Source organism: Goekera deserti (assembly GCF_010685995.1).
Classification (GTDB): Bacteria; Actinomycetota; Actinomycetes; order Mycobacteriales; family Geodermatophilaceae; genus Goekera; species Goekera deserti.
This window is the reverse complement of the sequence record NZ_JAAGWK010000005.1, coordinates 224,598-338,067: the sequence shown is the minus strand read 5'-3', so window position 1 is coordinate 338,067 and position 113,470 is coordinate 224,598. Positions and strand designations below refer to the sequence as shown.

Annotated in this window: 105 protein-coding genes, 4 tRNA genes and 1 pseudogene (2 of these 110 only partly in view); 52 read left to right on the top strand and 58 right to left on the bottom strand. The window is 75.2% G+C overall.

Annotated elements, in window-relative coordinates; translation table 11 throughout:
* A protein-coding gene (locus G1H19_RS03165) for an OFA family MFS transporter (protein WP_162393171.1) crosses the window boundary here: on the bottom strand, window positions 1-453 show its 5' end (the start). Its footprint begins 957 nt before the window's first position; 453 of the gene's 1,410 nt are visible here — the first part of the coding sequence; the start codon lies at window positions 451-453; its stop codon lies beyond the left edge, outside the window.
* 219 nt (window positions 454-672) lie between these two features.
* Between G1H19_RS03165 and G1H19_RS03160 the strand changes: the two genes are divergently transcribed.
* The 4 genes from G1H19_RS03160 (at window position 673) to G1H19_RS03145 (ending at window position 3,792) form a co-directional block, all read left to right on the top strand.
* The gene (locus G1H19_RS03160; RefSeq protein ID WP_152730207.1) at window positions 673-1,758 is read left to right on the top strand and encodes an S-(hydroxymethyl)mycothiol dehydrogenase; all 1,086 of its coding nucleotides are present in this window, start codon (window positions 673-675) and stop codon (window positions 1,756-1,758) included.
* Window positions 1,758-2,366, top strand: coding sequence for an MBL fold metallo-hydrolase (locus G1H19_RS03155; protein WP_174277976.1), 609 nt, complete (start codon window positions 1,758-1,760; stop codon window positions 2,364-2,366). The genes G1H19_RS03160 and G1H19_RS03155 overlap by 1 nt, the downstream gene beginning before the upstream one ends.
* A 158-nt stretch (window positions 2,367-2,524) precedes the next feature.
* Window positions 2,525-3,031, top strand: coding sequence for a SigE family RNA polymerase sigma factor (locus G1H19_RS03150; protein ID WP_162393170.1), 507 nt, complete (start codon window positions 2,525-2,527; stop codon window positions 3,029-3,031).
* The gene (locus G1H19_RS03145) at window positions 3,028-3,792 is read left to right on the top strand and encodes a hypothetical protein (protein WP_162393169.1); all 765 of its coding nucleotides are present in this window, start codon (window positions 3,028-3,030) and stop codon (window positions 3,790-3,792) included. Before G1H19_RS03150 ends, G1H19_RS03145 begins: the two co-directional genes overlap by 4 nt.
* A gap of 160 nt (window positions 3,793-3,952) precedes the next feature.
* Here G1H19_RS03145 and G1H19_RS03140 read toward each other — a convergent pair whose 3' ends face one another.
* A complete protein-coding gene (locus G1H19_RS03140; protein WP_152730206.1) occupies window positions 3,953-4,696 on the bottom strand; it encodes a DUF2071 domain-containing protein in 744 nt (247 codons plus the stop codon).
* A gap of 126 nt (window positions 4,697-4,822) precedes the next feature.
* Here G1H19_RS03140 and purF point away from each other — a divergent pair, with 126 nt between their 5' ends.
* On the top strand, window positions 4,823-6,415 hold the full coding sequence (gene purF / locus G1H19_RS03135) for an amidophosphoribosyltransferase (protein WP_162393168.1): 1,593 nt from the start codon (window positions 4,823-4,825) through the stop codon (window positions 6,413-6,415).
* Complete coding sequence (purM, locus tag G1H19_RS03130; RefSeq protein WP_162393167.1) at window positions 6,412-7,473, top strand: phosphoribosylformylglycinamidine cyclo-ligase; 1,062 nt, start codon at window positions 6,412-6,414, stop codon at window positions 7,471-7,473. Before purF ends, purM begins: the two co-directional genes overlap by 4 nt.
* Before the next feature lie 423 nt (window positions 7,474-7,896).
* Here the strand turns inward: purM and G1H19_RS03125 are convergent, their stop codons facing one another.
* The 3 genes from G1H19_RS03125 to G1H19_RS03115 all read right to left on the bottom strand — a co-directional run bounded on the left by G1H19_RS03125 (window position 7,897) and on the right by G1H19_RS03115 (window position 10,108).
* Window positions 7,897-8,118 (bottom strand): DUF3073 domain-containing protein, encoded by a 222-nt coding sequence (locus tag G1H19_RS03125; RefSeq protein ID WP_152730205.1) that lies wholly within the window; start codon window positions 8,116-8,118, stop codon window positions 7,897-7,899.
* Between the two features lie 173 nt (window positions 8,119-8,291).
* Entirely contained in the window at window positions 8,292-9,347 is a 1,056-nt protein-coding gene (locus G1H19_RS03120) for a Glu/Leu/Phe/Val family dehydrogenase (protein ID WP_152730406.1), read from the bottom strand.
* Between the two features lie 32 nt (window positions 9,348-9,379).
* Window positions 9,380-10,108 carry a GntR family transcriptional regulator gene (locus tag G1H19_RS03115; protein ID WP_235928179.1) on the bottom strand — a complete coding sequence of 243 codons (729 nt, stop codon included), beginning with the start codon at window positions 10,106-10,108 and terminating at the stop codon, window positions 9,380-9,382.
* 165 nt (window positions 10,109-10,273) lie between these two features.
* On the opposite strand from G1H19_RS03115, the gene G1H19_RS03110 reads away from it, so the two are divergent.
* The 15 genes from G1H19_RS03110 (at window position 10,274) to G1H19_RS24345 (ending at window position 28,380) form a co-directional block, all read left to right on the top strand.
* Window positions 10,274-11,302, top strand: a complete 1,029-nt coding sequence (locus G1H19_RS03110; RefSeq protein WP_152730203.1) for a Gfo/Idh/MocA family protein — start codon at window positions 10,274-10,276, stop codon at window positions 11,300-11,302.
* Window positions 11,299-12,186: a TIM barrel protein gene (locus G1H19_RS03105; RefSeq protein ID WP_235928178.1), complete on the top strand. Its 888-nt coding sequence runs from the start codon at window positions 11,299-11,301 to the stop codon at window positions 12,184-12,186. Before G1H19_RS03110 ends, G1H19_RS03105 begins: the two co-directional genes overlap by 4 nt.
* A complete protein-coding gene (gene iolC, locus G1H19_RS03100) occupies window positions 12,183-13,127 on the top strand; it encodes a 5-dehydro-2-deoxygluconokinase (protein WP_152730202.1) in 945 nt (314 codons plus the stop codon). The genes G1H19_RS03105 and iolC overlap by 4 nt, the downstream gene beginning before the upstream one ends.
* Window positions 13,120-14,016 (top strand): Cgl0159 family (beta/alpha)8-fold protein, encoded by an 897-nt coding sequence (locus G1H19_RS03095; protein ID WP_202925942.1) that lies wholly within the window; start codon window positions 13,120-13,122, stop codon window positions 14,014-14,016. Before iolC ends, G1H19_RS03095 begins: the two co-directional genes overlap by 8 nt.
* Window positions 14,013-14,909: a 5-deoxy-glucuronate isomerase gene (gene iolB, locus G1H19_RS03090; RefSeq protein ID WP_162393165.1), complete on the top strand. Its 897-nt coding sequence runs from the start codon at window positions 14,013-14,015 to the stop codon at window positions 14,907-14,909. The genes G1H19_RS03095 and iolB overlap by 4 nt, the downstream gene beginning before the upstream one ends.
* Window positions 14,906-16,825: a 3D-(3,5/4)-trihydroxycyclohexane-1,2-dione acylhydrolase (decyclizing) gene (gene iolD / locus G1H19_RS03085; protein WP_202925941.1), complete on the top strand. Its 1,920-nt coding sequence runs from the start codon at window positions 14,906-14,908 to the stop codon at window positions 16,823-16,825. Before iolB ends, iolD begins: the two co-directional genes overlap by 4 nt.
* Window positions 16,826-16,827: 2 nt before the next feature.
* A complete protein-coding gene (locus G1H19_RS03080) occupies window positions 16,828-18,324 on the top strand; it encodes a CoA-acylating methylmalonate-semialdehyde dehydrogenase (protein WP_152730402.1) in 1,497 nt (498 codons plus the stop codon).
* A gap of 103 nt (window positions 18,325-18,427) precedes the next feature.
* Window positions 18,428-19,396, top strand: a complete 969-nt coding sequence (locus tag G1H19_RS03075; protein ID WP_152730200.1) for a substrate-binding domain-containing protein — start codon at window positions 18,428-18,430, stop codon at window positions 19,394-19,396.
* 148 nt (window positions 19,397-19,544) lie between these two features.
* A complete protein-coding gene (locus G1H19_RS03070) occupies window positions 19,545-20,636 on the top strand; it encodes an ABC transporter permease (RefSeq protein ID WP_174277977.1) in 1,092 nt (363 codons plus the stop codon).
* Window positions 20,637-20,646: 10 nt separating this feature from the next.
* Window positions 20,647-21,474 carry an ATP-binding cassette domain-containing protein gene (locus G1H19_RS03065; RefSeq protein WP_152730199.1) on the top strand — a complete coding sequence of 276 codons (828 nt, stop codon included), beginning with the start codon at window positions 20,647-20,649 and terminating at the stop codon, window positions 21,472-21,474.
* A gap of 115 nt (window positions 21,475-21,589) precedes the next feature.
* Window positions 21,590-22,909, top strand: coding sequence for a peptidoglycan DD-metalloendopeptidase family protein (locus G1H19_RS03060; protein WP_162393164.1), 1,320 nt, complete (start codon window positions 21,590-21,592; stop codon window positions 22,907-22,909).
* Between the two features lie 23 nt (window positions 22,910-22,932).
* Window positions 22,933-23,808: an MBL fold metallo-hydrolase gene (locus G1H19_RS03055; RefSeq protein WP_162393163.1), complete on the top strand. Its 876-nt coding sequence runs from the start codon at window positions 22,933-22,935 to the stop codon at window positions 23,806-23,808.
* Window positions 23,809-23,971: 163 nt separating this feature from the next.
* On the top strand, window positions 23,972-25,336 hold the full coding sequence (locus G1H19_RS03050; protein ID WP_202925940.1) for an amidohydrolase family protein: 1,365 nt from the start codon (window positions 23,972-23,974) through the stop codon (window positions 25,334-25,336).
* Window positions 25,337-25,351: 15 nt separating this feature from the next.
* Window positions 25,352-26,662 (top strand): class I adenylate-forming enzyme family protein, encoded by a 1,311-nt coding sequence (locus G1H19_RS03045; RefSeq protein ID WP_235928177.1) that lies wholly within the window; start codon window positions 25,352-25,354, stop codon window positions 26,660-26,662.
* A gap of 86 nt (window positions 26,663-26,748) precedes the next feature.
* Window positions 26,749-28,380 (top strand): GMC family oxidoreductase, encoded by a 1,632-nt coding sequence (locus G1H19_RS24345; RefSeq protein ID WP_162393162.1) that lies wholly within the window; start codon window positions 26,749-26,751, stop codon window positions 28,378-28,380.
* Between the two features lie 19 nt (window positions 28,381-28,399).
* Here G1H19_RS24345 and G1H19_RS24340 read toward each other — a convergent pair whose 3' ends face one another.
* From G1H19_RS24340 to G1H19_RS24335, 3 genes are all read right to left on the bottom strand, one after another.
* Entirely contained in the window at window positions 28,400-29,248 is an 849-nt protein-coding gene (locus G1H19_RS24340) for a GAF domain-containing protein (RefSeq protein WP_152730197.1), read from the bottom strand.
* Between the two features lie 51 nt (window positions 29,249-29,299).
* Window positions 29,300-29,518, bottom strand: coding sequence for a hypothetical protein (locus G1H19_RS03030; protein ID WP_152730196.1), 219 nt, complete (start codon window positions 29,516-29,518; stop codon window positions 29,300-29,302).
* A 101-nt stretch (window positions 29,519-29,619) separates the two neighbouring features.
* Window positions 29,620-30,099, bottom strand: coding sequence for an SSI family serine proteinase inhibitor (locus tag G1H19_RS24335; RefSeq protein WP_162393161.1), 480 nt, complete (start codon window positions 30,097-30,099; stop codon window positions 29,620-29,622).
* A gap of 149 nt (window positions 30,100-30,248) precedes the next feature.
* Here G1H19_RS24335 and G1H19_RS03020 point away from each other — a divergent pair, with 149 nt between their 5' ends.
* The gene (locus G1H19_RS03020) at window positions 30,249-31,313 is read left to right on the top strand and encodes an ABC-2 transporter permease (RefSeq protein WP_162393160.1); all 1,065 of its coding nucleotides are present in this window, start codon (window positions 30,249-30,251) and stop codon (window positions 31,311-31,313) included.
* 14 nt (window positions 31,314-31,327) lie between these two features.
* Here the strand turns inward: G1H19_RS03020 and G1H19_RS03015 are convergent, their stop codons facing one another.
* Window positions 31,328-32,494, bottom strand: coding sequence for a 4-hydroxybenzoate 3-monooxygenase (locus G1H19_RS03015; RefSeq protein ID WP_152730195.1), 1,167 nt, complete (start codon window positions 32,492-32,494; stop codon window positions 31,328-31,330).
* Between the two features lie 49 nt (window positions 32,495-32,543).
* The gene (locus G1H19_RS03010; protein ID WP_152730194.1) at window positions 32,544-33,320 is read right to left on the bottom strand and encodes an IclR family transcriptional regulator; all 777 of its coding nucleotides are present in this window, start codon (window positions 33,318-33,320) and stop codon (window positions 32,544-32,546) included.
* Window positions 33,321-33,388: 68 nt separating this feature from the next.
* Between G1H19_RS03010 and pcaH the strand changes: the two genes are divergently transcribed.
* From pcaH to pcaC, 5 genes are all read left to right on the top strand, one after another.
* Window positions 33,389-34,153 carry a protocatechuate 3,4-dioxygenase subunit beta gene (gene pcaH, locus G1H19_RS03005; protein WP_152730193.1) on the top strand — a complete coding sequence of 255 codons (765 nt, stop codon included), beginning with the start codon at window positions 33,389-33,391 and terminating at the stop codon, window positions 34,151-34,153.
* Window positions 34,150-34,815 (top strand): protocatechuate 3,4-dioxygenase subunit alpha, encoded by a 666-nt coding sequence (gene pcaG / locus G1H19_RS03000; protein WP_152730192.1) that lies wholly within the window; start codon window positions 34,150-34,152, stop codon window positions 34,813-34,815. Before pcaH ends, pcaG begins: the two co-directional genes overlap by 4 nt.
* Window positions 34,816-35,026: 211 nt before the next feature.
* Window positions 35,027-36,400 (top strand): 3-carboxy-cis,cis-muconate cycloisomerase, encoded by a 1,374-nt coding sequence (pcaB, locus tag G1H19_RS02995; RefSeq protein ID WP_235928176.1) that lies wholly within the window; start codon window positions 35,027-35,029, stop codon window positions 36,398-36,400.
* On the top strand, window positions 36,397-37,185 hold the full coding sequence (gene pcaD / locus G1H19_RS23795; protein ID WP_174277978.1) for a 3-oxoadipate enol-lactonase: 789 nt from the start codon (window positions 36,397-36,399) through the stop codon (window positions 37,183-37,185). Before pcaB ends, pcaD begins: the two co-directional genes overlap by 4 nt.
* Window positions 37,182-37,586, top strand: coding sequence for a 4-carboxymuconolactone decarboxylase (gene pcaC / locus G1H19_RS02985; RefSeq protein ID WP_152730191.1), 405 nt, complete (start codon window positions 37,182-37,184; stop codon window positions 37,584-37,586). The genes pcaD and pcaC overlap by 4 nt, the downstream gene beginning before the upstream one ends.
* A 36-nt stretch (window positions 37,587-37,622) precedes the next feature.
* Here pcaC and G1H19_RS23790 read toward each other — a convergent pair whose 3' ends face one another.
* The 11 genes from G1H19_RS23790 to G1H19_RS02930 all read right to left on the bottom strand — a co-directional run bounded on the left by G1H19_RS23790 (window position 37,623) and on the right by G1H19_RS02930 (window position 46,122).
* Window positions 37,623-39,374, bottom strand: a complete 1,752-nt coding sequence (locus tag G1H19_RS23790; RefSeq protein WP_152730190.1) for a hypothetical protein — start codon at window positions 39,372-39,374, stop codon at window positions 37,623-37,625.
* A gap of 530 nt (window positions 39,375-39,904) precedes the next feature.
* On the bottom strand, window positions 39,905-41,578 hold the full coding sequence (locus G1H19_RS02975) for a sensor histidine kinase (protein WP_152730189.1): 1,674 nt from the start codon (window positions 41,576-41,578) through the stop codon (window positions 39,905-39,907).
* The gene (locus G1H19_RS02970; protein ID WP_152730188.1) at window positions 41,578-42,336 is read right to left on the bottom strand and encodes a response regulator transcription factor; all 759 of its coding nucleotides are present in this window, start codon (window positions 42,334-42,336) and stop codon (window positions 41,578-41,580) included. Before G1H19_RS02970 ends, G1H19_RS02975 begins: the two co-directional genes overlap by 1 nt.
* 77 nt (window positions 42,337-42,413) lie before the next feature.
* Window positions 42,414-42,626 carry a ferredoxin gene (locus tag G1H19_RS02965; protein ID WP_162393159.1) on the bottom strand — a complete coding sequence of 71 codons (213 nt, stop codon included), beginning with the start codon at window positions 42,624-42,626 and terminating at the stop codon, window positions 42,414-42,416.
* The gene (locus G1H19_RS02960) at window positions 42,623-43,813 is read right to left on the bottom strand and encodes an NADH-ubiquinone oxidoreductase-F iron-sulfur binding region domain-containing protein (RefSeq protein ID WP_202925939.1); all 1,191 of its coding nucleotides are present in this window, start codon (window positions 43,811-43,813) and stop codon (window positions 42,623-42,625) included. The genes G1H19_RS02965 and G1H19_RS02960 overlap by 4 nt, the downstream gene beginning before the upstream one ends.
* Before the next feature lie 12 nt (window positions 43,814-43,825).
* Window positions 43,826-44,446, bottom strand: coding sequence for a ferric reductase-like transmembrane domain-containing protein (locus tag G1H19_RS02955; RefSeq protein ID WP_152730187.1), 621 nt, complete (start codon window positions 44,444-44,446; stop codon window positions 43,826-43,828).
* Window positions 44,443-45,363: an FAD:protein FMN transferase gene (locus tag G1H19_RS02950; protein WP_162393157.1), complete on the bottom strand. Its 921-nt coding sequence runs from the start codon at window positions 45,361-45,363 to the stop codon at window positions 44,443-44,445. The genes G1H19_RS02955 and G1H19_RS02950 overlap by 4 nt, the downstream gene beginning before the upstream one ends.
* Complete coding sequence (locus G1H19_RS02945) at window positions 45,360-45,647, bottom strand: hypothetical protein (protein ID WP_152730186.1); 288 nt, start codon at window positions 45,645-45,647, stop codon at window positions 45,360-45,362. The genes G1H19_RS02950 and G1H19_RS02945 overlap by 4 nt, the downstream gene beginning before the upstream one ends.
* 164 nt (window positions 45,648-45,811) lie before the next feature.
* Window positions 45,812-45,885, bottom strand: a tRNA-Phe gene (locus G1H19_RS02940).
* Between the two features lie 35 nt (window positions 45,886-45,920).
* Window positions 45,921-45,997: transfer RNA gene (locus G1H19_RS02935), tRNA-Asp, on the bottom strand.
* 52 nt (window positions 45,998-46,049) lie between these two features.
* A tRNA-Glu gene (locus G1H19_RS02930) sits at window positions 46,050-46,122 on the bottom strand.
* 152 nt (window positions 46,123-46,274) lie between these two features.
* Between G1H19_RS02930 and G1H19_RS02925 the strand changes: the two genes are divergently transcribed.
* Entirely contained in the window at window positions 46,275-46,895 is a 621-nt protein-coding gene (locus G1H19_RS02925) for an AMIN-like domain-containing (lipo)protein (RefSeq protein ID WP_152730185.1), read from the top strand.
* A gap of 16 nt (window positions 46,896-46,911) precedes the next feature.
* Here G1H19_RS02925 and G1H19_RS02920 read toward each other — a convergent pair whose 3' ends face one another.
* Together G1H19_RS02920 and G1H19_RS02915 are read right to left on the bottom strand one after the other, a co-directional pair.
* Window positions 46,912-47,232, bottom strand: a complete 321-nt coding sequence (locus tag G1H19_RS02920; RefSeq protein WP_152730184.1) for a hypothetical protein — start codon at window positions 47,230-47,232, stop codon at window positions 46,912-46,914.
* 75 nt (window positions 47,233-47,307) lie between these two features.
* Window positions 47,308-47,982, bottom strand: a complete 675-nt coding sequence (locus tag G1H19_RS02915; protein WP_152730183.1) for a GtrA family protein — start codon at window positions 47,980-47,982, stop codon at window positions 47,308-47,310.
* A gap of 212 nt (window positions 47,983-48,194) precedes the next feature.
* Between G1H19_RS02915 and G1H19_RS02910 the strand changes: the two genes are divergently transcribed.
* From G1H19_RS02910 to G1H19_RS02880, 7 genes are all read left to right on the top strand, one after another.
* Window positions 48,195-48,686 carry a hypothetical protein gene (locus tag G1H19_RS02910; RefSeq protein WP_152730182.1) on the top strand — a complete coding sequence of 164 codons (492 nt, stop codon included), beginning with the start codon at window positions 48,195-48,197 and terminating at the stop codon, window positions 48,684-48,686.
* A gap of 52 nt (window positions 48,687-48,738) precedes the next feature.
* A complete protein-coding gene (locus G1H19_RS02905; protein WP_152730181.1) occupies window positions 48,739-49,626 on the top strand; it encodes a Rieske (2Fe-2S) protein in 888 nt (295 codons plus the stop codon).
* A gap of 32 nt (window positions 49,627-49,658) precedes the next feature.
* Window positions 49,659-50,516 (top strand): hypothetical protein, encoded by an 858-nt coding sequence (locus G1H19_RS02900; protein ID WP_152730180.1) that lies wholly within the window; start codon window positions 49,659-49,661, stop codon window positions 50,514-50,516.
* 53 nt (window positions 50,517-50,569) lie between these two features.
* Window positions 50,570-50,642 (top strand) — tRNA-Lys (locus tag G1H19_RS02895).
* 301 nt (window positions 50,643-50,943) lie between these two features.
* Window positions 50,944-51,528, top strand: coding sequence for a hypothetical protein (locus tag G1H19_RS02890; RefSeq protein WP_152730179.1), 585 nt, complete (start codon window positions 50,944-50,946; stop codon window positions 51,526-51,528).
* Window positions 51,529-51,581: 53 nt separating this feature from the next.
* A complete protein-coding gene (locus tag G1H19_RS02885; RefSeq protein WP_268895995.1) occupies window positions 51,582-52,082 on the top strand; it encodes an AAA family ATPase in 501 nt (166 codons plus the stop codon).
* A 536-nt stretch (window positions 52,083-52,618) separates the two neighbouring features.
* The gene (locus tag G1H19_RS02880; RefSeq protein ID WP_152730177.1) at window positions 52,619-53,467 is read left to right on the top strand and encodes a hypothetical protein; all 849 of its coding nucleotides are present in this window, start codon (window positions 52,619-52,621) and stop codon (window positions 53,465-53,467) included.
* 14 nt (window positions 53,468-53,481) lie between these two features.
* Here the strand turns inward: G1H19_RS02880 and G1H19_RS02875 are convergent, their stop codons facing one another.
* The 5 genes and pseudogenes from G1H19_RS02875 to G1H19_RS24830 form a co-directional block, all read right to left on the bottom strand.
* The gene (locus tag G1H19_RS02875) at window positions 53,482-55,263 is read right to left on the bottom strand and encodes a bifunctional diguanylate cyclase/phosphodiesterase (RefSeq protein ID WP_152730176.1); all 1,782 of its coding nucleotides are present in this window, start codon (window positions 55,261-55,263) and stop codon (window positions 53,482-53,484) included.
* A gap of 109 nt (window positions 55,264-55,372) precedes the next feature.
* Window positions 55,373-56,134, bottom strand: a complete 762-nt coding sequence (locus G1H19_RS02870; protein ID WP_174277980.1) for a hypothetical protein — start codon at window positions 56,132-56,134, stop codon at window positions 55,373-55,375.
* Between the two features lie 101 nt (window positions 56,135-56,235).
* Complete coding sequence (locus tag G1H19_RS02865) at window positions 56,236-56,706, bottom strand: hypothetical protein (RefSeq protein ID WP_152730174.1); 471 nt, start codon at window positions 56,704-56,706, stop codon at window positions 56,236-56,238.
* Between the two features lie 126 nt (window positions 56,707-56,832).
* The gene (locus G1H19_RS24835) at window positions 56,833-56,997 is read right to left on the bottom strand and encodes a molybdopterin-dependent oxidoreductase (RefSeq protein WP_407647156.1); all 165 of its coding nucleotides are present in this window, start codon (window positions 56,995-56,997) and stop codon (window positions 56,833-56,835) included.
* A 47-nt stretch (window positions 56,998-57,044) separates the two neighbouring features.
* Window positions 57,045-57,293: pseudogene (locus tag G1H19_RS24830) on the bottom strand (molybdopterin-dependent oxidoreductase); the annotation flags it as partial.
* Window positions 57,294-58,242: 949 nt separating this feature from the next.
* Between G1H19_RS24830 and G1H19_RS02855 the strand changes: the two are divergent.
* Window positions 58,243-61,074, top strand: coding sequence for an aminotransferase class III-fold pyridoxal phosphate-dependent enzyme (locus tag G1H19_RS02855; RefSeq protein ID WP_162393156.1), 2,832 nt, complete (start codon window positions 58,243-58,245; stop codon window positions 61,072-61,074).
* Window positions 61,075-61,096: 22 nt separating this feature from the next.
* Here the strand turns inward: G1H19_RS02855 and G1H19_RS02850 are convergent, their stop codons facing one another.
* Entirely contained in the window at window positions 61,097-61,318 is a 222-nt protein-coding gene (locus tag G1H19_RS02850; RefSeq protein ID WP_152730171.1) for a hypothetical protein, read from the bottom strand.
* 77 nt (window positions 61,319-61,395) lie between these two features.
* Here G1H19_RS02850 and G1H19_RS02845 point away from each other — a divergent pair, with 77 nt between their 5' ends.
* Window positions 61,396-62,367 (top strand): DUF4240 domain-containing protein, encoded by a 972-nt coding sequence (locus tag G1H19_RS02845; RefSeq protein ID WP_152730170.1) that lies wholly within the window; start codon window positions 61,396-61,398, stop codon window positions 62,365-62,367.
* A 5-nt stretch (window positions 62,368-62,372) separates the two neighbouring features.
* Here the strand turns inward: G1H19_RS02845 and G1H19_RS02840 are convergent, their stop codons facing one another.
* The 7 genes from G1H19_RS02840 to G1H19_RS02810 all read right to left on the bottom strand — a co-directional run bounded on the left by G1H19_RS02840 (window position 62,373) and on the right by G1H19_RS02810 (window position 71,264).
* Entirely contained in the window at window positions 62,373-64,001 is a 1,629-nt protein-coding gene (locus G1H19_RS02840) for a peptide chain release factor 3 (RefSeq protein ID WP_152730169.1), read from the bottom strand.
* A 225-nt stretch (window positions 64,002-64,226) separates the two neighbouring features.
* Window positions 64,227-66,146 (bottom strand): HNH endonuclease signature motif containing protein, encoded by a 1,920-nt coding sequence (locus G1H19_RS02835; RefSeq protein ID WP_152730168.1) that lies wholly within the window; start codon window positions 66,144-66,146, stop codon window positions 64,227-64,229.
* Between the two features lie 232 nt (window positions 66,147-66,378).
* Window positions 66,379-67,086, bottom strand: a complete 708-nt coding sequence (locus G1H19_RS02830; RefSeq protein WP_152730167.1) for a maleylpyruvate isomerase family mycothiol-dependent enzyme — start codon at window positions 67,084-67,086, stop codon at window positions 66,379-66,381.
* A 114-nt stretch (window positions 67,087-67,200) separates the two neighbouring features.
* Window positions 67,201-69,024 carry a glycoside hydrolase family 2 protein gene (locus tag G1H19_RS02825; protein WP_162393155.1) on the bottom strand — a complete coding sequence of 608 codons (1,824 nt, stop codon included), beginning with the start codon at window positions 69,022-69,024 and terminating at the stop codon, window positions 67,201-67,203.
* A 61-nt stretch (window positions 69,025-69,085) separates the two neighbouring features.
* Window positions 69,086-70,255, bottom strand: coding sequence for an acyl-CoA dehydrogenase family protein (locus tag G1H19_RS02820; protein ID WP_152730166.1), 1,170 nt, complete (start codon window positions 70,253-70,255; stop codon window positions 69,086-69,088).
* 137 nt (window positions 70,256-70,392) lie between these two features.
* Window positions 70,393-70,893: an SRPBCC family protein gene (locus G1H19_RS02815; protein ID WP_162393154.1), complete on the bottom strand. Its 501-nt coding sequence runs from the start codon at window positions 70,891-70,893 to the stop codon at window positions 70,393-70,395.
* Window positions 70,890-71,264, bottom strand: coding sequence for an ArsR/SmtB family transcription factor (locus G1H19_RS02810; protein WP_202925938.1), 375 nt, complete (start codon window positions 71,262-71,264; stop codon window positions 70,890-70,892). Before G1H19_RS02810 ends, G1H19_RS02815 begins: the two co-directional genes overlap by 4 nt.
* Window positions 71,265-71,365: 101 nt before the next feature.
* Between G1H19_RS02810 and G1H19_RS02805 the strand changes: the two genes are divergently transcribed.
* From G1H19_RS02805 to G1H19_RS02790, 4 genes are all read left to right on the top strand, one after another.
* Window positions 71,366-72,073: a hemerythrin domain-containing protein gene (locus G1H19_RS02805; protein WP_152730165.1), complete on the top strand. Its 708-nt coding sequence runs from the start codon at window positions 71,366-71,368 to the stop codon at window positions 72,071-72,073.
* A 106-nt stretch (window positions 72,074-72,179) separates the two neighbouring features.
* On the top strand, window positions 72,180-73,346 hold the full coding sequence (locus tag G1H19_RS02800; protein WP_162393153.1) for an acyl-CoA dehydrogenase family protein: 1,167 nt from the start codon (window positions 72,180-72,182) through the stop codon (window positions 73,344-73,346).
* A gap of 99 nt (window positions 73,347-73,445) precedes the next feature.
* A complete protein-coding gene (locus G1H19_RS24325) occupies window positions 73,446-74,492 on the top strand; it encodes an acyl-CoA dehydrogenase family protein (RefSeq protein ID WP_235928175.1) in 1,047 nt (348 codons plus the stop codon).
* Between the two features lie 37 nt (window positions 74,493-74,529).
* Entirely contained in the window at window positions 74,530-75,270 is a 741-nt protein-coding gene (locus G1H19_RS02790) for an enoyl-CoA hydratase-related protein (protein WP_152730164.1), read from the top strand.
* Between the two features lie 57 nt (window positions 75,271-75,327).
* Here the strand turns inward: G1H19_RS02790 and G1H19_RS02785 are convergent, their stop codons facing one another.
* Together G1H19_RS02785 and G1H19_RS02780 are read right to left on the bottom strand one after the other, a co-directional pair.
* Window positions 75,328-76,464 carry a YihY/virulence factor BrkB family protein gene (locus G1H19_RS02785; protein WP_235909807.1) on the bottom strand — a complete coding sequence of 379 codons (1,137 nt, stop codon included), beginning with the start codon at window positions 76,462-76,464 and terminating at the stop codon, window positions 75,328-75,330.
* Between the two features lie 86 nt (window positions 76,465-76,550).
* Complete coding sequence (locus G1H19_RS02780; RefSeq protein ID WP_202925937.1) at window positions 76,551-78,032, bottom strand: MFS transporter; 1,482 nt, start codon at window positions 78,030-78,032, stop codon at window positions 76,551-76,553.
* Between the two features lie 273 nt (window positions 78,033-78,305).
* Here G1H19_RS02780 and G1H19_RS02775 point away from each other — a divergent pair, with 273 nt between their 5' ends.
* Window positions 78,306-78,467, top strand: coding sequence for a hypothetical protein (locus G1H19_RS02775; RefSeq protein ID WP_235928174.1), 162 nt, complete (start codon window positions 78,306-78,308; stop codon window positions 78,465-78,467).
* 86 nt (window positions 78,468-78,553) lie between these two features.
* On the opposite strand, the gene G1H19_RS02770 is transcribed toward G1H19_RS02775, so the two are convergent.
* Window positions 78,554-80,347 carry an acyl-CoA dehydrogenase gene (locus G1H19_RS02770; protein ID WP_152730162.1) on the bottom strand — a complete coding sequence of 598 codons (1,794 nt, stop codon included), beginning with the start codon at window positions 80,345-80,347 and terminating at the stop codon, window positions 78,554-78,556.
* A 170-nt stretch (window positions 80,348-80,517) separates the two neighbouring features.
* On the opposite strand from G1H19_RS02770, the gene G1H19_RS02765 reads away from it, so the two are divergent.
* Window positions 80,518-80,724 carry a hypothetical protein gene (locus G1H19_RS02765; RefSeq protein WP_152730161.1) on the top strand — a complete coding sequence of 69 codons (207 nt, stop codon included), beginning with the start codon at window positions 80,518-80,520 and terminating at the stop codon, window positions 80,722-80,724.
* A 64-nt stretch (window positions 80,725-80,788) separates the two neighbouring features.
* Here the strand turns inward: G1H19_RS02765 and G1H19_RS02760 are convergent, their stop codons facing one another.
* Together G1H19_RS02760 and G1H19_RS02755 are read right to left on the bottom strand one after the other, a co-directional pair.
* On the bottom strand, window positions 80,789-82,687 hold the full coding sequence (locus G1H19_RS02760; RefSeq protein WP_152730160.1) for an MDR family MFS transporter: 1,899 nt from the start codon (window positions 82,685-82,687) through the stop codon (window positions 80,789-80,791).
* Window positions 82,684-83,226, bottom strand: coding sequence for a MarR family winged helix-turn-helix transcriptional regulator (locus G1H19_RS02755; RefSeq protein WP_152730159.1), 543 nt, complete (start codon window positions 83,224-83,226; stop codon window positions 82,684-82,686). The genes G1H19_RS02760 and G1H19_RS02755 overlap by 4 nt, the downstream gene beginning before the upstream one ends.
* A gap of 172 nt (window positions 83,227-83,398) precedes the next feature.
* On the opposite strand from G1H19_RS02755, the gene hrpA reads away from it, so the two are divergent.
* Both hrpA and G1H19_RS22465 read left to right on the top strand, forming a co-directional pair.
* Window positions 83,399-87,352 carry an ATP-dependent RNA helicase HrpA gene (hrpA, locus tag G1H19_RS02750; protein ID WP_162393152.1) on the top strand — a complete coding sequence of 1,318 codons (3,954 nt, stop codon included), beginning with the start codon at window positions 83,399-83,401 and terminating at the stop codon, window positions 87,350-87,352.
* 109 nt (window positions 87,353-87,461) lie between these two features.
* Entirely contained in the window at window positions 87,462-87,632 is a 171-nt protein-coding gene (locus G1H19_RS22465) for a hypothetical protein (protein WP_174277982.1), read from the top strand.
* A 102-nt stretch (window positions 87,633-87,734) separates the two neighbouring features.
* Here the strand turns inward: G1H19_RS22465 and G1H19_RS02745 are convergent, their stop codons facing one another.
* Window positions 87,735-88,991 carry an MFS transporter gene (locus G1H19_RS02745; RefSeq protein ID WP_152730158.1) on the bottom strand — a complete coding sequence of 419 codons (1,257 nt, stop codon included), beginning with the start codon at window positions 88,989-88,991 and terminating at the stop codon, window positions 87,735-87,737.
* Between the two features lie 105 nt (window positions 88,992-89,096).
* Here G1H19_RS02745 and G1H19_RS02740 point away from each other — a divergent pair, with 105 nt between their 5' ends.
* From G1H19_RS02740 to G1H19_RS02730, 3 genes are read left to right on the top strand one after another with little or no spacing between them, the layout of a single operon-like run.
* Window positions 89,097-91,376: a xanthine dehydrogenase family protein molybdopterin-binding subunit gene (locus G1H19_RS02740; protein WP_152730157.1), complete on the top strand. Its 2,280-nt coding sequence runs from the start codon at window positions 89,097-89,099 to the stop codon at window positions 91,374-91,376.
* Window positions 91,376-91,879, top strand: coding sequence for a (2Fe-2S)-binding protein (locus G1H19_RS02735; protein WP_152730156.1), 504 nt, complete (start codon window positions 91,376-91,378; stop codon window positions 91,877-91,879). Before G1H19_RS02740 ends, G1H19_RS02735 begins: the two co-directional genes overlap by 1 nt.
* Window positions 91,876-92,736, top strand: coding sequence for an FAD binding domain-containing protein (locus G1H19_RS02730; protein ID WP_162393151.1), 861 nt, complete (start codon window positions 91,876-91,878; stop codon window positions 92,734-92,736). Before G1H19_RS02735 ends, G1H19_RS02730 begins: the two co-directional genes overlap by 4 nt.
* A gap of 73 nt (window positions 92,737-92,809) precedes the next feature.
* Here the strand turns inward: G1H19_RS02730 and G1H19_RS02725 are convergent, their stop codons facing one another.
* Both G1H19_RS02725 and G1H19_RS02720 read right to left on the bottom strand, forming a co-directional pair.
* On the bottom strand, window positions 92,810-93,793 hold the full coding sequence (locus G1H19_RS02725; protein ID WP_162393150.1) for a glycosyl hydrolase: 984 nt from the start codon (window positions 93,791-93,793) through the stop codon (window positions 92,810-92,812).
* Between the two features lie 129 nt (window positions 93,794-93,922).
* Complete coding sequence (locus G1H19_RS02720) at window positions 93,923-95,260, bottom strand: sulfate adenylyltransferase subunit 1 (RefSeq protein ID WP_152730154.1); 1,338 nt, start codon at window positions 95,258-95,260, stop codon at window positions 93,923-93,925.
* 86 nt (window positions 95,261-95,346) lie between these two features.
* On the opposite strand from G1H19_RS02720, the gene G1H19_RS02715 reads away from it, so the two are divergent.
* The gene (locus G1H19_RS02715) at window positions 95,347-95,586 is read left to right on the top strand and encodes a hypothetical protein (RefSeq protein ID WP_152730153.1); all 240 of its coding nucleotides are present in this window, start codon (window positions 95,347-95,349) and stop codon (window positions 95,584-95,586) included.
* Here the strand turns inward: G1H19_RS02715 and cysD are convergent.
* The 6 genes from cysD to G1H19_RS02685 form a co-directional block, all read right to left on the bottom strand.
* Window positions 95,577-96,485, bottom strand: a complete 909-nt coding sequence (gene cysD, locus G1H19_RS02710) for a sulfate adenylyltransferase subunit CysD (RefSeq protein ID WP_162393149.1) — start codon at window positions 96,483-96,485, stop codon at window positions 95,577-95,579. The two genes, G1H19_RS02715 and cysD, sit on opposite strands and share 10 nt — an antisense overlap.
* 269 nt (window positions 96,486-96,754) lie before the next feature.
* Complete coding sequence (locus G1H19_RS02705; RefSeq protein ID WP_162393148.1) at window positions 96,755-97,495, bottom strand: inositol monophosphatase family protein; 741 nt, start codon at window positions 97,493-97,495, stop codon at window positions 96,755-96,757.
* The gene (locus G1H19_RS02700; RefSeq protein WP_235928173.1) at window positions 97,492-98,190 is read right to left on the bottom strand and encodes a PaaI family thioesterase; all 699 of its coding nucleotides are present in this window, start codon (window positions 98,188-98,190) and stop codon (window positions 97,492-97,494) included. The genes G1H19_RS02705 and G1H19_RS02700 overlap by 4 nt, the downstream gene beginning before the upstream one ends.
* A 43-nt stretch (window positions 98,191-98,233) precedes the next feature.
* A complete protein-coding gene (locus G1H19_RS02695) occupies window positions 98,234-99,784 on the bottom strand; it encodes a sensor histidine kinase (RefSeq protein ID WP_235928172.1) in 1,551 nt (516 codons plus the stop codon).
* Window positions 99,785-99,921: 137 nt separating this feature from the next.
* Window positions 99,922-100,647, bottom strand: coding sequence for a response regulator transcription factor (locus tag G1H19_RS02690; RefSeq protein ID WP_162393147.1), 726 nt, complete (start codon window positions 100,645-100,647; stop codon window positions 99,922-99,924).
* 127 nt (window positions 100,648-100,774) lie between these two features.
* Window positions 100,775-101,581 carry a siderophore-interacting protein gene (locus tag G1H19_RS02685; protein ID WP_235928171.1) on the bottom strand — a complete coding sequence of 269 codons (807 nt, stop codon included), beginning with the start codon at window positions 101,579-101,581 and terminating at the stop codon, window positions 100,775-100,777.
* Window positions 101,582-101,968: 387 nt separating this feature from the next.
* Here G1H19_RS02685 and G1H19_RS24320 point away from each other — a divergent pair, with 387 nt between their 5' ends.
* Window positions 101,969-102,178 (top strand): hypervirulence associated TUDOR domain-containing protein, encoded by a 210-nt coding sequence (locus tag G1H19_RS24320; RefSeq protein WP_162393146.1) that lies wholly within the window; start codon window positions 101,969-101,971, stop codon window positions 102,176-102,178.
* Window positions 102,179-102,222: 44 nt separating this feature from the next.
* Window positions 102,223-102,648, top strand: coding sequence for a DUF2795 domain-containing protein (locus G1H19_RS23770; RefSeq protein WP_152730150.1), 426 nt, complete (start codon window positions 102,223-102,225; stop codon window positions 102,646-102,648).
* 63 nt (window positions 102,649-102,711) lie between these two features.
* Here the strand turns inward: G1H19_RS23770 and G1H19_RS02670 are convergent, their stop codons facing one another.
* Window positions 102,712-103,803 (bottom strand): hypothetical protein, encoded by a 1,092-nt coding sequence (locus tag G1H19_RS02670; RefSeq protein WP_162393145.1) that lies wholly within the window; start codon window positions 103,801-103,803, stop codon window positions 102,712-102,714.
* Between the two features lie 2,575 nt (window positions 103,804-106,378).
* Between G1H19_RS02670 and G1H19_RS02665 the strand changes: the two genes are divergently transcribed.
* Window positions 106,379-107,674: an LCP family protein gene (locus G1H19_RS02665; RefSeq protein ID WP_152731971.1), complete on the top strand. Its 1,296-nt coding sequence runs from the start codon at window positions 106,379-106,381 to the stop codon at window positions 107,672-107,674.
* Between the two features lie 28 nt (window positions 107,675-107,702).
* On the opposite strand, the gene pstB is transcribed toward G1H19_RS02665, so the two are convergent.
* The 7 genes from pstB to G1H19_RS02630 form a co-directional block, all read right to left on the bottom strand.
* Window positions 107,703-108,482, bottom strand: coding sequence for a phosphate ABC transporter ATP-binding protein PstB (gene pstB, locus G1H19_RS02660; RefSeq protein ID WP_162393144.1), 780 nt, complete (start codon window positions 108,480-108,482; stop codon window positions 107,703-107,705).
* A gap of 37 nt (window positions 108,483-108,519) precedes the next feature.
* The gene (pstA, locus tag G1H19_RS02655) at window positions 108,520-109,605 is read right to left on the bottom strand and encodes a phosphate ABC transporter permease PstA (protein ID WP_152731973.1); all 1,086 of its coding nucleotides are present in this window, start codon (window positions 109,603-109,605) and stop codon (window positions 108,520-108,522) included.
* Entirely contained in the window at window positions 109,605-110,555 is a 951-nt protein-coding gene (gene pstC / locus G1H19_RS02650) for a phosphate ABC transporter permease subunit PstC (RefSeq protein WP_235928170.1), read from the bottom strand. Before pstC ends, pstA begins: the two co-directional genes overlap by 1 nt.
* A 105-nt stretch (window positions 110,556-110,660) precedes the next feature.
* Window positions 110,661-111,779, bottom strand: coding sequence for a phosphate ABC transporter substrate-binding protein PstS (gene pstS, locus G1H19_RS02645; protein WP_152731976.1), 1,119 nt, complete (start codon window positions 111,777-111,779; stop codon window positions 110,661-110,663).
* A 222-nt stretch (window positions 111,780-112,001) separates the two neighbouring features.
* Entirely contained in the window at window positions 112,002-112,430 is a 429-nt protein-coding gene (locus G1H19_RS02640) for a hypothetical protein (RefSeq protein ID WP_152731978.1), read from the bottom strand.
* Window positions 112,420-112,956 (bottom strand): hypothetical protein, encoded by a 537-nt coding sequence (locus G1H19_RS02635; protein ID WP_152731980.1) that lies wholly within the window; start codon window positions 112,954-112,956, stop codon window positions 112,420-112,422. Before G1H19_RS02635 ends, G1H19_RS02640 begins: the two co-directional genes overlap by 11 nt.
* A protein-coding gene (locus G1H19_RS02630; RefSeq protein ID WP_152731982.1) for a PHP domain-containing protein crosses the window boundary here: on the bottom strand, window positions 112,953-113,470 show its final stretch. Its footprint extends 1,183 nt past the window's final position; the window shows 518 of its 1,701 coding nt (coding positions 1,184-1,701); the start codon falls outside the window, past its right edge; the stop codon is at window positions 112,953-112,955. The genes G1H19_RS02635 and G1H19_RS02630 overlap by 4 nt, the downstream gene beginning before the upstream one ends.

The following is a 113,470-nucleotide window of genomic DNA, read 5'->3' as shown; positions in this document are numbered from 1 at the left end:
GCCGGTGGCCAGGCCCGGGCGGTCGGGGAACCACTTGATCAGCGTGGAGACCGGCGAGATGTAGCCGATGCCCAGGCCGATCCCGCCGATGACGCCGTAGCCCAGGTACAGCAGCCACAGCTGGTCGGTGGCGATGCCGAGCGAGCCGACGAGGAACCCGGACACCCAGAAGCAGGCGGAGGTGAACATCGCCGCCCGGGGACCGTTGCGGTCGACCCAGGTGCCGAACAGCGCCGCCGAGAGCCCGAGCATGACGATGGCGATGGAGAACACGATGCCGATCGCGGTCAGGCTGGACTCGAAGCTCGACACCAGCGCGGTCTTGTAGACGCTGGTGGCGTAGGCCTGGCCGATGCACAGGTGCACGGCGAGGGCGGCCGGCGGGATCAGCCACCGGTTGAAGCCCGGGCGCGCGACGATGCGCTCCCTGGCCAGGAAGGCGGGTACTGCCACGGGGTCCTCCGGTGCGGCGGGGCCCGCGCACCTGGGTGCGGGCGTGGTGGGGCCTGTGACCCAGGCCATGCGACGGGGAGCACGGTACGTCGGGCGCGACCAGGTCGCGCGTCGACGAGATCGGATCGATACCGGGCCGTTCCCGGACCCGGTCGTCCGCGCTCCCGCGGGGCGGAACACGACTGCTGGCCGTCAGGAACGACACATAGGCTCATCGCCATGCCATACGAGGTGAAGGGCGTCGTCGCCCGCAGCAAGGGTGCCCCGGTCTCGATCGAGACGATCATCGTCCCCGACCCCGGACCCGGTGAGGCCGTGGTCGACGTCCAGGCCTGCGGGGTGTGCCACACCGACCTGCACTACCGCGAGGGCGGCATCAACGACGAGTTCCCGTTCCTGCTCGGCCACGAGGCCGCAGGTGTGGTCTCGGCGGTGGGGGACGGCGTCACCAACGTGGCTGTCGGCGACTACGTGGTCCTCAACTGGCGGGCGGTGTGCGGGCAGTGCCGGGCCTGCACCAAGGGCAAGCCGTGGTACTGCTTCGCCACCCACAACGCCGCGCAGAAGATGACGCTGGCCGACGGCACCGAGCTGTCACCGGCGCTGGGCATCGGCGCCTTCGCGGAGAAGACCCTGGTGCACTCCGGGCAGTGCACGAAGGTCGACCCGGCCGCCTCGCCGACGGCCGCGGGCCTGCTGGGCTGCGGCGTCATGGCCGGGGTGGGTGCCGCCATCAACACCGGCGGGGTCGGGCGCGGGGACACGGTGGCCGTGTTCGGCTGCGGCGGGGTGGGTGACGCCGCGATCGCCGGCTCCCGGCTGGCCGGCGCGGGCACGATCATCGCCGTCGACATCGACGACCGGAAGCTCGAGTGGGCCAGGGGCATGGGCGCCACGCACACCGTGAACTCGAAGGAGACCGACCCGGTCGCCGCGATCAAGGAGCTCACCGGTGGCTTCGGCGTCGACGTGGCCATCGACGCGGTCGGGCACCCGGCGGTCTACCAGCAGGCCTTCGACGCCCGCGACCTCGCCGGCACCGTGGTGCTGGTCGGTGTCCCCAACCCGACCATGGAGATCACCTTCCCGCTGATCGAGCTCTTCGGCCGCGGCGGTGCGCTGAAGTCCTCCTGGTACGGCGACTGCCTGCCCAGCCGCGACTTCCCGATGCTGATCGACCTGTACCTGCAGGGCCGCTTCGACCTCGACGCGTTCGTGTCCGAGACGATCGGCCTGGGCGACGTCGAGGCCGCGTTCGAGAAGATGCACCACGGGGACGTGCTGCGCTCGGTCGTGGTGTTCTGATGGCCGTGCGGATCGACAAGGCCGTGGTCAGCGGGGTGTTCAGCCTCGACGGGCAGGACTTCGACGTCGACAACAACGTGTGGCTGGTCGGGGACGACACCGAGGTGCTCGTGCTGGACGCCCCGCACGACGCCGGCCCGATCCTCGAGGCGATCGGCGGGCGGCGGGTCACCGCGATCGTGCTGACCCACGGGCACAACGACCACATCTCCGCGGCCGTGGCGCTGCGCGAGGCCACCGGGGCGCCGATCTGGACCCACCCTGCCGACCGCATGCTCTGGGACGTCGTGCACCCGGACGCCGCCCCGGACCACGAGCTCGCCGAGGGCACCACGTTCCAGGTGGCCGGCGTGACGCTGACCGCGCTGCACACGCCGGGCCACTCGCCGGGCAGCACCTGCCTGCACTCGGCCGACCTGGCCACGGTGTTCACCGGGGACACGCTGTTCTGCGGTGGGCCCGGTGCCACCGGGCGCAGCTACAGCGACAAGCCGACCATCCTGACGTCGATCCGGTCGCGGCTGCTGACCCTGCCCGGCGACACCGTGGTGCGCACCGGCCACGGCGACGACACCACCGTGGCGGCCGAGGTCGGCAACATCGCGTGAGTCCGCTGGGGCGTCGTGCGCACGCCGCCCCAGCGGGTCACCCGTCCACCGCGGAGCACCCGACCTAGATTCCTGCCCTGCCGCTCAACCCCGCCGGGGTCGGCGAGCGTGTCTAGGAGTTGTGCGGCCCGCTGGGGCTGCCGGGGGCAGGAGTTGCGGTGGCACGCGAGTTCGACGACGACTTCAGCGAGTTCGTCCGGCGGTGGTCGCCCGCGCTGTTGCGCGTGGCGTTCCTGCTGACCTCCGACCGGGGGGAGGCGGAGGACCTGCTGCAGACCGCCCTGCTGAAGACCTCCCGGCACTGGGACCGGCTGGCCGACCGCGAAGCGGCCTACCCGTACGTACGGCGCGTGCTGGTCACCACGCACACCAGCTGGCGACGCCGGCGCCGCGTGCACGAGACGCTCGTGGACCAGCTGCCCGAGCGCGGGTACGGCGACGACTCCGGCTCGCTCGGTGCCGGTCGGGCGCTGCAGGCGCTGGAGCAGCTGCCCCCTCGGATGCGCGCCGTCGTCGTGCTGCGCTGCTACGAGGGCCTGTCCGAGGCCGAGACGGCCGAGGCGCTCGGCTGCTCGGTCGGCTCGGTGAAGAGCCACTCCTCCCGCGGGCTGGCCCGCCTGCGGCTCCTGCTCGAGGCACCCACCCCCGCGGAGGCGACCCGATGAACGACCACGACCTGGAGCTGGCCCTCCAGCGCGACGCCGACCTGGTCGGCGAGCCCGCTCCGGACCTGCTCGACCAGCTCTCCCGGCGCCGCAGCGACCAGCGGCGCCAGCGGATCGGTGGGCTGGCCGCCGTCGCCGCTGTCGTCGTGTTGGCTGCCGGGGTGCCGCTGGGCCTCTCGGCAGCCGCTCGCTCCGGCGGTCCCGCTGCCGAGCCGACGACCACGGTGAGCCCCGCGGCCCCGACGTCCCCGACGGCCCCGACGCCCGTGCCCACGCCCTCGGCGGCGCCGGCGACCCCGGTGCCGACGACGGCGTCCGCGCCGGCGACGCCGTCCGGCACGACGGCTGCACCGTCGACGATCCCGGCACCCCCGCCGTCGGCCCCCACCAGCACGACGACCAAGCCGACGACCAAGCCGACGACGGCGCCGACCCCGGCGGCTCCGGCGACCGCGGGCACGACCGACTGCCCGAGCTTCGCGACGCTGCAGGCGGCGATGCAGGCCGGCGCACCCGCCGCGGCGGACACCACGTACGCCATGGACGCGCGGTACTACGGCCCGGTGTGCTCGGGGGACTGGGCCGGCGCCGGCTACTCCCGCGCGTACACCGACCCGGCGACCGGCGAGGTGTTCCCCGACGGCGAGGCCGGGCTCTTCCACCGGGTCGGCGGCCGCTGGACACTGCTGGACCGGACCGCCTCGTGCGACGACCCGGCGATCCCGCGGCCGGTCTGGGAGCGGGCCTGCAACGTCGACTAGTACGTGCAGTGCGGCACCGGGTCGGGACGGCGTCGTGAGCGCCACCCCGAGCTGCGTCCGAGCAGCTCCGGGCCGGTATCGGGGACGGGTGCCCCGCGGAGCCGGACGACTGTCGCACGACCTCGACCCCCCGGACCCCGGCCCGCACGGGGTTGCCGACTCAGCGCTCCGTGGTGGCGAGCGCGCCGGGGGGCTCCGGTACGACGTCCCAGGTCACCGGCACCCGTCGCATGACCAGGGCGCAGTCCAGCGTCGCGCTGCCGGCCGGGAAGCGGCTGGTGTCGTCGAAGAAGCTCGACCGGGAGTGCACGACCCGGCCTGGGTCGACCCGCCAGGCCCGGGTGCACAGCCGGATGCCCTCCAGGTGCACGCCGTCGCGGCGCGGCGACCACCCGACAGCTCCCTGCTCGAAGAACGCCGATGCCTGCGCCACGTCGTCGAACAGGTGGCTGCCCTCCAGGGTGGGTGCCACCGCCACGCGCACGTCGACGGACGCCCCACCGTCGGTGGACCGGAAGGCCACCTGCAGGTCGTCGTCGGTCTCGCTGACGGTGAACCGCGCCCGCGAGTGCACGCCGGGGAACACCCGGCCGCCCAGCAGCACGGTCAGTCGGGAGTCGCTGTCGCGGCGGGGGATGTAGACGCCGGTGTGGCTGCCCGTGTCGTCCTCCCACTGCACGGCGATCCGGTGGGCCGCGTTCTCCGTGGTGAGACCGATGGCCGACGGCAGCCGTCGCAGGTGCAACCCGCCCAGCCGGATGAGGCAGATGCCGGCCACGCCCGCGCCGTCGACCAGCTGGGGGCGGAGCCCGGCGGGCAGCAGTGGCTGCAGCACCTCCGGGTCGACCCGGTAGTTGACCAGCAGCCGACGCTGCACCTCACCGACCATCTGCGGCATCGCCATGGCCGGATCCCAGGGGGCTCCGTGCCCCGGGGGCAGGCAGAACCGGGCTCGCCTCGGTCGTCGGAGGTGTCGCGCGACACCACGCCCGGGGCTGCGCCACCAGGTCGCGCCGGTACGGTGGACGCCGTGCCCCGTGGTGATGGACGGCTGACGCACGACCTCGACCCCTCTGCTCCCGGTCCGCAGGACGCCTGTGGCGTCTTCGGCGTGTGGGCACCGGGGGAGGAGGTCGCGAAGCTCAGCTACTTCGGCCTGTACGCGCTCCAGCACCGCGGGCAGGAGGCGGCCGGGATCGCGGTGTCCGACGGCGCCTCCGTCGTCGTCTACAAGGACCTCGGGCTGGTCAGCCAGGTGTTCGACGAGCCGACGCTGGGCAGCCTGCGCGGCCACATCGCCGTCGGTCACGCCCGGTACAGCACCACCGGTGCCTCGACCTGGGAGAACGCCCAGCCGACCTTCCGGACGACGGACTCCGGCACCGGCCTGGCCCTCTGTCACAACGGCAACCTGGTGAACACCGCCGAGCTCGCCAGCTGGGCCGCCGACCAGGGTGTCAGCGGCGCCTTCACCTCGACCACCGACTCCGACCTGGTCACCGCCCTGATCGCCTCCTACCAGGACCTCTCGGTCGAGGCGGCGGCGATGCAGGTGCTGCCGAAGCTGCGCGGCGCGTTCAGCTTCACGTTCATGGACGAGAACACCCTCTACGCCGCCCGGGACGCCCAGGGTGTGCGCCCGCTGGTGCTCGGCCGGCTGGAGCGCGGGTGGGTGGTGGCCAGCGAGACGTCGGCCCTGGACATCTGCGGCGCCTCGTTCGTCCGCGAGGTCGAGCCGGGCGAGCTGATCGCCATCGACGAGGACGGGCTGCGCTCCCAGCACTTCGCCGACGCCAAGCCGAAGGGCTGCGTGTTCGAGTACGTCTACCTGGCTCGCCCGGACACCACGATCTCCGGCCGCGGCGTGCACGCCGCCCGGGTGGAGATCGGCCGCCGGCTGGCCCGCGAGCACCCGGTCGAGGCCGACCTGGTCATCCCGGTGCCGGAGAGCGGCACCCCGGCCGCGGTCGGCTACGCCGAGGCCTCCGGCATCCCCTACGGCCTGGGCCTGGTGAAGAACTCCTACGTCGGGCGCACCTTCATCCAGCCGAGCCAGACCATCCGTCAGCTGGGCATCCGGCTGAAGCTCAACCCGCTGCGCGACGTCATCCGCGGCAAGCGGCTGGTCGTCGTCGACGACTCGATCGTGCGGGGCAACACCCAGCGCGCGCTGGTCCGGATGCTCCGCGAGGCGGGCGCCGTCGAGGTGCACGTGCGCATCTCCTCCCCGCCGGTGAAGTGGCCGTGCTTCTACGGCATCGACTTCGCCAGCCGGGCCGAGCTGGTCGCCAACGGGCTGGACGTCGACGGGGTGCGCGCCTCGATCAACGCCGACTCGCTGGGCTACGTGTCGCTGGCCGGCATGATCGCCGCCACCGACCAGCCGGCGACCCGGCTCTGCACCGCGTGCTTCACCGGGGAGTACCCGATCCCGCTGGGCGAGCCGGAGCTGCTGGGCAAGCACGTGCTGGAGGGCATCGGCCGCCGGGCCAGCCTGCCGCTGGTCGACGGCGACCGGGTGACCGAGCCCGCCCCGGCCCGCGCGGTCAGCGGCTGGACCGGTCAGCAGGCCGGCAGCGCCACGGTGCCCGGCGGCGCCGACGACGCGCTGCTCCGCCCGTGACCGAGGGGTTCACCTACGCCGCGGCCGGCGTCGACATCGACGCCGGGGAGCGCGCCGTCACCCTGATGCGCTCGGCGGTCGAGGCCACCAACCGGCCCGAGGTGGTCGGCGGGCTCGGCGGCTTCGCCGGGCTGTTCGCCCTGGACACCGCCCGGTACACCCGGCCGCTGCTGGCCTCCTCCACCGACGGCGTGGGCACGAAGATCGCGATCGCCCGGGCGCTGGACCGGCACGACACCGTGGGCATCGACCTGGTCGCGATGGTCGTCGACGACCTGGTGGCGTGCGGCGCCGAGCCGCTGTTCCTGCAGGACTACGTGGCCTGCGGGCGGGTGGTGCCCGAGCGGATCGCCGCGATCGTCACCGGCATCGCCGCGGGCTGCACCCAGGCCGGTGCCGCGCTGGTGGGCGGTGAGACCGCCGAGCACGGCGACCTGATGGGCGCCGACGACTACGACCTGGCCGCGACCGCGGTGGGCGTGGTGGAGGCCGACGCGGTGCTCGGGCCGGAGCGGGTGCGCGCCGGGGACGTCGTCGTGGCGATGCAGTCCTCCGGCTTCCACTCCAACGGCTACTCGCTGATCCGGCGCGTCGTCGCCTCGGCCGGGCTGGACCTGCACGCCACCCCCGCCGGGCTGCACCGCACGCTGGGCGAGGAGCTGCTGGAGCCCACCCGCATCTACGCGCTGTCCTGCCTGGCGCTGGTCGCCGAGCTCGGTGTCGACGCGGTGCACGCCTTCGCGCACATCACCGGGGGCGGGCTGGCCGGGAACACCGCGCGCGTCGTCCCCGAGGGGCTGGTGGCCGTGCTGGACCGCAGCACCTGGTCGCTGCCGCACGCCGTCGCCCTGCTCGAGGAGCACGGCGTGCCGCGCACGGAGTCCGAGCGGGCCTTCAACTGCGGCGTCGGGATGGTCGCCGCCGTGGCGCCCGAGGCGGCGCAGCGCGCGATCGACCTGCTGCAGGGGAACGGCGTGCCCGCCTGGGTCGCCGGGGAGATCGGCACCCGGGCCGAGCCCACCGACCCCGTTGCGCGGGCCGTCGGCGCCTACCGCTGACGATCGCCCTCAGCTCCACGCCTGACGGCCAGTCCTGCACGGAGGACCCGGTGAGGCGCGGCCACTCCCGCGCACAGGGCCGGGGAGCTGCGGCCATTCCCGCGGGAAGGGCCGCAAGCGGCGGCCACTTCCGCGCACAAGGCCGGGGGGGAGGCGCGGCCACTTCCGCGGGAAGGGCCGGGCGGTGCGGCCACTTCCGCGGGAAGGGCCGGGGGAGGCGGCCACTTCCGCGGAAAGGGCCCGGGCTGGCGGCCACTCTTGCGGGGAGGGCCGGCGAGGGGCGGGCAGTTCCGCAGGGAGGGCCGGCGGGGGGTGGCCACTTCCGTGGGGAGGGCTGTGTGGGACGGCAGCACGACGACACCGCCGCCCGGGTGGGCGACGGTGTCGGGGTGCTGGTGCTACGGGTGGGTCAACCGGCGCGGGTCAACGGGTGGCTGCCCAACCGTCGTCCGCGTCGTCGTCCGGCGCCCACTTGTCGTCGTAGGCGTCGTCCTCGGCATCGTCGTCCTGCGCCACGTGGGCGGAGTACGTCGACTGCTGGCCACCGAGCTCGCGCTGGAGCGCGGTGAGGTCGGTGTTGGGTGAGCTGTACTTGAGCTCACGGGCGACGCGTGTCTGCTTCGCCTTCGCTCGGCCGCGCCCCATTGGCTCGACCCCCTCATGACAGAGAACGGGCGTCCAGCTCTGGGCTTGGACGGCCCGAGAGGAGACCCCGACTGAGTGACTGTGTCCTGTGTGGAGCTTACGACACGGATCGACCGACAGCACACGTCCGGGTCCCGTGCCCCCTCCGGGGGAGGGGTCAGGTGACGCAGCTCTCAGCGAGGGAGGCGGATCGTGGCGAGCCGGCCGACCTGCGCGATGCGGTCCTCGGCGAGCCGGTCGGCGGCCACGGCGGGTGACTCGTCCCGCTCGGCGGCCGCGGTGAGCACGCGCAGCGTGGCGTCGAAGATGGTCGTGGCGCGCGCCTGCGCCCGGGCGAAGTCGAAGCCGTGCCGCTCGTCCTCCACCTGGATCACGCCACCGGCGTTGACCAGGTAGTCCGGGGCGTAGAGCACGCCGCGGCGCTGCAGCAGCTCCGCGGTGCCCGCGTGCGCCAGCTGGTTGTTCGCCCCGCCGCAGACGATCTCCGCGGGCAGCACGGCCACCGTCTCGTCGTCCAGGGCGCCGCCGAGGGCGCAGGGGGCGTAGACGTCGTGCGGGGTGCGTACCAGGGCCGCGGTGTCCGGGGCCACGGCCACGCCGGGGTGCCGCTCCCGGACCCGGGTCACCGCACCGGGGTCGACGTCGGTCACCACCACCGAGGCGCCGTCGTCGACCAGCCGGTCGACCAGCCAGGAGCCCACCTTGCCGACGCCGGCCACCGCCACCGTGCGCCCGCGCAGCGTGGGGCTGCCCCACCGGTGCTGCGCGGCCGCCCGCATGCCCTGGAAGACGCCGAAGGCGGTGAGCACCGAGGAGTCGCCGCAGCCGCCGTTGACCAGCGAGCGGCCGTGGGCGAACCGGGTCTCCCGGGCCACGACGTCCAGGTCGGCGTTGGTGGTGCCGACGTCGCAGGCGGACAGGTAGCGCCCGCCGAGGGACTCCACGAACCGCCCGTAGGCCCGCAGCAGCTGCTCGGTCTTGTCGGTGCGCGGGTCGCCGATGATGACGCCCTTGCCGCCGCCGAGGTCCAGGCCGGCCAGGCTGTTCTTGTAGGCCATCGCCCGGGACAGCGCCAGGGCGTCGGTGACGGCGTCCTGCTCGCTGGCGTAGGGGAAGAAGCGGGTGCCGCCGAGCGCCGGCCCCAGGGCGGTGGAGTGGATCGCGATCACCGCCCGGAGCCCCGACGCGCGATCGGAGCAGAAGACGACCTGTTCGTGCCCGGAGCCCATGACGTCCACGTTCCGAGCCTAGGCAGCCCGGCTCACGGGTCGACGAGGGTCATCTCGACCGTGTACCCGTCGGCCCGGTAGTGGTGCCGGGCGAACTCGACGGCGCGGCCGGAGTCGTCCCAGCAGGTGCGCTCGACGACGAGCACCGGCGCGCCGGGGTCCAGGCCCAGCCGGCCGGCGGTCTCGGCGTCGGCGCCCTCGGCGCTGATCTGCTGGCTGGCCACCCGCAGGTGCACGCCCTGGGCGCGGAGCACCTCGTACAGCCCGTGGTGGGTGAGGTCGGCGTCGGCGGGGAGCAGGTCGGCCGGCAGCCAGTTGTGCAGCACCGCCAGCGGGCCGTCGTCGACGCAGCGCAGCCGGCCGAGGGTCACCACGTCGGTGCCCGGCGCCAGGCCCAGGGTGAGGGCGACCTCGGCCGGGGCGGGGCCGGTCTCGTGCAGCAGCACCGTCGTCGTCGGGTGCTGGCCGGAGCGGACCAGGTCGTCGTGCAGGCTGGAGAGCCGGACCGGGCGGCGTACCCGGCCCTGCACGACCTGGGTGCCCACGCCGCGGCGGCGCACCAGCAGCCCCCGCTCGACCAGCGACTGGATGGCCTGGCGCATGGTGGGCCGGGACAGGCCGAGCCGGTCGGCGAGGGCCACCTCGTTCTCCAGCCGGTCGCCGGGGGCCAGCGTGCCGCTGTCGATGGCGGCCTCGATCTGCTGCGCGACCTGGAAGTACAGCGGCACGGGGCTGGAGCGGTCCACGTCGAAGGGCAGCACGGGCACCTCCCTCCGGGCGTCGACGGCGACAGGATCGTGCGCCCTGGCACCGAGGATGTCCATATGTCCTGACATGTTGACATGACCAGTGGCCCGGACCACACTCCACGATCGGGTGGCCCGGGAACGGGCCCGGGTCCGAGCAGGGGACGACGAGGAGAAGACATGCGGGTGGGGCTCATCGGGAGCGGCCGGATCGGCGCCTTCCACGCACGGACGCTGATCGGGCACCCGGGCGTCGACTCGGTCGTGCTGGCCGACGCCGACGCCCCCCGGGCCCGCGCCGTCGCCGCCGAGCTGGGCGCCGACGCGGTCGACACCACCGACGAGCTGTTCGACGCCGGACCGGACGCCGTGGTGGTCGCCGCCGCCACCGCCGCGCACGCCGGGCTGCTGCTGCGCGCCGCGGAGGCGGGCCTGCCGGTGTTCTGCGAGAAGCCGGTCGCGCCCTCGGTCGTGGAGCACCTGGCGGTGATGCACGCCGTGGAGGCGGCCGGGATCGCGGTGCACGTGGGCTTCCAGCGCCGCTTCGACGCCGGGTACGCCGCCGCGCGGGCCGCCGTCCGCTCGGGCGAGCTGGGCTGGGTGCACACCCTGCGGGCCGGCACGCTGGACCCGGCCCCGCCGCCGGCGGCGTACGTGCCGCTGTCCGGCGGGCTGTTCCGCGACTGCTCGGTGCACGACATCGACGCCGTCCGGTGGGTCACCGGCACCGAGGTGCGCGAGGTCTACGCCACCGGTGCCAACCACGGGGCGGACTTCTTCCGCGAGGCCGGCGACGTCGACGCCGGTGCCGCGCTGCTCACCATGGAGGACGACGCCTTCGCGCTGCTGTCCGGCACCCGGTACAACGCCCGCGGCTGCGACGTCCGGCTGGAGGTGCTCGGCTCGCTGGACTCCGTCTCGGTGGGGCTGGACGACCGGCTGCCGCTGCGCTCGGTGGAGCCGGGTGTCGAGTTCCCCGCCGGCCGGCCGTGGGCGCTGTTCATGGAGCGCTTCGAGCCGGCCTACCGCGCCGAGCTGGCCGCCTTCGTGCAGATGGCGGCCGGTGAGCGGGAGAGCCCGTGCACGGTGCGCGACTCGCTGCAGACGGCGCTGGTCGCCGAGGCGTGCGAGGTGTCCCGGCGCGAGCGGCGCCCGGTGCAGCTGGCCGCGCTGGCCGCGGAGTACGACGTCCTGGTGAGCGCACCGTGACCGCCGGGCGCGGCGGCGTGCTGGACCGGGTGGCCGGCGCGCCGATCTCCTGGGGCGTGTGCGAGGTGCCCGGCTGGGGCCATCAGCTGGCCGTCACCCGGGTGCTCGCCGAGATGCGCGACGTGGGCCTGGTGGCCACCGAGTTCGGCCCGGACGGCTTCCTGCCCCCCGCCCCGGCCGACAAGGCCGCCGTGCTGGCCCAGCACGGGCTGCGGGCGGTCGGGGAGTTCGTGCCGGTCGTGCTGCACGACCCCGGGGTCGACCCGGTGCCGGTGCTGGACCGCGCGCTGGACGGGCTGGTCGCCGCCGGCGCCGACGTCGTGGTGCTCGCCGCCGTCACCGGTGGGGAGGGCTACGAGAACCGCCCGGTGCTGGCGCAGGCCGACTGGGACCGGCTGCTCCGGGCGCTGGACTCACTCGCCGCCCGGGCCGCCGACCGGGGCGTCACCGCCTGCCTGCACCCGCACGTCGGCACGATCGTGGAGCGCGCCGAGGAGGTGCGCCGGGTGCTCGACGGCTCCGGCGTGCCGCTGTGCCTGGACACCGGGCACCTGCTGATCGGCGGCACCGACCCGGCCGCGCTCGCCGCCGAGGTGCCCGACCGGGTGCGGCACGTGCACCTCAAGGACGTCGACGACGCGTGGGCGGCCCGGGTGCGCGCCGGCGAGGTCGGCTACGCGGCCGCCGTGGCGGCCGGCATGTACCGCCCGCTGGGCGCCGGCGACGTCGACGTGGCCGGCATCGTGACCGGCCTGGAGGGCGCCGGGTACGACGGCTGGTACGTGCTGGAACAGGACACCGTGCTGAGCGCGGACCCCGCGCCCGGCGCCGGGCCGGTGGGCGACGTGGCCGCGAGCCTGACCCACCTGCGGTCCCTCGCATGAGCTGGGACGTGCTGACCATGGGACGGGTCGGCGTGGACGTCTACCCGCTGCAGGTCGGCGTCGGGCTGGAGCACGTCGAGACGTTCGGCAAGTTCCTGGGCGGCAGCGCCACCAACGTCGCGGTCGCCGCCGCCCGGCACGGCCGGCGCACCGCGGTGGTCACCCGCACCGGGGCCGACCCGTTCGGCCGGTTCGTGCACCGCGCGCTGGCCGAGCTCGGCGTGGACGACGTCTTCGTGACCGACGTGCCGGGCCTGCCCACGCCGGTGACGTTCTGCGAGGTCTTCCCGCCCGACGACTTCCCGCTCTACTTCTACGGCCGCTCGCCGGCGCCGGACCTGGCCATCGCGGCCGACGAGCTGGACCGGGCGGCGATCACCGCCGCCGGCGTCTTCTGGACGACGACGACCGGGCTGTCCGCCGAGCCCAGCCGGTCGGCGCACCACGCCGCGTGGGCCGCCCGGGGCCGCCGTCCGCTGACCGTGCTGGACCTGGACTGGCGGCCGGTGTCCTGGGACAGCCGGGAGCACGCCACCGCAGAGCTGGCCCGCGCCCTGCCGCAGGTGACCGTGGCCGTGGGCAACCTCGACGAGTGCGACGTCGCGGTCGGCGAGCGCGAGCCGCACGCGGCGGCAGCCGCGCTGCTGGCGCGCGGCGTCGAGCTCGCCGTGGTCAAGCAGGGCCCCGCCGGCGTGCTGGCCGTGACCGCCCACGAGACCGTGCAGGTGCCGCCGGTGCCGGTCGAGGTGGTCAACGGGCTCGGCGCCGGCGACGGCTTCGGCGGCGCGCTGTGCCACGGGCTGCTGGCCGGCTGGCCGCTGGAGCGCACCATCCGCTTCGCCAACGCCGCCGGTGCCGTCGTCGCCGGCCGGCTGGAGTGCTCGACCGCCATGCCCACCACGGCCGAGGTCGAGGCCGCGCTGGAGACCGCCGGTGTCTGACGCCGCCGCCCGCGACCTGGACGACGTCCGGGAGATCCGGGCCCGGCACCCCGAGGTGGTCGCCGAGGCCGCCGCCCGGCGCCGGCGCCGCCCGCTGCTCGGCGACAGCGGCCGGCTGCTGCTCGTCGCCGCGGACCACCCGGCGCGGGGCGCCCTCGGCGTCCGGGCCCAGCACACCGCGATGGCCGACCGGGTCGGCCTGCTCACCCGGCTGCGCACCGCCCTGGCCCGGCCCGGCGTCGACGGCGTGCTGGCCACCGCCGACGTGCTGGAGGACCTGCTGCTGCTCGGTGACCTGGAGGGCAAGGTGGTGGTCGCCTCGATGAACCGCGGCGGCCTGCAGGGCGCCGCGTTCGAGCTGGACGACCGGTTCACCGGCTACGACGTGCCCTCGATCGTCGCCGCTGGTTTCGACGGCGGGAAGATGCTGACCCGGATCGACCTGGCCGACCCGGGCACGGTGCGCACCCTGGAGGCCTGCGGGCGGGCGGTCACCGAGCTGGCCGCGGCCCGGCTGATGGCGATGGTGGAGCCGTTCTGGTCGCACCGGGACGCCGACGGCCGGGTGCGCACCGTGCTGGACGCCGATGCCGTGGTGCGCTCGGTGACGGTCGCGGCGGGCCTGGGCGGCACCAGCGCGCACACCTGGCTGAAGCTGCCGGTCGTCGAGGACATGGCCCGGGTCATGGCGGCCACCACGCTGCCCACGCTGCTGCTCGGCGGTGACCCCTCGGCCGCGCCGGCGGAGACCTTCGCCACCTGGGACCGGGCGCTGGCGCTGCCCGGCGTGCGTGGCCTGGTGGTCGGCCGCGCCCTGCTGTTCCCGCCGGACGGCGACGTCGCGGCCGCCGTCGACGCGGCCGCCGCGCTGGTGCGGGGCGCGTCGTGAGGCTGCACCACCGCGCCGGCACCCTGGCCCGCGGCGACTGGGCCCTGGACCTGGACCCCGAGCGCGCGGGCTGGGACCACACCGGGCTCAAGGTCGCCGAGCTGGCCCCCGGCGGCTCGATCACCGTCGACACCGGCCCGGACGAGGTCCTCGTCGTCCCCCTGGCCGGCTCCTGCACGGTCACCGTCGGTCCCGCGTCCCGCCACGATGGCCATCGTGGCGGACAGGAGATGTCGTTCCTGGTGGCGGGACGACGCTCGGTGTTCGACGGGGCGACCGACCTGGTGTACGCCGGGCGGGGCAGCACGGTCACCGTCACCAGCGAGGCCGGCGGACGGTTCGCCGTCCCGACGGCGCGGGCCGCGACCGACCGCCCGGCCCGCTACCTGCCGGTGGACGGCGTCCCGGTGGAGCTGCGCGGGGCCGGGTCCGCCTCCCGCGAGGTGCGCGACCTGGGCACCCCGGCCGCGCTGCCCGACGCCGACTCGATCATCGTCTGCGAGGTGCTCACCCCGGCCGGCAACTGGTCGAGCTGGCCGCCGCACAAGCACGACGAGGACCGGCCGGGGCAGGAGACCGTGCTGGAGGAGGTCTACTACTTCGAGCTGTCGACGCCCGGCGGCCTGGGCTACCAGCGGGTGTACGGCACCGCCGACCGGCCGCTGGACCTGCTGGCCGAGGTCCGCTCCGGTGACGTCGTGCTGGTGCCGCACGGCTGGCACGGGCCCTCGATGGCCGCACCCGGCTACGACCTGTACTACCTCAACGTGATGGCCGGCCCGGGCGCCGAGCGGGCCTGGCGGATCTGCGACGACCCGGAGCACACCTGGGTCCGCGGCACCTGGGCCGACCAGCAGGTCGACCCCCGACTGCCCTTCGGGAGCGCGCCGTGACGAGACTGACCGTCGCCCAGGCGCTGGTCCGCTTCCTGGCCGTGCAGCACAGCGAGCGGGACGGCGTCCGGCACCGGCTGGTGGAGGGCTGCTCGGGCATCTTCGGCCACGGCAACGTGGCCGGCGTCGGGCAGGCGCTGCTGGAGGACGAGCTGGCCGCGGTGCAGGCCGGGCGCACCCCGGGGCTGCCCTACCGGCACGCCCGCAACGAGCAGGGCATGGTGCACACCGCGGTCGGCTTCGCCCGGATGCGCAACCGGATGAGCACCCTGGCCTGCACGTCCAGCGTCGGGCCCGGCGCCACCAACATGGTCACCGGGGCGGCGCTGGCCACGGTGAACCGGCTGCCGGTGCTGCTGCTGCCCGGGGACACCTTCGCCACCCGCGCCGCCGGCACCGTGCTGCAGGAGCTCGAGCTGCCGGCCGGCCCGGACGTGCAGGTCACCGACTGCTTCCGGCCGGTGTCCCGGTTCTTCGACCGGGTCAGCCGGCCCGAGCAGCTGCCCAGCGCCCTGCTGGGGGCGATGCGGGTGCTCGCCGACCCGGCCGAGACCGGCGCGGTCACCATCGCGCTGCCGCAGGACGTGCAGGCCGAGGCCGCCGACTGGCCCGAGGAGCTCTTCGCCCCGCGCACCTGGCACGTGCCCCGGCCGGTGCCCGAGCCGGCCGCGCTGGCCCGCGCGCTGGACGTGCTGCGCAGCGCCCGCCGCCCGTTGGTGGTCAGCGGGGGCGGCACGGTCTACAGCGAGGCCACCGAGGCGCTGCGGACCTTCGCCGAGGCCACCGGCTCGCCCGTGGCGGAGACCCAGGCCGGCAAGGGGTCGCTGCGCCACGACCACCCGGCGAGCGTCGGCGCGATCGGCGCCACCGGCACCACCGCGGCCAACGCGCTGGCCGCCGAGGCCGACGTGGTGCTGGGCATCGGCACCCGCTGGCAGGACTTCACCACCGCCAGCCGCACCGTGTTCGCCGCCCCCGGCGTGCGGTTCGTCAACGTCAACGTGGCCGGCTCCGACGCCGCCAAGCACTCCGGCGTCGCCCTGCTGGCCGACGCCCGGGTGGCCCTGGAGGCGCTCACCGAGGGGCTGGCCGGCTGGCGGGCCGACCCCGCCTGGACCGAGCGCGGCACCCGGCTGGCCGCCGCGTGGGACCGCACCGTGCAGGCCAGCCACGAGCTGGGCCACCGCCCGCACCCGGCGCAGAGCGAGGTGATCGGCGCGGTCGAGGCCTGGACCGGCGACCGCGACGTCGTCGTATGCGCGGCCGGGTCGATGCCCGGGGACTTGCACCGGCTGTGGCGCACCCGGGACCCCAAGGGCTACCACGTCGAGTACGGCTTCAGCTGCATGGGCTACGAGATCGCCGGCGGCCTCGGCGTCGCGCTGGCCGCCCCGGACCGCCGAGTGGTGGTGATGGTCGGCGACGGCTCGTACCTGATGATGCCCACGGAGATCGCCACCGCCGTCGCCGAGGGCGTCTCGATGACGGTCGTGCTGGTGCAGAACCACGGCTACCAGTCGATCGGTGCGCTGTCGGAGGCGGTCGGGTCGCAGCGCTTCGGCACCCGGTTCCGGTACCGCGGCCCCGGCGGGCGGCTGGACGGCGACCTGCTGCCGGTCGACCTGGCCGCCAACGCCGCGAGCCTGGGCGCCACCGTCCTCCGGGCCGGCACGCTCGCGGAGTTCACCGAGGCGCTGGCCGTCGCCGGGCGCACCGAGGGCGTCGTCGTCGTCGAGGTGCTCACCGACCCGTCGGTGCCCGCGCCGGACAGCGGGGCCTGGTGGGACGTCCCGGTCGCGCAGGTGTCGGCCCTGTCGTCCACCATCGAGGCCGCGCACCGGTACGCCCGGGCGAAGCCGGCCCAGCGGCACCACCTCGCCCCGGCGCTGCCGGACACGATCGGAGAGCCCTCGTGAGCATGCGCACCGTCCCGCACTGGATCGACGGCGCGGAGACACCCGGCGGCGGCGCCCGCCGCAGCACCGTCTTCGACCCGGCCACCGGTGAGCAGCAGGCCGAGGTGGTGCTCGCCGAGCAGGCCGACGTCGACCGGGCCGTGGCCTCCGCCGTGACCGCGGGGCTGAGCTGGGCGCAGTCGTCCCTGTCGGCCCGCACCAGGGTGCTGTTCCGCTTCCGCGAGCTGGTCGACGCCGCCGCCGACGAGCTCGCCGAGCTGGTCAGCTCCGAGCACGGCAAGGTCGTCTCCGACGCACGCGGGGAGGTGCAGCGCGGCCTGGAGGTCGTGGAGTTCGCCTGCGGCATCCCGCAGCTGCTCAAGGGCGACTACTCCGACCAGGTCTCCGCCGACGTCGACTCGTTCTCCTTCCGCCAGCCGCTCGGCGTCGTCGCCGGGATCACGCCGTTCAACTTCCCGGTGATGGTCCCGATGTGGATGCACCCGGTGGCGATCGCCTGCGGCAACGTTTTCGTGCTCAAGCCCAGCGAGCGCGACCCGTCCGCGGCGCTGGCCGTGGCCCGGCTCTGGCAGCAGGCCGGGCTGCCCGACGGCGTGTTCAGCGTCGTGCAGGGCGACAAGGTGGCCGTGGACACCCTGCTCGACCACCCGGACGTGGCCGCCGTCTCCTTCGTGGGCAGCACCCCGATCGCCCGGTACGTGCACCAGCGCGCGGGTGCCGCGGGCAAGCGGGTGCAGGCCCTGGGCGGCGCGAAGAACCACGCCGTCGTCCTGCCGGACGCGGACATGGCGCACACCGCCGCCCAGCTGACCGCCGCCGCCTACGGCTCGGCCGGGCAGCGCTGCATGGCGGTGTCGGCGACCGTCGCGGTCGGCGACGCGGCCGACGCGCTGGTCCAGGCGCTGGCCGCGCAGGCCGACGCGGTGGTGCTCGGGCCCGGCCGGGACGCCGGCAGCGACATGGGCCCGGTGATCACCGCCGCCGCCCGGGACCGGGTGGTGGCGATGGTCGACTCCGGCGAGCGGGAGGGTGCCCAGGTGGTGGTGGACGGCCGCGGCCGCTCCGTGGCCGGGCACGAGGGCGGCTTCTTCGTCGGCCCGACCCTGCTCGACGGTGTGACCCCGGACATGGAGGTGTACCGCGAGGAGGTCTTCGGCCCGGTGCACGTGGTGCTGCGGGTGGACACCCTCGACGAGGCCATCGCGCTGGTCAACGCCAACCCCTACGGCAACGGGACGGCGGTGTTCACCGCCGACGGCGAGAGCGCCCGGCGGTTCCAGCGTGGCGTCACGGTGGGCATGATCGGGGTGAACGTGCCGATCCCGGTGCCGATGGCGTACTACTCGTTCGGCGGGTGGAAGGACTCCCTGTTCGGCGACCGGCACGTGCACGGTCCGGAAGGGGTGTCGTTCTACACGCGCGGGAAGGTGGTCACCGCACGCTGGCCGCACGTGGCCCGGCCGGTGACGGCGAGCATGCAGTTCCCGACGTCCACCTGACCGCCCGCGGGAGCAGCCCGACTCCCGCCCCAGACCACCGTGGACACCACGTCCACGCCCCGGCGACGCGACGCTGCGCCGTACACACAGGAGGAAAGCACCGATGGCAGTTCCCAAGCGGTTGATCGCGCTCCTGGTCGGGGTGCCCCTGGCACTCACGGCCTGCTCCAGCGGGGACGACGAGCCCGCGGCGTCCGGCGGCGGGAGCGGGGACGCCGACCTGTCCTTCGCCGTCGTCACCCACGGCAGCGCGGGCGACGCCTTCTGGGACGTCGTCAAGAACGGTGCGGACCAGGCCGGCGAGGACCTCGGCGTCTCGGTCGACTACCAGTCCGACGGCGACCCGGGCCGCCAGTCCCAGCTGATCGACTCCGCGGTCAACCAGGACGTCGACGGCATCGTGGTGTCCATGGCCAACCCGGACGCGCTGCGCGAGTCCGTCGAGGCCGCGGTCGCCGCCGGCATCCCGGTCGTGACGATCAACTCCGGTGCGGCGCAGTCGGTCGAGTACGGCGCGATCGGCCACGTCGGGCAGGACGAGACGATCGCCGGCCAGGGTGCCGGGGAGCGGCTGCGCTCGGAGGGCGCCACCTCGGTGCTGTGCGTCGTCCACGAGGCCGGCAACATCGGCCTGGAGCAGCGCTGCGACGGCGCCTCGACCGGCCTGGGCGCCCCGGTGCAGACCCTGCAGGTCGACATCAACGACCTGGCCGCGGCCCAGACGACGATCACCTCGCAGCTGCAGACCGGCGACGTCGACGCGATCCTCACGCTGAACTCCAGCGTGGCCCAGGTGGCGGCCGCCGCCGTCGGGGACGCCGGCTCGCAGGCCACCGTGGCCACGTTCGACCTGAACTCCGACGTCATCTCCGGGATCCAGGACGGCACGATCGGCTTCGCGGTGGACCAGCAGCAGTACGAGCAGGGCTACCTGCCGATCGTGATGCTCAAGCTGTACGCGCAGAACCTGAACACCGTGGGCGGTGGCCAGCCGGTGCTCACCGGGCCCGGCATCGTGGACGCCGACAACGTCGACCAGATCGCCGACCTCGCCTCCTCCGGCACCCGCTGACCGCCGCGGGGCGCCGCCGGTGGGCGGCGCCCCGCGACCGGGACGGGGACCATCGGGTGCGTCACCCCGCACGGCGACGCCGTCCGGTCGCCTGTCCGCACCGTCACACCGCACCAGCGCCCGGGTCAGCCCGGGGAGGGAGCCCGCCGTGAGCACGTCCACCACCACCGCCGCCGAGCCCGGCGCCGCGCCGTCCCCGCCGCCGGGGCCAGCCGGCGCCGGTGACGAGCGGGTCGCCCGCGTCGGCGTGCTCCGCAAGCTGCTGGTCAAGCCCGAGCTCGGGGCGCTGATCGGCGCGCTGGTCATCCTGGTGTTCTTCGCCGCCCAGTCCAGCACCTTCCGGGACATCAGCGGCGTGGCCAACTGGCTGGACCCGGCGTCGACGATCGGGATCATGGCCATCGCGGTGGCCCTGCTCATGATCGGCGGCCACTTCGACCTGTCCGCCGGTGTGATGACCGGCACGACAGCGCTGACCGTGGGCATCTGCACCACCCAGCTGGACATGACCGTGTGGGCGGCGATCGCCGTGTCGCTGGCGATCGCGCTGTCCATCGGCTTCCTCAACGGCTTCCTGGTGGTGCGCACCAAGCTGCCCAGCTTCATCATCACCCTGGGCAGCTTCCTCATGCTGCAGGGCCTGAACCTGGGCCTGACCAAGGCGTTCACCGGCACGGTCACCGTCGGCGGCATCGACGACTACGACGGCTACGACTCCGCCCGGGCGGTCTTCGCCTCCACCGTCACCATCGCGGGGCAGCAGTTCCGGATCGCCATCCTGTGGTGGGTGCTGTTCACCGTGCTGGCCAGCTACGTGCTGCTGCGCACCCGCTTCGGCAACTGGGTGTTCGCCACCGGGGGCGACGAGGTGGCCTCGCGCAACGTCGGCGTGCCGGCCGCCCGCACCACGATCACGCTGTTCATGACCACCGCGGCCGCGGCCTGGTTCGTCGGCACCGTCTACGCCGTCCGCACCACGTCGGTGCAGGCCAACATCGGCATCGGTCAGGAGCTGATCTACATCGTCGCGGCGGTCATCGGCGGCTGCCTGCTCACCGGTGGCTTCGGCTCGGCGGTCGGGGCGTCGCTGGGGGCGCTGATCTTCGGCATGACCCAGCAGGGCATCACCTACCTGGGCTGGGACACCGACTGGTTCTACTTCTTCCTCGGCGCGATGCTGTTGCTCGCCGTCCTGACCAACCAGGTGGTCCGGCGCTACGCCGAGTCCGCCCGGGCCTAGGAGCACACCGATGACCGACACCCTGCCCACGCCCGGTGCCGCGGCGGCCGGTGCGGGGGACGCGCCGCTGCTGGAGGTCCGCTCGGTCGGCAAGACGTTCGGCAGCGTGATCTCGCTGCAGGACGTGTCCACGGTGGTGCGGGCCGGCCAGGTCACCTGCGTGCTGGGCGACAACGGCGCCGGCAAGTCCACCTTCATCAAGATCCTGTCCGGGGTGCACCAGCCGGACTCCGGGTCGCTGGCGATGAACGGGCAGCAGGTCACCTTCGGCTCCCCGCGCCAGGCGCTGGACGCCGGGATCGCCACGGTCTTCCAGGACCTGGCGATGATCCCGCTGATGGCCATCTGGCGGAACTTCTTCCTCGGGTCCGAGCCGACCACCGGCTGGGGGCCGTTCCGGCGTTTCGACAGCGCGACGGCCAAGGAGGTCACCCGCCGCGAACTCGGCGCGATGGGCATCGACATCCGGGACCCCGACCAGCCGGTGGGCACGCTGTCCGGCGGCGAGCGGCAGTCGGTGGCGATCGCCCGCGCGGTCTACCACGGCGCGAAGGTGCTCATCCTGGACGAGCCGACGTCCGCCCTCGGCGTCAAGCAGGCCGGGGTGGTGCTGCGCTACATCGCCCAGGCGCGCGACCGCGGGCTCGGCGTCGTGTTCATCACGCACAACCCGCACCACGCCTTCCCGGTGGGCGACCGGTTCCTGCTGCTCAAGCGCGGGCGCAGCCTGGGCGACTTCGCCAAGGGCGAGGTGACCCGGGACGAGATCACGTCGATGATGGCCGGCGGCGCGGAGCTCGACGAGCTGGCGCACGAGCTCGAGCGGCCGGGCGACTGACCAGCCCGTTCCTGAACTCTCGGAGAACGCTCTGCGTGTTGTCTAGGTTACTGGTGGTGCGGGTGGGACTGTAGGGACAGATCCCCCCGTCCTCGTTCCGTCCCAGGGAGTCCATGTGCTGCAGCGCCGAACGGGTGCACCCGTGCCGGGTGCCCGCCGTCCGGGCCGCGCTGCCCTGCTGTCGGTGCTGGTCACGGTGCTGCTCACGCTCGGCGCGGCGCCGGCGACGGCCGCCCCGGAGCCGCCGCCCAACCCCACCGACGAGCAGATCGGTGCCGCCAGCCAGGCCCAGCAGGCAGCGGCGGCCGAGGTCGGCCGGATCGCCGCGCTGGTCGCCGACGCCGAGGGCCGGCTCGAGCAGGCCCAGTTCCAGGCCGAGGCCGCCGGCACCGCCTACCTGGCGGCCGAGGAGGCCCTGGGCATCGCCCAGGCCGAGGCCGACCGCGCCGCCGCAGCCTCCCAGGCCGCGGCCGACGCCGTCGCCGTGGCGCAGGTGCAGCTGGGCGACATGGCCCGGGACAGCTACATCAGTGGCGGGTCGACCACCTCCACGCTGGCCCTGCTGGCCGCCGAGGGCCCCAGCGAGCTGCTGCAGCAGGCCGCGATCCTGGACTACGTCACCGCCAACCAGGTCGACGTGCTGGACGCCCTGCAGGTCGCCCGGGTGCAGCAGGCCAACGCCGACCGGATCGCCCGCGCGGCCCGCGACGAGACCGCCGCCGCGGAGGCCGCCGCGGCCGAGGCCAAGCAGGTGGCGGAGGACCAGCTGGCCAGCCAGCAGGCCGTGTTCGAGGAGGTGACCGCGCAGAAGGCCGAGTACGAGCGGCAACTGCAGGACGCCGAGGTCGCGCTGCTGCAGCTGCAGGGTGCCCGCGACGCCTACGGCCAGTGGCTGGCCGCCAAGCAGGCCGAGGAGGCCGCCGCCGCGGCGGCCGCCGCCGAGGACCAGGCGCGCACCGCCGCTGCCGCCCGCAGCGCGCGCGGCGCCGGCGGGACCGCCGGCCAGGCACCCACCCCGGGGTCCGCGAACTACGTCAAGCCGGCGTCCGGGCGGGTCAGCAGCTGCTTCGGCTCCCGCTGGGGCACCACGCACTTCGGGGTGGACATCGCCGCCCCCATCGGCACGCCGATCTACGCCGCCACCTCCGGCACGGTGCAGCGGGCCGGCGCGGCCAGCGGCTTCGGCCAGGCCGTCTACATCCGCGGCGACGACGGCGCGGTCACCGTCTACGGCCACGTCAACTCCTACTACGTCGAGGCCGGGGAGCGGGTGTCGGCCGGCGAGGAGATCGCCGAGGTCGGCAACCGCGGCCAGTCGACCGGCCCGCACCTGCACTTCGAGGTGCACCCAGGCGGGCTGATGTACGGCGGCCAGACCGACCCGGTGCCGTGGATGAACGCCCGCGGCATCAGCCTCGGCGGCTGCGGGGGCTGACGGCCGGGCGTTACCGTCCCGGGGTGACCGCACCCGTCGACCCCCGTGCCGGCTGGCAGCTGCCCGCCCCGGGCACGATGCCGCGCACCGCCCAGCTCGAGCCGCTGGTCACCCGGGTGCTGGCGCCGAACGCCTCCGGCATGACCCTGGACGGCACGAACACCTACCTGGTGGGCGCGCCCGGCAGCGGCCAGGCGGTGGTGGTCGACCCCGGCCCGGCCGACGACGCGCACCTCGCCGCCGTCGAGCAGGCGCTGGCCGGCCGGGACGCCCGCGTGGTCGCCGTCCTGGTCACCCACCACCACGGCGACCACGCAGAGGCCGCGCTGCCCTGGGGCGCCCGGTTCGACGCCCCGGTCGCCGCCGCCTCGCCCGGCGTCGCCGGCCCGGGCGGGCGGGTGCTGGCCTCCGGGGAGCAGCTCGCGCTGGCCGGGACGACGCTGGGCGTGCTGGCCACCCCCGGGCACTGCAGCGACCACCTGGCCTTCCGGCTGGAGTCCGGTGCCGTGCTGGTGGGCGACCACGTGCTCGGCCGCGGCACCTCGGTGGTCACCCACCCCGAGGGCAGCGTCGTGGACTACCTGGACTCGCTGCGCCGGCTGCACGACCTGGGCCCGTCGGCGCTGTACTGCGGCCACGGGCCGGAGCTCACCGAGGACCCCACCGCGGTGCTGGACTACTACCTGGCCCACCGGGCGTACCGGGAGTGGCAGCTGCTGGCCGCGCTGGTGCCGGGCGCGCGGACCGTCGCCGAGCTGGTGGCCGAGGTGTACGCCGCCGTCCCGCGGGAGGTGTGGCCGGCGGCCGAGCAGTCGACCCGGGCCACCCTGGCCAAGCTGCGCGCCGAGGGCCGCGTCGTGCCCGGCGCCGGCGACTCCGTCCGCCTCGCGACCCCCTGACCCGCCGCCCTCGTCCCCCTCCCCGCGCAGTCTGTACAGGCGGCGCGGCATCCTGCCCCGCTTCCTGGACAGGAAGCGCGAGATGGTCGCCGGCGACCGGCCCGGGGGCGTGCGGACGCGTGGTCGTCACGTCAGCGCAACGCTGCTGGGGCAGGGTGCGCCCGTGACCCGACTGCTCGTGACGAACGCCGTCCTGCTGACCTGCGACCCCGACCGTCCCCCCGCCTTCCGCGGCTGGTTCACCGTCGGCGACGACGGCCGGATCACCGGGGTGCACGAGGGCGACCCGGGGCCGGAGGTGACCGCCGAGCGGGTGCTGGACGTCGCCGGCGCGCTGGTCGGGCCGGGGTTCGTGTCCTCGCACAGCCACCTGTTCACCTCCGCCAGTCGGGGCATGGCCGCCGACCAGTCGCTCTACGGCTGGATCGAGGGCATGACCCGCTACACCGAGGCCGCCGACGCCGAGGACGTGTACTGGTTCACCCGGCACGGGGCCCAGGACTTCCTGCGCAACGGCATCACCACCGCCTTCGACTTCACCGACCCCGACCTGGCCTTCGAGCGCCAGTCCGCGGGCGTGGCCTCCTTCGTCGCGGCCCTGCCGGACACCGCCTACCAGCACGCCCAGCTGCGGGCCAGCCTGGACGCCGGCCTGCGCTCGGTGCACAGCGTGATGCTCGGGCAGGGGGCGGTGCCGCAGGCCGACGCGCTGGCCCAGCTGGACGACGTCGTCGGGATGGCCGCCGCCTTCGGCGACGACCCGCGGTTCCTGCGGATGGCGGTCAGCGGTGCCGTGCAGTGGGCACCGAGCCCGGCCGCGGCGGACCTGGAGCTGGCCGCGATGCGCCGGCACGGCCTGCTCAACCAGCCGCACCTGCTGGAGACGCCGCACGAGGTGGAGCTCCAGCGCTCGAAGTTCGGCTGGTACCGCGATGCCGGGGTGCTCGGGCCCGACGTGGTGTTCGGCCACTTCATCCAGACCGACGAGGCGATCATCGCCACGTCCGCCGAGGCCGGCTGCGGGGTGAGCTGGCAGCCGATGAGCAACGGCCGGCTGGCCAGCGGCGTCACCAGCATCCCGGAGATCCGGGCAGCCGGCATGCGGGTGGGCATCGGCCTGGACGACCAGTCCTGCACCGACGTCTCCGACCCGTTCAGCAACATGCGCACCGGCATCGCGCTGCTCCGCGCCACCTACCGGGACCCGGCCGCCATGCCGGTGGGCGACATGCTGACCCTGGCCACCCGAGGGTCGGCCGAGGTGCTGGGCGTCGACGACCGGGTGGGCAGCCTGCGGGTGGGCCGGTTCGCCGACTTCCTCGTGGTCGACCCCCGCGACCCCGACACCGGCCCGGTGTGGGACCCGGTGGCCACCTACGTGCTGGCCTGCTCGCTGCGCAACCTGCACCAGGTCTGGTCCGGTGGCGTGCAGGTCGCCGACGGTGCCCGACTGGTCGACCCGCAGGCGGGTGAGGTGGTCAGCCAGACCCACGAGCGGATGGCCCGGCTGGCGGCCGCCGTGGGCTGATCTAGCGTCGGGAGGGTGAGCATCGACGTGCCCGTGGTCACCGCGGCCGACAGCGAGCGGGACCAGCGGCGGGTGGCGGCCGAGCTGGGGCGGCGGGGGATCGGGCGCGGCGACCGCCTGGTGGTGTCCGCGTCGGCGTCCCCGGCGCTGCTGGCGGTGGTGCTGGGCGCGCTGCGCACCGGCGTCGTCCCGGTGGTGCTGGACCCCGGGCTGCCGCCGGGGGAGCGGGCCGCGCTGGTCGCGGACGCCGACCCGGCCCTGGACGTCGCCGACGAGCCCGCCCGGCTGCTCACCGGCGAGGCCACTGCGGAGCTCGCACCGTGGCCGCTGGCCCGGCCGATGCACTACACCTCCGGCACCACCGGACGCCGCAAGGGCGTGTGGTCCGGCGTCCTGGACGACGCGGACGCCCGGGCGCTGTCCGCCGAGGAGATCGACCTGTGGGGCTTCACCGCCGCCGACCGGCACCTGGTGCTCTCCCCGCTGCACCACTCGGCGCCGCTGCGGTTCGCGGTGCACACGCTGCTGGCCGGCGGCGAGGTGCTGCTGCCCGGCCCCTTCGACGCCGCCCGCGCGGCACAGGTGGTCACCGGCCTGCGCCCCACGACGACGTTCTGCGTACCGACCCACCTGCAGCGGCTGATCGCCCGGGACGACGTCGACTGGTCGTCCTTCCGGGTGCTGGCGCACGCCGGTGCACCTTGTCCGGAGCCGGTGAAGCGGGCGGTGCTGGCCGCGCTGCCCGCGGGGTCGGTCTGGGAGTTCTACGGCTCCACCGAGGTCCAGTTCACCGTGTGCTCGCCGGCGGACTGGCAGGCGCACCCGGGCAGCGTGGGCCGGGCGCGGCCGGGGCGCCGGCTGGAGACCGACGAGCGCGGCCAGCTGTGGTGCGCGGTGCCGCGCTGGGCGCGGTTCGAGTACTGGCGGGCGCCGGAGAAGACCGCGGCCGCCTGGCGGGGCGACCGGGTGACCGTCGGCGACCTGGGCCGGGTCGACCCGGACGGCCTGGTGTGGCTGGACGGCCGGCGGGAGGACCTGGTCATCTCCGGCGGGGTGAACGTGTACCCGGCCGAGGTGGAGGCGGTGCTGGACGCGCACCCGGGCGTGGTGGAGAGCGCGGTCGTCGGCGTGCCGGACGACGACTGGGGCCAGCGGGTGGTCGCCGCCTACGTCGGGGACGCCGACCCGGCCGAGCTCGCCGCCTGGGCCCGGGAACGGCTCACCGCGGCCAAGCGGCCCAAGAGCCTGCACCCGGTGGGGGAGCTGCCCCGCACCTCGACCGGCAAGGTGCGCCGCCTGGACCTGCCCGCCGTCCTCGGCCTGTGACCGCCGTCCCGCCGCCCCCGCCGGCGGCCGCCGGCCCGCCAGGACCGACACGAACTCCCCGCCAAGATGGCCATCTTGGCGGGCGTGTGGGGGAGCGCTGGGACGTCGTGGTGGTGGGGGCGGGGTCGGCCGGGTGCGCGCTGGCGGCCCGGCTGGTGGACGCCGGCAGGCGGGTGCTGCTGCTGGAGGCCGGGGCCGACCACGCGCGGCCGGAGGACTTCCCGGCCGCGGTGCGGGACGCCGCGACGATGGGCGCCGCGGTGCCCGGGCACCCGGCGAACTGGGACCTGGTCGGCGAGCTGACCGGTGAGCTGCGCTGGCCGGTGCCCCGCGGGCGGGTCGTCGGCGGGTCCAGCGCGCTGAACGGCACCTACTTCGTCCGCGGCACCCCGGCGGACTTCGACGGCTGGGCCGCGGCGGGCAACGACCTGTGGTCCCACGACCGGGTGCTGCCGGCGTTCGCCCGGTCGGAGGCCGACGCCGCCTACGGGGACCGGCCGGGGCACGGCGCGCACGGGCCGGTGCCGGTCACCCGCAGCACCCGCCCGCACCCGGTGACCGACGCCTTCGCCGCGGCCTGCGACGAGCTCGGCTTCCCGGAGGAGCCGGACAAGAACGCGGGTGGGCCGCCGGGCCACGGGCCGCTGCCGGTCAACGTCGTCGACGGCGTGCGGGTGAACGCGGCGATGGCGTACCTGTCCCCGCGCCGGGGACGGCCCGGGCTGACCGTGCGCGGGGACACCCCGGTGACCCGGGTGGTCGTCGAGCGCGGCCGCGCGGTGGGGGTGCAGACCGCGGCGGGGGTGGTGCACGCCGACGAGGTGGTGCTCGCGGCCGGCGCCGTCGGCTCGCCGCATCTGCTGATGCTGTCCGGGATCGGTCCGGCCGCGCAGCTGCGGACCGCCGGCGTCCCGGTGCTGGTCGACCTGCCCGGGGTGGGCGCGGAGTTCAGCGACCACCCCGACCTCTACGTCACCTGGCGCCCGGCCCGGCGCACCCCGATGCCGCGCGGCCTGCTGCCGCTGGCCAGCGCGCTGAACACCGCGGCGGCCGGCTCCCGGGCCGACGGCGACCTGGAGGTGATGCCCTGGCTGAAGCCGTTCAGCCGGGTGATGCTGTCCCGCGCGACCGGCTCGCCGCTGTCCGGCGTCGCCGACGTGCTGCGCCGGCCCGGCCCGGCGCTGCGGGCGCTGCGGCGTTCCTCGTCGTCCCGGCTGCTGGACCAGGCGCGGCGGCGCGACGACCTGTACCTCGGCCTGGCGCTGCAGCAGGAGGACAGCCGCGGGCTGATCTCGCTGGTCAGCGCCGATCCGGCGGTGCAGCCGCGGATCGAGTACCGCTACCTCACCGAGGAGAGCGACCGGCGGCGGATGCGGGAGGGTGTGCGGCTGTGCGCCGAGCTGCTGCGCACGGCCGCGTTCGCCCCGCTGGTCGCCGAGCGCACCGGGCTCGCCGACACCGAGCTGGACGACGACCGCGCGCTGGACCGCTGGGTGCGCCACCACCTGGCCACCGCGGTGCACCTGGCCGGCAGCGCCCGGATGGGCCCGGAGTCCGACCCCGGCGCGGTGGTCGACCAGCACCTGCGGGTACGGGGGGTGACCGGGCTCCGGGTGGTGGACACCTCGGTGATGCCCCGGGTCACCTCCCGCGGGCCCGCGGCCACGGCGGTGATGCTCGGTGAGCGGGCCGCCGAGCTGATGGCCGGCGCCGGGTGAGCGCCGGCCCCCGGGCGGCTCAGACGGTGGTGCGCCCGGAGACGCGGGTGCGCTCCAGCTCGGCGACGAGCGCGTCGGCCATGGCCTGCAGCTCGGCGGTCTCCTCGGCGGTCCAGCTGCGCGCCTCGGAGCCGATCAGGCAGTAGTTGCCGAGCACCTGCCCGCGGGAGGTGACCAGCGGGACGCCCGCGTAGGTGCGCACGCCGTCCTGGTCGACCAGCGGGTTGGTGCGCTGGATCACGTCGGAGTGCGCGTCGGGCACGATGTAGGCCTCGCGGGTGCGCACGCTCGTGGCGCAGAACGACCACTCCAGCGGGGTGCCGCCCACCTCGGCCAGCCAGCCCTCCAGGCCGTGGCTGCCGGCGAACTGCTGCGAACCCTCCAGGACGATGCTGACCAGCCCGATCGGGGCCCCGAAGCGCTCGGCCACCCGCCGCGCCGCACGGTCCAGCCGGGCGCGTGCTGCGTCGGAGAACAGGTCCAGGTCGAGGATCTCCGCCATCCGCGCGGTGTCCGGCACCCGCCCGCGCAGCAGGGACTCCATCGACCGGCGGGCCCAGTCGGTGGGCAGCGCCGTCGTCTCGTGGGTGGACAGCGCGCGGTAGGTGGCCACCCGGATGGCGAGTGCCCGGCCGGCCAGCCCGACGGCGCCCGGGCGGGCGGCCACGGCGTCGGCCAGGGCGGTCATCTGGTCCAGGTCGAGCAGGTACGCGCCCTCGGGCACGCCCGCCTCGGCGCAGACCTCCGCCCACAGGGCGTCGACGTCCTCCCCGGTCAGCGAGGTGAGTGCCGTGCGCGCGTCGTCGGTGGTGGGTGCCGACATCCGGTGGCTGGGCAGGCGAGGCAACGGCACGCGGGGCTCGGTCACCTTGTGGTTGTCGGGAGGGTCGCCCCGGAATCCAGCCGAACCGCCCGGCCGTCAGCGGACGGAGCGCATCTCGCTGGTCGTCGGGGTCAGCGGGGCCCACGCGTCCGGGTGCGGGCGGCCCTGGTCGGCGACCCAGGAGGGCATCCGGGGGTCCCGGGACCCGCCGGTGCCGCGGCGGTCGGCCGGCCGGGCGCTCAGCCGGACGATGAGCGCGAGCAGCAGGAGCAGGGCGACGAAGGTGCCGCCGAGGAGCAGGAGCGTGGAGACCATGGGTGTCAACCTATGGTCGGGAACGATCCGTCCTCGGCAGTCCGGGCGGGCAGAAGTGGCCGAAGATGACCGGCATGACCTGCGACAACTGACAGGCGCGTTCAGCTGACGGCGGGCACCAGCGGGACGAGCCGGTTCCAGCGGGCGATCTCGCAGCCGTTGCTGCGCTGCACCGTGGTGTCCACCTGCTGCCCGTCCCGGGTGCCGGTGACGACGGCGGTCTGCGGGCCGCCGAACACCTGGCTGCACACCGTGTCCCCGGCGACCGGGTCGAGTGCTGTGGCGCCGCCCGCCGCGAGCGCGGCGCACGCGCCCGCCGGGTCCGGGTGGTCCCCGCCGTCCGGTGCGCACCGCAGCGTCCACGTCTGCTCGGCGTCCTCGCCGCCGGAGCGCACGGTGACCGTCAGCTCGGTGCCCGACGCCGGTGCCGGCTCCGTCGTGCTGCCGCCCGCTCCGGACGGGGACGACGGGACGGCCGCGGTGCCCGCCGGGGGCTCGTCGGAGCCGCAGCCGGACAGCGCCACGGCGCCGGCGAGCAGGACGGCCGGGAGCGCGCGGGTGCGGTGCGGGGAACGGTGCACCCACCCACGGTAGGTGTCCCGGGCCGGGCCGACGAGGCCGGTGCGGCCGGCGGGAGGAGCGCGGGGTCACCGTCGCCGGGGGTTGCTTCCGGCAACCGGGCAGGCATGCTCGTCGGTGTCCGGCACCGAGCAGCGACGAGGAGGTCACCGTGGCGAGTGCGCAGCCCGCCCCCGAGGCGACCCGGCGGGAGCTGCTGCCCGGCGTCACCCGCCGCGCGGCCCTGCTCGTGGTCGCCGTGCTGCTGCTCCAGCTGGGGTTCGTGCTGAGCTACGTCGGCGCCTTCCACGACCCCGAGGCGCGCCGCATCCCGGTCGCGGTGGTGGCGGCCCCCGACGCCCCCGCGGGCACGGCGCAGTCGGTCGCCGGCCAGCTCGACGCCATCGACGGCGCCCCGCTGGACGCCCAGGCGGTCACCGACGAGGACGACGGCCGGCGGCTGCTGCGCGAGCGGCAGGTCGACGGCGTCTTCGTCCTGGGCCCGGGCGGCGCGGACCGGCTGCTGGTCTCCGGTGCCGAGGGCGGCGCGGTGAGCACGGCGCTGACCGAGGTGTTCGGCCGGGTCGAGGAGAGCCAGCAGCGCACGCTGACCACCGAGGACGTGCTGCCGGCCGGGCCGGGCGACGCCCGCGGCCTGAGCGCGTTCTACCTGGCCGTCGGCTGGGTGGTCGGCGGGAACCTGGTCGCCTCGATCATCAGCATCAGCGCCGGGTCGCGGCCGCTCACCCGGCAGCGCGGCGTCGTGCGGCTGGGTGCGCTGGCCGTGTACGCGGTGGCCTCCGGCCTGGGCGGGGTGCTCGTCGCCGGACCGCTGCTGGACGCGCTGGAGGGCCCCCTGCTGCCCCTGGCCGCCTTCGGTGCGCTGCTGGTGTTCTCAGTGGGTGCCTTCACCACCGCGCTGCAGGTCTGGACCGGGACGATCGGCATCGGCGTGGCCATCCTGCTGTTCGTCGTCCTGGGCAACCCGAGCGCGGGCGGTGCCTACCCGGCGCCGCTGCTGCCGCCGTTCTGGGCGGCCATCGGGCCGTGGCTCCCGCCGGGCGCCGGGACCAGCGGCGTGCGCGGCATCGCGTACTTCGACGGCGCCGGGGTCGGGCAGGCGGCGCTGGTGATCGTGGCCTACGCCGTCGTCGGGATCGTCGCCACCCTGCTGGGCTCCGGGCGGCACCGTGCCGCCGACGCCCCCGCCGAGCGGCTGGACCCGGTCCCCGCCTGAATCCCGGCGGGGCGTCAGCCGATCGGGAGGCCGGTGTAGTTCTCCGCCAGCTCGCGGGCCGCCGCCTCCGACGTGCACACCCGGCGCAGCTGGGACAGGGCCAGCTCGGCGTCGAAGTCGTCGCCGGACCGGTGCAGCATCGACGTCATCCACCAGCTGAAGTGGGTGCAGCGCCAGACCCGGGCCAGTGCGGTGTCGGAGTAGGCGTCGACCAGGTCGGTCTCCTTCTCCTGCAGCAGGCGCACCAGCGCCGTGGCGAGCACCGTGACGTCGGCGACGGCCAGGTTCAGGCCCTTGGCGCCGGTCGGCGGCACGATGTGCGCGGCGTCGCCGGCCAGGAACAGCCGGCCGCGGCGCATCGGCGCGGAGACGAACGAGCGCATCGGGGTGATGGACTTCTGCGAGATCGGGCCGGTCCGCAGCTCCCAGCCGGGGTGTGCCATCCGGGTGGCCAGCGCCTCCCAGATCCGGTCGTCGGACCAGTTGTCCACCGAGTCGTCGTTGTCGACCTGCACGTAGAGCCGGGACACCGACGGCGAGCGCATCGAGTGCATCGCGAAGCCGTCGGGGTGCCAGGCGTAGACCAGGTCGTCGGTCGAGGGCGCGACGTCGGCCAGGATGCCCAGCCAGGAGAACGGGTAGGTGCGCTCCCAGGTGCGCCCACCGGCCTGGGCGACGATGGGCCGGGAGACGCCGTGGAAGCCGTCGGTGCCGGCGATCACGTCGCACTCCAGCACGTGTGGCACGCCGTCGGAGTCGGTGAACCGGATGCGCGGGGAGTCGCCGTCGACGTCCTCGGGCTGCACGTCGGTGACCTCGAACAGCAGCGGCGGGCCCCCGTCGAGCTGGGCTGCGACCAGGTCCTTGACCACCTCGGTCTGCCCGTAGATCCACACCGTGCGACCGCACAGCGCGGGGAAGTCCAGGTGGTGCTTGGTGCCGGGGAACTGCAGGTGGATGCCGTGGTGCTCCATGCCCTCCCGGTGCAGCCGCTCGCCGAGACCCAGGTCGGTCAGGGTCTGTACCGAGTGCTGCTCCAGGATGCCGGCGCGCACCCGCGCCTCGACGTAGGACCGCGAGCGGTTCTCCAGCACCACGGAGTCGACCCCCTGGGCCGCGAGCATCCGGGACAGCAGCAGACCCGCCGGGCCGCCGCCGATGATCCCCACCTGAGTGCGCATGCCGCTGAGTGTGACGTCGGCAACCGTGTAGGGCGAGCCCCGCTCCCGTTCAGTGGAAGCCCGGGGTGCGGAGCACGGCCCGGCCGATGCCCCGGGCGGCGACCTCGAGCACCGGCACCAGCCGGGCGAGGTCCCGCCGCCGCACCGGGACGACGATGCCCAGTGCCGCGACCACCACCGGGCCGGCCGCGCGCTCCACCGTCACCGGGACGGCGACCGAGGCCGTGCCCAGGGACATCTCCTCGGCGGTGCGGCTGTGGCCGCGCCGGGCCACCTCGGCCAGCTGGTCCCGCAGCACCGCCGGGTCGACGACGGTGTGCACCGTGGCGCGCGTGGGCGCGGCCAGCGCCGCGTCGACGACGGCGTCCGGCGCCGCGGCCAGCAGCACCTTGCCCACCGCGACGGCGTGCAGCGGCAGCCGGCTGCCCACCTGGCTGACCACGGGCACCGACTCCCGGCCGGAGATGCGCTCGACGTACAGCGCGGTGAGCCCGTCCCGGACGGCGAGGTGGACGGTGTCCCGGGTGGCGGTGTGCACGTCGAGCAGGAAGGGCAGGGCGACCTGGCGCAGCTCCAGCTGCACCGGCGCGAGCAGGCCGAGGTCCCAGAGCTTGCGGCCCACCTCGTAGCGGCCGTCGGCGCGCCGGGACAGCGCCCCCCAGCTGGTCAGCTCGCCGACGAGCCGGTGCGCGGTGGCCAGCGGGGTGCCCGAGCGGTCGGCGAGCTCGGTGAGCGACAGCCGCGGGTGGGCGGTGTCGAAGGCGTCGAGCAGCCCCAGGGCGCGCGAGGTGACCGACCTGCCGAGCTGGGCGCCGCCGCCGGCCATGCGTCCGTCCTTCCGCTGGACGAGAGAGTCGTCTTGGTCACGGTAGGCGCCCGCCGTACGGTCGCGCCATGACGACGACCGACCGGGGCCGCGCGCTCCCCCGCCAGGAGGGCCCCGCACTGCCGCGGTACCTGCGCGAGCCGGCCGAGCGGCGCACGCCGCTGGCCTACCCGGGCTACCGCAGCACGGCACTGCGGGCGCCGCTGCGCACCCCGGTCGACCTGCCGCACCGGCTCACCGAGGTCACCGGCCCGCTGCTCGGCGAGGACCTGGTGACCCCGGCCGACGCCGACCTCACGCTGCGGATGGGCGGCGAGGCCCAGGGCCAGCGGATCATCGTCTTCGGCCGGGTGCTGGACAGCGACGGCCGCCCGGTCCCCGACGCGCTGGTGGAGGTCTGGCAGGCCAACGCCGCCGGGCGCTACCGGCACGTGGTCGACAACTGGCCGGCCCCGCTGGACCCGCACTTCGACGGCCTCGGCCGGGTGATGACCGACAGCCTGGGCCGCTACGAGTTCACCACCGTGAAGCCGGGCGCCTACCCCTGGGGCAACCACCACAACGCCTGGCGCCCGGCGCACATCCACTTCAGCCTGTTCGGCCGCGCCTTCCCCCAGCGCCTGGTCACCCAGATGTACTTCCCCGGCGACCCGCTGTTCGCCCAGGACCCGATCTTCACCTCGATCCCCGCGGCGGCCCGCGACCGGGCGATCGGCACCTTCGACCTGGACCGCACCCAGCCGGACTGGGCGCTGGCCTTCCGCTGGGACATCGTGCTGCGCGGTGCGGAGCAGACGCCCTTCGAGACCGAGGACGACGGGGACGTGGCATGAGCAGCGACTACGTCTCGCCCCAGGTCCGGGGCGCCGTCGAGGGCAACGACCGGCGGCCCGGCACGCCCCGGCGGGGCAGCGGCTTCCTGGACGAGCCGCTCCGGCTCGGGCTCACCCCGAGCGCGACCGTCGGCCCCTACCTGGCCATCGGCCTGACCTGGCCGGACGGCCCGTTCGCGGTCGCCGAGGGCACCGCGGGTGCGGTCTGGCTGCGCGGCCGGGTCACCGACGGCAACGGGGACCTGGTCCCGGACGCGATGATCGAGACCTGGCAGGTCGACCCGGACGGGCACGTCGACCACCCGGACGCGCCGCCCGGCCCCGGGCCGGTGCCCGGATTCCGGGGCTTCGGCCGGTCGTCGACCGCGGAGCCGGCCGGTGAGTACGGCATCCTCACCCTCAAGCCCGGCCGGGTGCCGGACGGCCAGGGCGGCCTGCAGGCCCCGCACGTCGACGTCTCCGTCTTCGCCCGGGGCCTGCTCGACCGGGTGGTCACCCGGATCTACTTCGGTGACGAGCCCGAGGCCAACGCCGAGGACGTCGTGCTGCGCTCGCTGCCCGAGGCCGACCGGCAGACGCTGATCGCGACGCCGACCCAGGACGGCTACCGGCTGGACATCGTGCTCCAGGGAGACCGCGAGACCGTCTTCTTCGCGGTGTGACCCCGGTGCCCGGCCGTCCCCACCTGACTTCTCCGGGCTCCAGTCCGGGGTCTCGCCCGTCCTCACCTGACTTTTTCGGGCTCAAGTGCGGAGTGCGGGCCGTTCCTCACCTGACTCCGCCGGGCTCGAATCCGGGGTGCGGCGGGGGCAGACGCGCTGCACGGCCGGGCTCGGGTGGGACGAGGGGCAGCGGAGTGGGCAGGATGGGCGCGTGATCAGGCTCTTCGACGGCACGTTCGCCCGCGGCGGTGCGGCTGCGGCCGTGTCCGACACCGCCTGGTTGCACGCGCTGCTGGAGGTCGAGGCGGCGCTGGCCCGGGCCGCGGCGCGCACCGGCCTGGTGCCGGCCACGGCGGCGGAGGCCGTCGCCGAGGCCTGCGCCGCCCCGGAGCGGCTCGACCTGGCCACCCTGGCCGAGCGGTCGGCGGACGCCGGCAACCCGGTGCCCCCGCTGGTGCGGCTGCTGACCCAGGCGGTGGGCCCGCAGGCCGCCGTCGCGGTGCACGTGGGCGCCACCAGCCAGGACGTCGTGGACACCGCGCTGGTGCTGCTGGCCCGCCGCGCCGTGGCCGCCATCGAGGCCGACCTCGCCGCCGCCGCGGACGCCGCCGCCCGGCTGGCCGCCGAGCACCGGGACGACGTCGTCATGGGCCGCACGCTGATGCAGCAGGCGCTGCCCACCACGGCCGGGCTCAAGGCGGCCGGCTGGCTGGCCGGCCTGGACGGCGCGCGCGACCGGTTGCGGGCCGTCGTCGCCGGCCTGCCGGTGCAGTACGGGGGAGCGGTGGGCACGCTCGCGGCCAGCCGCGGCTCGGGGGTCGACCTGCGCGCGGCGCTGGCCGCGGAGCTCGGGCTGACCACCACGCCGGTGCCGTGGGCCACGGTCCGGTTGCCGGTCGCCGACCTGGCCGGCGCCCTGGGTGCCGCGGCGGGCGTGCTGGCCACCGTCGCGCTGGACGTCGTGCTGCTCGCCCAGAGCGAGGTCGCCGAGGCCGCGGAGAGCGGTGAGCAGCGCGGCGGGTCCTCGGCGATGCCGCACAAGCGCAACCCGGTGGCCGCCATCTCGGCGCGGGCCTGTGCCCGGCGGGCGCCCGGCCTGGTGGCCACCCTGCTGGCCGCGATGGAGCAGGAGCACGAGCGCGCGGCCGGTGCCTGGCACAGCGAGTGGCCCACCCTGGGTGACCTGCTGACCAGCGTCGGCTCCGCGGCGGCCTGGCTGGCCGACAGCCTGGGCGGGCTGCGGTTCGACGTGGACCGGATGGCCGCCACCGTCGCCGCCGCCGGCGACCCGCAGCTGGCCGGCGCGCTGGCCGATGCGCTGACGCCGTCGCTGGGTCGTGCCGCCGCGCACGACGCGGCGGCCGCCGCCGTGCGGGAGGCGTCCGTCACCGGGTTGCCGCTGACCGACGTGGTGCTGGCCCGCGGCGACGTGGACGGCGCCGCGCTGGTCGCCGACAGCACGCCGGACGTCGGCGAGGCCGCGGCCCAGGTCGACGCCGTGCTGGCCCGGCACGTGGTGCGCGCGCAGAGCGCGGCCGGCCCGTACCCGTCCGAGAACACCCCGGCAGAGACGAGGACCGAGTGACCGCCGTCGAGGTGCACGCGACCGTGGAGGGCCCGGCGGGCGCGCCCGCCGTGCTGCTGTCGAACTCGCTGGGCTCCACCCTGGAGATGTGGGACCCCCAGGTGCCGGTGCTCGCCGAGCACCTGCAGGTGGTGCGCTACGACACCCGGGGCCACGGCCGGTCCCCGGTCGGGGACGGCCCGGGCACCGGCGGGGCCACCGTCGACGACCTCGTCGACGACGTCGTGGCCCTGCTGGACCGGCTCAACCTGGGCCGCGTGCACGTGGCCGGGTTGTCGATCGGCGGCATGACGGCGCTGCGGCTGGCGGCGCGCGAGCCGGAGCGGGTCGACCGGCTGGCGGTGCTGTGCAGCTCGGCGTACCCCGGCAACCGGGAGGGCTGGCTGGAGCGGGCCGCCACCGTCCGGTCCGCCGGCACCGGCTCGCTGGCCGAGACGGTGGTCGGCCGGTGGCTGACGCCGGCCTACGCGGCCGCCCACCCGGAGCTGGTGGACCGGCTGCGGGCCATGGTCGCCGGCACCTCCGACGAGGGCTACGCCGCCTGCTGCGCGGCCATCGCCGACCTGGACCTGCGCCCGGACCTGCCCCGGATCACCGCGCCCACCCTGGTGGTGTCCGGCGCGGACGACCCGGCGCTGCCGCCGGAGCACCAGGAGGCCATCGCCGGGCCGATACCGGGCGCCGAGCTGCTCACCCTGTCGCCCGCGGCGCACCTGGCCAACCTGGAGCAGGACCGACGGGTGAGCGACGCGCTGCTCGCCCACTTCACCGGAGGACCCCGATGACCGACCCCGAGAACCCGCCCACCACCGACGACGAGCGGCGCGCGGCCGGCATGCGCACCCGGCGCGAGGTGCTGGGCGACGAGCACGTCGACCGCGCCGTCGCCGGCGTCACGCCGCTGACCGCGGACTTCCAGGACTTCATCACCCGGGTGGCCTGGGGCGACGTGTGGCAGCGGCCGGGGCTGGACCTGCGCGAGCGCAGCATGCTGACCCTGGCCATCACCGCGTCGCTGCGGCACTGGGACGAGTTCGCGCTGCACGTGAAGGCGGCCGTGCACAACGGCCTCACGGACGCCGAGATCGCCGAGGTGTGCCTGCACACCGCCGTCTACGCGGGCGTCCCGGCGGCCAACCACGCCCTCGCGGTGGCCAAGCCGCTGCTCGCGGAGCTGCGGGGCTGAGCCCGGCCCGGCTGCCGGGCAGCCGGGCCCGTCCCGCTAGCCGGCCGGGATCTCGACCGGGAACTGGACGGTCGCGCCGCCGAAGTCGAGCACGCCGCCGTCCACGTAGGTGCCGACGCCGCCGAACACCAGCGTGCCGGTGGTGAAGTCGGCCGGGACGTCGAAGCCGGTGGCGATGAACAGCGGGTCCGCGGCGAGGTCCTGGGAGCCCACGACGGTGCCGTCGGGCAGCACCAGCGACCACAGCGAGGACGGCGAGCGGCCACTGGTCGACCCGGGCAGCCCGGTGGTGCCCTCCTCGTCCAGCATCAGGAACGCCCGGTCCGGGGCCGAGGGGTAGACGGTGACGCCGGTCCCGGGGAACCACTGCAGGCGCACCTCGTTGACGGTGACCGACAGCGTCACCGGCGTGGGCACCGGCAGGCCGGGGGAGGTGCCGTTGCCCGACAGCGACTGGTTGGCGTCGACCAGCTGGCTCACGTTCGTGCGGGTCAGCACCACGATGTTGCCCGCCCCGGGGGCGCCGTCCAGCAGCGACAGCGTCTGGGTGAACGCGCCGTCCACGACGACCAGGTCGGCCAGCGTGACGTCGGCCGGCGCGCTGACCACCGCCTCGACCGTGGCTCCCGGCGTGACCAGGGCCGGGTCGACGGGCACGGTGTCGGCCTCGCCGACCCGGTAGCCCAGCGACGGCGGGACGTCGGAGACGCCGGCGCCGCCCTCCACGGTGTAGCGGACGGCCAGGAACACCTCGCCGTCGGCCGGGCGGCGGGCGTCGTCGCCGTTGCCGACCCGGTCGGGGCGGGCGAGGCCGGTGACGGTGATCGCCGCGGCCGGGCCGACGAGCGTCGCGGGTCCGGTGGGCTCGGTGAAGTCGAGGTCCTCGAAGGGGCCGGCGAGCACCGCGCCCGGGTCGGCCGCGGGTGCGGTGGGCACCTCCAGGCCGCCGGCGCCGTCCGGCGGGGTGCGCCCGTCGGGCCGGGTGAGCAGCTCGCTGTTCGGCAGCGCCGACGGGTCGGGGCTCTCCGGCTCGTCGCTGACGGTCAGCCGGGCGTCGCCGCTGCCGTCGTCGGCGGTGAGACCGAAGCGCAGGTAGGCCTGCTCGGGGTCGCCGTCCACGAAGAGCACCGGCCCGCACACGGCCGAGTCCCGCACGTCGGAGCCGTCGCCGGTCTCCTCGAACCAGCAGGCCGAGGAGTCGTTGGTGACGCCGTTGCGCTCCTCGGCGTAGGCGGTCAGTGCCTGCTCGGCGTCGGAGAGCACGGACTCGGGCTGGGCGATGGTGCGCCCGTCCCACGTCGGGGAGTCCGGGCGCAGCAGCAGGAACAGCCCGCCGGCCACCAGTGCGAGCACCACCACCGCGGCGAGTCCGATGAGCAGCGGGCGCTTCGAGCGCCGGGGGGTGGCGATCGGCGGCACCCAGGCGGTCGCCGACAGGCCCGGCGCCGCCTGCTGCACGCGGGTCTGCTGCTGGTCGTCGGCCGGCCAGCCGGCCGGCGCACCGGGCTGTCCCCACGACTGCGGGCCGCCGGCCGGCTGCCCCCACGCCGGCGGGGCGCCCGGGGCCTGCCCCCATGCCGGCGGGGCGCCAGCCGGCTGCTCCCAGGCCGGCGGGGCGCCGGCCTGCTGGCCCCAGCCGCCGGCGGGGGCGGCCTGACCCCAGCCCTGCCCGGGCTGCTGGGTCGGGGCCGCGGCCCCCCAGCCGGACGGCGGACCGGCGGGCTGGCCCCACTCCGGCTGACCCTCGGCCTGCCCGCCCCGGCCGGGACCGGGTGCGGGCTGCTGCACGGTGCGGTCCCACGAGGGCGGGGCCGGGGTGGCGGGCTGCCACGGGTCGGGGTCCCCGGCCGGCTGCTGCCACGCCGGCTGCTGGCCCGGGGCCTGCTGCCCGGTCCAGGGGCCCGGCTGCCCGCCGGGAGGCTGCTGGCCGTACGCCTGACCGCCGGACGGCTGCCCGCCCTGGGGGTGACTGCCGTGCGGGAGCTGGGTGCGTCCGGCCGCCGGAGGCGGCGGTGGGGGCGCCAGCCGCCGGATGTCGGCCACCGCGTCCGGGCCGGCGGGGTCGGCCGGCGCGGGCGCAGCCGGCCCACCGTCCGGCCGGTGCTCGTCGGCACCCTGTCCCCCCGGGACCTGGTCCTGCCTCGGTCGTTCTCCGCCGTGCTCGGACACGCTTCCTCCGGGAGCTGCTGCGCCCGGCCGGTCCACGATCCGCCAGCCGGCCAGTCCGCCGACGCTAACCGACCCGGACAGCGCCCTCCAAGCTGCCGCGGCACCTGCGTGGCAGGTCTCCTCCGTAGGGGTGGCGCCGCGCGGGCCGCTCAGTCGGCGGCGTGCCCGTCGGTGCGCAGGGCGACCGGCCGCCGGGCGCCGGCGGCAGTCTCGGCGGCGGCGTCCTCGGGGGCTCCGGACAGAGGACCAGTGTCCGGCTCGTCGTCCGGGTCGGCCTCGGACTCGGGGTCCTGGTCGGCGGGGGCGAGCACCGCACCCGGCAGCCGGACGGTGAACGTGGTGCACCCCGGCACGCTCTGCACCTGCACGGTGCCGCCGTGCGCGGCCACCACCGCGTGCACGATGGCCAGGCCGAGGCCGGTGCTGCCGGCCTCCCGGCCGCGGGACGAGTCGCCCCGGGCGAACCGCTCGAACACGTGCCCGACCAGCTCGGGCGGGATGCCGGGGCCGTCGTCGACGACCTGCAGCACCGCCCAGTCGCCCTCGGTCCGCAGCCGCACGGTCGCGGTGGTGCCCGCGGGGGTGTGCGTGCGGGTGTTGGCCAGCAGGTTGGCCAGCACCTGGTGCAGCCGAGGCTCGTCGCCGGGCACCAGCACGCCGGCGTCGGGCAGGTCGAGGCGCCAGTGGTGGCCGGGCCCGGCGGCGTGCGCGTCACTGACGGTGTCCACCGCCAGGGCGGAGAGGTCGACCTCGCCGGCGGTGATCTCCCGGCCGGCGTCGAGCCGGGCGAGCAGCAGCAGGTCGTCGACCAGCACCGACATGCGCACCGCCTCGGACTCCACCCGGCGCAGCGCGTGACCGACGTCCGGGGGCACCTCGGTGCCGCTGCGCCGCACCAGCTCGGAGTAGCCGCGGATCGAGGCCAGCGGGGTGCGCAGCTCGTGGCTGGCGTCGGCGACGAACTGGCGCACCTGGGTCTCCGAGGCCTGCCGGGCGGCCAGCGACGTCTCGACGTGGTCCAGCAGCCGGTTCAGGGCCGCGCCCACCTGGCCGACCTCGGTGTGCGTGTCGGTGTCGGCGGGCGGCACCCGCTCCACGAGGCGCACCTCACCGCTGGACAGCGGGAGCTCCGCGACGCGGGTGGCGGTGGTGGCCACCCGGTGCAGCGGGCGCAGCGTGCGACGGATGACCAGGTAGGCGGTGAGCATGGCGCCCACCAGGGCCACGGTGCCGATGGCGATCTCGACGGCGACCAGGTTGCCGACCGCCTGCTCGGTGCGTCCCAGGGGCAGCCCCAGGACGTCGACCGTGCCGGGGGCGGTGGTGCTGCTGCGGGCCACGACCCGGTAGCTGCCCAGCTCGCCGCCGAGGTCCACGGTCTGCGGGCCCTCGTCCGGCGCCAGCCCGGCCACGAGTGCCTTCTGGGCGGTGGTGAGCTCGACGTCGGTGCCGCGGTCGCCGATGACGCCGGCCTGCGTGCAGACGCCCTGGACGACGCGGGCGCCCAGGGTCTGCGCGTCCTGACCGCGCACCCCGAGGAACTCCGGGCCGGGGTACCCGTCGCCATCGCCATCGCCGCCGTCGTCGCGGCCGCCGGGCGACGCCATGGGGGGTGGGTCGCGGTCGTCGACCATGGCGGCCCGGCTGACGGCGTCGGCGAGCCGGCTGTCCACCTGGGACCGGAGCTCGCGCTGCACCGCCGTCGTCGCCACGAGGGCGACGAGGGCGAGGGCGACGACCAGCGGGACGAAGAACGCGAGGAGCAGCCGCGCCCGCAGCGACAGGCGTCGCTGCGTCGAGGGGGGCGCGGACCGCTCCGCCATCAGACGGCTGGCTTGATCACGTAACCCGCGCCCCGCAGGGTGTGGATCATCGGGCTGCGGCCGGCGTCGATCTTGCGGCGCAGGTAGGAGATGTAGAGCTCGACGATGTTGCCCTGGCCGCCGAAGTCGTACTGCCACACCCGGTCCAGGATCTGCGCCTTCGACAGCACCCGCTTCGGGTTGCGCATCAGGTAGCGGAGCAGCTCGAACTCGGTGGCGGTGAGCCGGATGTCGGTGCCGCCGCGGGTCACCTCGTGGCTCTCCTCGTCCAGGGTCAGGTCGCCCACCACGAGCAACCCGTCGTCGGACACGGTACGGCTGGTGCGGCGCAGCAGTCCACGGAGACGTGCCGCGACCTCCTCCAGGCTGAACGGCTTGGTCACGTAGTCGTCGCCGCCGGCGGTGAGCCCGGCGATGCGGTCCTCCACGGCGTCCCGGGCGGTCAGGAAGACCACCGGCACCAGCGGCTGGTCCGCGCGCAGCCGGCGCAGCACCTCCAGGCCGTCCATGTCGGGCAGCATCACGTCCAGGACGACGGCGTCCGGGCGGAACTCGCGTGCCTGGGTGACGGCGGCGGCGCCGCTGACCGCGGTGCGCACCTCCCAGCCCTCGTACCGCAGCGCCATCGACAGCAGCTCGCACAGCGACTGCTCGTCGTCGACGACCAGCACCCGGAGGGCGGAGCCGTCCGGCCGGGTGAGCTGGGCGCGGGCGGTGCTCGCGGGGGACTGGGACACGGGCGCTGCGGTCGTCGTCATGGGCACACTGTGCGAGCCGACCCTGCCCGTTCCCTGTGTGCGCGCCAGGAAGTGGCTGGAGGTGCCCGGTGCGGGCCTCAGTGCCGCTCCACGTCCAGGTCCAGGGCTCGCGCCGGGCAGGCGGCGACGGCGCGCCGGGCGCTGCGGTGCAGCCCGGCCGGGAGGTCGCCGGGTGCCAGCAGGGGGAACCCCCACTCGTCCAGGGTGATCCGCTCGGGCAGCAGCTCGGCGCACACCCCGTGACCCCGGCAGCCGATCGGGTCCAGGACCAGGCGCTCGGCCCGGCTCACGCCCCGCTCCCCAGCGGCAGGAACGGGGCGGTGCCCGGGCGGGCGCGGCAGCAGCCGGACGCGTGCACCGCCAGCTCGGGCTCGAAGACCCGCAGCGCGCTGGCGACCAGGCGCACGCTGCCGTCGGGGTGCGAGCACGCCCCGCGGCCCACGACGAGGCCGCACCAGCGGCCCAGGTCGGCCAGCAGTCCCGGGTGCGGCGGGCCGGGCCGGGCCAGCGCCTGCAGCGCCGCGGCGATCCGGGGCAGCCCGTTCAGGCAGGGCCCGCAACGGCCTGCCGACTGCTCGGCCAGGTGGCCGACGACCCGGGCGGTCTCGACGAGGCCGCAGCGGTCCTCGGGCAGCGCGGCCAGCACCCCGGCGCCCAGCGCGGCGCCCACGCCGGCCAGCTCCGCCGGCTCCAGCGTCACCCCGGCGGCGGTCCCGACGGTCAGCCAGCTGCCGTGGTACCCGCCCACCAGCACGGCCTGCACGCCGGTGGCGAGCGGGAGCACCGCGTCCAGCCGGGCGGTGAGCGGGACGTCGGCGACGTCGACGGGCAGCCCGGCGGCGTGCCGGGTGACCAGAACGCCCGCCGCGGCCCGCCGGTCGCCCCGGGCCAGCAGCGCCAGCCGGGCCAGCGTCTCGACGTTCTGCACCAGGGAGGGCCGCCCGGCCACTCCGCGTTCCCGCACCGGGGGGCGCTTGCTGCGGGGCAGCGGCGGGCCGCCGTCCACGACCGACACCAGCGCGGACTCCTCACCGGCCAGGAACCGGTCGGGCACGGCGACCAGCCGCACGGGCACCGGGTCGGCCCGCTCCGCGAGGTGCCGCTCCAGCACCGCCACGACCGGCCCGGGGACGGCGAGCACGGCGTCGTCGGCGCCGGTCGCCGCAGCGACCAGCTGCAGCCCGTCGAGCACGAGGTGCGGTGCCCGGGCGAGCAGCACGGCGTCCTTGTGCGCGGCGGGCTCGCCCTCCGCCCCGTTGCCGACGACGACCGCCCGGCGCCGGCCGGCGTGCGCCGCACCGGCCACCGCGCGGAGCTTGACCGCGACCGGGAAGCCCGCGCCGCCGCGGCCGGTCAGGCCGTGCGCGGCCGCCAGGTCGGCGACCGCGTCCGGTGCTGGCGGCCGCAGCGGTCCGTGCACCGCGAGGTGGGTGGCGAGGGTCGGGTCGCCGGCGGCAAGCAAACCGGGGGAGAGCACAGCGGTCACCGTTCAGCCGTTCCGGAAGGTGCCGACGGGTGTGCCGCCGGCGACGGGGGACGAGGCGGCCAGCGCGGCGCGTGCCCGCTCGGCGGCGGGCAGCGTCCGCAGTCGGGAGCCCAGCGCGACGGCGGAGGCTGCCAGCACGGCCACTGCGCACCCGACCGCCGGGACGAGGGCCCAGCCGGACCCCAGGTCGGTGCCGGTGCCCAGGCCGTGCAGGAAGGCGATCGGCCAGAGCAGGTACGACGTCAGGTGCACGGCCCGCCACAGCCCGGCGGGCAGCCTGCCGCGCAGCAGGCTGGTGCCCACCACGAGCAGCACGAGGTCCAGGGCGATCGTGCCCAGGCCCACCCAGGGCGTGCGGTAGCCGCTGATGTACGGCACCACGGCGTCGACCGGGCCGACGTCCACGTAGCCGTCGACCACCGCGGTGACCACGTGCACGGCCAGCAGCACCGCGGAGAGCAGCGCGACGGAACGGTGCAGGCCGACGACGCCGAACCGGGGCAGGCCGGGCAGCCGGGCCTGCCGCTGCACCGCGACACCCAGCACGATCGTGAGCGTCATCGTCAGCAGCAGGACCAGCCCGGTCGACCGGTTCAGGTACCAGAGCAGGCTGCTGTCGCTCATGCGGCCGACTCCGCGGGCCAGCCGCCGACGGTGAGCACCGCGCCGTCCTCGGTGACCAGCCGGGCCGGTACCCGGACCGCCCGCAGCCACGGCCAGGCCCCGTCGCCGCGCACCACGGTCGCGGTGCTCACGGTGTTGGCGTCCACGCAGCTGCCGGCCGCCACCGAGACGGTGCGCCAGACGGGCCGGGCGGGCAGGCCGGTGCGCGGGTCGAGCAGGTGGTGCAGGTGCAGTCCGGCCTGCTGCCAGCGCCGGGCACGGGTGCCGGAGGTGGCCAGGCCACCGGAGCGCACGGTCACCACGGCGCACGGGCCGGTCGGGCGGCGGTCCAGTGGGGCGGTCACGTCCTCGACTCGCACCCGCCAGCCCCCGGCCGGGGCGGGGCCTGCCACGGCGACGTCCCCGCCGATGGCGACGAGCACGCCGCTGCCGGTCGCCGCGGTGATCTCCGCCGCGGCCCGGTCGGCGGTCCACGCCTTCGCGGTGGCCCCCAGGTCGAGCAGCACCCCCGCGGGCACCCGCACCCGGCCGGCCGCCCGGTCCAGCTCGACGGTGTGCCAGCCGGGCGCCGGCACCACCGCGGGCTCGGCGCGGGCGCCGGTCCCGAGCGGGTCACCGTCGTGGGCGAGGGACACCAGGGCCCCGCCCACGGTCGGGTCGACGTCCCCGTCGGTGAGCTCGGCGGCGCGGAGTGCGACCGCGAGGGCCTCGGCCAGCAACGGGCTGACCGGGGTCCACCCACCACCGGCGCGACCGAGCAGGGACAGCTCCGAGTCGGCCCGGAACCGGCTGCAGGCCCGGTCGACCGCGGCCATCCGGCGGGTCAGCAGCGCCCGGCCCGGCGCGAGGGCCGCCGGGTCGGTGACGACCAGGCGCACCCGGCAGGTCCAGGCCGACCACTCGGCGGCGGCGGTCACGAGGCGCCGCTGGAGGCGTCCGCGTGGTGGCCGGTGGACGCCCCGGGCGCGTCCCCGGCCGCGATCCCGCCCGCCTGCGTGCTGCCGTCGGCCGGGTCGGTGCCCGTCGTCGCGGCCTCGGTGTCCGACGCGACGGCCACGGTGAGCGCGCCGGTGCCCACCACCACCGCGGCGGCCAGTGACGCGGTGAGGACCCGCAGCCGGCGCAGGCCTCGCTCGCGCGCGGCCACGGCCTCGGTCCGGCCTGCGGCGTCCGGGTGCTGCACGTGCGGCGAGTCCGTCATCGCGGCTTCTCCCCTGGTCGACGGCGTCGGTCACCGAGGACGATGGGTGCGGCGGTACGGCGTGGCCTGGGGCTCGCCTGTGGCCAGGGTGTGAGGGTGCCGGTGGACGACGCTGGCGGGTCGGCACTGCGGGGTGGGCTCGCGGCCGGTCGTGCGTGGAGGGGTGGCCAGGGGCGGGGTCGAACCGCCGACCTCTCGCTTTTCAGGCGAGCGCTCGTACCGACTGAGCTACCTGGCCCAGCACCGGGGCCAGCGTCGTGCGCTGGCGCCTGCTGGCGACCCTGACGGGACTCGAACCCGCGACCTCCGCCGTGACAGGGCGGCGCGCTAACCAACTGCGCTACAGGGCCTTGATGTGGTGCTGTGCAGTGCTGAGGAGCTGTGCGATCGTGCCGTACTGCGTGCCCCCAACGGGGTTCGAACCCGTGCTACCGCCTTGAAAGGGCGGCGTCCTGGACCGCTAGACGATGGGGGCTCGTGGTCGCTGGAGGCAGTGAGAACCATACATGGCCCCTCCGGTCCCCGTGACCACCCCCCTGGGAGTGTCCGCCGTGTCCGCGGTGTCGGCCGGCGGACACGAGCTCGGATGACGCACGCAGCGTGTGCGGACGGTGACAAGCTGACGGCATGAAGCGTCCCTACGCCGTCCTCGTCGTCGCGGGTGTACTGGCCGCGGGCTGCACGGCCGACCAGGGCACCGAGAACGCCGGCGCGACCGGCAGCGCCACTGCCTCCCCGTCGCCGGCAGCGCCGTCGTCCGGCGGACCGGGAGGGCCGGCGGTCACGGGCGAGCCCCCCTTCCCCGCGGACGCCGAGCCGGACGCCAGCGACGGCGGGCCGGTGGCCGGCGGCGGGCTGACCGTCTCCGACGTCCGGGTGGCGGCGCAGGACGGCTTCGACCGCGTGGTGTTCGAGTTCGGCGGCACCGGAGAGCCCAGCTGGGACGTGCGCTACGCCGAGCAGGCGACGTCGCAGGGCAGCGGTGAGGTGGTCGACGTGCCCGGAGCCGAGGTTCTCCAGGTGACGCTCGGCGGCGTCGGCTACCCGTACGAGACGGGCGTGACGGAGTGGTCCGGGCCCGAGCCGCTCACCGCCCCGGACACCGGTCGCGTGGCGGGGGTGGTGTTCGATGCGACCTTCGAGGGCCTGTCCACCGCCTTCGTCGGGACGTCGGCGCGTGCCCCGTTCCGGGTCTTCACCCTGACCGGGCCGACGAGGGTGGTGGTCGACGTGGCCGACGCCGGCTGACCCCCGCCGGTCGTGGTCAGCTGAGGCTGGCGGTGACCTCGATGCCGTCGTCGGTGACCGAGGTGCAGGTGATGGACAGTGGCCCGGCCTGCACGCTCTCGCCCTGGGAGCAGGAGACGCTCTGGTCGCCCACGCGCAGCTCGGCCCGGCCGTCGGTCGTGCCAGCGAAGGCCAGCGACTGGCCGAGGATCTCCGCGGAGGCGTCCTCGCCCGACAGGCTGGCCGTGCAGGAGCCGCCGGAGCAGCTCACGTTGCTCGACGTGCAGGCGGTCAGCGACAGCACGGCGAGCGCGCCGGCGAGGGGTCCGAGGACCAGGCGGGTGCGGGTCGTCGTCATGCCGAGGACCCTAGGGCGCCCGCACAGCCGGCGCAGAGGACGGCGCACGGCGCCCGGGGTGTTGCGCCGGGTGGGTCAGACGGGGGTTCCGGTGCCCACGCGGCCACGCCCGGTGCGGGCGCCGACGGTGGTGAGCTCCGGCCGGGTCGACTGGGGCGAGGGCACGCGGGCAGCCGACGCGGCCGGCACCGCGACCGGTGACGGCTGCTCGGCGGCCGGGGCGCCGGTGGCGGGCGCGGGCTTGAACACCCAGGCGCGCAGGGCCACAAAGCGGACCAGGCCGATGCTGCCGGTGACCGCGCCGATCAGCAGCAGCTGCACGACCGCGGAGGTCTCGCCGACGACCTGGGTGAGTGCCGCCAGGCCGACCGACGTGGCGACGAGGCCGACCACGGCCAGCCCGCCGCCCTCGAGCTGGGCGGTGAGCCAGGTGACCCGGCCGCCGGCCTGGAAGGTGAGCAGCCGGTGCAGCTCGTTGGCCAACACGGTCGACCCGATCGCGCCCGCCAGGTTCGCCGTCTGGGCGTCGACGCCGCTGAGCAGCAGGAACAGCAGCACGTAGACGGCGCTGGAGACGCCGCCGACGAAGGTGAACCGGACGAACTGGGAGGCGGTGCTGCTGCCCCGGAGGAACCCGGCGACCCGTGACCCCGTCGACCGCACCGCTCTGCTGCACGCCGCCCACGCCCGCGCCACGCCGTGACCCAGCACGTCCACCGCGGTGGCGGCGTAGCGGGTGGGGCAGGTCATGGGTGCTCCGGTCGACTGCGCTGTGACGGGTGTGGCCTGAGGGTACTTCGCATCCAACCTGGACACCGGTTGTGTATTCCCACCATCGGGATGCGGAACGGTTCTCTTGACCCCTCTGGATGAGATCTTCCCGACCCCTCGGGATGAGACTGTCAGGAAGCCCACAGCACGTCAGCCGTTTTACGCACAGCCGGTCCGCCGATCATCCGCACATGGGCACCCTGGACCGACCGGACGTCCCGACCTCGCCGACGGACTGGCTGTTCCACCCCGAGGTCGCCCGGCTCGTGGTGCTGGCCCGCCGTCCAGCGGGGGCCGACGCCGTCCGCTGCGTGGTCTCCGACGCCGTGTGGGGTGACGTGGTGCGGCTGCTGCGTTGGGCAGCGAGCGCCGACCGGTCGGCGCCGGACGTCGCCGCGCGGGCGCGGTGGCGGCTGGCGGTGGACTGCTACGACCTGATGCGGCGGCTGCCCACGCTGATCGACGAGGTCGACGAGCAGTGGGTGAGCCTGCCCGACGACCCGCTCCCGGACGACGCCCCCGCGCCGGCCGAGCAGCTGCGCGAGGTCGCGGCGGAGCTCACCGCCGCGCTGGTGGCCGACGCGCAGGTCTCGCTGTTCGAGGTGGGGCTGCTGGTCAACCGGCTGGGGGCTGCTGCCATCGCCGCGTCGGTCGACGGCGCGGACTGGAGCGAGCTGGGCTGAAGGGGCGGTCGACCTGCGCGTCGACGGGGCAGCGGCAGGGTAGGGGCGGCGCATGAGCCTGCTGAGCGTGCTGGACCGGATCGCCGACGTCTCGTCGATGGACAGGGTCGTGAGCCCGGTGCAGCGCGCGGTGAACGCGGTGCTGCGGCCGCAGGCGCTCAAGGACGCGCTGCACGGCACGTGGCTGGGCCACCCGGTGCACCCGGTGCTCGCCCAGGTGCCGGTGGGCACGTGGCTGTCGGCCGGCGTGCTGGACCTGCTGCCCACCACCCGCCGTGCCGCCACGGCGCTGATCGCCACCGGGGTGGCCGCGAGCGTGCCGACGGCGATGGCCGGTGCGGCGGACTGGTCGGAACAGGACCCGGGCGTGCGCCGGCTGGGGCTGCTGCACGCCGGGATGAACGTCGTCGCGCTCGGGCTGTACGTCGGGTCGCTGCGCGCCCGCCGGCGTGGGGCCGGCGGGCTCGGCCTGGTGCTGAGCTACGCCGGGTTGACGCTGGCCGGTGGGTCGGCGGCGATCGGCGGTCACATGTCCTACGCGCAGTCCTCCGGGGCCTCGCACTCGGTGACGGCGGCCCGGACCCTCGGCCACGACTGGATCGACCTGGGCCCGATGGACGACCTGCCCGAGGGGCGACCGGCGCTGCGCACCGGGGACGCCGCCGGGTCACCCGTGCCGCTGGTGGTGGTGCGCCGCGGTGGCCGGGTCAGCGTGTTCCTGGGCGCGTGCTCGCACCTGGGTGGGCCGCTGTTCGAGGGCCGGGTGGAGCAGGTGGGCGGCCGCGACTGCCTGGTCTGCCCGTGGCACGAGTCGGCGTTCGACCTGGACGGCGGCGACGCGGTGCGGGGCCCGGCCGGCGTGCCCCAGGAGCCGCTGGAGGTGCGCACCGAGGCCGGTCACGTGCTGGCGCGGCTGGCCGGGCGGCACCGGGAGGGCTGACCGGCCCGCTGCCCGGGCCTACGCTCCGCCGCATGAGCGGGGCCGGCGTCCGGTGTGTGCTGCTGCTGGTGGCACTGGCGGTGGCCGGCTGCTCGTCCCCGGCGGCCGAACCCGCCGCCCCGTCGTCGTCGTCGGTGGTCGCGTCGCTGCCGGCCGTGCCCGGCATCTCGGCCGAGGTGGTGCGGCTGCGCACCGACGAGGCGGTGGGCGGGCAGTTCCAGCTGCGGGTGACCAACACCGGCGACGGCCCGTTCACGGTGACCTCGGTGGCACTGCGGTCACCGGGCTTCGACGCCGACCCGTCCCGCGCCGTGGACGTCGACATCGATGCCGGGCGGACGATCGACCTGCCGGTGCGGTACGGCAGTGCCCGCTGTGCCGACACCGCCGGGCCGGCGGGTGCCGCGCTGGACCTGCGCCGGGCGGACGGCTCCACCGCGCAGGTGCTGGTGCCGCTGACCGGCGGCACGCTGCAGCAGGTGTTCGACGAGGAGTGCGCCCGCCAGCAGCTCGCCGCCGCGGTGACGGTGACGCTCACCCCGCTCACCGACACCGGCGACGCCGTCACCGGGACCGTGCTGCTCACCCGCCGCGCGGGCGACGAACCGGTGCAGGTGACCGCGCTGGGCGGCAGCGTGCTCTACCACGCCGACCCCACCGGTGAGCTGCCCGCGAGCCTCGCCGCGGGCCGGCCGGCGCTGGAGCTGCCGGTGGCGTTCACCGCCGCCCGCTGCGACCCGCACGCGCTGGCCGACGCGAAGAAGCCGTTCGTGTTCCCGCTGACCGTGGTGGTCGGCGACCGGCCGCCGGTCGCCGTCGACCTGCCCGTCGACGACGCCGCCCGGGCGGTGCTGCAGGCCTACGACCTCCGGGCGTGCGCGGCCGGCTGAGCAGCCCCGGCTGGCACACTGGCGGGCGTCGGCTCCGGGCTCGGGGCCGCCGCGGGCCTCTAGCTCAACTGGCAGAGCAGCGGACTTTTAATCCGCGGGTTGTGGGTTCGATCCCCACGGGGCCCACCGCGCTCGACCGGCGGAGCGGTCTTCCTGCTGGTTGCAGGGCGCCCCGCGGCGGGTGCATCGGCGGCTGCGGCGTTCCCGCGGGAACGCGGTCGGGATCCGAGGCTCGCCGACGTTCCCGCGGGAACGTCGGCGCGGAGACCGTGACCTGTCTCGTGCGACTCCAGCTCGCTCCTCGGACCGCTCGCACCACCGGTCACTGAGTCCGTCAGGAGCGGCACCGACGAGGTCGACGCGCTCCTGACGGACTGGCTCACCAGCCTGGACGCGTGAGCGCCCCGGCGCCGACGTGACGACGAGCATGCTGTCGTCCGTGGACGCGGAGTGGGACGACGCGATCTCGCTGAGGCTGACCAGCCTGGCGCTCGGCGCCACCGGGCGGCTGAGCGACGACCTGGTGCTCGGCATCGCCGTCCGGGGGGCGTTGCTCCTCGACGTGGCCCTCCGCCGCCCGACGGCCGTCCGCGGGGACGTCGCCGGCGACGACGTCCGGCCGACCGGCTTCCCCCCGGCAGACCGTCTGCTGCACGCGCCCGGCCGGCCGCTGGTGACGCTGCTGCGGCGGGGGCGGGTGGACCAGTTCGACCTGGCCGCCGAGCACGTCCGGCGGGGCAGCTGGACGCGTACCGGGAGCCGGCTCCGGCCGCGGTACCGCGACGAGACGGTCGAGAGGACACAGCGGGACGCGGCGACGTCATGGCACCCCGGGTGGGGGCCGGCGGACGCGGCGCTGGCAGCCTGCGCCGGGGAACTGGGCGTCCTGGACGCGGGGCGGACCAGGCCCAGCCACGAGCTGCTGCGGGCGACGGCGACGCTGCGCCCGCTCGTGGAGCTCGTCGTCCGGCACGTCCGCGACAACGTCGAGGCCGCCAGCGACGGTGGCTGACCGGCCGCGCAGCCGGGACCCCTGGCGGTGGTCCCCGCCCGTCGTGCTGGGCTGTGACCGTGGACCCGAGCCTCAGAGTCCGACGCTCCGCCGTCCTGGTGACCGGGATGTCCGGCACCGGGAAGTCGACGGTGCTGGCCGAGCTCGCCCGGCGGGGCCACCGGGTGGTGGACACCGACGACCCGGGCTGGATCGTCGCCACGCCGGACGGCGCCGAGCCGACGTGGGACCTGGAGCGGGTCTCGGCGTTGCTGGCCGGGCACCGGGCGGGCCGGCTGTTCGTCGCCGGGTGCGTGGCGAACCAGGGCACGCTCTACGACCGCTTCGACGCCGTCGTGCTGCTCAGCGCACCGCTCGACGTGCTCCTCGCCCGGGTCGCCGACCGCGCCAACCCCTTCGGACGACGTCCGGAGGACCGCGCGCGGATCGCCGCCGACCTCGCCGAGGTGGAGCCGCTGCTGCGTGCCGGTGCCGACCACGAGCTCGTCACGACCCAGCCGCTGGAGGCGGTGGTCGCGGCCCTGGAGGACATCGCGGCCGACCCGGTGCCGTGACGGCGGATCCGGTGGACGGCCACGCCGGGCAGTCGCACCGGCCGCTCGCACTGGCGTCGCCGGCGGGCCGCCGACGTCGCTGAGCGTGACCAACCGGCGCGCCGGGTCATCCCGTGCGCGGGCGGCCGCGGGTGTCGTCCGGCGCGCCGGTCCAGCGCCACGCCGCGCCCCCGGACGGCCGTTCCACGGCGACCGTCACAACCATGTCGACTCGGCCGTGAGCTGGGCATTCCCTGATCCTGGGTCTGGGCCGTGTCGACAAGGCGGCGACCTCGATGCGGGTCGTCGGCTGCTGCGGCGGGTAGCGCAACGATTGGGTGTCGGGCCCGTCACCGACGCCGTCCGGGGCGTCGTCGGGCCCGCCGTGGCGCCTACGTTCTGCACACGTCAGCGGCACTCCCCAGCCGCGACGGGACCGCCCGAGGAGCTCGCGTGAACGCGCCCACCGCACTGCCCGCACCGCCCCCTGCCACCTGGCGCAGCAGGACCGGTGACCCGAGCGCCCGCCCCACGACCGTTGCCGGGCAGGTGGCGTGATGCTGCTCTGGCCCCTCGTCGCCGTCGTCGGCTTCTGCGTGCTCGCTGTCCTCGTCGTCGTCCTCGGCGCCAGCTCCACCGCCCGCTACGAGTTCGAGCGCAACCAGGTGCGCGCGGCGCGCGCCACCGCACCCGCTGCCGGCCCGCAGGACGCCGTGACCCACTCCGGCGCGCAGCGGGCCCCGGCCGCCGCGGACGGCGGGCAGCAGCCGGCCGCGCAGCGCTCGGCCGTCGGTGTCGCCCACCACCCGGCCGGTCGTCGGCTGGGCGAGCCGGCGTCGCCCCCGGCCTGGTGGCTGCTCGACGACACCGCGGACGCCCCCGGCATCCGGGTCGTGGCCGGGCCCTTCCCCGACCGGATCGCCGCCGAGTGGGCCACGTTCGCCGACGACGCCCCGATCGGTGCCCGCGTCGAGCACGGCGTCCTGCGGCCCGACGGCACCTGGGTCCGCCGCCAGCAGCCCGCCGAGCAGGCATGGCTGGTCGCCCTCGGTGAGCAGCTGGACCGGCTGGGCGACGTCTGGGACGAGCTGCTCACCGACGACGACGCGCTCACCACGCTGGTCGTCGAGGTGGCCGCCGCCCTGGTGGAGGCCGGCCTGCCGCTGCACGACTGTGCCGGGGACGGCGCCGCCGGGGGCGTCTGCCTCTCACCCGGCCACGGCGGGGTGCTGGTCAGCTGGCACCAGCACGAGCGGATGGGCGTGGAGCAGGTCCGCGGCAGCGCCCTGGGCAGCGCCGTGCAGTCGACGATGAACGTGGCCGTCGCCGACCTGCTGTCCCAGCTCGGGTTCGCCGTCGAGGCCGTCGGCACGTCGGGCTGCTCGCTGGTGACCAGCGCCGCCTGAGCCCGCCGCCCGGGTCAGCTGCCGACGGTGGCCCGGGCCCCGTCCCAGCAGACCTCGGACGGGTCCCGCGGCGGGGAGAAGAGGAAGCCCTGCGCGCGCCGGCAGCCCAGCCGGCGCAGCAGGTCCGCCTGGGCCTGACGCTCGACCCCCTCCACGACCACGTCGAGGCCGAGCTCGCGGCCCAGCCCCAGCAGCGCCCGCAGGAACCGCTCGGCCCCCGGGTCGGTGTCCACGTCGCGCACGAAGCCCCGGTCGATCTTCAGGCTGCCCAGCGAGATCGACCGCAGGTGCAGCAGCGAGGAGTAGCCGGTGCCGAAGTCGTCCAGGGACAGCTCCACGCCCAGGTCACGCAGCCGGCGGCTGGCGGCCGTGGCCGCGGCGACGTCGGCCAGCAGTGCGTCCTCGGTCACCTCGAGCACCAGCTGCCCGGCCGGCAGCCCGTGCCGGGTCAGCGCGGCGTCGACCCGGTCGGGGAACGCCGGGTCCACCAGGTCGACCGGGCAGACGTTGACCCCGATCGTGATCGGGGTGCCCCGCTCCCGGGTCCACCGGGCCGCCTGGGCGCAGGCCTGCTCGAGCACCGCCTGGGTCAGCGCGGGCAGCAGCCCGCTGCGCGCGGCGACCGGCACGAAGACGTCCGGGCCGATCGGGACGCCGTCGTGCGTCCACCGGGCGAGCCCCTCGAACCGGGTGACCGGGCCGCCGTCCAGGTCGACGACCGGCTGGTAGTGCAGCCGCAGGGTCCCGTCGGCGATCGCCCGACGCAGCGGCTCCCGCAGCAGCAGGTCACCCGCCCCCGGCAACGCCATGGCCGGGTCGTGGTGCACGGCGCGGCCCTTGCCCTGGTGCTTGGCTGCCCGCAGCGCCACCTCGGCCTGGGTCAGCAGCGTGTCCGCCGGCACCGCGCCGCGCCCGTGCGGCAGCTCACCGATGCCGATGCTGGCGCGCACGGTCACTTCCAGACCGGCGACGGTGAAGGGGCGGGCCAGACCGGCCAGCACCCGCGCCGCCACGGTGCCCGGGTCGGCCCCGTCCTCGAGCAGGACGGCGAACCGGTCGCCGCCGAGCCGGGCGAGCAGGGCGCGGTCGGGGACCAGAGCGGCGACCCGGCCGGCGACGTCGACCAGCAGCTGGTCGGCGTCTGCGTGCCCGACGGTGTCGTTGACAGCGGTGAAGTCGTCCAGGTCGACCTTCAGGACCGACAGGCTGCGTGCCACGGTCCGCCGCGCGTCGAGCGCCTCGGCCAGCCGGCGGTGGAACGTGCCCCGGTTGGGCAGGCCGGTGAGCTCGTCGTGCCGGGCGCGCAGCAGTCGTTCGGCCTCCCGCTGCCGGGCCTGCGCCAGCAGCACGTCCCGCTGGAGCACCTGCTCCAGCAGGGCCGCCATCAGGGCGAACTGCGGCGCCTGGGCGGCCAGCGAGGCCTGCTGCGGGAGGGGGTCCAGCCCGCAGAGCGTGCCGAAGAGCCGGCCGTCGGCGGCGCGGATCGGGATGCCGACGTACGCGCCGATCGGCTTCCGTCGGGCGATGACCGTGGTCGCGTACGCCGGGACCGCGCTCACGTCCGGGGCGACCCGTGGGCCCGCGCCGGCGATCATCTGCTGGCAGATCGACTCCGACCAGGCATGGGAGCCGCCGGCGTCCGCGCCGTAGGCGTCGTCGCTGACGTACAGGTAGACCTGGCGGTCCTCGACCTGCTGGCACACCGACCAGGAGGCCATCGGCGCAGAGGTCTTCAGCGTGGCGACGACCTGCGCGCAGGCATCGGGGAAGGACAGGGGTGACACGGCTGGCTGCATGCTCCACCTCGGTGGGGACAGATGACGTCCCCACCGTGAACGGCAGCCGAGCGCCCGGGCTGGAGCAACGCAGTCCCCGGGGCGGGCGCGTCTCACCCCGTAGGGCAGGTCAGGCGCCCGCGAACTCCGTCCAGCCGGGCCCTTCGAACAGGGTGGCCTTCTGCTCGGAGGTCAGCGTTCGGGCCCCGTCGAACGGCTGGCGGACCTCGCGGGGCAGCATGCTGTCGATCAGCCAGCCGTCCGGCGTCCAGGTGACCAGGCCGCCGATGCAGAGCCAGCGGTCCTGGAAGGTGTCCCCGTAGGGGGCGATCACCTCGATCATCACGGCGTCCGGCGTCTGCTCCGACCCCGACCAGCCCAGCCGCCGGTAGGCACCCGCGGTGGCCTCGAAGCGCTGGCCCCCCGGCTCGGCGAGCAGCGCGACCGTGTCGCCCAGCCCGGGGTACACCGTGCCGGTCGACAACCGGCGGAACGCCCCGCCGGACACCTCGGCCGCGGGGGAGCCGACCAGCCAGACGACGTACTCGGTGAAGGCGGTGACGGCGCCGTCGAGGGAGCGGTCGGTGCCCAGCGGGATGTCCTGCCCCAGCCACACGACGTCCATGTCGACCCGCGCCGTGCCCACCGGCAGTCCCACCCCGACGACGCCGGGCGGCGGGGCGCCGGTCGGGGCAGGGCTGCCCGGGGGAGGCGTGGTCGAGGTCGCCGTCGAACTCGTGGGGCGGGCTGCCGGCGGGGTGGTGGTCGCCGGGGTGCCGGCGGACGACGGTGCCGGCTCCTGCGCGGGCCCGACCGCGGCGAAGCCGACGGCGGCGGTGAACGCCAGCACGGCGGCCGTGACGGTCAGCGGGTCCACGCGCCGGCCCGGCATGTCGGTGCCCCCTGCCCGCGGCTGGCCGGGTCGTGACCGCCCGGTGGGGAGCAGGGTCGTGCCGGTGCCGTGCCGGTGTCAAGCAGGCGGTGCGCCGCCGGTCAGCGGCCCATGATGGTGCCGTCCGGCGTGGAGTACGGCCCCACGGAGCGGGGCACGTCGCCCTCGCAGATCGGCAGGCCGTCCGGCCCGGCGTCGCAGGAGAACGACGGCTGCTCGACCTCGGTCGTCTCGGCGGGGTCGGCGCCTGCGTCGGTGTCGCACGCGCTGCCGGTGCACCCGGCGTCCTCGGCCTCGTCGGCGGCGGCGGAGCGGGCGGCCGACACCGCGGCTGCCTCCTCGGCGGCGGCCGCCTCCTCGGCGGACCGGGCGGCTGCGTCGCGTGCTGCCTCCGTGTCGTCGACGGTCTGCACGACCTCGGTGCCGGCGTCGTCGGTCGAGGAGACCTCGGACGGCGCGACGCCGGAGCGGGTCCCCGCGGAGGTGTCCGCGGTCCCGGTGCAGCCGGTCAGCAGGACGGTGGCGCCGGTGAGGACGACGAGCAGCGTGCGGCGCATCAGCGTGTTCTCCATCGGTTGCAGCTGGTGACCACTGTGCGGCCCCGGCCCGCGGGAGACCAGACGCAGGAAGTGACAGGACGCATCGCCCGGCACGGCAGATCTCGTCGCTGCACGTGGTCAGGCGACCACAGTGGGACGTCAGCTGAGCGGGAAGGGGGACTGCCACCACGGGGGCCGGTCGGACAGCTCGACCGAGGTCACCCACTTCACCCACCAGAAGCCACGCCGGCCCGGCGCGACCAGGCGCACCGGCGCGCCGTGCCGGGCGGCCAGCGGTGCGTCCCCGGCGTCGGTGGCGAGCAGCAGCCGGTCCAGGTCGTCCAGCGGGAAGCGGTGGCGTAGCCCGTCGCGGACCGCACCAGCACGCTCCGGGCTCCGGCGCCGGCGACGGGGGTCAGCAGGGCCGACAGCGGGACGCCGGTCCAGTCCTGGGTGGAGAACCAGCCGGACGTGCAGTCCAGCGTGACCCGCCGGGTGGTGCGCGCGGGGTGCCGGCGCAGCTGGCCGACGGTGAGCTCCCCGCCGCCGGTCACCGTCACGCGCCAGTCCGCCGTCGCGACGTCCGGGGTCCGGTCGTCCAGCCAGATCGTCGAGGGCATCGCCGCCGGCCGCAGCGAGCCGACCTCGTGCGAGCCGGTGAACCGGCGTCGCCGGCCGGGCAGGCCCACCACGTCGACGGCGACCTCGACGGCGGCGTACCCGGCGACGGCCAGCGCGCCCAGCGTGCCGGCCCGCAGCAGGGCCCGCCGGGACAGCAGGTGCCCGCGTCCCGGCGTCCGCGCCCCGCCCGGCCGCCGCGGCCGGGTGCCGCGGGCCACGGCGTGCCACACCACCATCGGGGCCAGCAGCACGGCCAGCGCGATGTGCACCCAGAGCACGTGCTGGCCGGCCAGCGAGGTCACCAGCCCGGTCGAGGACGCGACGCCGACCGCGATCGTCGCCAGCGCGAGCGCCGCCATCACCAGCGCGAGCCAGCGGCTGGCCCGACGGCGGCGCAGCCCGGCGCGCACCACCCGGCGCTTCCACGGCAGCAGCAGCACCGTCAGGACGCCGAGCACGCCGTGCACCGCGGCCACCGCCCAGCCGCCGGCCGCACCGGTCAGCTCGGACACCGTGCCGCTGGCGTACGCGGCCAGCAGCACCACGAGCAGCGCCGTGTTGGTGACCCGGGTGGAGGCGCGGAACAGCCCGCGCCGGCCGCGCAGCCGCAGGGACCCGCCGCTCACCGGTGTGCCGCCGGGCTCTCCGGCCGGTGCGCGGCCGGGGGCCGGTTCGCGGGGGGCCACGTCGGCGATGGTGTCACCGCGGGGGCGGGAGGGGGGCGGAACGCAGGCCGCCACATCAGCGCAACCGATCACGCTCCGTGGTCGACAGGCCGTCCAGGGCCGTTGGTGGTGACTCATCGTGACCCGGTGGGGGTGTCCAGGCATTGCCCGGCGCACCCGGATCGGATGCAGTGCACCTCCCGGCAGCGTGGCCGGCAGCCCCGAACGCCGAGACGAGCACCCGCCCCCGAGCCTGGGGCCCGACGCCGAGGACGACCGCACCGTGACCAGCCCCACCGCCCTGTACACCAGCCACGTCCGCCCCTGGACGGGCGAGCTGCTCTCCACCCTGCGCCTGGACGTGACCTACACCCGCGGCGAGGGCGACTGGCTCTCCTGCGACGACGGGTCCGGCCCGCCCCGGGTGCTCGACGCCCTCGGCGGCTACGGCGCCAACCTCTTCGGCCACCACCACCCCCGGTTGCGGGCCCGCATGGTGCAGCTGCTCGGCGACGGCGTGCCGGTGCAGGCCCAGGGCTCGATCAGGCCGGCCGCCGCCGAGCTCGCCCGGGAGCTCTCCGACCGGGTCGGCCGCGGCGTGGCCGACTACGTCGTCACCTTCGCCAACAGCGGCGCGGAGACCGTCGAGGCCGCCCTCAAGCACGCCACCCTGGAGTGGCGGGAGCGCGCCGCGGAGCGCCGGCAGCGGCTGGCCGAGCTGGCCGGGCACGTCGTCGCCGCACACCCGGAGACCGGCGAGGCGCAGCTGGCCACGCTGCGCGGGCTGGGCTACACCGGTGGCACCCGCACGGCTGACGCGGTGGCCTTCGCGCTCCGGCTGGAGGACGCGCTGGTCGCCTCGACGCCGCGCTCCCTCGCCCTGGACGGCGGCTTCCACGGCAAGACCACCGGTGCCGTCCAGCTCACCCACCACGCCGCCTACCGGGCCGACTTCGACAGCGGGTCGACGCTGTTCGTCGGCGCCGGCGGGTCGATCGAGGACCGGCTGGCCGCGTGCCGGCGCACCGTCGTCGAGCTGGGCGTCGGCGAGCACGGCCCGGAGTTCACCGCGGTGCCGGTCACCACCGCCGTCGCGCTGTTCGTGGAGCCGCTGCAGGGCGAGGCCGGGGTGCGCCCGCTGCGCGCCGAGCAGCTGCAGGAGCTGGCGGCCGCGGTGCGCGCCGAGGGCGTGCCGCTGGTGCTCGACGAGATCCAGAGCGGCATGGGCCGCACCGGCACGTTCTGCCACAGCGAGCAGCTGGGCGTCCGCGGCGACTACGTACTGCTGTCCAAGAGCCTCGGCGGCGGGCTGGTCAAGACCGGCGCGCTGCTCGTCGAGCGCAGCCGTTATCGGCCCTCCTTCGGCCGGCTGCACAGCTCCACCTTCGCCGAGGACGACCTCAGCTCCGGGGTCGCCCTGGAGGCGCTGCGGCTGCTGGACGACGACGACGTGCCGGCCCGCGCGGCCGCCACCGGCGCGTGGCTGATGGCCCGGCTGCAGGAGCTCCGCGAGCGCCACCCCGGCGTCGTCGCAGAGGTGCGCGGCGCGGGCCTCATGATCGGCATCGAGTTCACCGACCAGGCCGGGACCTCCTCGGCCACGATCCGCACCCTCGTCTCCCAGGACCTGCTGGGCTACGTGCTCGCCGGGTACCTGCTGCACGGGCACGGCGTCCGGGTCGCGCCCACCCTGTCCAGCCCCCGCACGCTGCGGCTGGAGCCGTCCTACCTGCTCACCGAGGAGGACGCGAAGCTGGTGGTGGCCGCCCTGGACGGCGCGTGCGAGGCACTCGGCAAGGCCAACGCCTTCCACCTGGTCCGGCACCTGGTCGACCCCGCGGCCGTCGGCGGGCACATCACCGACCACCGCGAGCCGCTGCGTTCCGACGCCCTGGACCCGGCGCTGCCGCAGGTGGCCTTCGCCGCCCACTCGGTCACCTCGGCGCACCTGCCGCTGTTCGACCCGAGCCTGGCCGGCTTCACCGAGGCCCAGCTGGACGACCTGATGGAGCGGATCGCCCCGCACGTGGAGCCGGAGTTCCACGAGCGGATCACGGTGCGCTCGACCACCGGTGCCGCCGTCCAGCTGAACTTCCTCGCCGTCTTCTCCTCCTCGGCCCGGATGAGCCGGGCCCTGCGGGAGGACGTCGCCCCCGTGCAGCGGCTGCTCACCACCGCGGTGGACCAGGCCGTCGCCGCGGGCTGCCACACGCTGGGCCTGGGCGGCTACCACTCGATCCTGACCCGCAACGGCCGCTCGCTGCCCCCGGACCGCATCGCGCTGACCACCGGCAACGCGCTCACGGTCGGCATGGGGCTGCGGGCCATCTGGCAGGCGGCCGACGAGCGCGGGATCGTGCCCGAGGAGTCCTGCTTCGCCGCGCTCGGCGCGAACGGCAACATCGCCAGCGTCTACAGCGAGCTGGTCAGCGACCGGGTGCCGCGGATGCTGCTGGTGGGGCGGCCCGGCCGCGAGCAGGCGCTGCTCGGCGCGGCCCTGCGGGTCTACGGCCGGGCGCTGCGCCGGCTGCGGGACGCCACCGACGCCGGGACGACGGCGTCCCTGACCGGCGTGGCCGGGGTGCTCGCCGGTGTGCCGGCCGCCCGCGCCCTGGCGGCCGCGGCGGACCCGGCGAGCCCGGGGCAGATCGCGCAGCTGCACGACGCGCTGGCCGGCCTGGGCGACCGGGCGCCCGTGCGGCTGGCCACCGACGTCGCCGCGCTCGCCGACGCCCAGCTGGTGCTGGGTGCCAGCAACGCCCCCGACCCGCTGGTGTTCCCGGACGTGCTCGGTGCGGGCCCGGTGGTGATCTGCGACGTCTCCGTGCCGATGGACACCGACGCCTCGGTGCTGCGGGAGCGCCCCGACGTCACCGTCATCCAGGGCGGGGTCGTGCGGCTGCCGGAGAACCCCGACTTCCGGATCGGCGGCATGCCGCTGGAGCCCGGGCACGCGTTCGCCTGCATGTCCGAGACGATCCTGCTGGGTCTGGAGGGCATCACCGAGCACTACAGCTACGGCCGGATCTCCGCCGAGCAGGTGGAGGAGATCACCCGGATCGCCGACCGGCACGGCTTCGCGCTGGGCCGGCCGAAGACCGAGATGAGCTACTGAGCCCCGGTCGGCCGCCGTCGGGTCAGCGGCGGCGGTCGACCAGCACGAAGGCGAGCAGGCCGAGACCGGCGAGCAGCAGCACCAGCGGGCCCCAGGGCCAGATCCCGCCGGTGTCGCCCTGCAGCAGCTGGTACCCGCCGAAGCCGGCGACCAGGGCCGGGACCGCCACCCACCAGAGCGGTTGGGCGCGCCCGGCGGGCTGGTCCAGTCCGGTCGGGTCAGGCTCGTCGTCGGGGCTGGTCACGGCTGGACGGTAGCGAGCGACCGGTGCCGGCGGGCGTGTGGTCCCGCGCTGTCGGTGGGCTCTGACAGCATCCCGCCGTGCGCATCACCAGGCGGGTCATGTCGCCCGACGAGTTCTGGACGCTGATCGACCTGCTGGACGGCGGCACGGGCGACGCGGACCTCGAGCGGCTGACCGGGGCGCTGCGGGCGCTCGGCCGACGCCGGGCCCGCGCCTTCCAGGAGCGACTCGCGCAGGTGCTGTTCGACCTCGATCGCGAGGTGATCGCCGACCAGCCCGTGCGCTACGTGGACCAGGAGCCGGACGACGAGCCGATCCCGATGAGCGACGACGCCTTCCTGTACGTGCGCGCCGAGGTCGTCGCCCGGGGCCGGGCAGCCTACGAGGCCGTCCTCGCCGACCCCACGGAGCTCGTTCGCAGCCTGTGGACGGGGGAGGCGGAAGGTCTGCTCTACGCCGCCGACGAGGTCGCGGGGGACGACGTCGACACCCGGGTGTCCTACGAGACGGCCTCGAACACGCGCCACTGGTCGCCGCCGGTCGAGCCGGAGCGTGAGGCGTGGGACGTCGGGCCGCGTCCGGTGGTGGTGGACTGCCGGGACCTGTCCCGACCGCTCACGGGGGAGCGCCCGTTGCCTGACGGCACCTCCGTGCCGATCGTGCAGTACGGGCAGCCGGGCTGGCTGCGGTACGAGGAGAGCTACGAGCTGACCGTCGCGCTGTCCCGGCCGGTCGCCGTGCACGGCGGTCTGCCGCCGGACGTGGGTGCGGCCTCGCTCGACGTGCGCATCGACGTCGGTGACCGGTGGTCACCGACCCCGGCGGTCGGTCCACCGACCGTTGACGAGGAAGCGGACCGGGGCACGGTCCGCCCGGTGACCGTCGCCGTCCCGCACGAGGTCGGTGCGTCGTGGACGGCGGACGAACGTCGGCGGGCACTGCTGGCTCTGGGCGCGTCGTGCGTGCTCGCCGTCCTGCCCGCGGAGCACGGTGCGGTCGACGAGCTGCGCGCCCTCCACCGGGCGGGGGCCGACCTCCTGCCAGGCTGAGCGGGTCAGCTCAGCGAGGCGGCGACCAGCGGAGTCATGGTGACGTCGGGGTTGTTCTGGGCGAAGCTGCCCATCGCCCAGCGGTCGGTCCAGAGCACCAGCAGGTCGCCGTTGGTGCGCTGCACGACCTCGGCACCGCGGGCCTTGGACAGCACGGGCGCGGACTCGGCGTCGGTCAGCCGGGCCAGCTTGTAGTCCAGGTGCTGCAGGGTGATCGCCGCGCCGAACTCGGTCTCCATGCGGTGCTGTGCCACTTCGAACTGCATCGGCCCGACCACGGCGAACACCGGTGCGCCGTCGCCGCGGCGGTCGGAGACCAGCACCTGCACCACGCCCTCGCTGTCCAGCTGGCCGATTCCGCGGCGGAACTGCTTGTACTTGCCGGTGTCGGCGATGCGGGCGACGGCGAAGTGCTCGGGCGCGAAGGAGTCCAGCGGTGGGAAGGTGACCGGGCGCGCGGAGTACAGCGACTCGCCGACCGACAGCGCCGAGGCGTTGACCAGCCCGACGACGTCGCCGGGGTAGGCGGTGTCGATGCTCTCCCGCTCGCGGCCGAACACCTGCTGGGCGTACTTGGTGGCGAACGGCTTGCCGCTGGCCGCGGCGGTGACCACCATGCCGCGCTCGAAGACCCCGGAGCAGACCCGGATGAAGGCCAGCCGGTCGCGGTGCGCGGTGTCCATGCCGGCCTGCACCTTGAAGACGAACGCGCTGAACGGCTCCTCCAGCGGGCGGGGCTCGCCCTTCTGGTCCGGCCGGGGCGTCGGGTGCGGGGCGTGCTCGACCAGCACGTCGAGCAGCATCCCGACGCCGAAGTTGCTCACCGCGGAGGCGAACAGCACCGGCGTGCTGATCCCGGCCAGGAACGTCGACTCGTCGTGCTGGGCGCCGGTGGCCTCCAGCAGCTCGCTCTCCTCGACCGCCGTCGTCCAGACGTCGCCCTCGCGGGCCAGCGCCGCCTCCGCGCTCAGCGTCTCCTCCGGGGCGACGGTCGCACCGCCCGCGGTGCGGGTGAAGCGGTGGTAGCTGCCGTCGGTGCGGTCGAGCACGCCGCGGAAGTCGCCGGCGATGCCCACCGGCCAGGTCAGCGGCGTGGGCGTGAGGCCGGTGCGGGTCTGCACCTCGTCCATCAGCTCCAGGGCGTCCAGGCCCGGCCGGTCCCACTTGTTGATCACGGTGATCACCGGGATGCCGCGGTGCTTGCAGACGGCGAAGAGCTTCATCGTCTGCGGTTCGAGGCCCTTGGCGGCGTCGATCAGCATGACCGCGGCGTCGACGGCGGTGAGCACCCGGTAGGTGTCCTCGGAGAAGTCGGCGTGCCCGGGGGTGTCCAGCAGGTTCACCACGGTGTCCCGGTAGGAGAACTGCAGTGCCGCCGACGTGATGGAGATGCCGCGGGCCTTCTCCATGTCCATCCAGTCCGACACCGTGCCCCGCCGGCCGGCCTTGCCGTGCACCGCTCCGGCCTGGCCGATCACCCGGGCGTGCAGGGCGAGGGCCTCGGTGAGGGTGGACTTGCCGGCGTCCGGGTGGCTGATCACCGCGAAGGTACGGCGGCGGGCCGCCTCGGCCAGCACCGTGGCGGTGGTGGCGGCGTCGGTGCTGGCGGCGTCTGGGTCGGTGGCGGTGCTCATCGAACCCATGGTCCCACCGACGGCTCCCATCCCATCCCGCCCGTGGTCTCATCGCCGTGCCGCCACTGCCCTGACGTGGCCGCCACCGTGCCGTCCCGGCGCCACAGTGCCGTCCCCGCGCTGCTGGGCTTCCACCACCCCGCCACGGTGCGATTCCCCTGCTGCGTTCTCACCGGCACGCCGCCGGCGTCCCGGTCAGGAGGTTCCCGTTCAGGAGAGTCCCGGTCAGAAGGGAGGTGGGTCGGCATCGAGGCCGGGTGGGCTCGGTCGGCCTACGAGCGTCGGGCGTGCCGCCAGCGCAACGGTCGTCGCACCGGCGGGTTGGGTGATCCGAGGCAGGTCGTCGTCGGTGCCGAACCGCGGCGGCTGCGTGGTGAGCTCCGTCCCGTCCGGCATCGACCAGACGAGAGTGCCGTGGCCGTCGAGTGCGCGCAGCCGCCACCCCGGAGCCTGGTGCACCAGTCGGTGATGGTGCCGGCACAGCGAGCACAGGTTGCTGCTCGACGTCGGCCCCGCGGGCCACGCCTCGATGTGGTGGCCGTCGCAGCTGACCGGACGTGCGCGGCACCCTGGGAAACGGCACCGCCGGTCACGCAGGTGGACGAATCGCTCCAGTGCGGCGTGCGGTCGGTAGCCGGGTGTCGGTGGGGGAGGCCTCGATCCCGGCTCGCCGACCGGCGGCGCGGCCACTGCCGCGGACGGGTCGCCGGCTACCGCCCGGGACGAGCCACCGGCGATCTGCCGGATCTCGGTCGCGTCGGTGAGGGCGAGGAGCTGCCCGCTCAGGCCGTCGACCACGGCGATCTCGGGTCGCGACGCCAGTGCGGTCCCCTCTGTCCGGCGGGTGCCGAGCAGTGCGCCCAGCGCGGTGACCGCCTCGGTGTCCAGGCGGCTCTCGACTGCGGGAGGCGCCGTGACCGCCCCGGTCTCCGGGTGGCTCTCGACTGCGGGGGCTGCCGTCACCGCCTCGGTCTCCGGGTGGCCCTCGGCTGCAGGGGGCGCCGTGTCGTCGACGATCGTGGCCGGCGTCGCGTCGGTGGGGACTGCGCTCGGCGCGGGTCTGCCCGGCTCCTGCTGGTCGTCCGTCGGGCGGGGCAGCAGGCCGAGTGCGTAGGCCAGCTCGCGCACCATGACGGCCGGGACGAGGTCACCGCTCACCTCGCCCGGTTCCGGTCCGCCCAGCAGCGTCTCGACGGCCGCGACGACGACCAGGCGGGCCTGGACGGGAGCCATCCCGTGCTGCCCTGGGCGCAGGACGAGGTCGACCAGGCAGTCGGCCATCCGCTGGTCCTTCGACCGGGTGTCACCCTCGACCCGGGAGGCGTCGGCGTACTGGCTCAGGGCGTCGTGGCAGGCGCGGGCCACGGGCGCAGGGAGCAGCGCGTACAGGGTCGACATGCCGTCTTCCCCGGCGTGCAGCCCGACCCGGCGATCGCGGATGGCGCGCTCCACCCGGTCGGCGAGCGCGTCCGGGTCGAGCCGCTGCACGAGCCGGCGGGCAGCGGCGCGCAGCTGGGCAGCCGTCTTGCCGCCCGCGCGGGCCAGCAGCCGTTCCTCGGCGACGGCCCGGACGCCGGCGTCGAGCGGTGCGAGCAGGTCGACCAGCACGGCGGCGTGCTGCTGGCTGATCCGGCCCTCCTCGAGTGCCGCCAGGGTCGCCGGCAGCTCCTCGACCAGGAGGACCGACTCCACCAGCAGCCGGGTGGCGGCGTCGCTGGTCAGTCGGAGTGCCGCGGACACCTCGTCGACGGCCCACTCGCTGACCGACAGCAGCGCCCGTGGGCGGGCCGCCCGGCTGGCGGCGGCTGCTGCACCGACCTCCTGGTCGGACCGGTCGGCGGACGACGGCCGACTGCGGGCGAACCCGGCCAGCGCCCGGGCACGCTCGGCGGCTGCCCGGTCGAGGGACCGCTGGGCCAGTCGAGCCTCCGTGAGCCGGGCCCCGCCGGCGTCGAGCTCCGCACGGAAGGCCGTCAGGCGGGCATCCCGCACCGCTGCGGAGGGCGACGTGCGCGCACCCACCTCTGCTGCGAGGCCCACCGACGGTCGGAACACCTGGTCGAGCCACTCTCGTAGGGCGTGCTCGACGAGCAACTGCCGGTAGGGCAGCCGCAGGACGTCGATGTCGAACACATGTTCGATCATACGGCCTCATCGACCGTCTGACCAGCCTCTTCGCAGTGCGTCAGGCACCTTCTCCTGCTTGCGGTCCGCTCGTGGTCCGTCACTCGGGCCGATCGATCAGGTGCCGGCTCGGTGTCCGTGGCCGGCGGCTGATCGGCGCTCCTCGCTGGCCTCTGCGGGTGCACGGGTCGATGCGACCACACCAGTGCCCGGTCGCGGCGGCTGGCGACCGTTGGCGAGCACGCTGTCAGCGTCAGGGTGTCAGGGGCCGGTCGAGGCAGGCGTCAACGGCGGACCTGTCGCCGCTGACGGTCAATCGCGGGTCGTCGAGGGTGGTGCGCCGCCAGAGCAGGAGCAGCAGCGCTTCCGCTGGACCGCTGACGGTGCCGACGGAGGCTGCGCCGTTGCCCACCGAGTGCGACGTCGCCATCTCCTGCGGCCGCAGGTGGACGGTGTCCTCGGTGGCCGAGGTGCGCCCGAGCCGCAGCTGGCGGGGCAGGAACATCCGGAGCACCTCGTCGATGCCGTCCAGTGCGACGGTGGGGTCGATGTGTGCGTCCCGACCGACGGCTCGTTCGGCGTCCCAGCGGTGCATCGTCGTCTCGTGCGCCTGCCGCCGCAGCCAGAAGCCCGCCGTTCGGTCTGCTCTGTCGAGGGTCCAGCAGGGTCGGCCAGGATCGACAGCGACCAGTGCGGTGAGCAGATCGTCGGCTTGTGTGCGGTACCAGGCGGCGACCGTCGCGTCCTCAGCCGGGCCCGGGGGTTCCGCGCCAGGCGGGGTGCCGGGCTCGTGCCCCACCGCGTCCCTTGCCCAGGCGTGCACCCCGCCGGTGTGCCGGCCCAGATCGGCCAGCGACCAGCCGGGGCAGCTGGGCACCGGCGCGGTCAGGTCACTGGTCGCGAGCAACGTCGCCAGGATGTTCGCTTCGGCGGCACACACGCTCAGCGGGTCGAGGGACACGCGCGCACGCTATCGGCGCCGAATCGGCTGCGACCGGATTCCACCGATGCGCCCCGGCAATCATGGACTCGCCATGCCAGATCCGTCGTCCCGGCGAGGGAGTTGGGCGGCGGCTCAGGACGCGCGGCCGGTGACGATCGCCCGCAGCTCCTCCATCGGCAGCTTCGGCCGGCGGTGCTCGTCGAGCAGGCCGTTGGCCTCCTGCCGGGTGTCGGTCAGCTGCGTGTAGCAGAACCCGGCCAGCACCTCCGAGGACCGCACCGCCGACAGCAGGTCGCGCAGCCGGCGGGCGAAGTCCTCGGCGTCGGTGGCCGTCGAGTAGCCCCAGGCGTCCTCCGGTGCGGCGCCGGGGCTGAAGCGCACCCCGCCGAACTCGGTGAGCACCAGCGGCTGGTCGCGGTCGGTCCCGCCGGGCAACCGGACCCGCCGCCCCGCCGCGCCGGGTCGCTCCAGGTGGTCGAACGCGCTGGCCGAGCCGTAGCGGCGCACCAGCTCGGCCCCGGTGTCGGCGTAGTCGTGCACGGTCCACAGGTCGGAGTCGGTGTGCTCCCAGCCGTCGTTGCTCACCACCGGCCGGCTGGGGTCCACCGCCCGGGTCAGCGCTGCCAGCGCGGTCACGTACGCCTGCTGCGCCGGGTCGACGGCGACGTCGTGCACGCCCCAGCTCTCGTTCACCGGCACCCAGGTGACGATGCACGGGTGTCCGGCGTCCCGGTGCAGGACGTCCAGCCACTCGGTGGTCAGCATCCGCACCGCGTCCGGGGTGAAGGCGAAGGCGTTCGCGGTCTCACCCCACACCAGCACGCCGAGCCGGTCGCACCAGAACAGGAAGCGCGGGTCCTCCACCTTCTGGTGCACCCGCACGGTGTTGAAGCCCAGCTCGCGCACCAGCTCCGCCTCCCGGCGCAGCGCGCCGGCGTCCGGGGCGGCCAGGTGCGACTGCGGCCAGTAGCCCTGCCCCAGCACCGCGCGCAGCGGGTACGGCAGGCCGTTGAGCAGGAACGCCCGCCCAGCCACGCCGACGCTGCGCAGCCCCAGGTAGCTGCCCACCTCGTCCAGCACGGTGTCCCCGTCGAGCAGCCGCACCTCGGCGTCGACCAGCCGCGGGTGCTCCGGTGACCACAGCAGCGACGGCCGGTCCTGCCCGTTGAGCAGGTCGGGGACGGCGATCACCGTGCTGGTGCGCCGGGCCGACACCCGCACCCGGTGCTCGGCCAGCACCCGCTCGCCGAGCTGCAGGCGCACCGCGACGGTCACCGGCCCGGGCGGGGTGTCCCGCAGTGTGATGCCCAGCTGCACGCGAGCGCCGGGCACGTCCGGCGTCCAGGCCAGGTGCTCGACGGCGACCGGCGGCACCACCTCGCACCACACCGGCTGCCAGATGCCGCTGGTGCGGTCGTACCAGATCTCGTGCGGCTGGTCCTGCCAGTCCTGCTTGCCCCGCGGCTGGGTCACGTCCCGCGGGTCGTCCACCGCCCGCACCACCAGCACGTGCTCGCCGTCGGTCAGCCGGTCGGTGACGTCGAAGGCGAACGGGGTCTGGCCGCCCTCGTGCGTGCCGAGCAGCTCGCCGTCCAGCCACACGTGTGCCGAGTGGTCGACCGCGCCCAGGTGCAGCACCACCCGGTGCCCGCGCTCGCGCACTGCCGCCCACCCGGCGACGTCGTCCAGGCGCAGGGCCCGGCGGTACCAGAGCACCGCGTGCGGGCCGGTGTCCCCGATGCCCGAGGCGGGCGACTCCGGCGGGAACGGCACCCGCACGTCCCGGTCGAACACCGACCGGTCGGCCAGGTCACCGGCCCGCTGCCAGCCCTCGTCCAGCCCGCGCCGGTCGTCGTCGTAGCCGAACTGCCAGGTGCCGGACAGGTCCGTCCACTCCTCCCGCAGCAGCTGCGGGCGGGGTCGGGTGCCGTCCTGCTCGGTGGCGCGTGGGGGCACGGTCGCTCCTGTTCTGCGAGGGGTCTCCGACCCGATCCTCCCGTGCCTGCCGCGTCGCGGCTCAGACGAAGGCGGAGTGCCCGGTGACGGCGCGGCCGACGATGAGCGTGTTGACCTCGCGGGTGCCCTCGTAGGAGTACAGCGCCTCCGCGTCGGCGACGAAGCGGCCCACGTGGTGCTCCAGCAGGATGCCGTTGCCGCCCATCAGCTCCCGGGCCCAGCCGACGGTCTCCCGCATCCGCACGGTGCTCACCGCCTTGGCCAGGCTGGCCTGCTCGTCGGTCATCCGGCCGGCGTCCTGCAGCTGGGAGAGTCGGGTGCACAGCGTCATCGACGACGTGATGTTGCCCAGCATCCGCACCAGCAGGTCCTGCACCAGCTGGAACGACGCGATCGGCCGGCCGAACTGCTCGCGCTGCTGGGCGTAGGACAGCGCGTGCTCGTAGGCGCCCCGGGCGCAGCCCACCGCCGACCACGCCACCCCGGCCCGCGTCGTCCGCAGCACGGCCGCGGTGTCCCGGAAGCTGTTCGCGCCCTGCAGCCGGTCGGCCTCGGGCACGCGGACGCCGTCCAGGGTGATCTCGGCGTTGAGCACCGACCGCAGCGCGATCTTGTCCTGGATGACCGTGGTGCTGAAGCCGGGCGCGTCCTTCTCCACGACGAACCCGAGCACCTTGTCGGTCTCCACGTCGCGGGCCCAGATCACCACGAGGTCGGCGAAGCTGGCGTTCCCGATCCACTTCTTCCGCCCGTCCAGCACCCAGCCGTCGCCGTCGCGGCGGGCGGTGGTGGTCATCTTGCGGGCGATGTCGGAGCCCGAGTCGGGCTCGGTCAGCCCGAAGGCGCCGATCAGCTCCATGGCCCGCATGGCGGGGAGCCAGCGCTGCTTCTGCTCCTCGGAGCCGCACAGCTGGACCGAGCCCATCGCCAGGCCGCTGTGCACGCCCATGAAGGTGGCGATCGAGGAGTCCCCGCGGGCCAGCTCCATGGCGATCATGCCGTCGAGCAGCGTGGAGCGGCCCGCCCCGTACGGCTCCGGGACGGCGATCCCGGCGATGCCCAGGTCGCGCAGCCCGGGCACCAGCTGGTGCGGGAACTCCGCGCGGGTCCAGTGGTCGTTGATGACCGGCTCGACCTCGTCGTCCATGAACGCGCGCACCCGCTTCAGCACGTCCTGGTCGGCCGGGTCGAGCGCGTCGGCGAGGTCGTAGAAGTCCGAGCTGACCGTCATGGTCGATCCTCCGCACGAGGGCCGGCGTCGCGTCGGGGCCCCAGTGCCCCGGGCCCCGGCCCGCACCTCCACTGTCCTCTCTCCCCGAGTGGCGTGCCGTGCCGGTGGGGCAGGTCACGCCCTGCCCCACCGGTCGCTCAGGAGGTGACGGCCGACGCGAGCACGTCGTCGATCTGGCCCATCGCGGCGCGCATGCCCTCGTCCATGCCCATGGCGACCATCTGCTCCATGGCCTCGGACGACGGGAAGGTCGTCCGGATCGCCATCGTCGTGCCGCCGCCGGCCTGCTCGGTCAGGGTCACCAGCATCGTCATCGACGGCAGGCCGTCCGTCGGCCGGCCCTGGTCGTCGGCGAAGCCGTCCTCCAGCTCGATCCGGTGCGGCGCGTCCACGGCGGTGAAGCGCCACCAGCCGTGGTGCCGGTCGCCCTCCGGGCCGGTCATCGAGTACGCGGCTCGGCCGCCGGGGGAGAGGTCGTGCTCGGTGAAGGAGGCCGGGTAGGTCGGCGGGCCCCACCAGCGCTCGAGCTGGCGGGGGTCGCTCCAGACCTGCCAGACCCGTTCGACGGGAGCGTCGAAGTGGGCGGTGATGGTCATGGTGCGGCTGTCGAGGTCCTTCTCGACGGAGTTCACGGTCACGGGGGGTCTCCTCCGGTCGGTTCGGCGAGCAGGTCGCCGATGCGGTCCATCCGCTGTCGCCACACCGTCTCCAGCTGGTCCAGCAGCCGGTGGGCCTCCTGCAGGGTGTCCGGGTCGCTGCACACGAGCTGCTGCCGCCCGTCCCGCCGTTTCCTGACCAGCCCGGCCCGCTCCAGCACCGCGACGTGCTTCTGCACGGCCGCGAAGCTCATCGGGAACCGGCGGGCCAGGTCGGACACCGAGTGCTCACCGGCCAGCCCCAGCGCGACGATCTCGCGTCGGGTCGGGTCGGCGAGCGCGTGGAAGACCCGGTCCGCGGTGGAGCCGCCGCCCTGATCTACAACCACAAGGTTGTACGTTAGCCGTGTCACCGTGCTCCTGTCCAGACACCGCATGGCCATCGGCGCGGCGGGGCACCCAGGAGGACGGCGCCCAGCCCGCGGCGCCCGGCACCACGACCGCGGAGGTCGCCATGACCCGGTCCATCGCCCACCAGACCATCGCCGAGCTGGGCGGGCCCGGCAGCGTGCTGGTGCGCCAGCGCAGGGACCACGCCGAGCTCGACCGGCTGATCCAGCGGCTGGACGGCGCGCAGGGCACCGACCAGGAGGAGGTGCTGATGCGCCTCGACCGCCTGGTGTTCAGCCACGCCTTCGCCGAGGAGGCGGTGCTGTGGCCGGTCGTGCGCCGCGTGCTGCCCGACGGTGAGGCCCTGACCCTGCGCATCGAGCAGGAGCACCAGGAGGTCAACGAGCTGGTCAGCGCCCTGGAGGAGGGTGGCCTCGACGACCCCGGCCGCCCGGCCCGGCTGGCCCGGCTGGTCGAGGTGCTGCGCGAGGACGTGCGCGACGAGGAGGACCTGCTCCTCCCGCAGCTGCAGGAGGCCGTCGGCGTCGCCGAGCTGCGGTCGCTGGGGCGGCGCTGGGCGCTGGTGAGCCGCATCGCCCCGACCCGGCCGCACCCCACCGTGTCCCGCCGTCCCCCCGGCAACGCGGCGTCGGCGCTGCCGCTGTCGCTGCTGGACCGCACCCGCGACCTGGTGGACACCCTCACCCGGCGGGCCCCGGCCCGGCTCGCACCGGTGGGCCGGGCGGTCAGCGCAGGCCTCGCCTCGGTGGCCGGGGTGGTCGAGCGGGTGCCCCTGGCCCGCAGGGGTGACCGGGAGCCCACGAGCCGCTGAGGCGCCACGGCCGTCGCACGGCGGCACCCGTCGGTCGCGCTGGGTACCGTTCGGGGCGGTCGTCGCCGGTGCAGCGGAGCGCGGGCGGACCGGACGAGGAGGTCACGTGACCCACGCCCTGACACTGGCGCCGGCACCGCGCTCGGACGCCGCCGAGCTGGTGCGCGCCGAGGTGCGCGAGTTCCTCGCCGCCGAGATCGCCGAGGGCACCTTCACCCCGCACGTCGACACCTGGCTGTCCGGGGTCGACCCGGCCTTCTCCCGCAAGCTGGGCGACCGCGGCTGGCTCGGCATGACCTGGCCCAAGGAGTACGGCGGGCACGAGCGCACCGCGATGGAGCGCTACGCCGTCACCGAGGAGCTGCTCGCCGCGGGCGCGCCGGTCGCCGCGCACTGGATCGCCGACCGGCAGTCCGGGCCGGCGCTGCTGCGCTACGGGACCGAGGAGCACCGCCAGGAGATCCTGCCCCGGATCGCCGCGGGCGAGTGCTTCTTCGTCATCGGCATGAGCGAGCCGGACAGCGGCTCCGACCTCGCCTCCATCCGCACCCGGGCCACTCGGGACGCGAACGGCGACTTCGTGGTCGACGGCGCCAAGGTGTGGACGTCGAACGCGCACCACAGCCACTACGCGATCACGCTGGTGCGCACCGGCCCGCCCGGCGACGGCCCGCGCGGCAAGCACCAGGGCCTCACCCAGCTGCTCGTCGACCTGTCGCTGCCGGGCATCACGATCAACCCGATCCGCATCCTGGACGGCGGCCACCACTTCAACGAGGTCGTGTTCGACGGCGTCGTCGTCCCGGCCGGGATGCTGCTGGGCGAGGAGGGCGCCGGCTGGCACCAGGTCACCGCCGAGCTCGCGTTCGAGCGCTCCGGTCCCGAGCGGTTCCTGTCCACGTTCCCGCTGCTCACCGAGCTGGCCCGCCGGGCCGCTGCGGGTCAGGATCGCGCGCAGTTGGCCGCCGTCGGCCGGCTCTCGGCCCGGCTGCTGGCCATCCGGCAGCTCTCGCTGCGCATCGCCGCTGCGCTGGACCGCGGCGAGCTGCCCGACATCCCGGCCGCCCTGGTCAAGGACATCGGGACGACGTTCGAGCGCGACGTGATCGACGAGGTGCGGCGGGTCGCGGAGGTGACGCCCTCACTGAGCTCACCGGACCCGCTGGGCCGTGCCCTGGCCGAGGCGCAACTGCACGCCCCGGGGTACACGCTGCGTGGCGGCACCAACGAGATCCTGCGCGGGATCGTGGCGCGCGGGCTGGGTCTGCGATGAGTGGGCACAGTCGGCTTCGTCCGGCGGACCGGGCACGTCCCGCAGGCTCCAGTGCCGGCGAATGCACTTCTTCGGGCTCAAGTCAGGGGGTGGGCGATCGTGAGTGACGACCAGGACCTGGTGCGCCAGACCGTCCGCGAGGTGCTCACCGCGCACCCGCCGGTCTCGCTGACCGCCGAGCTGACCTGGGACGAGGGGCTCTGGGCCGAGCTCGCCGCGGCCGGGCTCACCGGCGTCGGCCTGCCCGAGGAGGCCGGCGGTTCCGGCGGTGAGGTGGCCGACGCGGTCGCCGTCGTCGGCGAGCTGGCCCGGGGCGCCGGCGCGGTGCCGGTCGGTGAGCAGCTGCTCGTGGCCGGGCCCGCGGTGCTCGCCGCCGGGCTGCAGCTGCCCCCGCCGGACGAGCCACTGGTCGCCGCCGTCGACGGCGACCTCACTGCTGTGCCCGACGGCGACGGCTGGCTGCTGTCCGGCACCGCCGTCGACGTGCCGTGGGCCGGGGTCGCGCTGCACCTCGCGGTGCTGGCCCAGGGCCCGGACGGCCCGGTGCTCGCCCTGGTGCGCGCCCCCGCCCCGGCCTGGACGCACGCCAACCTGGCCGGCGAGCCGCGCGGCTCGGTCGCCTTCGACGGGCTGCGCGCGCCCGCCGCGCCCATCACCGTGGCCGCGGTGGCCGACCTGCGGGCCCGGGCGGCCCTGCTGCGGGCGGTGCAGCTGGCCGCGGCCCTGGAGCAGGTGCTGGCGCTGACCCTGCGCTACGCCGGCGAGCGGGAGCAGTTCGGCCGCCCGCTGGGGAAGTTCCAGGCCATCCAGATGTACCTCGCCGAGATGGCCGGTGAGGTCACGGCCGTGACCGCCGTCGTCGACGCCGCCGTCCAGGCGCTGGAGGCCGGTGAGCCGCTGGTGCCCGCCGCTGCGACCGCCAAGGTGCGCGCCGGTGCCGCGGTCGAGGTCGTCGCGGCGCTGGCCCACCAGGTGCACGGCGCGATCGGCTTCACCCAGGAGCACGCGCTGCACCACCTCACCCGGCGCTGCTGGGCGTGGCGGGACGAGGCGGGCTCGGAGCTCGCCTGGTCGGCCACGCTCGGGGAGCACCTGGTGGCCGGTGGCGCCGACGGGTTCTGGCCGGCCCTGACCCGCGTGGTCTGATCGCACCGACCGCACGTCGTCCACGAGAGGGGCGGGCATGTCCGCTGAGGTGCTGCTGGAGATCGACGCCGGGGTCGCCGTCGTCACGCTGAACGCCCCCGACCGGCGCAACGCGCTGACCCCCGCGATGGCCGCGGAGCTGATCGGGGTCTTCGACGAGGTCGACGCGCGCGCCGAGGTGGGGGCCGTCGTCGTCCGCGGGGTGGGGCGGTCGTTCTGCGCCGGCGGGGACGTGCAGACGCTGACCGACGCCGGGCGCGACCCGGCCGCCGGCGACGCCTACGCCGGCATGGGTCTGATCTACGACTCCTTCTACCGGCTCGGGCAGGTGAAGGCGCCGACGATCGCGGCGGTGCGCGGCTCGGCGGTGGGCGCCGGGATGAACATGCTGCTCGCCGCCGATCTGCGGATCGTGGCCACCGACGTCCGGCTGATCTGCGGCTTCCTCAAGCGCGGGCTGCACCCGGGCGGCGGGCACTTCGTGCTGCTGTCCCGGCTGGTCGGCCGGGAGGCAGCCGCGGCGATGGCGCTGTTCGGCGAGGAGGTCGACGGGCCCACCGCGGTCCGGCTGGGCCTGGCCTGGGAGACCGTCGACGACGCGGCCGTGGAGGACCGCGCCCTCGAGCTCGCCGGCCGGGTGGCCCGCGACCCCGAGCTCGCCCGGCTCGCGACGGCCAACTTCCGCAAGGAGACCGGCCCACCGCACGTCAGCTGGGAGATCGCCACCCAGTTCGAGCGGCCCAGCCAGATGTGGTCCATGCGCCGCTCGGCCGGGTGACAGCACGACGCCGGCCTCCCCGCGTGGGGGAGACCGGCGTCGTGTCGTACCGGTGGGTCAGGTGGTCTGCTTGCGCTTCGGGTCGTCGCGGGCGTCGAGCTGGATCTCCTCGCGGGCCCGCTCCACGCCGTTCTTCATCTCGATCGTGCGCTCGCGCTCGGAGTCGAGCTCGATGCCGATCAGCACGGCCAGGTTGGTGATCCACAGCCACACCAGGAAGACGATGACGCCGGCCAGCGCGCCGTAGGTCTTGTTGTAGCTGCCGAAGTTGGCCACGTAGAAGGCGAACAGGGCCGAGGCGATCACCCACACCAGCAGGGCCGCGGCAGCACCGACGGTGACGAACTTGAAGCCGCGCAGCCGCACGTTCGGGGCGGTGTAGTACAGGATCGCGATCATCAGCGCGACGATCACGATCATCACCGGCCACTTGGCGATGTCCCACACGGTCGTCACGGTGCTGGACAGGCCGAGGGCCTGGCCGATGGCGTCGGTGATCGGGCCGGTGGCCACCACCGACAGGGCGATGACGGCGATGAGCAACACGCCGATCAGCGTGACCAGCAGCTGGAGGGGCTTGAGCTTCCAGAACGGGCGGCCCTCCGGGGTCTCCCACACGACGTTGGCGGCGCGGGTGAAGGCGCCGACGTAGCCGGAGGCGGCCCAGAGCGCGCTGGCGATGCCGATGACGAGGCCGAAGCCGGCCGCGCTCTGGCTGCCGGCGATCTGCTGGATCGGGCCGGAGAAGGTGTCCGCCGCGGTCCCGGGTGCGATCGTGTTCAGCAGGGTGGTCAGGGCGTCGATGATCTGCTGCGGCTCGAAGACGAGCCCGACGATGGAGATCAGGGCGATGAGAGCCGGGAACATCGCCAGCACCAGGTAGTAGGTCAGCGCGGCGGCCTTGTCGGTCAGCTCGTCCTGGCTGATCTCCTTGACCAGCCGCTTGAGCGTGCCCATGGTGTTGGCCTTGCCCGGGGCGCCCTCCGGCGCGTAGTCCGAGCGGCCGGCGTCGGTGATCTTCTCGTCGCCGGGCACCTCGTCCCCGGCACTCCCGTCACGCGCGTCGGCGCGCTGGCCGGGCAGCCGGTCCATCAGGCCGTGGCCGTCCTCTCGGGCCTCGTTGCCGACGGCGCGGGCGCCCTTGCTGGTGGTCGTGCCGGCGCTCGCTGGCTGAGCGCCACGGGGTCGGGCCATCTGGTGCCTCCGGGTTGTCTCACGGCTGCAGGTACCGCGCTGCCGTGCACAGTGCCCACTTCCGGGCCCGCCCATGCTCGGAGGCGTCAGCGGATCCCGGAGACCGGCGACCACTCACCGGCGCCGGCCGTCGCGGCCTCGACGTCCGCGAGCTCGTCGGGCCGACGCCGGCCACCCCGCCGCCGGTCGGCGACCAGCCCCGCCACGGCCGCCACGGCGATGACCACGCAGCTGCCGGCCCCCAGCGCGGCGACCAGCGTGTAGGCCGACTCCCGGGGCAGCCCGGTGCCCGGGTCGACGCTGCCGGCGATCAGCGTGACGGTCAGCGCGCTGGACAGCGCGCTGCCCACCGAGCGGGTGATCGAGTTGACCCCGTTGGCGATGCCGGTCTCCTCCGGCCGCACCGCCTGGACGACGAGGGTCGGCAGCGCCGCGAACGCGACCACGGTGGCCAGCTGGGTGAGCACGCCGACCGCCACGACCTGCCAGCGCTGGTCGGGCAGCACCGCCAGCAGCAGGAAGCCCGCGAGCCCGCAGGCCGCGCCGCCGATCAGGACCAGCTGCCCGCCCAGCCGGGCCACCACCCGCCCGGCGACCGGCGCCAGCAGCACGCCCACCACACCGCCGGGCAGCAGGAACACCACCGCGGCCTCCAGCGTCGAGGCGCCGAAGCCGTACCCGGCGAGCGCGGGTGGGGCCTGCACGTACTGGGTGACCGCCAGGAAGGAGAGGAACAGGGTGAACCCGGTCATCAGGCCCACCACGTTGGGCACCAGCATCCGGCGGTCGGCGAGCAGGCCGGGGCGCACCAGCGGGTCGGCCGTGCGGCGCAGCAGCAGCACCCACCCGGCGAGCACCACGGCCGACCCGGCCAGGCAGCCCAGCGTCGTCGGCGACGTCCAGCCCCAGGTGTGGCCCTGCGACACCGGCAGGAGCAGCAGCACCAGCCCGGCCCCGAGGACGGCGGCGCCCAGCCAGTCCACCGACCCGGTCGCCGTCGGCGGGCGCCGGGGCAGCAGCCAGGCGGCCAGCGCCAGGGCCAGCACGCACACCACCAGGCCGAGCCAGAACGGCCGGTGGTAGTCGCCGCCGCCGGTGGTGAGCACCCCGCTGGCGACCAGGCCGATCACCCCGCCGACCGACAGCGTGCTGCTGACCACCGACATCGCCACCGACAGCCGTGCCGCCGGCAGCTCGCGGCGCAGGATGCTGATCGACAGCGGGAACAGCCCGTACGACGCGCCCTGCAGCACCCGGGCCACCAGCAGCAGCGGCAGGCTGGTGGTGAGCACGGCCAGCAGCGTGCCGGCCGTGATGACGGCCAGGATGCCCAGCACGACCGGACGCTCACCGCGCAGGTCGCCCAGCCGGCCCAGCACGGGGGTCAGCACCGCCGCGCCGAGCAGGTTGGCCGTCAGCACCCAGCCGGCCGCCCCGGCGCCGACGTCCAGCTGCTCGCCGATGGTGGGCAGGATCGGCACGACCAGGCTCTGCAGCAGCGACAGCGTCGTGATCGCCAGGGAGAGGGTGAGGACGAGCAGCGCGGGCCGCACGGGGGCAGACGGCACGGGTGTCCTCCACGGACGACGACGGGTCAGGTGGTCGGACGGCGCGTCCGGGGCAGTACCGCGGGCACCCGGGCCATCATGACCCCGCCGGCGCCGTGTGCCCACCGCAGCGGTGGGCGAGCGACGTCACACGCTGTTCACCTGATCCGTGCGACGTCGAGGGTTGAGGGCTCGCGGGACAGGGCAAGGTGGGCGGGACAGCGGCGAAGCTGGCGGCAGCCGGTGCACCACCCACGGACGGGGAGAACAGCGACGATGGTCTTGTGGCCGGCAGTGAGTCTGATCGGGTTCCTGGTGTTGACCGGGCTGGTCATCCTCCTGGGCACCCACTCGACGGCCCGGTACGAGCAGGAGCGGCAGGCGGCCTCGACCGGCCGGCCGCAGCGTGCACGCACCGTCGCCGGCGAGTCGATCGGCGCCACCGCCATCCTCTGACGGCGTCGTCGCCCGCCTGAGTCCCCGGCCCCGTTGCAGGGTCCCGCCGCGAGCTCGCGAGTGGTGGGGGGCAACGGGGTCCTTCCTCAGAACCAGCCGGTGTCCATCCGCAGCACGGTGGTGTCCAGCGACTCCAGCAGGGCCAGCTGCGGGCGGACCCGGGGCAGCTCCCAGCGCTGGAAGTACCGCGCGGCCTGCCGCTTGCCGTCGTAGAAGTCGCCGGTCGACCCCTCGGCGGCGAGCACCTGCTCCAGCCACAGCCACCCGACGACGACGTGCCCGGCCGCCTCCAGGTAGACGCTGGCGTTGGCCAGCGTGACGTCGACGTCGCCGGCGGACCACAGCGTGGCGGTGACCCGGACCAGGTCCGCGGTCAGCGCGTCGAGGTCCGCGGCGAGGTCGGCCCAGTCGGTGCCGGCGGCCCGGGTGGTGGTGGCCGCGATCGCCTCGGCCAGCACCCGCAGGCCTGCCCCACCGCCCATGACGACCTTGCGGCCCAGCAGGTCAAGGCCCTGGATGCCGTGGGTGCCCTCGTGGATGGGGTTGAGCCGGTTGTCCCGGTAGAACTGCTCCACCGGGAAGTCCCGGGTGTAGCCGTAGCCCCCGTGCACCTGGATGGCGTGGTCGTTGGCGACCAGCCCCCACTGGGAGGGCCAGCTCTTCGCGATCGGGGTCAGCACCTCCAGCAGCGTGTGTGCGCGCTCCCGGTCGGCCGCGTCCTCCGCGGTCTGCTCCTCGTCGACCAGCCTGGCGCAGTACAGCCCCAGCGCCAGCCCGCCCTCGACGTAGCTCTTGCTGGCCAGCAGCATCCGGCGCACGTCGGCGTGCTCGATGATCGCCACCGGCGCCGCCGCGGGGTCCTTGCCGGTCACCGGGCGGCCCTGGGTGCGGGTGCGGGCGTAGTCCAGCGCGTGCAGGTAGCCGGTGTAGCCCAGCGCCGTCGCGCCCAGCCCGACGCCGATCCGGGCCTCGTTCATCATGTGGAACATGTAGGTGAGCCCGCGGTGCTGCTCGCCCACCAGGTACCCGACGGCGCCCGGGCGGCCACCGGGGGTGTGCACGCCCTCGCCGAAGGCCAGCAGCGTGTTCGTCGTGCCGCGGTAGCCCATCTTGTGGTTCAGCCCGGCCAGCACGACGTCGTTGCGCTCGCCGATCGAGCCGTCGTCGGCGACCAGGTGCTTGGGCACGATGAACAGCGAGATGCCCTTCACCCCGGCCGGCCCGCCGGGCACCTTCGCCAGCACCAGGTGCACGATGTTCTCGCTCAGCTCGTGGTCCCCGCCGGAGATCCACATCTTGGTGCCGGTCAGCCGGTACGTGCCGTCGTCCTGGAGCTCGGCCCGGGTGGTGATGTCGGCCAGCGAGGAGCCGGCCTGCGGCTCGGACAGCGCCATCGTGCCGAACCAGCGGCCCTCGGCCATCGGCGGCACGTAGGTCTGCACCTGCTCGGGGCTGGCATGCGCGACCAGCAGGTGCGCGTTGGCCATGGTCAGGAACGGGTACGCGGAGCTGCCGATGTTCGCCGCCTGGAACCAGGTGGTGACCGCCTTGGCGACGACCTGGGGCAGCTGCATGCCGCCCAGCTCCTCGTCCAGCGTGCCGGCGGCCAGCCCGGCGTCGGCGAAGACCCGCAGGGCCGCGGCGACCTCGGGCACCAGCTGCACCCGGCCGTCCACGACGTGCGGCTCGTGCTCGTCGGCGGTGCGGTTGTGCGGGGCGAAGTGCTCGACGGCGATCCGGGACGCCAGGTCGATCACGGCGTCGATCGTCTCCCGCGAGTGCTCGGCGAACCGGGGCCGCTTGGCGAGGGTCTCGACCTCGAGCCACTCGTGCAGCAGGAAGTCCAGGTCACGGCGGGAGAGCACCAGGGAGGCGCGCATGTCATCTCCAGGTCTGTGGGCGGGGCCGCGCGGCGGCAGGTCGTGGCCCACGGGTGGGTGGTGGTCTCGCCGAGGGTCCTGAGCCGTCGTCGCCGAGGCTATGCCCTCCCACGATCGTCCCCCTCGCGAACCTGGTCGCGGGCGTCCTGCCGACCGAGGGGAGGGCGCTGGTGGTGCACCCCGGGCCTCCGCCGTCCCGCCTGCCACTGGACGTCGACGGCTGCACGTCGATCGACGACCTGAACGGCCACGACGTCGGCGGCACGGTGCTGCGCGAGCTGGCGGCCCGGCTGGCGCACCGCACCCGGCTGGACCGCGGTCCGGCGTGCACCCGCTACCGGACCGCCGACGTGGACGGCGGGCCGGCCGGGACGTGACGGACCTCGGGCCCGGTCCCCGCGGTGCGGGAGCCGGGCCCGAGGTGGGTCCTGCTGTGCGAGGTCAGTCGCGCGGGCGGCCGGCACCCTGCGGCAGGTGGTCGGCCGGCAGGCTCTGCAGCCCGGTCGGCTGGTCCTCGCTGACGGCCTCGTGGCGACCGGTCGGGTGCTCGTCGGTCGCCTCGTGGCGCCCGGCGCGCGGCAGGTCGCGGTCCGGCCCGGCGTCCGCGGTGGCCGCGCCGGCGGTCGGGGTGACCACGGAGGTCGGCGCGGCCGCGCCGGCCGCCTCGGCGGACTCGCCGTCCGGGGCGACCTGGCCCTGGATGCCGGACGTCGTCCGGAGGGCCAGCTGCGGCAGGAAGACCAGCACGATGAAGCCGAGGGCCACGACGCCGGCGGCGATCAGCATGACCAGGTCGATCGAGCTGGAGAACGAGTCCTTGAACGGCGCCGCGAGGACGGCGTCGATCCGCTGGAACAGCGAGGTGTCCGAGAGGTCCCCGCCGCCGGCGGTGGCGTTCTGCAGCTCCCGCGCCTGGTCGGGGTTCGCGGCCAGCGCCTGCTGGAAGGCCGGCGTGCCCTGCGCCGCGGCGTAGGCCGCGGGCACCTTGTCCGACAGCGCGGAGAACAGCACGGAGAGGAACGCCGCGGTGCCGAGCGTCCCGCCCATCTGGCGGAAGAACGTGACCGAGGACGTGGCCACGCCGATCTCCGTCGGGCGGACGGCGTTCTGCACGGCCAGGATGATCGGCTGGAAGTTGAAGCCCAGGCCGACACCCAGCATCACCATCAGCGGCGCCAGCGCCCACACCGAGGTGTCCGCGTCGATGATCTGCGACAGGCTGACCAGCGAGATCACCATCAGGGCCACGCCGACCAGCGGGAAGTACTTGTACTTGCCGGTGCGGGAGATGGTCTGCCCGGCGGTGATCGAGCCGAGCATGATGCCGCCGACCAGCGGGATCATCTGCAGCCCGGCCACCGTGGGGCTGGAGCCGTGCACGATCTGCAGGTACTGCGGCAGCAGCAGGATGCCGCCGAACATGCCGGCGCCGAGCACGATCGAGGAGAGCGCGCTGACGGTGAAGGTGCGGTTCCTGAACATCCGGATCGGCAGCAGGGCGTCGTCGCCGTAGGACCGCTCGGCGAGGAAGAACCAGGCGAAGCCGACGGCGCCGACGACGTAGCAGACCAGCGACTTCGGGTCCGTCCAGCCCCAGGTGCGGCCCTGCTCGGCCACGATCAGCAGCGGCACGAGGAACACGATGAGGCCGAGGGCACCGGGCCAGTCGATCTTGTGGTCGTTGCGGCGGTGCGGCAGGTGCAGGTTCCGGGCGACGACGAAGAGCGCCAGGGCGCCGAGCGGCACGTTGACCCAGAAGATCCAGCGCCAGCCGTCCAGGCCGAGGATCTGGTCCTGGCCGGCGAGGAACCCGCCGATGACCGGGCCCAGCACGCTGGAGGTGCCGAAGACGGCCATGAAGTAGCCCTGGTACTTGGCGCGCTGCCGGGGCGGGACGATGTCGGCGATGATCGTCAGCGCCAGCGACATCAGGCCACCGGCGCCGATGCCCTGCAGGGCACGCCACCCGGCCAGCTCGTACATCGACGTCGAGATGCCGCAGAGCAGCGACCCGAGCACGAAGACGCTGATCGCGAAGAGGAAGAACGGCCGGCGGCCGTACATGTCCGACAGCTTGCCGTAGAGCGGCGTGGAGATCGTCGAGGTGATGAGGAAGGCCGTGGTCGCCCAGGCCTGCAGGTCGTAGCCCTGCAGGTCGTCGGCGATCGTGCGGATCGCGGTGGAGACGACGGTCTGGTCCAGCGCGGCGAGGAACATGCCGAGCAGCAGGCCGACCAGGATGGTCATGATCTGCCGGTGGCTGAACTGCCCGGTCTCGTCCGGGACGGCGGCGGCGGCGCGCGCCTCGGCGGCGCCGGCCCGGTCGGTGGTCTGTGTCATCGGTTCTTCTCGGCCGTCTGTGCGGGGCCGCCGGAGGCGGCCGGGGTGGGCAGCTGGTCGGACAGGTCGTCGACGAACCTGTTCATGAGCTCGGTGAAGTGGGTGACGTCCTCGGTCGGCCAGGAGGCCGTGACCCGCGCGATGAAGGCCTCCCGCTCCCGGGTGATCTCGGCGAGCAGCGCCTCGCCCTCGGGCGTGGTGGTCAGCCGGCTGGCCCGGCCGTCCTGGGCGTCGGGCACCCGGCGCACGAGGCCCTTGTCGACCAGCAGGCTCACGTGCCGGCTGACCGTCGAGGGGTCGGAGTGCACCAGCTCGGCGAGCGTGCCCTGCCGGAGCGGGCCGGACTGGGCGAGCGGGAAGAGCAGGTTGTGGGCGGCGCGCTCGCGGGCGACCTCGGGGGCCGCGCTGCCGCCGAGCTGTGCCTTGACCGCGTGCATGACCCGCAGGAGGCGGGTCAGTGGGCGGTAGAGGGACTCGGTACCGGCCGGTCGGTCGAGCAGGTCGCCGGGCGTGCCGGCGGGTTGCTGAGGTGTGGGCATGAGGGCTCCGGGCGCAGGTCGTTCACGAGGACGGTTGCACATTACAAGCCTGTGCGCGCTACATGCAACTACTTGCGTGTCGCATGCACCACACGCCGCACGCGTGGCGCACGCCCGTCGGTTCCGGGGTGGGACCCTGGGGACCCACCCCGGAGAGGACAGGCACACCCCCGTGAGCACCCCGCACGACGACGTCCGCGCACGGCTGGCCGGGCTCACCCTCGAGGACGAGCACCGCCTGGGCCGCCGGCTGGACAGCACCCGGCGCACCCGCGACCCGCTGGTCCGCGCCCGCCAGCGCGAGCAGGTGGCCGCCGACGTCGAGCGCGCCGAGCAGCGGGTCGCCGCCCGCCGCGCCGCCGTCCCGGTGCTGGACTACCCCGCGGAGCTGCCGGTCAGCGCGGCCCGCGAGGAGATCGCCGCCGCCATCCGGGACCACCAGGTGGTCGTCGTCGCCGGCGAGACGGGCTCGGGCAAGACCACGCAGCTGCCCAAGATCTGCCTGGAGCTCGGTCGCGGCGTGCGCGGCCGGATCGGGCACACCCAGCCGCGCCGGATCGCCGCCCGCACCGTGGCCGAGCGGATCGCCGAGGAGGTGGGCACGCCGCTGGGCCACCTGGTGGGCTGGAAGGTGCGCTTCACCGACCAGGTCTCGGACACCACCCTGGTCAAGCTGATGACCGACGGCGTGCTGCTGGCCGAGATCACCCGCGACCGCGAGCTGCGCCAGTACGACACGATCATCCTCGACGAGGCCCACGAGCGGAGCCTCAACATCGACTTCCTGCTGGGCTACCTGGCCCAGCTGCTGCCCCGCCGGCCGGACCTCAAGCTGGTCATCACGTCGGCCACCATCGACGTCGACCGGGTGGCGCGGCACTTCGGCGCCCGCGCCGACATCGGGCAGGGCGGCGGCGCGCCCGTCGTGGAGGTCAGCGGCCGCACCTACCCGGTCGAGGTGCGCTACCGGCCCGTCGTCGACCCCGACGACGAGGACGCCGACCCCGACCGGGACCAGGTGTCGGCCATCGTGGACGCCTGCGCGGAGCTGGTCGCGGAGGGCCCGGGCGACGTCCTGGTGTTCCTGGCCGGGGAGCGGGAGATCCGGGACACCGCCGACGCCCTCGCCGAGGCGGCGTTCCCGCACACCGAGGTGCTGCCGCTCTACTCGCGGCTGTCGGCCGCCGAGCAGCACCGGGTCTTCAGCAGCCACACCGGACGGCGGATCGTGCTGGCCACCAACGTCGCCGAGACGTCGCTGACGGTGCCCGGCATCCGCTACGTCGTCGACCCCGGCACCGCGCGGATCTCCCGGTACAGCCTGCGCACCAAGGTGCAGCGGCTGCCGATCGAGCCGATCAGCCAGGCGTCGGCCCGCCAGCGCTCGGGCCGCTGCGGGCGCACCAGCGACGGCATCGCCATCCGGCTGTACACCGAAGCCGACTTCGAGGGCCGGCCGGAGTTCACCGACCCGGAGATCCTGCGCACCAACCTGGCCTCGGTGCTGCTGCAGATGGCCTCGCTGGGCCTGGGCGACGTCGAGGACTTCCCGTTCGTCGACCCGCCGGACCGCCGCGCCGTCGCCGACGGGATCGCGCTGCTGGAGGAGCTGGGGGCGCTGCAGGACGGCCGGCTCACCGAGACCGGCCGCACCCTGGCCGCGCTGCCGCTGGACCCGCGGATGGCCCGGATGGTGGTGGAGGCCGACCGGCGCGGGGTGCTGGAGGAGGTGCTGGTCATCGCGGCCGGCATGACCGTGCAGGACGTGCGGGAGCGCCCCGCCGAGCACCAGCAGGCCGCCGACCAGAGCCACGCCCGCTTCGCCGACGAGAACTCCGACTTCCTGGCCCTGCTCAACCTGTGGCGGTACCTGGGCGAGCAGCAGGAGGTGCTCAGCGGCAACCAGTTCCGCCGCACCGTCAAGCGCGAGTTCCTGCACTACCTCCGCATCCGGGAGTGGCAGGACCTGCACGGCCAGCTGCGCTCGATCACCCGCCGGCTGGGCATGGCGCCGGGCGAGCTGGCGGCCGAGGCCGACGAGCGGGGGGTGCACACCGCCCTGGTGGCCGGGCTGCTGTCCCATGTCGGCGTGCTCGACGTGCCCAAGGACGCGGCCAAGGGCGCGCGGGGCCGGGAGTACCTCGGTGCGCGCAGCGCGCGCTTCGTGATCGCCCCCGGGACGCCGCTGGCGAAGAAGCCGCCGCGCTGGGTGGTGGCCGGCGAGCTGGTGGAGACCAGCCGGCTGTTCGCCCGGCGGGTGGCCCGCACCGACCCCGAGACCGTGGAGCAGCTGGCCGCGCACCTGGTCAAGCGGCAGTACTCCGAACCGCGGTGGGATGCCAGGCGCGGCTCGGTGGTGGCCACCGAGCGGGTGACGCTCTACGGCCTGCCGCTGGTCGTCGGGCGCACCGTGCAGTACGGCTCGATCGACCCCGAGGTCTCCCGCGAGCTGTTCGTCCGGCACGCGCTGGTGCAGGGCGAGTGGCGCACCCACCACCACTTCTGGACGGCGAACCAGCGCGCGCTGCAGCAGGTCGCCGACCTGGAGGAGAGGGCCCGCCGGCGTGACATCCGGGTCGACGACGAGACGGTGTTCGAGCTCTACGACGCCCGCGTGCCGGCCGACGTCGTCTCGGTGCGGCACTTCGACAGCTGGTGGAAGAAGCAGCGCCACCAGACGCCGGAGCTGCTCACCTTCACCCCGGAGATGCTCACCAACGCCGCCGCGGCCGACCAGGTGCGGGCCGAGGACTACCCGGACGAGGTGCACCTGACCCAGGGGCTGACCCTGCCGCTGTCCTACGCGTTCGCCCCGGGCAGCGCCGAGGACGGCGTCACCGTCGACGTGCCGCTGGCGGTGCTGGACACCGTGGCCGAGCAGACCGCGGGCGAGTCGCTGGCCTGGACGGTGCCCGGCCAGCGGGAGGAACTGGTCACCGCGCTGCTGCGCGGGCTGCCCAAGCAGCTGCGCCGCGGGCTGGTGCCGATCCCCGACCGGGTCCGGGAGGTGCTGCCGCACATCTCGCCGACCGAGGCGCTGCTGCCGGCGCTGGAGCGCGAGCTGCGCCGGGCCACCTCGGTGGTGGTGCCGCCGGACGCGTGGGCCCCGGACGCCGTGCCGCCGCACCTGCGGGCCACCTTCCGAGTGCTCGACGACTCGGACCGGCTGCTGGCCGAGGGCAAGGACCTGGGCGCGCTGCGGCAGGCCGTCGCCCCGCAGGCGCGGGCCAGCCTGGCCGCAGCCTCCGCCGACGTCGAGCGCACCGGGCTGACCTCCTGGACGATCGGCGACCTGCCGCGCACCGTGCAGGTGTCCCGCGGCGGGCACCTGGTCACGGCGTTCCTGGCGCTGGTGGACGAGGGCACGTCGGTCGCCGTCCGGGTGGTGGCAGGAGAGGTCGAGGCGCAGCGGCTGACCTGGCTGGGTGCGCGCCGGCTGCTGGTGCTCGCCGTCGGCTCGCCCGGGCGGGCGGTGACCAAGGGGCTCGGGCCCCGCACCCGGCTGGCGCTGCAGTTCAACCCGGACGGTGAGATCGCTGACCTGGTCGAGGACTGCGTGCTGGCCGCGGCCGGCTCACTGGTGGCGGCGGCCGGCGGCCCGCCGCGCACCGAGCAGGCCTTCACCGCGCTGGTCACCGACGCCCGGACCCGGTTGCGCACGGTGACCCAGGACGTCGTCCGCCGGGTCGAGGCGGTGCTGACCGAGGCCCGCGAGACGGCGATCGCCATCGGCGCCGCCCCGGGCCGCCGGGTCGCCGCCGAGGTGGTGGCCGACCTGCGCGCGCAGATGGGCGGGCTGCTGTACCGCGGGTTCGTCGCCGACGCCGGCCCCGCCCGGCTGCCGGACCTGGTCCGCTACCTCAAGGCGATGACCTACCGGCTGGAGCGGCTGCCGGCCAACGCCGCGCGGGATGCTCTCGGCGCGGCCCAGGTGGAGGCGGTCACCGCCGAGTACCGGCAGCTGCTGGCCCGCACACCCCGCACCGGGGCGCCGGACGACCCGGTGGTGCAGGTGCGCTGGATGATCGAGGAGCTGCGGGTCGCGGTCTTCGCCCAGGCCATCGGCACCCCGCGGCCGATCTCCGAGCAGCGCGTCTACAAGGCGATCGACAAGATCTCCGCCTGAAGCCGGGCGGGGTGCCGTGTGTGCCGTCCGACGTCCGGATGCCGTTTGCGCCGGTCAGCAGCCGGGGAGTGCACCTGGTGACCGTCCCACCGACGAAGGAGTCGACACGATGAGCGAGCCCAGCAGCCACACCGAGGCCGCCGGCGAGGGCCTGTCCGACCGCGAGATGGTCGAGACCGTCGCCGGTCAGACCGACAGCGCCTCCGAGCACGCCCAGGACGCCGGCAAGGACTGGGACGGCGAGGCCAGCCAGGCCCCCGACCCGAACGCCTCCGCCTGACCCGTCCTCGCGTGCCTCAGCGTTGATCAGCTGGGTTCACCGGCGTCCGGCCGGGATCACCAACGCTGGTGAGCTCGGCCGGACGGTGATCAGCTCAGCTGATCAATGCTGGGGGAGGCGGTCGACGCTGGACGGCGGGTCGAGGGCGGCGTCCCGGGCGGCGCCCCAGCCGGCCCAGCCCATGGGGGCCAGGACCGCCAGCAGCAGCACCACCGGCCAGGTCCACCCGCCGGTGAGGTCGTGCAGCGCGCCGAGCACCAGCGGCCCGGCCGAGGCCACCAGGTAGCCCACGCACTGGGCGACGCCGCCGAGCCGGGCGGCCACCAGCGGCGTCGAGCTGCGCAGCACGATGAGGGTGAGCGCCAGCGCGAAGCCGCCGCCCTGGGCCAGACCGAACACCGCCACCCACACCAGCGTCCCGGACGCCGGTGCCAGCAGCAGCCCGCCCAGCCCGACGACGTAGGCGCCCAGGACGGCGACCACCAGCGGCCGCTGCACCCGCATCCGCCCGGCGAGCGCCGGCGCGACCAGGGCACCGGCCGCGCCGGCGACGTTGGACAGGCCCAGCAGCAGCCCGCCCTCGCCGCGGGGCACCCCGGCGTCGGCCAGCAGCGTCGGCAGCCAGGCCGCGATCGAGTAGAACTGCACGCTCTGCATGCCCAGGAACGCCGTCACCTGCCGGGCCAGCGGCTGCCGCAGCAGGCTCCACGAGCCGGCGCCGGTGTCCGGGCCGGCACCCCGGCGGGAGCGGCCGGTGCCGGCGACCGGCAGCCACAGCGCGGTGGCCAGCACGGCCAGCACCAGCCAGGACGCCAGCGCCGCCCGCCAGTCCAGCCCGAGGGCGTCGGCGACCGGCACGGTGACGGCCGCGGCCGCGGCGGCGCCCACGTTCAGCGAGGCCGAGTACAGGCCCATCACCGCCCCGGGCCGCAGGAACTCACGCTTGACGTAGGCGGGCATCAGCACGTTCGCGATCGCGATGGCCGCACCGGCCACCAGGCTGCCGGCGTAGAGCGCGACCACCGGGTGCACCAGCCGCAGCGCGATGCCGGCGGCGAGCAGCAGCAGCGAGGCCGCGACCGCCGTCTCCAGCCCGACCCGACGGGCCAGCCGGGGCGCCACCGGGGCGAAGGCGCCGAAGCAGAGCACCGGCAGGGTGGTGAGCAGCCCCGCCAGCGCGCTGGACAGCCCGGTGTCGGCGCGGAGGTCGCCTAGCAGCGGGGCGACGGCGACCACGGCCGGGCGCTGGTTGAGGGCGACCAGCACGATGGCGGCCACCAGCAGCGCCGTCGCCGCCCGGGTGCGGTGCGCGGGGGACGTCGCCGGCGCAACGGGAGGCGCCTGGCCGGCTGTGGTCATCCCACGAGGAGACCACAGCGCGGTGGGCCACCTGGCAGGGTGCCGGGCGTCACACCGGTCTGGGAGAGTGCGGGGCGTCCCCTCCGTGCTGAGAGAAGGAACCGCATGAGCATCCTGGGCACGCGTGTCGTCCGCACCGAGGACCCGCTGTTCCTCACCCGCGGCGCCGTCTACACCGACGACCTGGCCGACCCGCGGCTGGCCGGGGCGCTGCACGCCACCATCGTCCGCTCGACGGTGGCGCACGGGCAGGTGCTGTCGGTGGACACCTCCGCCGCGCTCGAGGCGCCGGGCGTCGTCGCGGTGGTCACCGCCGCCGACCTGACCGGGCTCGACCCGCTGCCGGCCGGGGCGCCGAACGTCAACCAGGCGATGACCCGGCCCTGGCTGGCCGCGGACACCGTGCGCTTCGTCGGTGACATGGTCGCCGTGGTGCTCACCGAGGAGCGCTACCAGGGCGAGGACGCCGCCGAGCTGGTCGTCGTGGACATCGACCCGCTGCCCGCCGTGATCGGCACCGAGGCCGCCGCCCGGGACGACGTGCTGCTGTTCCCCGAGGCGGGCACCAACGTCGTCGCCGCCCTCGGCGGGCCGGCGCCGGAGGACCTCTTCGACGGCTGCGAGGTCGTCGTCACCCAGCGGGTGGTGAACCAGCGGGTGGCCCCGGTGCCGCTGGAGACCCGGGCGGCCTCCGCGGTGTGGGGTGAGGACGGCCGGGTCACCGTGTTCTGCTCCAACCAGGGCGCGCAGCAGGCCAAGGGGCAGATCGCCGGGTGGCTGGGCCTGGACCCCGCGCTGGTGCACCTGGTCACCCCGGACGTCGGCGGTGGGTTCGGCGCCAAGATCGGCGCGGACCCGGAGTTCGCGCTGGTGGTGTGGCTGGCCCAGCACGTGGGCCGGGCGGTGCGCTGGAGCGAGAGCCGCTCGGAGAACCTGCTGGGCATGGTGCACGGCCGCGCCCAGGACCAGGTCGTCACCGTCGGCGGCAGCCGGGACGGCACGATCACCGCCTACAGCCTGGAGATCGACCAGGACTCCGGGGCCTACCCGCGCTTCGGGCCGGTGCTGCCCGGGCTGACGATGCTCATGGCCCCCGGCACCTATGCCTTCCCCCGGGTGCACGCCCGGGCCCGCGCCCTGGCCACGAGCACCACCTCCATCGGCGCCTACCGCGGCGCCGGCCGGCCGGAGGCCACCGCCGCCGTCGAGCGGGCGGTGGACCTGTTCGCCGCCGAGATCGGCATGGACCCGGCCGACGTGCGGCGGAAGAACCTGGTGCCGGCCTTCGACACCCCGTTCACCACCGCGACGGGCGCGGTCTACGACTCCGGGGACTACACCGCGGCGCTGGACCGGGTGCTCGCGGCCGCCGGCTACGAGCAGCTGCGCGCCGAGCAGGCGGCCTGCCGCGCGCGCGGTGACGTGCGGCAGCTGGGCATCGGCATGGCCTGCTACGTGGAGATCACCGGCGCGAACACCGGCTTCGGCACCGTCGAGGAGGCCGAGCTGGAGGTGCACGCCGACGGCACCGCCACGGTGCTCACCGGCACCTCACCGCACGGCCAGGGGCACGCCACCACCTGGGCGATGATCGCCAGCGACCAGCTGGGCATCCCGGTGGAGAAGATCACCGTGCTGCACGGCGACACCGACCGGGTGCCCCGGGGCGGCGGCACGATGGGCTCGCGCAGCCTTCAGCAGGGCGGCGCCGCGGTGCACCAGGCGGCCGGGGAGCTGGTGGCGCTGGCGAAGAAGCGCGCCGCGGAGCTGCTGGAGGCGAACCCGGAGGACCTCGTCGTCGATCTGGCCGCGGCCGGGCTCGCGGTCCGGGGCACGCCGGGCACCGGGATCTCGTTCGCCGACCTGGCCGCGGAGGAGCAGCTGCTGGTGCACACCACGTTCTCGGCCGCCGCCCCGACCTTCCCGTTCGGCGCGCACCTGGTCGTCGTGGAGACCGACGTCGAGTCCGGCAAGGCGCAGGTGGTGCGGATCGTGACGGTCGACGACGCCGGCACGATCGTCAACCCGCTGCTCGCCGACGGTCAGCGGCACGGCGGCATCGCCCAGGGCGTCGCGCAGGCGCTGCTGGAGGAGGTGCTGTACGACCCCGACGGCAACCCGCAGACCTCGACGCTGGCCGACTACCCGTTCGTCTCGGCCACCGAGCTGCCCGACTTCGAGCTGGTGGAGATGGCCACCCCGACCCGCATGAACCCGCTCGGCGCCAAGGGCATCGGCGAGGCCGGGACCATCGGCTCCACCCCGGCGGTGCAGAACGCCGTCGTCGACTCGGTCGCCCACCTGGGCGTCCGGCACATCGACATGCCCGCCACGCCGATGCGGGTGTGGCGCGCGGTCCAGCAGGCCCAGCAGGAGGGGAACTGATGCACGTCACGATCACCGTCAACGGCCGGCAGCGCACCGAGGACGTCGAGCCGCGGCTGCTGCTGGCGCACTTCCTGCGCGACGTCTGCGGGCTGACCGCCACCAACATCGGCTGCGACTCCACGTCCTGCGGGGCGTGCACCGTGATCGTGGACGGGCTGACCGTGAAGAGCTGCACGGTGCTGGCGGTGCAGAGCGAGGGCGCCCAGGTGACCACGTGTGAGGGCCTCGCCGCCCCGGACGGCACCCTGCACCCGGTGCAGGAGGCGTTCCGCACCGAGCACGGGCTGCAGTGCGGCTTCTGCACCCCCGGCATGGTGATGGCCTCGATCGGCGTGCTCGCCGACAACCCGGACCCCACCGACCGGGAGGTACGCGAGGGCCTGGAGGGCAACCTCTGCCGCTGCACCGGCTACCACAACATCGTCCGCGCGGTCCGGACGGCGGCCCAGGCAGGCCCGTCCGCGGGCCGGGTCCCGCAGACGCAGGAGGTGCACTCGTGATCCCGGCGCCGTTCGAGTACGTGCGGGCCTCGTCGGTGGAGGAGGCGCTGGCCGCGCTGGCCGAGCACGGCGAGGACGCGAAGCTGATCGCCGGCGGGCACTCGCTGCTGCCGATCATGAAGCTGCGGCTGGCGGTGCCCTCGGTGCTGGTCGACATCAGCGGCATCCGGGAGCTGTCCTACGTGCGCGTGGACGGCGACGGTGCCGATGCCGTGGTGGCGATCGGCGCACTCACCCGGCACCACGAGCTGGAGACCTCCGACGTCGCCCGCGCCGAGGTGGGCCTGCTGCCGCACGTGGCCGGCCGGGTGGGCGACCCGCAGGTGCGCCACCGCGGCACCCTGGGCGGCACGGTCGCGCACTGCGACCCCGCGTCGGACCTGCCCACGGCGCTGCTCGCCCTCGGCGGCGACGTCGTCCTCGCCGGGCCGGGCGGGCGGCGCACCGTCCCGGTCACCGAGTTCTTCCTGGGCTTCTTCGAGACGGCCATGGACGACGGCGAGATGATCGTCGAGCTCCGGGTACCGCGCCTGGGCGACGCCGGCTGGGGCTACGAGAAGTTCACCCGCCGGGAGAACGACTGGCCGATCGTGGCCGCGGCGGCCGTGGCCGGCCGTGATGGCGGGGCTGCCCGCGTCGCGCTGGCGAACATGGCCGGCACGGTGCTGCGGGCCACGGCCACCGAGCAGGCGCTGGCCGGCGGCGCCTCGATCGCCGAGGCCGCGGCGCTGGCCGCCGAGGGCACCTCGCCGACGTCGGACATGCACGCCGATGCCGAGTACCGCTCGCACCTGGCCCGGTTGCTCACCCGCCGCGCGCTGGAGACCGCCACCACCCCCATCAGCGTCGCCGCGTAGCGCCTCTCCTCTCCCGGCCCCGCTGCAGGGCCCCGCCGCCGAGCCTGCGAGGTGGTGGGGCGCAGCGGGGTCCTCACCAGAGCTCGCGGTACCGGTCGGCGGCGGCCGGCATCCGGGAGTCGGCGTCCAGCAGCCACTTGCGGTTGTCCGTGGGCACGTTGAACTGCACCTCGTACAGCACCTGCCCGGGGCCGGAGCCGGCGTTCGCGGCGAACCAGCGGTGCAGGTTGTCCACGAAGGCGGGGGAGTCGCCGAAGTCGGCGTTGCCGGACCACTCCGAGACGGCCAGCGGCAGGCCGACGCTGCGGGCGAAGTCGAGGTGCTGCTGCAGCCCCCGGGGCGCACCGGTGGCGTCGGTGCCGTTGAGGTAGGCGTCCCAGTCGGCGTCGGAGGCCACGTACGGGAACTGGTTGTAGGCGTTGGTGCCCAGCACGTCGACGTACTCGGCGCCGGGGAACGTGGTGCGCCAGTCGATGCCGTTGGCCGACTCCCGGTTCACCGAGAACACCAGCTGGGCGGCGGGGACGATCTCCTGCTGCATCGCCCGGAACCGCTTCCAGGCCTCCTGGAAGGCGGCGACGTCACCGTCGCGGACCGACCAGGGGTACCAGGTCCCGTTCATCTCGTGGGCCAGCCGCACGTACAGGGTGGAGGTGCGTTCGCCCCAGAGCGTGCGCAGGTTGGTCAGCGACTCGCGCCAGCGGGCGTCGTAGGCGCCGGTGGCCGCCTGCTGCCAGGTCTCCCCGGGACCCAGCGCGCCGATGGCGATGTCCACCGGGCCGGCCCAGGAGTCCAGCGCGCCGCCGGGGCGCAGGGCCCAGAGCCCGGTCATCGAGCGGTTGTCGTCGGCCCACGTGCCGGCGATCTCCAGCGGGCTGCCGCGCCAGGCGGCGAGGTCGCCGTCCACCACGCCGGCGCCGGAGGCCCCGGACAGCCAGCCCACCGACGTGTCCGCGTCGGCCCGCGCCGCCGGCGCGGGGGTCACCACACCGGTGCTGGCCAGCAGTGCGCCGGCCACCAGCAGTACCGAACGGGTCGTCGTCGTGCTCGCTGGCATCTGTCCCCCTGACGCGGGCGCCACCGCTCCGGGGCGCCACGATGGAGGGTCGAGGCTATCCAGTCGGCAGTTCCTCGGTCTCGGGTACCCCGGTGCCCCGACCATGCGCGGTCATAGCGTCACAGCGGGTCAAGCGGGGCTGAGCATCCCGGCGCCGACGGTGGCGTTGGTGGCCTCGTCGACCAGGATGAACCGGCCGGTCACCCGGTTGCGGTGGTAGTCGTCGACGAACAGCGGCTGGGTGGTGCGCAGCCGGACCCGGCCGATGTCGTTGAGCCCCAGCTCGGCAGTGCCGTCCTCCCGGTGCAGCGTGTTGACGTCCAGCCGGTACAGCACCTCCTTGACCACGGCGCGCACCGAGCGGGTGGTGTGCTTGACCACCAGCCGCTGCCGTGGGCGCAGCGGCTCCTCGCTCATCCAGCTGACCATCGCGTCGAGGTCCTGGGTGACCTGCGGGGCGTTCTGCGGCCGGCAGACCAGGTCCCCGCGGGAGACGTCGAGGTCGTCGGCGAGCCGCAGGGTCACCGCCATCGGTGGGAAGGCGGCGTCCACCGGGCCGGACGGTCCGTCGATCGCGGCGATGGTCGTGGTGAGCCCGCTGGGCAGCACCTGCACCTCGTCACCGGGGCGCAGCACGCCACCGGCCACGGTGCCGGCGTAGCCCCGGTAGTCGTGGTGGGCGTCGCTCTGCGGCCGGATGACGTACTGCACCGGGAACCGGGCGTCGACCAGGTTCCGGTCACCGGCGACGTGCACGGTCTCCAGGTGGTGCAGCAGTGAGGCGCCGCCGTACCAGGGCGTGTTCTCCGACCGGGTGACCACGTTGTCGCCCTTCAGCGCCGACACCGGGACGACGGTCAGGTCGGGCAGCTCCAGCTTGGTGGCGAAGGCGGTGAACTCGTCGCGGATGGCCTCGAACACGTCTTGCGACCAGTCGACGAGGTCCATCTTGTTCACCGCCACCACCAGGTGCGGCACCCGCAGCAGCGAGGCCAGGAAGGCGTGCCGGCGGCTCTGCTCCAGCATGCCCTTGCGGGCGTCGACCAGCACGATCGCGAGGTCGGCGGTGGAGGCGCCGGTGACCATGTTGCGCGTGTACTGCACGTGGCCCGGGGTGTCGGCCAGGACGAAGGTGCGCCGCGGGGTGGTGAAGTACCGGTACGCCACGTCGATGGTGATGCCCTGCTCGCGCTCGGCGCGCAGGCCGTCGGTGAGCAGCGACAGGTCGACGTGGTCGCCGCGGCTGGCCTTCTCGATGGCGGCGTACTGGTCCTCGAAGACGGCCTTGCTGTCGTACAGCAGCCGGCCGATCAGGGTGCTCTTGCCGTCGTCGACGGACCCGGCGGTGGCGATCCGCACGATGTCCTTGCTGGCTGCTGCGATCTTCGCGGCCGCCTCGGCGAGGGCGCTGTGCGGGTCGATCCCGGCGTGCTGGGTGCTCTGGGTGTCGGTGTCGACGGGGGCCATCAGCGGGCCACCTCCGGTGTCCTGTCGGCGGTCCGTGGGCGCGGTCGGGCGCCTACGCTGGTGCGGCTGCCCCTGGGGAGGCCCGCATGTCCGTCCTGGTCGTCCTGGTGCCCGCGCTGGCCGTCGTGCTGGTGGGCTACGTGGTGGGCTACGGCGTCGCGCTGTGGGTCAGCGGCCTGCTGGGTGCCCCGCTGAGCCCCGCCGCGGCGGAGCTGGTGGGCTGGGCGACCGGGCTGGCGCTGCTGGGCGTGGTGTCCACGCTGCTCGGCCGGCGCTGGCTGCGCCGGCGGGATCGTCTGCGGGTGGAGCGGGGCCATCAGAAGTAGCCCTCCTTCTTGCGGTCCTCCATCGCGGCGTCGCTGACCTTGTCGTCGCCGCGGGTGGCGCCCCGCTCGGTCAGCCGGGTCACCGCGATCTCGGCGATGACCTGCTCGACGGTGGTGGCGTGCGAGGGGACGGCCGCGGTGAGGTTGGCGTCGCCCACGGTCCGGTAGCGGCAGCTCACCCGGGTCACCTGCTCGCCCTCGCGCGGGGTGATGAACTCGTTGACCGCGTAGAGCATGCCCTGCCGCTCGACGACGTCCCGCTCGCGCGCCAGGTACAGGTCGGGGATCGCGATCTGCTCCTGCGCGATGTAGCCCCAGATGTCCAGCTCGGTCCAGTTGGACAGCGGGAACACCCGGATCGACTCGCCCAGGTGGATCCGGCCGTTGTACAGGTCCCAGATCTCCGGCCGCTGGTTCTTCGGGTCCCACTGGCCGAACTCGTCACGGAAGGAGAACACCCGCTCCTTGGCCCGCGCCTTGTCCTCGTCGCGGCGGGCGCCGCCGAACAGGGCGGTGAACCCGTGCTCCTCGACGGCGTCCAGCAGCACCGGGGTCTGGATCCGGTTGCGCGACCCGTTGGGCTCCTGCTTCACGGTCCCCGCGGCGATCGCGTCGGGCACGCTGGCGACCACCAGCTCGACCCCGAGCTCGGCCACCCGGCGGTCGCGGAACGCCAGCACCTCGGGGAAGTTCAGCCCGGTGTCCACGTGCATGACCGGGAACGGGATGCGTGCCGGGGCGAAGGCCTTGCGGGCGAGCTCGAGCATCACGATCGAGTCCTTGCCGCCGGAGAACAGCAGCACCGGGCGCTCGAGCTCGGCGGCGACCTCGCGGATCACGTGTATCGACTCCGCCTCCAGCGTCTGCAGCTGGGTGAGCCGGTGGTCGGTCGTCGTCACGCGGGCGGGCTCCTGGTGTGGGCGGTCGAGGCACCGTCCCAACCGCATCGGCGAGGTCGGGATACCGCACAGTCTCCGGCATCACGCCACCCGCCCGTCACGCCCCCGCCCCGGCCCGCCGTGATGTTCGCCGACTCCCCGCCGAGACGGCCACCACAGCCGCGCCGAGACGGCCGACATCGCGCCGCCAAGATGGCCATCTTGGCGGGGCGGAAGTGTCGATCTCGGAGGTGGTGCCCGGGGGAGGTGGGGGGCGGGGGGTGGGGGGGTCAGGGGGTGGCGGCGATGGCGGCGAGGACCTCGGGGGCGCGCTCCGCGCGGCAGACGACGAGGTCGGGCAGCCAGGCGTCGGCGGCGTTGTAGACCAGCGGCGAACCGTCCAGTCGGGAGGTGTGCAGCCCCGCGGCGGCGGCGACGGCGACCGGGGCGGCGGAGTCCCACTGGTACATGCCGCCGGCGTGCACGTAGGCGTCGGCCTCACCCAGCAGCAGCGCCATGGTCTTGTAGCCGGCGGACCCGAGGGGCACCAGGGTGCCGCCGACGGCGGCGGCGACCCGCTCGGCCTCGGCGGGCCGCCGCGTGCGGGAGACGGCGATCCGCAGCGGCCCGGGCACCGGCAGCGGCACGTCGGACGGCGGCCAGGTGGTCAGCACGCTGCCCAGCGCGGGCAGCGCGACAGCGGCGGCGGTCAGCGCCCCGCCCGACCAGAGCGCGACGTGCACCGCCCAGTCGTGCCGGTCCGGCTCGCCGTACTCCCGGGTGCCGTCCAGCGGGTCGACGATCCACACCCGGTCGGCGGTGAGCCGGCGGCGGTCGTCCACGGCCTCCTCGCTGAAGACGACGTCCGCGGGCCGCTCGGCGGTGAGCAGGTCGGCGATGACCTGCTGGGCGGCGGCGTCCCCGGCGTCCCCCAGGGCGCGGCCGGTCAGGTCGCCGGCGGCGCGCAGCCCGAGCAGCGTGTCGGCCGCGGCGGAGGCGGCCCGGGCGGCGAGGGCCACGTCGTCGTTCACGGCTGTACCGCCGTGGCGTCGGTGGGCCGGCCGGGGGGTGTGTGCCGGCCGGCGGCGTCGGTGACGGTGGCGAAGTAGGCGTCCATCTTCTCCGCCCGGGGGGTGACGAAGATGCCGGTGGCCTGCACGAGCACCCGGTCGGGGGCATCGGCGGCCGCGATGCTGCCGGCCACGTCGGTGCGCCGGCCGGCGTTGCGCTCGACCCAGCCGCGCAGCACCAGCGGGACGCCGAGCGGCACCGGGCCGCGGTAGTCCAGCTCCAGGTGCGCGGTCATGCCCCACAACCCGGCGTGGATCGCGGCGGCGCCGAGCAGGTGGTCCATCAGCAGCCCGCTCATGCCGCCGTGCAGGTACCCCGGCGGGCCCTCGTAGAGCAGCCCTAGCGTCGCCTCGGCCCGGACGCCGCCGGCCGGGTCGCCCCGGAGAGTCAGCGGCGGCGCCACCGCGCTGCCCACCCCGGTCACCGGGGAGTAGACCCGCCGGAACGCCACCGGGTCGTCCAGCGGCGGCAGCCGACCCGGTGGCCGCCGGTCGGCCTCGAGCAGGGCGGTCGCCCGGCGGGCCTCGGCGGCGGCAGCGCGCAGCTCCTCAGGGCCGACGGCAGTGCTCACCGAGGCGTCCACGAGCGCGCGGAGCGCCGTGCCCAGCTCGGTGACAGCGGCCATCAGGTCGGCGTCGTACGGCAGTTCGGTCACCGCCGGACGGTAGCGGCGTTGCCGTCACCGCACCCGGGTCGGGTCAGGCCGGGCCCTCGACCGGGGGACCGACCGGGTCGCCGGGCGGGCCGGAGCGGGGCAGCCGGACGTCGAACCGCGCGCCCCGGCCGGGGGCCGTGCTCAGGCTGACGCTGCCCCCGTGCGCCCGGGTGAGCGCGTCGACGATGGACAGCCCCAGCCCGGAGCCGCCGACGGCGCGGGTGCGGGAGGCGTCGGCCCGGTAGAACCGCTCGAACACCCGCTCGGCGTCGGCCGGCTCCATGCCCGGCCCCTCGTCGGCGACCGAGACGACGACGACGTCCGGGTCGTCGGCCGGCTCGCTCAGCACGATGCGCACCGCAGCCTCGACCGGGGTGTGCGCCAGCGCGTTGGCCACCAGGTTGCCGATCACCTGGCGCAGCCGGGCCTCGTCACCGAGCACCACCGGGTCGTCGGTCAGCGAGGGGTCCAGCACCAGGCTGATCGGGCGGTCGGGCTGGACGGCGCGGGCGTCCTGCACCGCGTCGCCGCCCAGCTCGGCCAGGTCGACGGGCAGCACGGACAGCTCGCGCTGGCGGTCCAGCCGGGCCAGCTGCAGCAGGTCCTCGACGAGCATCCCCATCCGGGCGGCCTCGGACTCGATGCGCTGCATCATCCGGGCGGTCTCCTCGGCGGAGGTGGCCGCGCCGTGCCGGTGCAGCTCGGCGAAACCGCGGATGGAGGTGAGCGGGGTGCGCAGCTCGTGGCTGGCGTCGGCGATGAACCGGCGCATCCGGGTCTCCGACGCGCGGGCCTGCTCCTCCGACGCCCGGGCCTGCTCCTCGGAGGCGCGCTGCGCCTGGAAGGACGACTCGATGCGGGTCAGCATGCCGTTCAGCGCGTTGGACAGCCGGCCCACCTCGGTGCGCTCGTCACCGGTGGGCACGCGCCGGGACAGGTCGCCGTCGGCGATGGCCCGGGCGGTGTGCTCCACCTCGACCAGCGGGCGCAGGCTGGTACGCACCAGCAGCGTGCCGGCCACACCCAGGCTGATCAGCACCACGAGGCCGACGACGACCTCGAGGGCGACCAGCCGGGCCAGGACGTCGCGGTCCTCGGCGAGGTCGGTGGCGGCGATGATCGTCGTGCTCCCGGTGAGCTGGCCGACCATGACCCGCCATTGCCGGGTGCCGTCGATGGAGCGGACGGTGAACGGGCTCCCGGCGTACTGATCGATCGTTGCAGGAGTGATGCCGGAGAGTTCCGGCAACTGGCCAGCGTCGTAGTTGGCGGGCACGATCTCCTGGAGCGTGCCGTTGTTCCGAACGCACGCGAAGTAGGTGCCGGACGTGTACTGCAGTATCGAAGCGTTGTCACATGCCAGGAGCGTGCGTCCGACGTCGTTGAGCTGGCCCTGCACCGCGGTCGACAGCTTCACGTCCTGCTGTTCCGTCAGGTAGGTCCGCAGCAGCGCGGTGGCCCCCAGCCCGGTCGCGACCAGCGCGAAGCCCACCATGGTGACCACCAGCGCCACCAGGGTGACCCGCAGGGGCACCCGGCTGGCCGGGAACCGGTGCACCGCCGTCGAGCCGGTCCGCCCGTCGCCACCGGGCACCGGCCACGGACCGGACGCGGGTGGCCGCGGTGGGCCCGGGTCGGGCGAGGGCCACGGGCCGGACGCCGCCGGGGACGGCTCGGGGCCGGTGGGGACCTCCCCACCGGCCCCGCCGACGCTGGTCGTGCCGAGTGCGCTCACGTGCCGCGTGGCAGCCGCAACGTGTAGCCCACGCCGCGCAGCGTGTGCAGCAGGCGCGGCTCCGTGGTGTCGATCTTCCGGCGCAGGTAGGAGATGTAGGACTCCACGACGTTGGCCTCGCCGTTGAAGTCGTAGTTCCACACGTGGTCCAGGATCTGCGCCTTCGACAGCACCCGGCCGGAGTTGGCCATCAGGTAGCGCAGCAGCTTGAACTCCGTCGGCGACAGGCTCACCAGTGTGCCGGCCTTGATGACCTCGTGGGTCTCCTCGTCCAGCTCGATGTCGGCGAACGAGAGCTTCGGCGACGGTTCGGCCCGGCGGGTGGCCTGGCTGCGGCGCAGCACCGCCCGGATCCGGGCGAGCACCTCGTCGAGGCTGAACGGCTTGGTGACGTAGTCGTCGCCGCCCAGCGTCAGGCCGGAGACCTTGTCCTCGGCGGCGTCCCGGGCGGTGAGGAACAGCACCGGGGTGTGGGTGCCGTTCTGGCGCAGCCGGCGCACCACGCCGAAGCCGTCCAGCCCGGGCATCATCACGTCGAGCACGAGCAGGTCGGGCCGGAAGTCGGCGGCTACGGCGAGCGCCTGCTGGCCGTCGGCAGCGGTGGCCACCTCGAAGCCGGCGTAGCGCAGGCTCGCGGAGAGCAGCTCGCGGATGTTCGGCTCGTCGTCCACCACGAGCAGGCGCGCCTCGGGGGCCTTCGCGCCAGAGCCGCCGGCCGTCACGACCCCTCCCGATGTGCCTGCTGGTGCCGTCGTCGTCATGGCACGACCATCGGGCGGTGGACTGAGCTGGCCCTGGGGAACGCCTGTGAGGTCACTGGGAACCCCAGACCGCCCGACGCCGCGGAGCCTAGCCGCCCGGGGCCGTCGTCCGGCCCCGGCGCCAGTAGCCGATCGCGTGGTGCTGGGCCCGGCCCAGCCCCCAGCGGCCCCGCAGGTCGGCCCGGATCGAGCGGACCACCGACGACTCGGCCGCGACCCACGCGAAGAGGTCGTCGGTGGCCGGCCGCTCCAGTGCGCGGACGGCGTCGACGAGGTGGGTGGTGGTGCCGGGCTCGGCGCCGTCGCGGTGCAGCCAGCGCACGGTGACGCCGTCGGGTGCCTCCAGCACCTGCTCCTCCGCGGCGTCGGCGACCTCCAGCAGCGCGGTGCCCACGGTGCCGGGCGCCGCGGTCGCCAGGATCCGGGCGATCGCCGGGACCGCCGTCTCGTCGCCGGCCAGCAGCACCGTCCCGGCGGGGGAGTGGCCCAGCGCAGCGGCGCTGGCCACTGCGACCGGTGCGCCGGGCCCGGCGGCAGCGGCCCACGTGGCCGCCGGTCCGTCGCCGTGCAGCACGAAGTCGACGTCGACCTCGCCGGCGTCGACGTCCTGACGGCGGGCGGTGTAGCTGCGCATGCTGACGCCGTGGCTGCCGCCCGGCCACACGATCCGGCCGTCGCGGGCCACCTCGGGCCAGTGCGGGGACGGGTCGTCCACGCGCGGGACGAGCAGCGAGATCGTGGGTCCGGCGGCGGCCACGGCCGCCGCGGTGCCCAGCAGCGTCACCCGGCGCACCGACGGGGTGGGGGAGGCCACCCGCGCCACGGTCAGGACGTCGACCGGTCGCGGGCCGTCCTGCACGGGGACCGTGTCGGGGGGGCTGTCGGGAGCGCTCACGAGGCAGCAGCGTAGGCGCCGGCGCGGAGCGCGGGGCCGGCCCGGCCGGCCCCGGGGGAATGGGGACGACCGGACCGGCGATCGCGGGCGGGTGACCGTGCGTCACCGCTTCTGCGCTCTGAGCAGCAGCGATGAGTGATCTTCCCGCTGACGACCACGCTAGGTGATCACGGCTGCCGGCGCATGACCCGTCCGGGTGGTCTTCGCTCCACCGGAGGTGACCTGGGACGCCGGGGGTGCCCGTGCCGGCGCAGCGCCGGGTGCATGTGTGCCGCGGAAGGCGACCGGGCACGCACCCGGGAGCCCGCGGCGCGCCTGCCGGCGGGAGGCCGCCCGGCTGGACGCCACGACTGGCCGCGGCGTCGTACTGCGAGGACGGGAGCACCTGTGTCCGACGAGTTCACCAAGGGCGACCACGTGTCGTGGAAGAGCCACGGCAGCGAGGCGCACGGCGAGGTCACCAAGAAGATCACGAAGGAGACCGAGGCGGCGGGCCGCACGGTCAAGGCGAGCAAGGACGAGCCGCAGTACGAGGTGAAGAGCGACAAGAGCGGGAACTCGGCCGTGCACAAGCCCGGCGCCCTGCACGAGGACTGATCGCCCGGACGAGGGTGACGCACCACCACGGAGAGGACCCAGTGATGAGCGAGGCACTGAGCGGCGGGGCCGCCGAGCGCAGCACCAAGCACAGCCCCCGGCACGACGACGAGCTGGCGCACGAGATCGAGGGCATGATCCGCTCCGGCCGGTCGACCCATGCCGAGGAGTGGAAGGACCCGGAGCCGGTCGCCGAGGGGGAGCGGGACATCGACCGGGTCCCGGACGGCACCCTGCTCGGCGGCGTCCCGGAGGGCACGACCCCGGACGCCGTGGTCGCCCGGGCCGAGCTGGCCCGGTGGCTGGCCCGGGCCGACTTCCCGGCCACCGGCCCGGAGCTGGTCGAGGCCGCGCGGGACCGCCGGGCACCGGACGCCGTGGCCGACGAGCTGGCGAAGCTGCCCGACGGCCCGACCTACGAGCGGGTCGGCGACATCGCCCGGGCGCTGGGCTACCCGACCGAGACCTGAGCGCTGCGGCCGGCCGGGGCGCGTCGTCCCGGCCGGCTCTGTGGGGCGGCTGCGCCGCCGAGCTCAGCGGGGCGGCTGCGCCGCCGGGTCGGTGGTGTCGTCGGCCTCCTCGGAGGCGATCTCCTCCGCGCCCCGGCGGCGGAACAGCTTGGAGCCCGGGAAGCCCTTCACCACCTGGCGCATGTCCTGCACCGTGTCCAGCAGCTGGTGCACGTCGGGTGCGACGTCCCCCAGGGTGGTCAGCACCGGCAGCACGTCCTCGTCCAGGTGCTGGACCAGCAGCGGCAGCCGGTCCACCAGCGTCACCAGGGCCTCGATCTCGTCGGGGTCCAGCTCCTCGCCCAGCCGGGTGACCAGCGGCACGAAGGCGGCCAGCGGGCGTTCGTAGGCGCTCAGCAGGGCGTCCGTGCGGCCGAGCAGGCCGTCGGTGCGGCTCACCGACGCCTCGGCCCCCTCGACGACGTCCTGGGCGGTCCGGGTGGTGGCCGACGCCGCCGACACCAGTGCGTCCGCCGTCTGCTGCGTGGTGCCGATGGCCTCCACGGCGGCGTCGGCGCGCTCCCGGGTCTGCTCGATCCCGCCGACCGCCGCCTCCGCCCGGCTCCGGGTCTGCTCGATCCCGCCGATCGCCTCGTCGGCGTGCGAGCGGGTGCGCTCGATGCCCGCGATGGCGTCGTCGGCATGCGAGCGGGTGCGCTCGATCCCGCCGATGGCGTCGTCGGCGTGGGCGCGGGTGGCGGTGATGCCCTCGATCGCCTCGTCGGCCCGGGAACGCGTGGTGGTGATGCCGGCGATCGCGTCGTCGGCCTGTGCCCGGGTGGTCTCGATGCCGGCGATGGCCTCGTCGGCCCGCTGCCGGGTGGCCCCGATCCCGGCGATCGCCTCGTCGGCCTGTTCCCGCGTGGCCTCGATGCCGCTGACGGCCGCGTTCGCCCGCCTGCTGATCTCGTCGATGCCGGCCACCGCGGACTCCGCGCGTCCCACGACCTCCTCGGCCCGCGTCACCACCGCCGACACCCGGCCCAGCAGGTCCTCCGCCGTCCCGACGACGGCGACCAACCGGGGGACCAGGGCGAGAGCGTCGGTGATGCCCTCGCGGAGACCGTCGACCGCGCTGAGGACGTCGGCAGGGCTGGGAATGAGCGGCAGCTTCACCGTCGGGACGGTACGACGCCTGGTGCAGCAGCGCTTCCCGACGACGGGTGGATCCTCCTGCGCATCTGGGCGTGTGCTCTGTGTGAGGGCGGTCCGCACCCGTATCGTGATGGGGCCGTGCCTGGACCGGGGGGCCGAAGGCTGCGACGCACCGTGCCCGCAGCACGAGGATGGGGTGTCGACGCCAGTGGTGGACCGAGGACGAGACGGGCGGGACGACCCTCGCTCGACCGACCGCCGCGCCACCCCTCCCGCCGGACGGCGCGACACCTCCGCCCCCCTGCCCCCGGACGACGACGCCCCGCTCACCACCCGGCTGACGGTGGAGGCGCTGCTGGCCCGGGACGGCGCCCCCACGACGTCGGGACGCCGCGCGGCCCGACGCGGTGAGCAACCGCCGGTGCCCCCGGCCCGCCCGGACGACTCCGGCCGGCTCTCCGGCCGCCCCGCCCGTCCCGCCGATGCTGCTCGTCCCGCCGACGCCGGCCGGCTCCCGGGTGGCCCCGGCCGGGCCCCGGCCGGCCCGTCGCCGCAGGTGGGCGGGTCCGCGCAGCGCCCGCCGCTGGGGGCCCGGCCCCCTGGTCCGCCTCCCGCGGGGCAGGCGGCACGTCCGGTGCCCGCCGCGGATCAGCCGAGCCCTGCCCCCCGTGCGGCGACACCGCCGGCGCCTCCCGCCTCCTCGCCCGGGCAGGTGCGGCCGGCCGGTCCGGGGCGCCCCTCCGTGCCGGCCGCCGGCCCAGCGGCGTCGGGGCGCGGACCCGCGGCGGCACCCTCGGCGCGGCAGCAGGCGGGTCCGCCCCGGCCGGGCCCTGGCCCGGCCACAGCCGGCGACGGTGGCCCGCGGACCGTCGCCGGGCCCGCCACCCCCGCACCCGGCCCGGCGACGGTGGCCGGACCGGTCACGCCGCCCGCCGGTCAGCAACGGTCCCCGGGGCACCCGGCGTCCGCCCGGCCGGGCGCGGCCCCGGCTGCCCCGCAGCCGCCCGCCCAGCCCGCCGCCACGTCCCGCGGGCGCGGGGCCTGGGACGCGCTGTCCGGGCTCGTGCGGCCCACCGGCTCCCGCCCGCCCACCCCGCCCGCCGCGGGGCGCGCGCCCGCGGCCCCGCCGGTGGCACCCAGCCCGCCGACGGCCCCACCGGCCCCGCCGCGGGGCACGTCCCTGCCGGCAGCGCCCGCCCGGGACGGCGGTGCGCCTGCGACAGGCCCCGCCACCGGTCGCGGCCGGTCGGCCACGGGCCGGGGGCCCGCCCCGACCGGTCGTGGTGCCTCGGCCGACGGCGACCGCGCGGCCGGGCCCCCGCGCCCCGACGCCTCGTCCACCGGTCGGGGTCTGTCCTCGCCGGGGCAGGGTCTGTCGGGTGACCCGGCTCTGCGTCGGGATGCGTCCTCGACGGGCCGGGGTCTGTCATCGACGGGGCGGGGTCTCCCTGGCGACCCGGGGCCGCGTCGGGATGCCTCGTCGACGGGGCGGGGTCTGTCGGGTGACCCGGCCCCGCGCCGTGATGCCACGTCGACCGGTCGGGGGCTCTCCTCGACGGGCCGCGGCCTGACCGACGGCCCGGCCGCCACCGGTGGGCCGGCACCGGGTGGGCGGGGGCTCCCGCCGGGACCGGCGCCGGCCCGCCGCCCGACGGGACCGTCGACCCGGTGGGGCCCCACCCCGACCGGGCCGGACCCGTCCTCGACCGGGCGGGGCCTGTCCTCCACCGGGCGGGGCCTGTCCTCCACCGGGCGGGGGCTCGCTGCCCCCGATCGCCGACCGGGGTCCCCGCCACCCGGAGGTCCCGGGACCGGCCCGGGCACACCGGCCACCTCGTCCGCGCCGTCCCTCCCGCCCCGTGCCGCCGACGACGTCGCGCCCGCCACCGGGCCCGAACGCGATGGTGGGCGTCCGCCCGCCGGGCGCCCGCAGGCACCCGCCGCCGGTCGACCGGCCGAGCCCACGCCGCGCCGCGCCGCCGCGACGCCCGCCCAGCCCCGCACCGGGGGTCTCCCGTCGATCCCGCCGCGGGCGGGCGAGGCGCCCACCGGCCAGCTGCCCCCGGCCGGCCCGCGCAGCGGTGACCTGCCGACGGCCGCCGGCGGCCGCACCGGGACGCCACACGTGTCACCGCCGTCCTGGGACCGCCCCGGCGCGGCCGCCGGCGGTCTCTGGGACGGCCCGTCGCGTGCAGCCGACCGGTCGGGACCGGGCGAGCCCGCCCCGGCGCCCGCGGCGGACCCCTGGTCGGTGTTCCCGCTGCCCGCTGAGCCGTCGGGTCGCCCGGCCGCGTCGACCGCCGACGACCGCTGGTCGCTGCCCCCGCGTGACGGGGACGGCCCGGCCGCGCCATCGTCGCCCCGCTCCCGCCCGGCCGCCCCGACCGGTGGCCTGCCGATGGCGCCCCTACCTCCGGGGTCCCTGGACGACCCCTGGTCCCGGCCCCTGCCGACCGGACCTGCCACCGGCGGCCGGCCGGTCGGCCACCCCGTCGGCACGTCGTCGGACCTGCCCACGGTCGCAGGCCCGCTCGCCGGGCCGGCCACCGGGCCGCGCGCGGTCGCCGGGCCCAGCAGCGGGGTCGCCCGGCGGGTCATGCCCGTGCCGCCCATCCCCGGCCCGGACGCGCTGATCCCGCACGACCTCGACGACGAGCCCGGCGCGTCCCCGGGGCGACGCGGCAGCTCCGCGGCCCCGCAGCGCGCTCCGCGCGTGGTCAGCCCGCTGCGCCGCCGCCTCCACCGGGTGGGGGCGGTGCTGGTCGCCGTCCTGCTGCTGGTGTCCGGGTACTACGTCGGGCTCTACGTCTACGTCGACCGGTCGTTGCAGCGGGTCGACGCGCTCTCCGTCGACGGCCCCGAGGTGCTCGCGCCCCAACTGCAGGCCGACGACCGTACCTATCTCGTGGTCGGAACCGGGCTGCCCGACCGGGAGGGTGTGGCGTCGGTGAGCACCGTGCTGGTGCACGTGTCCGACGGTGGTGAGGATGCGGTGCTGGTGAGCTTCCCGTCCGCCGCGCTGGTGGACACCCCCTCCTGCCGGAGCACCGACGGCTCGCTGCGCGAGCCCACCACCGAGGCGTTCGCCCAGGCGCTGCTCTCCGGCGGGCCGTCCTGCCTGGTGCGCTCGGTGCAGCAGGTGTCCGGCGTCCGGGTCGACCACTACGTCGGGGTGGACCTGGCGGAGGTGCCCGGCCTGGTGGACGTGCTCGGTGGCGTGTCGGTGTGCGTGCCCGAGGCGGTCGACACCACCACCGCCGCCGCGGCGCTGCCCGCGGGGCGGACCACGATGTCCGGTGAGGACGCCGCCGGCTGGCTCGCCCCCGGCACGGTCGCCGACGAGCCGACCGGTCAGGTGGTGGCCGAGCGCGAGCAGCGGCTGGTCACCGCGACGCTGCACGGGGCGCTCACCGGCTCCGCGCTGGCCGACCCGGTCACCCTCACGCAGTTCCTCACCCGGGTGGACGACGCCCTCATCGTCGACCGGGACACCACGCTGGCCGACGTCCGGGCGCTGGGCAGCACGCTCGGTGGGCTCTCCGCCCAGCACGTGCAGCGGCTCGGCCTCCCGGTGGAGCAGACGGGCTACGTCCCGCCGCCGTCCGCGCTGATCGGCGCCCCGCCGGCGGCCACGCCCGCCGTGCCCGCCGCTGCCCCGCTGCCGGGGGACCCGGCAGCGGCCGCCCCCGCTGCCGCTTCCTACGTGCTGCTGGACCAGACCGCCGCGCGGGCGCTGTTCGACGCGGTCATCGAGTCCGGCCGGGTGACGGACACGCTCGCCGCGGCCGTCTCCGGCGCCGCCCCACCTGCCGACCCCGCGGCCACCACCCCCGGGACGACGGACGCCGCCGCCCCCACGGGGACGGCGGCGTCGGGAACCACCTGCAGCTGAGCTCACACGGCTCGGACGAGGTCCTTCCTCAGCCGAAGCGACCGGAGATGTAGTCCTCGGTGGCCTTCTGGTCGGGGTTGCTGAAGATCTTCTCGGTCGGGTTGAACTCGATCAGCCGGCCCGGCTGCCCGACCCCGTTGAGGTTGAAGAAGCCGGTGGCCTCGCTGACCCGGGCGGCCTGCTGCATGTTGTGCGTGACGATCACGATGGTGAAGCGGTCCTTCAGCTCCATCATGAGGTCCTCGATGGCCAGGGTGCTGATCGGGTCGAGGGCCGAGCACGGCTCGTCCATCAGCAGCACCTCGGGCTCCACGGCGATCGCCCGGGCGATGCAGAGCCGCTGCTGCTGGCCACCGGACAGGCCGGAGCCGGGCCGGCTGAGGCGGTCCTTGACCTCGTTCCAGAGGTTGGCGCCCTTGAGCGAGGTCTCCACGAGGTCGTCCATCTCGGACTTCTTCATCCGCGTGCTGTTCAGCCGCACGCCCGCGACGACGTTGTCGTAGATCGACATGGTCGGGAACGGGTTGGGGCGCTGGAACACCATGCCGATCTGGCGGCGCACGTTCACCGGGTCGACGTCGGAGCCGTACAGGTCCTGGCCGTCGATGACGACCTTGCCCTCGACGCGCGCGCCCGGGATGACCTCGTGCATGCGGTTGAGCGAACGCAGGAAGGTCGACTTGCCGCAGCCGGAGGGGCCGATGAGCGCGGTGATGCTGCGCGGCTCGATCGAGACGTTGACGCCCTCCACCGCGAGGAAGTTGGTGTAGTAGATGTTGAGGTCAGAGACGTCGATGCGCTTGGCCACGAGGTGTCCTTCTGCTTCTTCTCGGCTGGGCGACCGGTCAGCGACCGGTCTTGGGGGCGAACAGGCGACTGATCAGGCGGGCGACGACGTTGAGACCCATCACCAGCATGATGAGGACGAGCGCCGCCGTCCAGGCCCGGTCGATGAATGCCTGCGTGGCGGTGCCCGGCTGGGTGAGCTGGTAGTACGCGAAGACCGGCAGGGTGGCCATGCGGCCCTCGAACGGGTTGAAGTTGGTCCCGGTGATCAGGCCGACGGTGATGAGCAGCGGGGCGGTCTCGCCGATGACGCGCGCGACCGCGAGCGTGATGCCGGTGCCCAGGCCCGCGATGGCGGTCGGCAGCACGACCTTGACGACCGTGCGCCACTTCGGCACGCCGAGGGCGTAGGCGGCTTCCCGGAGCTCGTTGGGCACCAGCTTGAGCACCTCCTCGCAGGAGCGCACGACCACCGGGATCATGAGCACCGCGAGCGCGACCGAACCCATGAGGCCCAGCCGGACGTCGTTGCCGAACAACAGGGTGAACAGCGCGAAGGCGAACAGACCAGCGACGATCGACGGGATCCCGGTCATCACGTCGACGAAGAACGTGATGGCCTTCTTGAGCCGGCCCGTGCCGTACTCGACCAGGTAGATGGCCGTGAGCAGGCCGATCGGGACCGCGATCAGGGTGGTCAGGGCGGTGATGAGGACCGTGCCGACGATGGCGTGGTACGCGCCGCCGCCCTCGCCCACCACCCGGAACATCGAGTTGGTGAAGAACGAGGCGTCCAGCCGGGCCAGGCCACGGTCGAGCACGGTGTAGACGAGGGACAGCAGCGGCACCATCGCGATGGCGAACGCCGTCGACACGAGGCTGGTGACCAGCCGGTCGGTCGCCTTGCGTCGGCCCTCGACCTGGCGGGAGACCGCGTACACCGCCAGCGTGCCGAGGACGACGCCGTACAGGACGGTGAGCGCCAGGCTGAAGCCGGTGAGCGCCGACAGCAGGGCACCCACCGCGACGCCCGCGAGGAACAGCCCGGCGGCGGCGAAGCGGGGCAGGCGGCGCTGGGTCTGCACGGGGCCGGGCGAGGCGGCGCTCGTGGAACCGATCGGTGCGAGCGGGGTCTCGGTGCTCATCAGTTCGCTCCGGAGAAGTCGGCGCGCCGGTTGACGACCCAGCGGGCGAGCATGTTGACCACGAGGGTGATCACGAACAGGACGAGTCCGCTGGCGATCAGCGTGTTGACCCCGAGGCCGGTGGCCTCGGGGAACCGCAGCGCGATGTTCGACGCGATGGTCGACGGGTTCGAGTTGCTGATCAGGTTCAGCGTCGCACCGGCGCCGCCGGAGAGGATGATCGCGACGGCCATGGTCTCGCCGAGGGCGCGGCCCAGGCCGAGCATCGCGCCGGCGATGACACCGGACTTGCCGTACGGCAGCACCGCCATCCGGATCATCTCCCAACGAGTGGCACCGAGGGCCAGGGCGGCCTCCCGGTGCAGCGCCGGGGCCTGGCTGAACACCTCGCGGGAGATGGCCGAGATGATCGGCAGGATCATCACCGCCAGCACCAGGCCGACGGTGAACATCGTCCGCCCGCTGGTGGACGCCGGGCCGGCGAAGAAGGGCAGGAACGACAGGTTGTCGGCCGCCCACTCGTGGAAGGGCACCATGCGGGGCGCGACCACGGCCAGGCCCCAGAACCCGTACACGACGCTGGGGATGGCCGCGAGCAGGTCGACGACGTAGCCGAGGACCGCAGCGACCCGGCGGGGCGCGTAGTAGGTGATGAACAGGGCGATGCCCACGGCCAGCGGCGTGGCGACGATCAACGCGAGGACGGCGCCGAGCAGGGTGCCCAGGATCAGGGGTGCGATGTAGGCCGTCAGCCCCTCGCCGCCGGGGATCTCGTCCGCCGGGGCCGTGAGGGCCGGGAGTGCCTCGCTGATCAGGAAGGCGGCGACGCCTGCGAGGACGATCAGGATGAAGATGCCCGAGCCCTTGGCGCTGCCGGCGAAGATGCGGTCACCCGGTCGTCGGACGGTGCGCTGGACCGGTGGTTCGGTCGGGGCCTTCGTGGCGGTCACCGCTGCTCCGTGGCTCGTTCGTCGTGTGTCATGGGTGCCCGGGTCCGGGCGGTGCGATGGCCCGGGACGTCCGTGGACGTCCCGGGCCATCGCGGCGGGCGGGTGTCAGCCCGCGGTGGTGATGGCGTCGACCGCAGTCTGCGCCTGCTCGCGCAGACTGTCGGAGATCTCCGCGTTGCCGGCGTTCTCGGCGGCGGTCGCCTGGCCGTCGGCGCTGATCACGTAGTTCATGAAGGCCTTGACGTTGTCGGCCTTCTCCTTGTCGTCGTACTCGATGCAGCCGACGTGGTAGCTGACCAGGACGATCGGGTACTCGCCCGAGCCCTCGGTCAGCCGGTTGACCTCGATGGCGAAGTCGTACTCACCGCGGCCCTCGACGGCGGGGGAGTTCTCGACGACAGCGGCAGCGGCCTCCGGCGTCGGCGCAGCGAACTCGCCGCCGACGGCGACACTGGCGACACCGAGCTCACCGGCGCGGCTGGCGTCGGCGTAGGTGACGGCGCCGTCGGTGCTCGTGACGACCTCGACGACACCCGAGGTGCCCTGGGCGGACTCGCCGCCCTCCAGCGGCCACACGCCGTCGGGCTCGGAGGTCCAGACGTCGGGGGCGGCCTGGAAGAGGTAGTCCGTGAAGTTGTCCGTGGTGCCCGAGTCGTCGGCGCGATGCACCGGCGTGATGGCGGTCGACGGCAGCGTGGCGTCCGGGTTGTCCGCGGCGATCGCCGGGTCGTTCCAGGTGGTGATGGTCCCGGCGAAGATGCCCGCGATGGTGGCCGGGGTGAGGTTGAGCGAGTCGACGCCCTCGAGGTTGAACAGGACGGCGATCGGCGAGATGTAGTTCGGCAGCTCGAAGACCTCGCCACCGGCGCAGCGCTCGGAGGCGGCGGTGAGCTCCTCCTCGTCGAGGGCGGCATCGGAGCCGGCGAAGTCGGCCCGGCCCTCGATGAACTGCTCGCGGCCCGCGCCGGAGCCGGCCGGGTCGTAGCTGAACTGGACGTCCGGGTACACGCCCTGGAAGCCGGCCTGCCATGCCTCCATCGCCGACTGCTGGCTGCTGGCGCCCGCGCCGACGAGGCTCCCGCTCAGCTCGGCGGCCGTGCTGTCACCGCCACCGGAGCCGGTGTCGCTGGTCTCCTCGTTGCTCGCGCCGCAGGCGGAGAGGACGAGGGAGGTGGCGAGCGCCGCGGTGACTCCGGCGGCGCGCGTCTTGGTGCTGAGCTTCAACTCAGGGCCTTTCGACTGTGGGGCTCCCGGACGTCGAAGCCGGGCAGCAGGGGACCAACGACGAGGACGCTAGGGAGGCGAGGTGGACGGATCCAGGTCCGTTGGTTAACGCGGGATGAACGCGGCTTGAGGCTTCGGACACGCTGTGGGGTACGACACGCGTCCAGCGGGTGAACCACTGCGCGCCGGTGCGACCTGGTCGCTCTGCGTCGCCGCGCGGGGTCAGGCGGCGAGCTCGTCGGCGCGATGCACGAGGAAGTCGTGCCGCCGTCCACTGCCGTGGTCCAGCACCTCCACGACGTCGCCGGCGGTGCTGGTCAGCACCTCGAAGGCGGCGTGACCGGTGTGGTCGTGGCCGCGCAGCCGGCCCGGGCCGGCGGGCGTCAGGGTCAGGTACCCCGTCGTGCCCTGGTGGTAGAGCCACAGCGGACCCTCGCCGTCCTCGCACCGGCCCACCACCCAGCAGTCGGTGGTCCGGTCGTACACCGACACGCGCCCGGCCCCGACGTCCCCGGTGAAGGTGCTGACCGTCCCGCTCGCCCGGTCGACGACGCAGCCGAGGTCGCCGCCGCCGAGCAGGCGGGCACCGATCAGCGCCATCGACGCCGCGGTCGCCGCGATCACCGCTGCAGCCGCCTCGTCAATGGGCACCGCCGCAGCACTGGTGCGGGTCGCGGATCTCCACCGGGCGCCACCGGCCCGCCTCGGCCGGCTCGACGAGAAGCACCAGCTGCCCGTCGACGACGGTCGGACGCAGCCAACCACCCAGGGTGTCCACCGGCGAGTCGCCGTCCAGCCCGCCACCGACGGCGTCCACCCGGTCGATGGCGGTGACCGCCACGATCTCGGCGACCGGGTGCACGCCGCTCAGCGCGTCGTCTCCGGGGAACCGCACGCAGCGCCCGCCGCTGCCGTCCAGCCACGGGGGCGGTGGCCCGTCCCCGGCCGGGCCTAGCACCTCGCCGTCCAGGTCGGTGGCCACCCGCGCGTCGTCGGCCGGGTGCCCGTCGGTGCGCCAGCTGACCACCGTGCGCGCGACGGCCGAGCTCCGGTCCACGTGGGTCCGCACCTCGACGGCGCGCCGGCCCCGGGGGGCCAGCGCGCCGTCCAGGGCGGCGGTCAGGTGGTCGTCCGACAGCGCACGGCCGAGGACGACGGCCTGCCACACCGCGCTCACCCGAGGACGTCGACGAACACCGGGTTGGCGTAGAACCACAGGTCCGCGAAGGGGTCCTCGGCGCCGGCGACGTCGATCAGCGGGTTGCCCGCGCTGTCCAGCTGGTTGCCGTCGCTGCCCCGCACCCGCAGGTAGAAGGACTGCTGCACGTTGCGGAACGTGTGCTCCAGCCGGACCCGCTTGCGCGCGCCTGCCGGGACCTCGAAGGTCTCCACCACCGAGGTCTGCGGTGCGGACAGGGTGTCCCGGTCGGCCGCGGCCCCGGTCACCGGACCGCTGATCAGGTCGACCTTGGCCAGCTTCGGCACCATCCCGGCGGCGTTGGGACCGGCCGCGAGCTCGATGGTCAGCTCCACCTGCACGTCACCGCCGCGCTGCACGTGGGTACGCCCACCCAGGGTCACCCCGCGGGCGTCACCGTCCCCGCGGGTCGCCCGCACGCGGACGTCCATGCCCTCGATCAGCCGCCCGTGCACCGCGATGACCTGGCCGGCCTGCAGCCCGCGCATCACGC

Excerpts from the sequence above, each read along its gene's own strand:
- G1H19_RS02725 (WP_162393150.1), bottom strand. The coding sequence starts at position 93,793 with ATGCCAGCGAGCACGACGACGACCCGTTCGGTACTGCTGGTGGCCGGC.
- G1H19_RS02805 (WP_152730165.1), top strand. The coding sequence starts at position 71,366 with ATGACCCGGTCCATCGCCCACCAGACCATCGCCGAGCTGGGCGGGCCC.
- G1H19_RS02755 (WP_152730159.1), bottom strand. The coding sequence starts at position 83,226 with ATGCCCACACCTCAGCAACCCGCCGGCACGCCCGGCGACCTGCTCGAC.
- G1H19_RS02915 (WP_152730183.1), bottom strand. The coding sequence starts at position 47,982 with ATGACCTGCCCCACCCGCTACGCCGCCACCGCGGTGGACGTGCTGGGT.
- G1H19_RS03160 (WP_152730207.1), top strand. The coding sequence starts at position 673 with ATGCCATACGAGGTGAAGGGCGTCGTCGCCCGCAGCAAGGGTGCCCCG.
- G1H19_RS03155 (WP_174277976.1), top strand. The coding sequence starts at position 1,758 with ATGGCCGTGCGGATCGACAAGGCCGTGGTCAGCGGGGTGTTCAGCCTC.
- G1H19_RS02785 (WP_235909807.1), bottom strand. The coding sequence starts at position 76,464 with ATGGCCCGACCCCGTGGCGCTCAGCCAGCGAGCGCCGGCACGACCACC.
- pcaG (WP_152730192.1), top strand. The coding sequence starts at position 34,150 with ATGAGCAGCGACTACGTCTCGCCCCAGGTCCGGGGCGCCGTCGAGGGC.
- G1H19_RS02840 (WP_152730169.1), bottom strand. The coding sequence starts at position 64,001 with ATGAGCACCGCCACCGACCCAGACGCCGCCAGCACCGACGCCGCCACC.
- G1H19_RS02715 (WP_152730153.1), top strand. The coding sequence starts at position 95,347 with ATGTCCGTCCTGGTCGTCCTGGTGCCCGCGCTGGCCGTCGTGCTGGTG.
- G1H19_RS03080 (WP_152730402.1), top strand. The coding sequence starts at position 16,828 with ATGCGCACCGTCCCGCACTGGATCGACGGCGCGGAGACACCCGGCGGC.
- G1H19_RS03110 (WP_152730203.1), top strand. The coding sequence starts at position 10,274 with ATGCGGGTGGGGCTCATCGGGAGCGGCCGGATCGGCGCCTTCCACGCA.
- G1H19_RS02905 (WP_152730181.1), top strand. The coding sequence starts at position 48,739 with ATGAGCCTGCTGAGCGTGCTGGACCGGATCGCCGACGTCTCGTCGATG.
- G1H19_RS02770 (WP_152730162.1), bottom strand. The coding sequence starts at position 80,347 with ATGCGCGCCTCCCTGGTGCTCTCCCGCCGTGACCTGGACTTCCTGCTG.
- G1H19_RS02720 (WP_152730154.1), bottom strand. The coding sequence starts at position 95,260 with ATGGCCCCCGTCGACACCGACACCCAGAGCACCCAGCACGCCGGGATC.
- G1H19_RS02835 (WP_152730168.1), bottom strand. The coding sequence starts at position 66,146 with ATGATCGAACATGTGTTCGACATCGACGTCCTGCGGCTGCCCTACCGG.
- G1H19_RS03145 (WP_162393169.1), top strand. The coding sequence starts at position 3,028 with ATGAACGACCACGACCTGGAGCTGGCCCTCCAGCGCGACGCCGACCTG.
- pcaH (WP_152730193.1), top strand. The coding sequence starts at position 33,389 with ATGACGACGACCGACCGGGGCCGCGCGCTCCCCCGCCAGGAGGGCCCC.
- G1H19_RS02880 (WP_152730177.1), top strand. The coding sequence starts at position 52,619 with ATGCTGCTCTGGCCCCTCGTCGCCGTCGTCGGCTTCTGCGTGCTCGCT.
- G1H19_RS02875 (WP_152730176.1), bottom strand. The coding sequence starts at position 55,263 with ATGCAGCCAGCCGTGTCACCCCTGTCCTTCCCCGATGCCTGCGCGCAG.
- G1H19_RS02970 (WP_152730188.1), bottom strand. The coding sequence starts at position 42,336 with ATGACGACGACCGCAGCGCCCGTGTCCCAGTCCCCCGCGAGCACCGCC.
- G1H19_RS02820 (WP_152730166.1), bottom strand. The coding sequence starts at position 70,255 with ATGACGGTCAGCTCGGACTTCTACGACCTCGCCGACGCGCTCGACCCG.
- iolC (WP_152730202.1), top strand. The coding sequence starts at position 12,183 with ATGAGCTGGGACGTGCTGACCATGGGACGGGTCGGCGTGGACGTCTAC.
- G1H19_RS02790 (WP_152730164.1), top strand. The coding sequence starts at position 74,530 with ATGTCCGCTGAGGTGCTGCTGGAGATCGACGCCGGGGTCGCCGTCGTC.
- G1H19_RS03075 (WP_152730200.1), top strand. The coding sequence starts at position 18,428 with ATGGCAGTTCCCAAGCGGTTGATCGCGCTCCTGGTCGGGGTGCCCCTG.
- G1H19_RS02925 (WP_152730185.1), top strand. The coding sequence starts at position 46,275 with ATGAAGCGTCCCTACGCCGTCCTCGTCGTCGCGGGTGTACTGGCCGCG.
- G1H19_RS02865 (WP_152730174.1), bottom strand. The coding sequence starts at position 56,706 with ATGGAGAACACGCTGATGCGCCGCACGCTGCTCGTCGTCCTCACCGGC.
- G1H19_RS02735 (WP_152730156.1), top strand. The coding sequence starts at position 91,376 with ATGCACGTCACGATCACCGTCAACGGCCGGCAGCGCACCGAGGACGTC.
- G1H19_RS03140 (WP_152730206.1), bottom strand. The coding sequence starts at position 4,696 with ATGGCGATGCCGCAGATGGTCGGTGAGGTGCAGCGTCGGCTGCTGGTC.
- G1H19_RS02900 (WP_152730180.1), top strand. The coding sequence starts at position 49,659 with ATGAGCGGGGCCGGCGTCCGGTGTGTGCTGCTGCTGGTGGCACTGGCG.
- G1H19_RS02975 (WP_152730189.1), bottom strand. The coding sequence starts at position 41,578 with ATGGCGGAGCGGTCCGCGCCCCCCTCGACGCAGCGACGCCTGTCGCTG.
- G1H19_RS02740 (WP_152730157.1), top strand. The coding sequence starts at position 89,097 with ATGAGCATCCTGGGCACGCGTGTCGTCCGCACCGAGGACCCGCTGTTC.
- pstA (WP_152731973.1), bottom strand. The coding sequence starts at position 109,605 with ATGAGCACCGAGACCCCGCTCGCACCGATCGGTTCCACGAGCGCCGCC.
- G1H19_RS02760 (WP_152730160.1), bottom strand. The coding sequence starts at position 82,687 with ATGACACAGACCACCGACCGGGCCGGCGCCGCCGAGGCGCGCGCCGCC.
- G1H19_RS03015 (WP_152730195.1), bottom strand. The coding sequence starts at position 32,494 with ATGCGCACTCAGGTGGGGATCATCGGCGGCGGCCCGGCGGGTCTGCTG.
- G1H19_RS02920 (WP_152730184.1), bottom strand. The coding sequence starts at position 47,232 with ATGACGACGACCCGCACCCGCCTGGTCCTCGGACCCCTCGCCGGCGCG.
- G1H19_RS02665 (WP_152731971.1), top strand. The coding sequence starts at position 106,379 with ATGCCCGTGCCGCCCATCCCCGGCCCGGACGCGCTGATCCCGCACGAC.
- pcaC (WP_152730191.1), top strand. The coding sequence starts at position 37,182 with ATGACCGACCCCGAGAACCCGCCCACCACCGACGACGAGCGGCGCGCG.
- G1H19_RS23770 (WP_152730150.1), top strand. The coding sequence starts at position 102,223 with ATGAGCGAGGCACTGAGCGGCGGGGCCGCCGAGCGCAGCACCAAGCAC.
- G1H19_RS02910 (WP_152730182.1), top strand. The coding sequence starts at position 48,195 with ATGGGCACCCTGGACCGACCGGACGTCCCGACCTCGCCGACGGACTGG.
- G1H19_RS03120 (WP_152730406.1), bottom strand. The coding sequence starts at position 9,347 with ATGGGCTCCGGGCACGAACAGGTCGTCTTCTGCTCCGATCGCGCGTCG.
- G1H19_RS02870 (WP_174277980.1), bottom strand. The coding sequence starts at position 56,134 with ATGCCGGGCCGGCGCGTGGACCCGCTGACCGTCACGGCCGCCGTGCTG.
- G1H19_RS02745 (WP_152730158.1), bottom strand. The coding sequence starts at position 88,991 with ATGACCACAGCCGGCCAGGCGCCTCCCGTTGCGCCGGCGACGTCCCCC.
- G1H19_RS03125 (WP_152730205.1), bottom strand. The coding sequence starts at position 8,118 with ATGGGGCGCGGCCGAGCGAAGGCGAAGCAGACACGCGTCGCCCGTGAG.
- G1H19_RS22465 (WP_174277982.1), top strand. The coding sequence starts at position 87,462 with ATGAGCGAGCCCAGCAGCCACACCGAGGCCGCCGGCGAGGGCCTGTCC.
- G1H19_RS03030 (WP_152730196.1), bottom strand. The coding sequence starts at position 29,518 with ATGGTCTCCACGCTCCTGCTCCTCGGCGGCACCTTCGTCGCCCTGCTC.
- G1H19_RS03010 (WP_152730194.1), bottom strand. The coding sequence starts at position 33,320 with ATGGCCGGCGGCGGCGCCCAGCTCGGCAGGTCGGTCACCTCGCGCGCC.
- G1H19_RS02945 (WP_152730186.1), bottom strand. The coding sequence starts at position 45,647 with ATGACGGACTCGCCGCACGTGCAGCACCCGGACGCCGCAGGCCGGACC.
- G1H19_RS02890 (WP_152730179.1), top strand. The coding sequence starts at position 50,944 with ATGCTGTCGTCCGTGGACGCGGAGTGGGACGACGCGATCTCGCTGAGG.
- G1H19_RS02955 (WP_152730187.1), bottom strand. The coding sequence starts at position 44,446 with ATGAGCGACAGCAGCCTGCTCTGGTACCTGAACCGGTCGACCGGGCTG.
- G1H19_RS03065 (WP_152730199.1), top strand. The coding sequence starts at position 20,647 with ATGACCGACACCCTGCCCACGCCCGGTGCCGCGGCGGCCGGTGCGGGG.